The following is a 115,343-nucleotide window of genomic DNA, read 5'->3' as shown; positions in this document are numbered from 1 at the left end:
GGCCATGCGTAGTGAATCAGCAAGTCCATCGCCTGCGGCGTAAATCCCTGTATCGCTTTACGGTTACGCTCGGCGTAACGTTGCAGGAAATAACGCGCCAGCGGAGGGATATCTTCCCTGCGTTGACGCAGCGGCGGCATGTCGATAGTCACGACGTTCAGGCGGTAGTAGAGATCCTGACGAAAACGCCCGGCGCTAACCTCCCCGGCTAAATCCCGGTGGGTGGCGGCAATCAGCCGTACGTCAACCGAAAGGGTCTGGTTGCTGCCCACGCGCTGCACTTCGCGCTCCTGAATCGCCCGCAGCAGACAGAGACGCTAAGCCAAAAACTGGACCAACAGCGAGTCAAGTTTGATATCGCCTTAGCACAGGCAGGGATTCCTCACGGTGAAGGCATGGGACGCGGAAGTTGTGGCGGAGGCCGCGACCATATGGGAATGAATCACGGGTAAAACTTAGAAACTTTTCTCAGTTGGCTGCCAGGTACAAAAATCCTCATTGGCCACCAGCAGCAACTGAGATCCTTCGGGACCTTCCAGCCACGCTACGCTCACTTCCGCCGATGAATGATTCTGCCGACGCTCTATATGGCTGATAGCCAGGGAATCGAGGTCGGGTTTGATGGTTTGACCTTCGCATGTTGTAACGGAACCATTGGCATGCCAACGGCCCTGGCGCAGCACTACACGCCCCAGGCGCAATGCGTCACTGGTCTGCCGAAGCTGGTTCGCACGATAACGGTAGAGCGCGACCTGATCGCTGGAAAGCTGCTCTTTCTGACCATTGACTTCACGCTGCATGAAACTCAGCTCACCGTGGTCATCAAAGCGCACACGGATGTGTTCCGGTGTTTTACCGTAGATATTGAGTTCAATCAGCCGAAGCTCATCGCCCTGCCAGCGGTATTCACTTAAAGAGGTATTCCCGTTGTGCCACGGGCTAAAAGCGGCGAGAAGATGGGTCTCGCTGTCTGAATCTTTGCGCCAAAGGCGCTCTGCTCCCTGGTCCCCGGCATAGCCGCTGGCGGTGAAGGGGGGAAGTGAGGAGTTGTGGCTACAGGCAGTTAATAACAGCACGCCCGCCAGCACCTGTGATCGGCGCCAGAAAGACAAAAGGGGCCGCAAAGCCCCTTCGATAAAACTGTTCACTGCCACGCCTGTCTTACTTAACAGAGTCTTTCAGTGCTTTACCAGAAACAAACGCCGGTACGTTAGCTGCGGCGATTTTGATTTCTTTACCGGTCTGCGGATTGCGGCCAGTACGCTCAGCGCGGTGGTTCACTTTGAAGGTACCGAAACCAACCAGTTGTACAGCATCGCCTTCTTTCAGAGACTCAGTAATCGCAGCCAGGGTGGATTCCAGAGCAGCTTTCGCTTGCGCTTTAGACAGATCAGCCTTGTCTGCAATTACATCAATCAGTTGAGTCTTGTTCATAAGTTATCCTTTCAATGTGTTTATCGCTTGCTAAGCATCGAGTGCGACGGAAATGCCAGAAAAGCACTCTCCTGCATACACGCACCGATAGCCACTTTTTTTCGCCCCCCAAATGTAGACCAGACGGGGGTGCGAAGGGAAGCCTCCCAGGACGACAAAACAGGCGTTAAATCACGTTTTGTTGTCTCATTGCTGCAAATTTATACCGATATTACTGTCCCCGGCCTCACGCAGGTCTGCGCGCAGGCCTTTGATCAGTTCAATATCGCGTTCTTCACAAGCAGCCAAAAGGCGGAAAATCTCCCATTGAATGTCCCATTCCTGCTCCACCGCTGGGTTTTCTTTGAGCTCTTCGTCGGTCATTTCGCGACCTGCGTGAGTCATTTCCAGCATCGCAACGGTGGTAATAGATGTCTTGCTGACCTCAATCGCGTACTCTGTCGATTCACCGCTCAGGAGAGCATGAATAAGATCGCTTAGCGCCACACAAGCATCAATCGCCGGGTAGACACCGTACATATCGTAGTCGTCAGCCGAAGGAATTGCCTCTTCCAGCTTCTCAAGCTGGTTATCGAAATTCACCTTTGCATCTTTTACCGTCAGCGTTTCCCACACCAAATCGAGAATGCGGCGATAAAGCTGCGGGTCGCCAAACTCCGTTTCCTGGCAGAACATGGCGTAATTGGGATACATGCGCTCGCAAAGAGAGGCCATAAAGGTGACGTGCTGCCACGTTGCCAGCTTCTCCAGACGCAGGTGAATCGGGTTTTGTAACATGATAGGTTCTCTGATGCAGAAATTAGCGGCAGTGTACCTGAATCAACGCTGGATTTCCTGCCAACGCGCGAATGCAGGGCGGCCCGATGCGACAGCGTCGGCCCAACGGGTCGGTTCAGGCAGCCGATAGCCTTTCATGCAACGCTGCACCCAGGCCAGCGCGGTATCCGTGCTCACCCGATGCCCTGTCGCCACGAAGAGAGGGTTACAGCGCGCCTTACTGCGCCAGACCCATGCCAGTTGCTCGCCTTTGTCCATCAGCGGCGCCAGGGCGCCCGGTTCGTCAGAGAGTGGCTCAAACTTACCGCACAGCCGTTTTTTCGCCACGCCAATGGTTGGCACATCCACCAGCAGACCAAAGTGGCTGGCAACCCCCAGACGACGGGGATGCGATATTCCATGGCCATCGACAAATAGCAGATCCGGTTTTTGTGAAAGTTGCTCCCACGCCGCAAGCAGCGCGGGATATTCACGAAAAGAGAGAAAGCCGGGGATATAAGGCATCGTGGTCGCAATACGCGCCACTTTATACTCAACCAGTTCCAGTTCAGGCCAGGTCAACAGCACCATCGCGGCACGCGTCACTTCGCCGCCTTGCTCAAACCCTACATCCGCACCGCCGATCAGAGCGGGAGGATCTTTTTCCAGACGATCCTCACGGGAAACAGAAGAGGCCAGTTCAATTTGTTGAGCGCGTAGCGACGCGAGATCCATAACGACTCCTTACTTGTGATACCGGGCTGAGAGTCTGTGCACCGCCTCCACAAATACGCCAGCATGTTCTGGCGGCACATCCTGATGGATGCCGTGACCGAGGTTGAACACATGCCCTTCACCCTGACCGAAACCAGCAAGTATAGACGCCACTTCGTCTTCGATGCGGGCAGGTGCGGCATAAAGCATCGAGGGATCCATGTTGCCCTGCAGCGCCACTTTGTGGCCGACACGGCGTCGTGCATCGCTGATATCTGTCGTCCAGTCGAGACCCAGAGCGTCACAGCCCGTCTCCGCCATCGCTTCCAGCCACTGCCCACCGCCTTTGGTAAACAGCGTCACCGGTACGCGTTTGCCATCGTTTTCGCGCAGCAGGCCATCGACGATTTTATGCATGTAATAGAGCGAGAACTGCTTGTAATCGCGCCCGGTCAGCACACCGCCCCAGGTGTCGAAAATCATCACCGATTGCGCACCGGCTTTGATCTGCGCGTTGAGGTACAGGGTGACGCTGCTGGCCAGCTTATCAAGCAACAAATGCAGCGTTTGCGGTTCGGCGTACATCATCTTTTTAATGACGGTAAAGGCTTTACTGCTGCCGCCTTCCACCATATAGGTCGCCAGCGTCCACGGACTGCCAGAGAAGCCAATTAGCGGCACTTCACCTTTCAGTTCACGGCGAATGGTACGCACGGCGTTCATGACGTAGCCCAGTTCCTGCTCCGGGTCCGGCACGGGCAGTTTTTCAACATCCGCACGACAGGTAATGGGAGAGGTAAAACGTGGGCCTTCGCCCGCCTCGAAATAGAGCCCTAATCCCATTGCGTCCGGGATGGTCAGGATGTCGGAAAAAAGAATGGCCGCATCCAGCTTGTAGCGACGCAAAGGCTGAAGGGTGACTTCGCACGCCAGTTCGGCATTTTTGCACAGCGACATAAAATCACCCGCCTGTGCGCGCGTCGCTTTGTACTCCGGGAGATAGCGACCAGCCTGACGCATCATCCATACTGGCGTCACATCCACGGGCTGGCGCAGAAGTGCGCGAAGGTAGCGATCGTTTTTTAATTCGGTCATGTTTACAGTTCCTTATTGCGTCAGCCCGCCAGTGTAACACTACTCGTTCTTTACTCGTATTCTGCCCGGCACTGCGCCACCGTATCTTCAATCAAACGACGGGCAACAGTACCAGGCGGAGGCAGCAGAGGCAGGTCATCGAAGCGGTACCAGCCCGCATCCAGCAACTCTTTAGGATCGATAACAATCTCCCCGCTGTCATATTCCGCCATAAAAGCCGTCATTAGCGATTGCGGGAAAGGCCAGGGCTGCGAGGTGATGTAACGCAGGTTTTTCACTTTGATGCCGCTCTCTTCCATCACTTCACGCGCGACGGCCTGTTCAAGCGTTTCGCCCACTTCGACGAAACCGGCCAGAACGGTGTAAATACCATTGCGATGACGGGTATGCTGAGCCAACAGAATTTTATCATCGCGGCGAATGGCAACGATAATGCAGGGCGCAATCTGCGGGTAATAACGTTCGCGGCAGTGGTCACATAACATGGCCCACTCTGTCTTGCTGGGGTGCATAGTATGTCCGCAATACCCACAAAACCTATGTGAGCGGTAAAACTCAGCCAGTTGAACGCCGCGCCCGGCCAGTTGAAACAATCCAGCATCCTGTTCAATCACCTGGCGGACAGTTCCCATCTCCTGCCGACGATTCTGGCGGATCATCCACACAGGTTCGCCTTCCCATTCGCCTATCTGGAGTGCGCTTTGCCCCACAAGATCGAAATTTCCTGCATTACCGAGTGGTAATTCTCCCCCGGGCAACCATAATTTTTGTTCATGGCTTACGATCCACCAGCCATGATCTGATGACTCGATAATACGATGCATTTGTTTGCACTACCTTAGCTTTACTGGCATGTTGTTAACATTATTATTACATTCGAGCGTTTTTTAATCTTAATATTGCGGAGTCAATTATGCTAAACCAGTTAGCAACCCTGGCGGAACGAATTGGAGGAAGTAACGAACTGGTCGACAACTGGCTGTATAACCGAAAACAGCTACTGGTTCATTACTACAACCTGGTTGGCATAACCCCTGGAAAAGGCTCGTACATGCAGCTGAATGAAAAAGCGCTGGACGAATTCTGTCATAACCTGGTTGAATACCTTTCCGCCGGTCATTTTAATATTTATGAACGGATTATCGGTGAAATGGAAGGGACCAGCCCACTTTTAGCCTCCACGCAGATTTACCCTCTCCTCGAAGCCAATACCCTGGAAATTATGGAGTACTACGACTCCAGCCTGGAAAATGCTATCGATGATGACAATTACGCTGAGTTTCAGCAGGCGCTGTCTGATATCGGCGAAGCGCTTGCAGCCCGCTTTTCGCTTGAAGACAAGCTGATCATACTGGCATACGACAACAATCTTAAAGATGGCGCCAACGACGCAAGTGGAATGGCGCGTCCTGCTTGAGTTCTTTCTGATTAACGCGTAGTTTAAAAAACAGTCCCCGTCTTCGGACGGGGTTTTTCTTGTCGGAGTGCCTATATTTCCACAAAAGCATTCGCGATGCCCTAAGAGGCGGCGCGAAGGATGAAGTGGAAAAGGCTGAGACCGTTAATTCGGGATCCGCGGAACCTGATCAGGTTAGAACCTGCGAAGGGAACAAGAGTAATCCATTCACATCAATCACCCTTGCGGTGATCTGTTGTTATTACTCCATCCGTCGTCTGACAAGCCATGTCCTTAACATTTGGAATGAGCTATGTCTGCAAATCAACTTACACGCCGTGAACAACGCGCCCAGGCGCAGCATTTTATCGACACGCTGGAAGGCACCGCTTTCCCGAACTCAAAACGTATCTACATCACCGGCTCACAGCCTGATATTCGTGTTCCGATGCGCGAAATCCAGCTTAGCCCGACGCTTATCGGCGGCTCGAAAGATAACCCTCAATACGAAGAAAACGAGGCGATTCCGGTCTATGACACGTCCGGTCCCTATGGCGACCCGAATGTGACTATCGACGTACAGCAGGGGCTGGCGAAACTGCGTCAGCCGTGGATCGATGCCCGCGACGATACCGAAAGACTGAGCGATCGTAGTTCGGTATACACCAAAGAGCGGCTTGCGGATGACGGCCTGAACGACCTGCGTTTTAGCGGCTTACTGACACCGAAACGGGCCAAAGCGGGCCAGCGTGTCACCCAGTTGCATTATGCGCGTCAGGGGATGGTGACCCCGGAGATGGAGTTTATCGCCATCCGTGAAAATATGGGCCGCGAGCGTATCCGCGGTGAGGTGTTGCGCCAGCAGCATCCTGGCCACGGCTTTGGCGCTAACCTGCCAGAAAATATCACCCCGGAATTTGTGCGCGACGAAGTGGCAGCCGGGCGCGCCATCATCCCCGCCAACATCAACCACCCGGAGTCGGAACCGATGATCATCGGCCGCAATTTCCTGGTGAAGGTTAATGCCAACATCGGCAACTCCGCGGTCACCTCCTCCATCGAGGAAGAGGTGGAAAAACTGGTGTGGTCAACCCGCTGGGGTGCCGATACGGTAATGGACCTGTCGACGGGCCGCTATATTCATGAAACCCGCGAGTGGATCCTGCGTAACAGCCCGGTGCCAATTGGTACTGTACCGATCTACCAGGCGCTGGAGAAGGTGAACGGCATCGCCGAAAACCTGACATGGGAAGCGTTCCGCGACACCCTGCTGGAGCAGGCTGAGCAAGGCGTGGACTATTTCACCATCCACGCGGGCGTGTTGCTACGCTACGTGCCGATGACCGCCAAACGCCTGACCGGCATCGTGTCACGCGGCGGTTCGATTATGGCGAAATGGTGCTTATCCCATCACAAAGAGAATTTCCTCTACGAGCACTTCCGCGAAATCTGCGAAATCTGCGCCGCCTATGATGTCTCACTGTCGCTGGGCGACGGCCTGCGTCCGGGCTCAATTCAGGATGCCAACGACGAAGCGCAATTCGCCGAGCTGCACACGCTGGGCGAGCTGACCAAAATTGCCTGGGAATACGATGTACAGGTGATGATTGAAGGTCCCGGCCACGTACCGATGCAGATGATCCGCCGCAATATGACCGAGGAGCTGGAGCGCTGCCACGAAGCGCCGTTCTATACCCTCGGCCCTTTGACCACCGATATCGCGCCGGGCTATGACCACTTCACCTCCGGGATTGGCGCGGCGATGATCGGCTGGTTCGGCTGCGCCATGCTCTGCTATGTCACGCCAAAAGAGCACCTCGGTTTGCCAAACAAAGAGGATGTGAAGCAAGGGCTGATTACCTACAAGATCGCCGCGCATGCCGCGGATCTCGCCAAAGGCCATCCCGGCGCGCAGATCCGCGATAACGCCATGTCCAAAGCACGTTTCGAATTCCGCTGGGAAGACCAGTTCAACCTGGCGCTCGACCCGTTCACCGCCCGTGCGTATCACGATGAAACCCTGCCGCAGGAGTCGGGCAAAGTCGCTCACTTCTGCTCCATGTGCGGGCCGAAATTCTGCTCAATGAAAATCAGCCAGGAAGTACGCGATTACGCCGCAGCCCAGACCATCGAAGTGGGGATGGCGGATATGTCAGAAAACTTCCGCGCCAAAGGCGGTGAAATCTATCTCAAAAAGGAGGAGGTCTGATGTATCAACCCGATTTCCCGAGAGTGCCCCTTCGCTTAGGCCTTTACCCGGTGGTGGACAGCGTGGCGTGGATTGAACGCCTGCTCGAAGCCGGCGTGCGCACCATCCAGTTGCGTATCAAAGATAAACGCGATGAAGAGGTTGAAGCCGACGTTGTAGCGGCCATTGCACTGGGGCGTCGTTACGATGCCCGCCTGTTTATCAACGACTACTGGCGGCTGGCGATAAAACATAACGCTTACGGTGTACATCTGGGTCAGGAAGACCTGGAAACCACCGATTTGAAGGCGATCCAGGCTGCGGAATTACGCCTCGGCGTATCGACTCACGACGATATGGAAATTGACGTGGCGCTCGCCGCACGCCCGTCCTATATCGCCCTGGGGCATGTCTTCCCGACGCAAACGAAACAGATGCCCTCCGCGCCGCAGGGGCTGGAGCAACTGGCGCGGCATATCGAAAGACTTGCCGATTATCCGACCGTCGCCATCGGCGGGATAAGCCTTGCCCGTGCGCCCGAAGTACTGGGAACTGGCGTTGGCAGCATTGCGGTCGTCAGCGCGATTACGCAGGCGGCTGACTGGCGTGAGGCAACGGCGCAATTACTGGCTCTGGCGGGGGTTGGCGATGAATGATCGTGACTTTATGCGCTATAGCCGCCAGATGTTGCTGGAAGATATTGCCATCGACGGGCAACAAAAGTTGCTCGCCAGCCGGGTGCTGATTATCGGGTTGGGTGGGTTAGGTTCCCCCGCCGCGCTCTACCTGGCGGGCGCGGGTGTGGGTACGCTGGTGCTGGCCGACGATGACGATGTGCATCTGAGTAACCTGCAGCGGCAAATCGTGTTTACCACTGACGACATCGCCCGGTCTAAATCGCAGGTCACCAAACAGCGCCTGGGACGGCTGAACCCGGAAATTTCGCTGATCGCCCTTGAGCAGCGCCTTTCCGGCGAGGCGTTGCGCCACGCGGTGGACAATGCCGATCTGGTACTCGATTGCACCGATAATATGGCGACTCGTCAGGCGATTAATGCCGCCTGCGTCAGCACCGGTACACCGTTGATTACCGCCAGCGCCGTGGGTTTCGGGGGGCAGTTGATGGTGCTAACACCACCGTGGACCCATGGTTGCTATCGCTGTTTGTGGCCAGATGAACAGGAGCCCGAACGCAACTGCCGTACCGCCGGTGTGATCGGCCCGGTGGTCGGCGTGATGGGCACTCTTCAGGCACTCGAAGCGATCAAGCTTCTGAGCGGTATGAATACCAACACCAGCGAGTTACGTCTGTTTGATGCCCGCGCCAACAACTGGCGCAGTCTGGCGTTACGCCGGGCCAGCGGCTGCCCGGTTTGCGGAGGGCTGCATGCACATTCAGTTCAATGACACGCCCATGCAGCTCGACGACACGCTGACCGTCTCGGCCCTGTTGCAGCAACTCGATCAGCTAAAACCCGGCGCCGCGCTGGCGCTTAATCAGCAAATTCTTCCGCGCGAGCGGTGGGAAGCGCATATCGTGCAGGACGGCGACCAGATCCTGCTTTTTCAGGTTATCGCAGGGGGCTGAGATGTTACGCATTGCAGATAAACAATTTGATTCACACCTGTTTACCGGTACCGGGAAATTTGCCAACGCAGCGCTGATGGTCGACGCCATCCGCGCGTCCGGCAGCCAGCTAGTCACACTGGCGATGAAGCGTGTCGATTTGCGTCAACATAACGATGCCATCCTCGCGCCACTCCTGGCAGCAGGCGTCACGCTACTGCCTAACACATCAGGGGCGAAAACGGCGCAAGAAGCTATTTTTGCCGCCCAACTGGCGCGTGAAGCGCTGGGTACCCACTGGCTGAAACTGGAGATCCACCCCGATGCACGCTGGCTTTTGCCGGATCCTATCGAGACGCTAAAGGCGGCGGAAGCCCTGGTGAAACAGGGGTTTGTCGTGCTGCCTTACTGTGGCGCAGACCCGGTGTTATGCAAGCGCCTTGAAGAGGTCGGTTGTGCCGCCGTCATGCCGCTGGGTGCTCCCATTGGCTCCAACCAGGGACTGGAAACGCGGGCGATGCTGGAGATCATCATCGAGCAGGCAACCGTGCCGGTGGTGGTTGATGCCGGTATCGGCGTACCCAGCCATGCGACACAGGCACTGGAAATGGGTGCTGATGCCGTACTGGTGAATACGGCGATTGCCGTGGCCGACGATCCGGTAACAATGGCGCATGCGTTCCGTCTGGCTGTTGAGGCCGGCATGCTGGCACGCCAGGCGGTCCCCGGCGCGCGCCACTCCCATGCCGTGGCCACCAGCCCGCTGACCGGTTTTCTGGAGGCCAGCGCATGAAGACGTTTACCGATTACTGGCGCACGCTGAACTGGGATGATCTTCGGCTACGCATTAACAGTAAGACGGCAGCCGATGTGGAGCGAGCCCTGAATGCCACGCGCCTGACCCGCGATGACCTCATGGCCCTGCTCTCTCCTGCTGCCAGCGCATATCTGGAACCTCTGGCACAAAAAGCGCAACGCCTCACGCGCCAGCGCTTTGGCAACACGGTGAGCTTTTACGTCCCGTTGTACCTTTCTAATTTATGCGCCAACGACTGTACCTACTGCGGTTTTTCGATGAGTAACCATATCAAGCGCAAGACGCTCGATGAATCAGAGATCGCACGCGAATGTGCAGCCATCCGCGAAATGGGCTTTGAACATTTGCTGCTGGTCACCGGCGAGCATCAGGGAAAAGTGGGAATGGACTATTTCCGCCGTCACCTGCCAACCATTCGCCGCCAGTTCGCCTCTTTGCAAATGGAAGTACAACCACTCTCCATGGAGGAATACGCCGAACTGAAAACGCTGGGGCTGGATGGCGTCATGGTGTATCAGGAAACCTGGCATGAAGCACAGTATGCCCGGCATCATCTGCGCGGCAAGAAACAGGATTTTTTCTGGCGACTGGAGACGCCGGACAGGCTCGGCCAGGCGGGTATCGATAAAATCGGTCTTGGCGCGCTGATTGGCCTTTCCGATAGCTGGCGGGTGGATTGTTACATGATGGCAGAGCATTTGTTGTGGTTACAGCAGCACTACTGGCAAAGCCGTTTTTCTGTTTCCTTCCCCCGCTTACGCCCCTGCGCTGGCGGGATCGAGCCGGCCTCTATTATGGACGAACGTCAACTGGTGCAGACCATTTGCGCTTTCCGCCTCTTTTCGCCGGAAATCGAACTGTCACTCTCAACACGTGAATCACCCTGGTTTCGTGATCATGTGGTGCCGCTGGCCATTAATAACGTCAGTGCGTTTTCCAAAACGCAGCCCGGCGGTTATGCCGATAATCATCCGGAACTGGAACAGTTTTCACCGCATGATGACCGGCGGCCAGAAGAGGTGGCAACTGCGCTGGCAGCACGTGGTTTACAGCCCGTGTGGAAAGACTGGGACAGTTGGCTGGGAAGAACGCCGCAAGAAAATGGCAACGTTGCCGTTACGCGCTGATATCTTTCGGGACACTGCGCATCACACTCATCGGGGCGTTGTCGCTTACGCCCCGCCTCTCTTTGGTTAACCTCGTTTTCCCGTCGCTTGATATAAATCAGCCAACTCCGCGTTTTCCGGCGCAAATTTCCCTTCATTTATGCCTCATGGTGTAACATTAACCGATTGAATAGATTAATAGCACTGAACGTCTTTTTTATTTACCGCGCCACGCTTGCCTATACTTTCCAGGTCACTGTCTAACGCTCTCGAAGATAACGAACATGTATAGCCGAAAACTTTCGTTCACTACACCCATTCTGGTGAGTTTTACCGGCATCTTTCTTTGCCTGGCCGTCATTGCCACGCTGGTCATTTTAAGCCAAAGGAAAGACATTACTGATAACTATCACAAGGTTAATCAGACGTTTACGCATAACATTGCGGTTAACTATGCCGAAGCCGTTTTTCAGGAGAATGATTATATTCTCAACCAGGCCGCAGCCTACTTTTCCCGTTATAACCGCCTCGATAGCGCGGTAAATTTCACCTCGCCTGAGGGATTACAATCCCTGATGCAGTTACTGCGGCTAATGCCCTCTGTCTCCTCTATTTCACTGGCCGATCCACAGGGCCGTTACCTGCGTGCCCCGGTGGTGTTTGATAGCGAAGAGGGTCAGCGTTATGACGCCAAAACCCGCCCCTGGTTCGTTCGCCAGGCCGAGGCGACGTCATACAGCAAATACACGGATATTTACGAGGATTACTTTACCCATCATCCGACAGTGACGGTATATAAGCCCGTCGTCTCCCCGGAGGGCAATCTCAAAGGCACGCTGGCTTTTCACCTGGATCTGGCCTCTATCAGCCATGGATTACGAACCATGCAATCCCCCATGCAAGGGGAGTTTTTTGTGGTGGACCGTAGCGGTCATGTCATGCTGCACCCGGATACGGGCGTCCTTTTCGAGGCGTTTTCCCAGCAGTCGCGAATGAAAGAGATGAACAGCGGCGAGGGCATGTTTCATGACGAACGACGTAACACCTGGCTTTATTACAGCTCGCTGACCAATCCGGACTGGTTTGCCATCTATATCGTACCGGGCGATACGCTGGAAAATCTCCTGCGCGATGAAACGCTGGTGGTCGGTTGGGGGTTTGGCGTTGCGGCCATGACTATTATCCTGTTCGGTCTGTATCTGCACTACGCTTCCCGCACAGTCCTGCTCAATATTATTAATGCGATTAAAACCGGGGATGTACAGCAGACACCGAAGCTGGAGGCGATGCTGAGCAAAGCGATAGTCAGTAGCAAAGAACGGGAGCAGGTCTGGGTAAGGCAGGCCACGATGGATGCCCTGACAAACTGTAAGAATCGCCGGGCATTTGATAGCGATATCGCCGCCCTGATGAACGATCATCAACCCTTCGCGCTGGCGCTGGTCGATATTGATAACTTCAAATCGATAAACGATACGTGGGGACACCTGAGCGGCGACATTGTGCTGCGTAATGTTGCCCGGGAAGGGTTGCAAGTGCTGCAGTCACAACATATCTCGCTCTACCGTTACGGCGGCGAAGAGTTTGCGGTTATTTTCCCCGAAGATCACATCGCCAACGCGCGTCAGATACTGGAGCAGTGGCGTATTAACGTGGCAAGCCGTGAGTGGCGTGAAGAGGGAATGGCCGTAACGTTCAGCGCCGGATTGGGTGAGTGGCAAATGGAGTCGCTGGAGCAACTGGTGAATAGCGTTGATGAGGCGCTCTACCAGGCGAAACAGCAAGGCAAAAACCAAATCGTATTGCGTAATAAGTCGCTTCCCGCCGATTCGTCAACCTCCTTGTAACCGGTTTCAGACAGCGCAGTGAATGTTTGTGATGCTATACACACATTCATGGAAAGGCGGTTGTTGAAGGGGCCGGCACGGGATAATTATCAGTTATCCCATCCACATCGAGGCTGACTATGAAAAACATCGTTTTATGCTGTGCTGCGGGGATGTCCACCAGCATGCTGGTTCAACGCATGAAAGACGCAGCGCAGAAAAAAGGGGTAGAAGTTTCCATTAAAGCCGTTCCCGTCGCTGAGTTTAAAGACAATATCGCTACCGCAGATATTGTCCTGCTCGGGCCGCAGGTGAAGTATGAGCAGGCCAAGTTGCAGGCGCAGGCCGAACCGCTGGGCAAAAAAGTCGCGGTTATCGACATGATGGATTACGGCATGATGAAAGGCGATGTCGTTCTGGAAAAAGCCCTTAAGCTGATGGAGTAAGCGCGTGGAAGATTTAGAAACCATCATTATGGAGCTGCTGGTGAATGCAGGTGCAGCGCGCAGCCAGGCGCTGACGGCATTGCAACTGGCGCGTAAAGGCGATTTTGCCGGTGCGGAACAGGCGATGGAAGAGTCCCGCGAATTCGTCAAACACGCGCATAAAATCCAGACACAACTTATTGGCCTTGATGAAGGTGCCGGGAAATTGCCGGTTAACCTGATTACCGTGCATTCTCAGGATCACTTGATGAATGCAATGGTTATCCAGGATTTGGCGGGAGACATGATTGAACTATACCGCCGCCTGCCGCCCGTTAATCAATAATTAACTCTTGCTCAGTTATGCATGATGCCCGATGAGTCGGGCATTTTGCTGTTTAGCCCCTGTCAACGCGCTATCTGGTGGCGTGTTTTTTTCTGCCATTTATGGCAGAACATGAGCATTCTTCTGTTGAACGACATCAGGATCCAGGATGCCTTCGCTCCCTTTTCCCGTCTTTACTCTTTTTCTCCTGCTTATCTTACTGGCCAAAGTTTGCCTGCAGCCGGGTGAGAAATCGCGAGGGGTAATGTACTTCATCGTAGGTTGCACACTACTGGTTATTATGTCGGCCCTGCGTTGGGCGTTTGACGCCATGGTGTTTCGCCAGATTCAGTCATTGCTGGCGATACTTTTCCCGCCGTTGGTGTGGCGCTGCTTTACCGACCTCACCGGGCGAAAACGCGTCTGGCATATTTCAACATTCATCATACCGCCTGGCCTCGCCCTGCTGGCGAATCTTACCTGGCCTGAGGCAACGGATGCCGTACTAGTGCTGCTTTATCTGGGGTACGGCATTGCGCTGCTCAGAACTGCTCTGTTGGGCGCCGATGCCTTTGTCTTAACGCGGCTTAGCGATTCGCCAACAACCTCGGTGATGGCGTTTGCCGCCGGATGTTTCCTGTGTTTTTCGAGCCTGACGGATGCGGCGATAGCCTATGATTTTAACCAGTACCATGGGCAGCATGCGCCTCTGTTGGTTGCTATTTCACAAGGTATCTTGTTGCCATTTATTTGCCTGGCGATTTTGTTCACCGGACGAAAAGTCACGCCACCTCCCCTCTACGTGACAGCGGAGGTTACCGGGCCAGAGGTGGTGGATCCAGAAGACAATGATCTCTGCCTGCATCTGGAAAACGCGCTTACGACACGCGAGTTTTTCCTTGACCCGGATCTTTCATTACAGGGGCTGGCACGAAAAACCGGGACACCTGCACGACAAATATCCCGGGCCATCAACCGCACCCGGGGCTGCAATGTCTCCCAGTGGATTAATGGCTTTCGCATTCAGTATGCACAGCGCTTGTTAGTGCAGTCAGATGCTCCTGTCACGCAGATCATGCTGGAGGCAGGTTTCTCCACAAAATCCAATTTTAACCGTGAATTTATGCGCATCAGCGGGATGAGTCCTGGCGATTTTCGCCGTGCTGAGGCGAGTCGTTCAGGGACTGATTTAAAAACTGACTCATCTGCGTAAACAATTGCTGGTGGATAGCCTGCCGGCTTAGCTGTCCACCATCCCGGCAAACAATACCCTCACCGGGTTCTGCGGCTTCAATCATTGCCACGGCGCCTGGCTTACATTCTTGCATAAAACTAAAGTGCGTCGCTCCCGTCACGCTGACCAGATGGCGATACCCCTGCGCAAGTGCAGTAAAGAGGTAGCCTGATTCCAGACGTGCAGGAACATCATCGCTGTCGGCCTGCGCGCCCACAACCAGCACTGGCACGGAAACCTGTGCAAGGCTCTCGGGGGTAAAGCCCCTTGCCAGTCCCAAATCCAGAGAAATAACGGCTTTGATGCGTACGTCACGTTGGCTTGCCGCCAACGGTGCCAGTGATTCAGGCTTATCAATACCCAGAACGTGTTTGAGTTTACAGGCTCCCAGCGCCGGATGCGTTTCACAATCTTTCAAAAAGCGAGGCGCAGAAAACTGCGCGCCCGCCAGCTCCATGACTGTCCAGCCTCCCAGAGAGTGGCCTACTGCCGCAATGCGTTCGGGGTCAACAGCACCGGCAATGGCGGGTGTATCAGACAGGTAGTCCAGCATCGCAATCAAATCCCGTGGACGTTCCCACAACTGCTGTGCTGCCACTTCTTCTTTATTGCGAGTGGTGGTGCCGGGATGGTCAACTGCCGCCACAATATAACCCTGAGAGGCCATTCCCTGAGCCAGCCAGTTTAAATTGCGCCAGTTGCCACCGTAACCGTGCGAAAGCAACAAAAGGGGGTGCTGCCGTGCTGTTGGTTTCGCATTGCGAAGTGCAGGAATACCGTGAAACACGGCATTCTCTCCTATGCGTTCGATTTTCCCGGCGTCTGTTGTTGGGTACCACAGGGCGATATCGAGAGGACGGTTGCTGTTTTCATTTATCTGCAGTTGTCTGAAACCGACATTCGCATACGCGGAATAGCTGATAAGAAGAGTAAGCAGTAGCAAAGTAAGACGACGATACATAATGATTTTCCTGATGAGTTAACACCCGGCTTTTCTAGCATCCGCAGCCTGTGCTCGCGTCCTGAAACACGATCGAGGTCTTTTTTGATGGTTTTTGTACATAAAAAAACCCACCGAAGCGGGTCTTTGTTTTTATTCTGAGCAGAAGCGCTTAAGACAAAAAGTCTTCACGTTGCGGCGTGAATGTATCCAGCAGCGTTCCGGCTTCCAGGCAAACACAACCGTGCACAACATTTGGCTTTTTGTAGAGGGTATCGCCGGCACTAACCTCTTTCGTTACGCCATCAATCGTAAAGCTAAAGCGTCCTGACAAAACATAAGTGAGCTGTTCATGCGGATGGCTATGCATAGGCCCTACGGCTCCCTCGGCAAAATTAACCTCCACCGCCATCATCGTGCCGCCATGGGCCAGGATCCTACGATTGACGCCATTACCCAGATCTTCCAGCACCGTCTCTTTTTTATAAATAAACATTTTTACACCTCGCTAAAACAGAATTTGCAGGCCTGGTATTCAGGCCTGCAGCACGATTAATGCGCCAAACCAAACGTGTATTTAATGATGGCTGACAGGAATGTGAAATCAGGGTCAGCAAAGGTCACACTGTCAACACCCAGATGGCTGAACAACGGTAGTACCAACGCCGGAAGAACACACAGCAGCAGGCCGTTTACAAAGCTTGCGATCAATGCGCCTCGCAAGCCACCGGTTGCATTACCAAAAATAGCAGCACTGCCACCAGTAATAAAACTCGCCATGATGCCAGGGATAATCACCGGTAGGCCAATGAACGGGAACAGCGCAACGCAGCACAGCTCCGCCATAAAGCTCACCAGAAAACCGATGAGAACCGCGTTCGGAGATTTATCAAACAGCACCATCGGATCCACTGCCGGAATGGAGCCGGGCGCAACAATTTGAGAAAAGCCTTTAAAAGCAGGTACGATTTCCTCAGTGAACATGACCACGCCTTTTTTGGCAATGTACAAACCGCCCGCAAACGTCGCTGATTTTTCTAATAACCAAACCAGATAAGGTTTGCCCGCTAACATTTTATCGAGAAAAGCATGTTCAGCGAATATAGAAGAAATGCCCAGCAAACAGAACATGGTCAGAAAAGTGGCAACATCAGCATTCTTGAGGAAACTAAATTTATCGCTAACTTTAACTTCTTCAACGTTCGTTGCGGTATTGCCAAACCATTTACCTAAGTAAGAACCAATAATATAGGAACTGGATGCAGCATGGGCTATACAATACTCATTATGGCCGATAATCTTTCGGCTAAAACGTGACAATATAGTTGGAAAAACGGCCATGTAGGCACCAATAACCACAGAGCCAAAAATAATAGCAAATTGCTCACCGTAGCCAAGGCCAACGAGGGCGGCTGTCACGGAAAAGGACATAAAGACAATCAGGTGCAGTGACAGATATATCGCTTTAAAACGGGTATAGCGTGCCAGCAGGACGTTAATAATCATCGCGAAAAACAGAATAAATGCGGCAGGCCGACCAAGCTTGTCAATGGTCAACGCCATGATAGCTTCATTGCTTGGGACAACGCCCCGCAAGCCAAACGCATTGGTGAACAGATCGCTGAACATGGTCAGAACACCACCAAGTATGCTCCCACCTGTTTTAATTAATACAAAGCCGATAAAAGCAAGGAGTGTGCCTTTGATAATATTCGTAATGCTACTTTTTTGTAACGCCAGACCCAGAAAGGCAATAAAAGCAATTATTATTGCAGGGGTACCCAATATTTTAATTACGTAATCCATAATAAACCCTTTCACCGTACGCATTGATTATTAACTGATAATGATTTGTATCTTTTATTTAGTATTTCAGTAATATTGAAACGAGCCGGTTCCTGAGAAATAAATCCCAGAATTATTTTTATAATTTGGCAATCCATAGAAAGATTGCATTATTTAATGATATAGAGACGCGCTGATTAAAATTAACCAGTCGTTATAAATTTGAGCTTAAGACTTACTATCAGGATATGAAAATAGAGCCCCTTATTTCTGATCATGAAAATGGCCTGGATAAAACATCTGCTAACAGTGCGTATTTTAACAAACAGGGAAAAAGAAATTGTGACGCACACAACTAAAACACCATTTCATTTTAATTAATCCAGGATTTTACTTATGGGTGCTGGCAGAACGCCAGAGGTGTGATTCAGAGAGAGGCAATAAAAACGGGCACAAAAAAGCAAAAAAAACTGCACCTTAGTCAGTTGGGATCCAACCTTTGGGGTGCAGCTTAACTTATATTAACGTGTCAGCAACGATTACTCGTTATCAGAACCGCCCAGACCTGCATTCAGCAGTTCTGCCAGGCTGGCAGATGCATCTTCAGCAGTCACCTGCGGTGCAGCCGGAAGTTCACCCGCTGCGCGACGGCGCATACGATCCTGGTGGTACGCGTAACCTGTACCTGCCGGGATCAGACGACCCACGATAACGTTCTCTTTCAGGCCACGCAGTTCGTCACGTTTGCCCGCAACGGCTGCTTCGGTCAGGACACGTGTGGTCTCCTGGAACGATGCCGCAGAGATGAAGGACTCGGTTGCCAGAGACGCTTTGGTGATACCCAGCAGATCGCGCGAGAAGGTCGCACCGATTTTGCCGTTCGCTTCCAGATCGCGGTTCGCAATCTTGACGCGGGAGTATTCAACCTGCTCGCCTTCCAGGAAGTCGGAGCTACCTGCATTTTCGATGGTCGCTTTACGCAGCATCTGACGAACGATAACTTCGATGTGTTTATCGTTAATCTTAACGCCCTGCAGACGGTATACGTCCTGGACTTCGTTAACAATGTAACGGGTCACAGCATGTACGCCACGCAGACGCAGAATGTCGTGCGGCGCTTCCGGACCGTCGGAAACCACGTCGCCACGTTCTACACGTTCACCTTCGAACACGTTGAGCTGACGCCATTTCGGAATCATCTCTTCGTACGGTTCGCTACCGTCTACCGGGGTGATAACCAGGCGACGTTTCCCTTTGGTTTCTTTACCGAAGGAAATGATACCGCTGATTTCAGCCAGGATCGCCGGCTCTTTCGGACGACGTGCTTCGAACAGGTCCGCAACGCGCGGCAGACCACCGGTGATGTCCTTGGTACCGCCGGATTCCTGAGGAATACGCGCCAGGGTGTCACCAGAGCTGATCTGTACGCCATCTTCCAGCTGTACAATCGCTTTACCCGGCAGGAAGTACTGCGCAGGCATATCGGTACCAGGGATCAGAACGTCGTTACCCTGAGCATCAACGATTTTCAGTGCAGGACGCAGATCTTTACCGCCGGTAGTACGTTCAGCAGAATCCAGAACCACCAGAGAAGACAGACCGGTCAGCTCGTCGGTCTGACGAGTAATGGTCTGGCCGTCGATCATGTCAGTGAAGCGGATGAAACCACTTACTTCGGTGATAACCGGCATGGTGTGTGGATCCCAGTTTGCAACGGTTTCACCGCCGGCAACCTGCTCGCCATCACCTTTCGCCATAACCGCACCGTAAGGCACTTTATAGCTCTCTTTGGTACGACCGAACTCGTCGATCAGCTTCAGCTCGGTGTTACGGGAAGTGATGACCAGTTTACCGCTGGAGTTCACAACCGACTTCGCGTTGCTGAGCTTGATGCTACCTTTGTTTTTCACCTGGATGCTGGATTCAGCAGCCGCACGAGATGCCGCACCACCGATGTGGAACGTACGCATCGTCAGCTGTGTACCCGGCTCACCGATGGACTGTGCCGCGATAACGCCGATAGCCTCACCTTTGTTGATGATGTGGCCACGCGCCAGGTCACGACCATAGCAGTGCGCACATACACCAAAGTCGGTGTCACAGGATACAACGGAACGCACTTTGACGGAGTCAACGGAGTTCGCTTCCAGCAGGTCACACCAGTGCTCGTGCAGCAGCGTGTTGCGTGGAACCAGAATATCCGCGGTACCCGGCTTCAGTACGTCTTCCGCAGTCACACGACCCAGTACGCGATCGCGCAGCGGCTCTTTAACATCACCACCCTCGATAACCGGGGTCATGGTGATGCCTTCCAGCGTGCCGCAATCGTCTTCGGTAACAACCAGATCCTGCGCAACGTCAACCAGACGACGCGTCAGATAACCGGAGTTCGCGGTTTTCAGGGCGGTATCCGCAAGGCCTTTACGCGCACCGTGCGTGGAGATGAAGTACTGGAGTACGTTCAGACCTTCACGGAAGTTCGCGGTGATTGGCGTTTCGATGATGGAGCCATCCGGCTTCGCCATCAGGCCACGCATACCTGCCAGCTGACGAATCTGTGCTGCAGAACCACGCGCACCGGAGTCGGCCATCATGTAGATGCTGTTGAAGGAAACCTGCTGCTCTTCTTTACCTTCACGGTTGATAACCGTTTCGGTCTGCAGGTTGTCCATCATCGCCTTGGATACACGATCGTTCGCCGCAGCCCAGATATCGATAACTTTGTTATAGCGTTCGCCTGCGGTAACCAGACCAGACTGGAACTGCTCCTGGATCTCAGCCACTTCCGCTTCCGCCTCGGAGATGATCTCGTGTTTCTTCTCCGGGATAACCATGTCATCGATACCAACAGATGCACCTGAACGCGCTGCATAAGCAAAGCCGGTGTACATCGTCTGGTCTGCAAAGATAACGGTCGGTTTCAGACCCAAAATGCGGTAACAGGTGTTCAGCATTTTGGAGATCGCTTTTTTACCCAGAGGCTGGTTCACGATAGAGAACGGCAGACCTTTCGGCACGATCATCCACAGGATCGCACGACCAACGGTCGTATCGATCAGGCTGGTTTTAGACGTAAATTCGCCCTGTGCATTTTTTTCATATTCAGTGATACGCACTTTAACGCGCGCATGCAGAGAGGCCAGGCCAGCGCGATAAATACGCTCAGCTTCTTTCGGGCCAGTCAGCACCATGCCTTCGCCTTTGGCGTTAACACAGTCACGGGTCATGTAGTACAGACCCAGTACAACGTCCTGAGACGGAACGATGATAGGTTCGCCGTTCGCCGGAGACAGAATGTTGTTGGTAGACATCATCAGCGCACGCGCTTCAAGCTGGGCTTCCAGCGTCAGCGGTACGTGAACAGCCATCTGGTCACCATCGAAGTCGGCGTTATAGGCCGCACAAACCAGCGGGTGCAGCTGGATAGCTTTACCTTCGATCAGTACCGGTTCAAAGGCCTGGATACCCAGACGGTGCAGGGTTGGCGCACGGTTCAGCAGTACCGGGTGTTCGCGGATCACTTCGTCCAGGATATCCCAGACTACAGCTTCTTCTCGCTCAACCATTTTCTTCGCGGCTTTGATGGTGGTGGCGAGGCCACGCAGTTCCAGCTTGCCGTAGATGAACGGTTTGAACAGCTCCAGCGCCATTTTCTTCGGCAGACCGCACTGATGCAGACGCAGGTATGGACCTACGGTGATAACAGAACGACCGGAGTAGTCAACACGCTTACCGAGCAGGTTCTGACGGAAACGACCCTGTTTACCTTTGATCATGTCGGCCAAAGATTTCAGAGGACGTTTGTTAGAACCGGTGATCGCACGACCGCGACGACCGTTATCCAGCAGGGCATCTACCGCTTCCTGCAGCATACGTTTTTCGTTGCGTACGATGATGTCCGGCGCAGCCAGATCCAGCAGACGTTTCAGACGGTTGTTACGGTTAATGACGCGACGATACAGATCGTTCAGGTCAGAGGTCGCGAAACGGCCACCATCCAGCGGAACCAGCGGACGCAGATCTGGCGGCAGAACCGGCAGAACGGTCAGGATCATCCACTCCGGCTTGTTGCCAGACTGTACGAACGCTTCCAGCAGTTTGATACGCTTGGTCAGCTTCTTACGCTTGGTTTCGGAGTTAGTTTCGTTCAGCTCTTCACGAAGCTGCTCGCACTCTTGCTCCAGATCCATGCTCTTGAGCAGGGCCTGGATAGCTTCCGCACCCATCTTCGCGTCGAATTCGTCACCGAACTCTTCCAGCGCGTCCAGATACTGTTCTTCGGTCAGAATCTGGTTACGTTCCAGGTTCGTCATACCGCCTTCGATAACCACATAGGATTCGAAGTACAGAACACGTTCGATATCACGCAGCGGCATATCCAGCAGCAAACCGATACGGGACGGCAGAGATTTCAGGAACCAGATGTGAGCAGTCGGAGACGCCAGCTCGATGTGGCCCATACGCTCACGGCGCACTTTAGTCTGGGTCACTTCAACGCCGCACTTCTCACAGATCACACCGCGGTGTTTCAGGCGCTTGTACTTACCGCACAGGCACTCGTAGTCTTTTACTGGTCCGAAAATACGGGCGCAGAAAAGGCCGTCACGCTCAGGTTTGAACGTACGGTAGTTAATGGTTTCCGGCTTTTTAACTTCACCGAAAGACCATGAACGGATCATGTCTGGCGAAGCCAGAGCAATTTTGATCGCATCAAACTCTTCGGTTTTAGTTTGCGCTTTCAGAAACTTTAATAAGTCTTTCACGGATTTGCTCCCGTCGGAGTTAGCACACTCTGCTGTCGGGTTTTACCCCGACAGCAGTGACCTGTTTGAGCGAGAATTACTCGTCTTCCAGTTCGATGTTGATACCCAGCGAACGAATCTCTTTCAACAGTACGTTGAAGGATTCCGGCATGCCCGGTTCCATCTGATGGTTGCCGTCCACGATGTTTTTATACATCTTAGTACGACCGTTCACGTCATCAGACTTAACGGTGAGCATTTCCTGCAGGGTGTAGGCGGCGCCGTAAGCTTCCAGCGCCCACACTTCCATCTCCCCGAAGCGCTGACCACCGAACTGCGCCTTACCACCCAGCGGCTGCTGAGTCACCAGGCTGTAAGAACCGGTAGAACGAGCGTGCATTTTGTCGTCGACCAGGTGGTTCAGTTTCAGCATGTACATGTAACCTACGGTTACCGGACGCTCGAACTGTTCACCGGTGCGGCCGTCATACAGTGTGATCTGACCGGAGGTCGGCAGGTCACCCAGTTGCAGCAACTCTTTAATCTCAGCTTCTTTCGCACCGTCGAATACCGGCGTTGCGATTGGCATACCTTTTTTCAGGTTCTCAGCCAGACGCAGTACTTCTTCATCGCTGAAGGTGTTCAGGTCAACTTTCTGACGAACATCGGCACCGAGGTCATACGCTTTCTGGATGAATTCGCGCAGTTTCGCGACTTCTTGCTGCTGTTTCAGCATGGCATTGATCTTATCGCCGATACCTTTCGCAGCCATACCCAGGTGGGTTTCCAGAATCTGACCGATGTTCATACGAGACGGTACGCCCAGCGGGTTCAGTACGATATCTACCGGCGTACCGTTAGCATCGTGCGGCATATCTTCGATCGGGTTGATCTTCGAGATAACACCCTTGTTACCGTGACGACCTGCCATTTTGTCACCCGGTTGGATCTGACGTTTCACGGCCAGATAAACCTTAACGATTTTCAGCACGCCTGGTGCCAGATCATCGCCCTGGGTGATTTTGCGGCGTTTCGCTTCGAGTTTTTTCTCGAACTCGTGTTTCAGTTCGTCATACTGCTCAGCCAGTTGTTCCAGCTGATTTTGTTTCTCTTCGTCGGTCAGACCGAGTTCCAGCCAGCGGTCACGCGGCAGTTTATCGAGCTTCTCAGCTTCGATGCCACCGGAAACCAGCACCGCGTAGATACGACTGAACAGACCAGCTTCGAGGATCTGCAGTTCTTCAGACAGGTCTTTCTTGGCCTGTTTGAGCTGCATCTCTTCGATTTCCAGTGCACGTTTGTCTTTTTCTACGCCATCGCGGGTAAAGACCTGAACGTCGATAACGGTACCAGAGACACCATTTGGTACGCGCAGAGAAGAGTCTTTAACGTCAGACGCTTTCTCACCGAAGATCGCACGCAGCAGTTTCTCTTCTGGGGTCAGTTGGGTTTCACCTTTCGGCGTTACCTTACCAACCAGAATGTCACCGCCGGTCACTTCCGCACCGATGTAAACGATACCGGATTCATCCAGTTTGGAGAGCGCAGCTTCACCCACGTTCGGGATGTCAGCGGTGATCTCTTCCGGCCCCAGCTTGGTGTCACGGGACACACACGCCAGTTCCTGAATGTGGATGGTGGTGAAACGGTCTTCCTGGACAACACGCTCAGAAACGAGGATGGAGTCTTCGAAGTTGTAACCATTCCACGGCATGAACGCGACACGCATGTTCTGACCGAGAGCCAGTTCACCAAGGTCAGTGGACGGGCCATCTGCCAGCACGTCGCCGCGCTCGATTGGCTCACCCAGAGAGACACACGGCATCTGGTTGATACAGGTGTTCTGGTTAGAACGGGTGTACTTGGTCAGGTTGTAGATGTCGATACCGGCTTCGCCTGGGTACATCTCGTCTTCGTTAACTTTGATAACGATACGGGACGCATCAACGTACTGAACCATACCACCACGTTTAGCAACCGCAGTAACACCGGAGTCAACGGCAACAGCACGTTCCATACCGGTACCAACCAGCGGCTTATCAGCGCGCAGAGTCGGAACCGCCTGACGTTGCATGTTCGCACCCATCAATGCACGGTTGGCGTCATCGTGTTCCAGGAACGGGATCAGGGACGCACCGACGGAAACCACCTGCTGGGTGGATACGTCCATGTAGTCAACCTGGTCGCGGCTGAACAAGCTCGATTCGCCTTTACTACGGCAGGTAACCAGATCTTCTACAAAGTGGCCTTCGTCATCCAGGTTGGAGTTCGCCTGAGCGATAACGTAGTTACCTTCTTCGATAGCAGACAGGTAGTGAATTTCGTCGGTCACAACGCCGTCAGTCACTTTACGGTACGGCGTCTCAAGGAAGCCGTATTCGTTAGTCTGTGCGTACACAGACAGGGAGTTGATCAGACCGATGTTTGGACCTTCAGGCGTTTCGATTGGACATACGCGACCGTAGTGAGTCGGGTGTACGTCTCGAACTTCAAAGCCTGCACGTTCACGGGTCAGACCGCCCGGGCCGAGTGCGGAGATACGACGTTTGTGCGTGATCTCAGACAGCGGGTTGTTCTGGTCCATAAACTGAGACAGCTGACTGGAACCGAAGAACTCTTTCACTGCCGCAGAAATCGGCTTGGCGTTGATCATGTCCTGAGGCATCAGGGTATCCAGATCGCCCAGAGACAGACGCTCTTTCACCGCACGCTCAACGCGGACCAGGCCAACGCGGAACTGGTTTTCCGCCATTTCGCCAACGGAACGGATACGACGGTTGCCGAGGTGGTCGATATCATCGACTTCGCCTTTACCGTTACGGATATCGATGAGCTTCTTCATCACTTCGATGATGTCTTCTTTGCTCAGGATACCGGAACCTTCGATCTCGTCGCGCAGCAGAGAACGGTTGAACTTCATACGACCAACCGCGGACAGATCGTAGCGGTCTTCGGAGAAGAACAGGTTCTCGAACAGGCTTTCAGCAGCTTCACGAGTCGGCGGCTCACCAGGACGCATCATGCGGTAGATTTCTACCAGCGCGCTCAGGCGATCGTTGGTTGGGTCGACGCGTACAGTCTCAGAGATGTACGGACCGTGGTCCAGATCGTTGGTGAACAGCGTTTCGATACGCTTGTGACCAGACTGGCTCAGTTTAGCCAGCAGATCCAGGCTCAGCTCCATGTTCGCCGGGCAGATCAGCTCACCGGTAGACTCATCCACGTAATCTTTGGACGCGACTTTACCAGCGATGTACTCAACCGGTACTTCGATGTGCTGAATCTCGTCTTTTTCCAGCTGACGAATATGGCGCGCAGTAATGCGTCGGCCTTTTTCTACATAGACTTTACCGTTAGCTTCGATGTCGAAAGATGCAGTCTCGCCACGCAGGCGTTCCGGCACCAGTTCCATCTGCAGCTTGTTGTCGCGAATTTCGAAGACAACTTTTTCAAAGAACAGATCAAGAATCTGCTCAGTGGTGTAATCCAGTGCGCGCAGAATAATGGTCGCAGGCAATTTACGACGACGGTCAATACGAACAAACAGGTTGTCTTTCGGATCGAACTCGAAGTCCAGCCAGGAACCACGGTAAGGGATGATGCGCGCGTTATAAAGCACCTTACCAGAAGAGTGGGTTTTGCCTTTGTCGCTGTCGAAGAAAACGCCAGGACTACGGTGCAACTGAGAAACGATAACGCGCTCAGTACCGTTGATGACAAAAGTACCGTTGTCGGTCATGAGCGGAATTTCGCCCATGTACACTTCTTGTTCTTTAATGTCTTTAACGGTGCCTTCCGGCGCTTCGCGCTCGTAGATCACCAGACGCAGTTTTACGCGCAGCGGTGCGGAATAGGTTACGCCACGAATTTGACATTCTTTAACGTCAAATACAGGTTCGCCAAGACGGTAGCTGACGTACTGCAGTTCAGAATTGCCGCTATAGCTGGCAATTGGGAACACGGAGCGGAAAGCCGCTTCCAGGCCGTACTGCCCTTCAGGATCTTGCTCGATAAACTTCTGGAACGAGTCAAGCTGGATAGAAAGGAGATATGGAATGTCCAGAACTTGTGGACGTTTACCAAAATCCTTACGAATACGTTTTTTCTCGGTATAGGAGTAAACCATAGGGTTCCTCAGCTCGCTGACAAGTCGACCCACTCTGTCCATCGGAGGGACAGTTTATGCAACACCATTTTGTTGACCGGAAAATCGAATACTTTCCGCAATATCTGTTGCTATCACGCTTAAATCATTTCATTGCGATTTACACAGAGCCAGGCGCCTGTCGCAGTATATTAAGTCGTCGATAGAAACAAACATTGTCAGGACTACCAGCAGTCAAACAGTGTGAAATGCTGCTGGCGCCTTACAGCGCAAAATGGCTGGTGACTAAAAAGTCACCAGCCATCGGCCTGATTTCTCAGGCTTCAACCAGAAAAGTTGGCTTATTTAACTTCAACTTCAGCGCCAGCTTCTTCCAGAGATTTTTTCAGTGCTTCGGCGTCGTCTTTGCTGATGCCTTCTTTCAGGGCAGCAGGTGCAGATTCAACCAGGTCTTTAGCTTCTTTCAGACCCAGGCCAGTTGCGCCACGTACTGCTTTGATAACAGCAACTTTGTTAGCGCCAGCAGCTTTCAGAATTACGTCGAATTCAGTTTTTTCTTCAGCAGCTTCAACCGGGCCAGCAGCTACAGCTACAGCAGCAGCAGCGGAAACACCGAATTTTTCTTCCATTGCAGAGATCAGCTCAACAACGTCCATTACGGACATAGCGGATACTGCTTCAATGATTTGATCTTTAGTGATAGACATTTAAATTGTTCCTGAATATCAGAATAAGTTTATACGTAAGCGAATGCGTTACAAAGACAACTGCGATTAAGCAGCTTCTTTCGCATCGCGTACAGCAGCCAGAGTACGAACCAGTTTGCCAGCCGAAGCTTCTTTCATGGTTGCCATCAGGCGTGCAATTGCTTCTTCGTAGGTCGGCAGAGTTGCCAGGCGATCGATCTGGGATGCCGGGATTAACTCACCTTCAAAGGCAGCGGCTTTGACCTCAAATTTTGCATTCGCTTTCGCGAAATCTTTGAACAGACGAGCAGCAGCGCCCGGGTGTTCCATAGAGTATGCAATCAGGGTCGGACCAACGAACGCGTCTTTCAGGCACTCGAACTGAGTACCTTCAACAACACGGCGCAGCAGGGTGTTACGAACAACACGCATGTATACGCCGGCTTCGCGACCTGCTTTACGCAGTTCGGTCATTTTATCTACGGTAACGCCACGGGAATCCGCAACAACCGCAGACAGCGCGCCTTTGGCTACTTCGCTGACTTCAGCAACAATCGCTTGTTTGTCTTGAAGATTTAAAGCCATTAGCTTTGCTCCTGGATGTTTGCCAGGGCTCATGCCCTGGAACTCACTTCACTCTTCCCAATGGAAAGAGCGTCTTAATACGGTGAGCAGAAACAAGCCAGAATATCCAAAAATAATCTTAGCGTTCTGTCACCGTCTACGCAGGGGATTAAGTCTCTTGCGAGACACCTGCGGTCTTCGACGGAGGCCTGGATTAGGCCAGGCTCCAACGAACAAATCTTGTCTATGACTTCGTCCTTCGAACTGCTGCTGCGTTGCCTGCTCTCGCTCACACCAGTCACATAATTAACTATGCTCCTGGCGATTCACTCGCTTGCCGCCTTGCCGCAATTCAAATGACTCGCATAGCGTCTGTATCTTTCAACAGAATCGTGGGGGTAAAATTGTAGACAAATTCACCGCCCACGTAAAGGTATTAGTTTGCAGAAGCGCTCAGGCCAGCCTGATCAACTGCAACACCGGCACCCATGGTGGTGGAGATGCTGATTTTCTTGATGTACACGCCTTTCGCCTGAGTCGGTTTTGCTTTTTTCAGCGCAACCAGCAGAGCTTCCAGGTTTTCTTTCAGTTTGTCAGCGTCAAAATCCACTTTACCGATGGTGGTGTGAATGATGCCGTTTTTGTCGTTACGGTAACGAACCTGACCTGCTTTCGCGTTTTTAACCGCTTCAGCAACGTTCGGCGTTACAGTACCCACTTTCGGGTTTGGCATCAGGCCACGCGGACCCAGAACCTGGCCCAACTGGCCAACAACGCGCATTGCATCCGGGGAAGCAATAACAACGTCAAAGTTCATTTCGCCTTTTTTGATCTGGTCTGCCAGATCTTCCATACCTACCAGCTCAGCGCCTGCAGCTTTAGCAGCTTCAGCGTTTGCGCCCTGAGTAAATACGGCTACGCGAACAGAACGGCCAGTACCGTGCGGCAGTACAGTTGCACCACGTACGTTCTGATCAGATTTACGGGCGTCGATGCCGAGGTTAACAGCAACGTCAACGCTTTCTACGAATTTAGCAGTGGCCAGCTCTTTCAGCAGAGAGATAGCTTCGTTGATGTCGTACTGTTTGGTCGCATCAACTTTGTCACGGATCACGCGCATGCGCTTGGTCAGTTTAGCCATTTCTTAGTCCTCCACTACCAGGCCCATGGAACGTGCAGTACCTTCAATGGAGCGAGTCATCGCTTCAATATCGGCACCAGTCATGTCGGCAGCTTTGGTCTGCGCGATTTCCTGCAGCTGAGCGCGGGAAATTTTACCCACTTTGTCTTTGTTCGGCTTGCCGGAACCAGACTTGATACCAGCCGCTTTCTTCAGCAGAACTGCTGCCGGAGGCGTTTTGGTAACGAAAGTGAAAGAACGGTCAGCGTAAACGGTAATAACAACCGGAATCGGCAGACCTTTTTCCATGGAATCAGTTTTCGCGTTGAACGCTTTACAGAATTCCATGATGTTAACACCCTGCTGACCCAGAGCCGGACCAACCGGTGGGCTCGGGTTTGCCATGCCAGCTGCAACCTGCAGCTTGACGTAGGCCTGGACTTTCTTAGCCATTCTAAATTCCTCGTTTGGGTTATAGCGCCCGGAAGGGCTCCCCGTGTTTAAATTCGTTTTACGGGTACGGGACCCATAAAATCAAAAGGCGCGAAATTGTATGCCAACTTCGCGCCTTGTGCAACATTTGATCGCCTTTTTTTAGGCTTTCTCTACCTGGCTAAAGTCCAGCTCCACCGGGGTCGCACGACCGAAAATGGAAACAGAAACTTTCAGGCGGGACTTCTCGTAGTCAACTTCTTCGACCACACCATTGAAGTCAGCAAACGGACCATCGTTAACGCGGACCATTTCACCTGGTTCGAACAGCGTTTTCGGACGCGGCTTATCACCCACCTGCTGCAAGCGGTTCATAATCGCATCAACTTCTTTATCGCTGATCGGCGCCGGACGATCGGAAGTACCACCGATGAAGCCCATTACGCGCGGAACGCTGCGCACCAGGTGCCAGCTTGCGTCGTTCATGACCATCTGCACCAGTACGTAACCCGGGAAGAATTTACGCTCGCTTTTACGACGCTGGCCACCACGGATTTCGACCACTTCTTCGGTCGGCACCATAACTTCGCCAAACAACTCTTCCATATTGTGTAATTTGATGTGCTCACGCAGCGAAGTCGCTACGCGGCCTTCAAAACCGGAAAACGCCTGAACGACGTACCAGCGCTTTTTAGGAGCTTCAGACATCTCAGAACCTCAGGCCAGTGATAAAGGAAACGAGGCGAACCAGAATACCATCCAGTCCCCACAGAATAAGTGACATAACCGCAGTTACCGCAGCTACGATCAATGTGGTGTGCAATGTTTCCTGGCGAGTAGGCCAAATTACCTTACGGACTTCAGTTCTCGCTTCGCGGGCAAATGCAACGGTCGCTTTACCCTTCGTCGTCAACAGCGCGACACCACCTGCTGCAGCAATCAGAATCACAACGGCCAGCGCACGCAGCGGCAGCATCATGTCACGATAAAGGTAGTTGCCAACGATCGCTACGAGCAACAGAACAGCAACAACAACCCACTTCATCGCTTCCAGGCCGCGCCCGCTCCCTTGAGCTTCGGTATTCGCACTCATAAACCAACCTGTTACAAGAATCAGACAAACATTTTTGCCCCGCATAGGCGAGGCAACCAAACCGAAATGCTCTGGCGCGTTTCGGATTTAACGCCATCTACAGAGCCTGTCTCAGCAATGATTATGACAAAAAAAATCACTGATGAGCCAGGTTCTGATTCGAGAGCGTGCAAAAAGGGCATCAAATGATGCCCTTTTCTTACGCTTAGCGTCAAATGTTATCAGCGATTAGCCGAGAACTTTTGCTACAACGCCCGCGCCTACAGTACGGCCGCCTTCACGGATTGCGAAACGCAGACCGTCGTCCATCGCGATCGGGTGGATCAGGGTAACAACCATTTTGATGTTGTCGCCCGGCATTACCATCTCTACGCCTTCCGGCAGTTCGATGGTGCCAGTCACGTCAGTTGTACGGAAGTAGAACTGCGGACGGTAGCCTTTGAAGAACGGAGTATGACGGCCGCCTTCATCTTTGGACAGAATGTACACTTCGGATTCGAACTTGGTGTGCGGCTTGATGGTGCCCGGCTTAGCCAGTACCTGACCACGTTCGATTTCTTCACGTTTGATACCACGCAGCAGAACACCCACGTTCTCACCAGCACGGCCTTCGTCCAGCAGTTTGCGGAACATTTCAACGCCGGTACAGGTAGATTTCGCAGTATCTTTGATACCAACGATTTCAACTTCTTCACCCACTTTGATGATACCGCGCTCTACACGACCGGTAACAACGGTACCACGACCGGAGATGGAGAATACGTCTTCGATCGGCAGCAGGAACGGCTTGTCAATCGCACGCTCTGGTTCCGGGATATAGGTATCCAGGTGGCCAGCCAGTTCGATGATTTTCGCTTCCCACTCTGCGTCGCCTTCCAGCGCTTTCAGAGCAGAACCACGAACGATCGGAGTGTCGTCGCCCGGGAAATCGTACTGAGACAGAAGTTCACGAACTTCCATTTCAACCAGTTCCAGCAGCTCTTCGTCATCAACCATGTCGCATTTGTTCAGGAACACGATGATGTACGGAACGCCTACCTGACGACCCAGCAGGATGTGCTCACGAGTCTGCGGCATCGGGCCGTCAGTCGCAGCAACAACCAGGATCGCGCCGTCCATCTGCGCAGCACCGGTGATCATGTTTTTAACATAGTCGGCGTGGCCCGGGCAGTCTACGTGTGCGTAGTGACGGATCGCAGTATCGTACTCAACGTGAGAGGTGTTGATGGTGATACCACGTGCTTTTTCTTCCGGCGCGTTATCGATCTGGTCGAATGCGCGAGCCTGGCCACCGTAAGTTTTGGACAGAACGGTAGTGATTGCAGCGGTCAGCGTTGTTTTACCATGGTCAACGTGGCCGATAGTACCGACGTTAACGTGCGGTTTTGTACGTTCAAACTTTTCTTTAGACATCGATTGTCCCTCTAAGACACGGATAAATCGGTGATATCACCACATCAACCAGGCAACATGCCCGACTTGTTGAATGCAATAAACAGAGAGAAACAGGGGAGGAGAGATAAAGAAGTGGTGCTGATACCCAGAGTCGAACTGGGGACCTCACCCTTACCAAGGGTGCGCTCTACCAACTGAGCCATATCAGCACGTCTGGAGCGGGCAGCGGGAATCGAACCCGCATCATCAGCTTGGAAGGCTGAGGTAATAGCCATTATACGATGCCCGCATCCTAAAACTCGGCTACCCTATTCTTTCTGTGTTTCAGGAGAAGAAAACTCTCCCTTTGAGTTGATTCAGTTTTGACACCAACTCTGGTCACACGAGGCGACCGAAAATGGTGGTGGGGGAAGGATTCGAACCTTCGAAGTCTGTGACGGCAGATTTACAGTCTGCTCCCTTTGGCCGCTCGGGAACCCCACCGGACTTGATGGTGCCGACTACCGGAATCGAACTGGTGACCTACTGATTACAAGTCAGTTGCTCTACCTACTGAGCTAAGTCGGCATCAAGTAGCGCGCATTCTAGGGAGACAGAGCGCTTGATGCAACTAAAAAATTGCACAAATTGTTCTATCGCTCACATTTTGCACGACAAGGCCGTTAAATGCTGCTATTTCAAGCAAATCAGTGGAAAAAACCAGGATCGTGGCAGCTATTGGAGACCATACCTCCTCGCCGTTTATGGCGAACGCACCTCCCATCACTCTGTATAAAGTGCCTTTGCTTCGCCCTGATGCCGTTTTTTAACCAATCAAGAAGAAATCCCTTATTGAGGAGAGCGTGATGCATATCACCTGTACGTGGGAGTATCACTGCAAAAAGGGTCTTTCCGTTTACTGCGAGGAACTTGCCAATTTGTTGTGCAGGTCGTTCAGAGGGACGAAACGAATGGTCATCTTCGTAACATCATCCATTAAGATAAATAAGGTACACTCTCAGCTCCGCCGAAGCGGTTCTGGCTAATGCCTTATTAATAGGTTTGAGAAAGCGGGTTATGCATGGCAACGCAACCTTCTTTATCACTAAGCAGAGGCCGGTTTGCATATAGAAGGTTTCTACAGTAGCAGGGACGACACTGCCTGCCTAAATAGCGGTTTTCCTGAACTCAGCAGATGGAAACACACATTCAACCGCGATTTATTACAAACGCTTATTCGTGGTAATTCCGTTATCTCGCGCTATTGCCTGCCAGTCTCTAAAACGTGATGCTTTCCCCGGAAAGCATCATGCAGACGCGATTTTTCATATTATTCCCTGTCATCTGGTGTTAACCTCCTGCCCATTGTCCTAACTTATATCAATAACGTCGCGCCATCACATTACCTTAAAAGAAGGCTTCTCGCTCCGTGTCGGAAGCATACGTGGCGAGCCACCATGGCAGGCAGAAAAAGCTTATGAGTAAAAAAGAGCAAACGTTAATGACCCCGTACTTGCAGTTCAATCGTAGCCAGTGGGCTGCGCTTCGTGATTCAGTGCCGATGACGCTCACTGAGGGTGAAATCGCGCGGTTAAAAGGCATTAATGAAGATCTCTCTTTGGAAGAGGTTGCAGAGATTTATCTGCCGTTATCGCGTTTGCTCAATTTTTATATCAGTTCGAATTTACGTCGTCAGGCTGTGCTTGAACAATTCTTAGGCACGAATGGACAAAGAATACCTTATATCATCAGCATCGCAGGTAGCGTTGCTGTGGGCAAAAGCACCACTGCACGTGTATTGCAGGCTTTATTAAGTCGCTGGCCGGAGCATCGCCGCGTTGAATTAATCACCACCGATGGCTTTTTGCATCCTAATCAGGTTTTAAAAGATCGTGGCCTGATGAAGAAGAAAGGGTTTCCGCAATCTTATGATATGCACCGTCTGGTGAAATTCGTTTCCGATATTAAATCCGGCGTGCCAAACGTTACTGCACCAGTATATTCACATTTAATTTACGATGTGATCCCGGACGGAGATAAAACGGTAACTCAACCGGATATTCTGATCCTGGAAGGGCTCAACGTATTACAAAGCGGTATGGATTATCCTCATGACCCTCATCATGTATTTGTTTCTGACTTTGTCGACTTCTCTATTTATGTCGATGCGCCGGAAGAGTTACTACAGAAATGGTATATCAATCGCTTCCTGAAATTCCGTGAAGGGGCTTTCGCCGATCCGGATTCTTATTTCCATAACTATGCGAAATTGACCGAAGAAGAAGCCATCAATATAGCCACATCCCTTTGGAAGGAAATTAACTGGCTAAATTTGAAAGAAAATATCCTTCCAACCCGTGAGCGTGCAAGCCTCGTTATGACCAAGAGTGCCGACCACGCGGTCGAGCAAGTACGCCTGCGAAAATAAAACAAGGGGAGCGAAATGCTCCCCATTTTATTATTCGGCACTGCGTAAGGAAATTTCACCACCCATCCAGGGTTTAATTACTCCATCCTGTTCAAGTAACAATGCACCTTGTGCATCAATGCCACGCGAGATACCAAATATTTCTCTCTCGCCGATGATCAATTTCACCGGGCGATCGATAAAGTTATCCAGTTTCTTCCAGCGAGAGAGCCAGGGGCTTAACCCTTCTTGTTCAAAAGACTGTAGCGCAACACGTAATTCATTAATCAGACGGACAGCGAGCGTATTGCGATCAATGACTACACCCGCTTCTTGCAGGTTAACCCAGCCTTGATTGATCACGTCACTTTCCGCATGGCGCATGGCAAGGTTGATGCCAGCCCCTATCACGATCTGCGCAGCATCGCCGGTTTTACCGGTTAATTCAACGAGGATACCGGCAAGTTTACGGTCACCCAAATACAGATCATTGGGCCATTTCACCCGAACATTTTCTGCGCCAAGTTCTTGCAGAACTTCTGCCATGATAATGCCAATGACCAGACTTAATCCGATGGCCGCAGCCGGACCTTGTTCAAGACGCCAGTACATGGAGAGATAGAGATTCGCACCAAAGGGAGAGAACCACTTACGCCCACGCCGACCACGCCCCGCCTGCTGGTATTCTGCGACACAGGCATCACCGGATCGCAGCTCGCCGATACGATCCAGCAGGTATTGGTTAGTGGAATCAATAACCGGCAATACGGCCACTTTACCTGTTTGAACCTGCGTTACGATCAGTTCTTCATTCAACAATTGGATGGGTTCAGGAAGACTGTAACCTTTACCGGGCACGGTGAATACATCCACCCCCCAGTCACGCAGGGTTTGAATGTGTTTATTGATAGCTGCACGACTCATGCCCAGCCGCTCACCGAGCTGTTCACCAGAATGGAATTCACCATCAGCAAGGATAGAGACCAGGGTTAATGGAATGGTGTTGTCTTTCATGCAATCACCTCCACGGCATTGACTTCGCCACGATGGCCGATAAAACGCACCTCCGGTTCCAGCCAGACATTAAACTTCGCGCCAACCTGTTCACGTACATGGTGAGCCAGGCGGACAACATCTTTACTGGTCGCGTGATTTTGATTGATTAGCACCAGTGCCTGTAACGGATGAACGGCTGCCCCACCAATAGATACACCTTTTAATTGGCATTGATCGATAAGCCATCCGGCAGCGAATTTTACTGTGCCGTCAGGTTGAGGGTAATGGGGAGCTTTCGGAGACTTTTCCAGTAGCGCGGCGGCCTGTTCGGCACTCACAACCGGATTTTTAAAGAAGCTACCGGCATTACCGTTTACTTTCGGATCGGGCAACTTACTGGTACGCATGCGGCAAACTTCTTCAAAAACGTTCTGCGGTGTTACGGTTGCCGGGTCCAGACGCGTCAGATCGCCATAAGTCAGAACCGGCTGCCACTGCTTAGGTAAGCGCAACCCAACCGCGACGATTGCGTAGCGATCCTGATACTCATGTTTGAAGATACTGTCACGGTAGCCAAAGCGGCAAGCTTCTGCCGTTAATCGGCGGGTATTTCCCGTACTCAACTCTACACAGTCGACATAGGCGCAAACGCGCTGCAATTCAACACCGTATGCGCCGATGTTCTGGATAGGCGATGACCCAACACAACCGGGGATCAACGCAAGGTTTTCCAGACCGGGCATTCCATGCGAGAGTGTAAATTGCACGAGTTGATGCCAGATTTCTCCCGCACCAACATGTACATGCCAGGCCTCGGCGCTTTCCTCAGTTTCAATACCCAGGATGCGGTTAATAATGACCGTACCCGTGAAATCTTCCAGGAAAAGAACATTACTGCCCTCACCCAGCATCAATACGGGCTGTTCATTACGTACGGATTCCTGCCACGCTTCAAGTAGTTGCTGCACGCTTTCAGCACGTATTATTTTATTTGCATTGTGATCAATGCCGAAGGTATTCCAGGGCTTAAGGGAGTGGTTCATAGACGCTGTCCTGATGCAAAAACCCGGCTAGTTTACCGCATATACAAAGTGAGCGCTTGTGGTTATATGGGAGGTTTCTTGAGGGATAAAAACGCAAAAAGCCCATCCGTGAGGATGGGCTTCTTACTTGTCTGATGCCTGGCAGTTCCCTACTCTCACATGGGGAGACCCCACACTACCATCGGCGCTACGGCGTTTCACTTCTGAGTTCGGCATGGGGTCAGGTGGGACCACCGCGCTAAAGCCGCCAGGCAAATTCTTTGTGCTCGTCCTGTGTCTTTTGTGCTGATACTGCGTTGGCTGCTCTTGCGAACGTCAGTCACATACTTCAGTATGCTCCTTCCGTTGCTGTGTTTGCCGCCTTGTCTCAGCGCAAAATCCTTCGGACTCTGAATCTAAGCTGAAAATCTTCTCTTCTCAAATCCGCCAAAACATCTTCGGCGTTGTAAGGTTAAGCCTCACGGTTCATTAGTACCGGTTAGCTCAACGCATCGCTGCGCTTACACACCCGGCCTATCAACGTCGTCGTCTTCAACGTTCCTTTAGTGGACTTAAAGTCCAAGGGAAGACTCATCTCGGGGCAAGTTTCGTGCTTAGATGCTTTCAGCACTTATCTCTTCCGCATGTAGCTACCGGGCAGTGCCATTGGCATGACAACCCGAACACCAGTGATGCGTCCACTCCGGTCCTCTCGTACTAGGAGCAGCCCCCCTCAATCTTCCAGCGCCCACGGCAGATAGGGACCGAACTGTCTCACGACGTTCTAAACCCAGCTCGCGTACCACTTTAAATGGCGAACAGCCATACCCTTGGGACCTACTTCAGCCCCAGGATGTGATGAGCCGACATCGAGGTGCCAAACACCGCCGTCGATATGAACTCTTGGGCGGTATCAGCCTGTTATCCCCGGAGTACCTTTTATCCGTTGAGCGATGGCCCTTCCATTCAGAACCACCGGATCACTATGACCTGCTTTCGCACCTGCTCGCGCCGTCACGCTCGCAGTCAAGCTGGCTTATGCCATTGCACTAACCTCCTGATGTCCGACCAGGATTAGCCAACCTTCGTGCTCCTCCGTTACTCTTTGGGAGGAGACCGCCCCAGTCAAACTACCCACCAGACACTGTCCGCAACCCGGATCACGGGTCCACGTTAGAACATCAAACATTAAAGGGTGGTATTTCAAGGTTGGCTCCATGCAGACTGGCGTCCACACTTCAAAGCCTCCCACCTATCCTACACATCAAGGCTCAATGTTCAGTGTCAAGCTATAGTAAAGGTTCACGGGGTCTTTCCGTCTTGCCGCGGGTACACTGCATCTTCACAGCGAGTTCAATTTCACTGAGTCTCGGGTGGAGACAGCCTGGCCATCATTACGCCATTCGTGCAGGTCGGAACTTACCCGACAAGGAATTTCGCTACCTTAGGACCGTTATAGTTACGGCCGCCGTTTACCGGGGCTTCGATCAAGAGCTTCTCCTTACGGATAACCCCATCAATTAACCTTCCGGCACCGGGCAGGCGTCACACCGTATACGTCCACTTTCGTGTTTGCACAGTGCTGTGTTTTTAATAAACAGTTGCAGCCAGCTGGTATCTTCGACTGATTTCAGCTCCACCCGCAGGGGCTTCACCTACATATCAGCGTGCCTTCTCCCGAAGTTACGGCACCATTTTGCCTAGTTCCTTCACCCGAGTTCTCTCAAGCGCCTTGGTATTCTCTACCTGACCACCTGTGTCGGTTTGGGGTACGATTTCGTGTTACCTGATGCTTAGAGGCTTTTCCTGGAAGCAGGGCATTTGTTACTTCATCACCGTAGTGACTCGTCATCACACCTCAGCCTTGGTTATCCGGATTTGCCTGGATAACCAGCATACATGCTTAAACCGGGACAACCGTCGCCCGGCTAACATAGCCTTCTCCGTCCCCCCTTCGCAGTAACACCAAGTACAGGAATATTAACCTGTTTCCCATCGACTACGCCTTTCGGCCTCGCCTTAGGGGTCGACTCACCCTGCCCCGATTAACGTTGGACAGGAACCCTTGGTCTTCCGGCGAGCGGGCTTTTCACCCGCTTTATCGTTACTTATGTCAGCATTCGCACTTCTGATACCTCCAGCATGCCTCACAGCACACCTTCGCAGGCTTACAGAACGCTCCCCTACCCAACAACACATAGTGTCGCTGCCGCAGCTTCGGTGCATGGTTTAGCCCCGTTACATCTTCCGCGCAGGCCGACTCGACCAGTGAGCTATTACGCTTTCTTTAAATGATGGCTGCTTCTAAGCCAACATCCTGGCTGTCTGTGCCTTCCCACATCGTTTCCCACTTAACCATGACTTTGGGACCTTAGCTGGCGGTCTGGGTTGTTTCCCTCTTCACGACGGACGTTAGCACCCGCCGTGTGTCTCCCGTGATAACATTCTCCGGTATTCGTAGTTTGCATCGGGTTGGTAAGCCGGGATGGCCCCCTAGCCGAAACAGTGCTCTACCCCCGGAGATGAGTTCACGAGGCGCTACCTAAATAGCTTTCGGGGAGAACCAGCTATCTCCCGGTTTGATTGGCCTTTCACCCCCAGCCACAAGTCATCCGCTAATTTTTCAACATTAGTCGGTTCGGTCCTCCAGTTAGTGTTACCCAACCTTCAACCTGCCCATGGCTAGATCACCGGGTTTCGGGTCTATACCCTGCAACTTAACGCCCAGTTAAGACTCGGTTTCCCTTCGGCTCCCCTATTCGGTTAACCTTGCTACAGAATATAAGTCGCTGACCCATTATACAAAAGGTACGCAGTCACACCACGAAGGTGCTCCCACTGCTTGTACGTACACGGTTTCAGGTTCTTTTTCACTCCCCTCGCCGGGGTTCTTTTCGCCTTTCCCTCACGGTACTGGTTCACTATCGGTCAGTCAGGAGTATTTAGCCTTGGAGGATGGTCCCCCCATATTCAGACAGGATACCACGTGTCCCGCCCTACTCATCGAGCTCACAGCCTGTGTGCTTTCGTGTACGGGGCTGTCACCCTGTATCGCGCGACTTTCCAGACGCTTCCACTAACACACAAGCTGATTCAGGCTCTGGGCTGCTCCCCGTTCGCTCGCCGCTACTGGGGGAATCTCGGTTGATTTCTTTTCCTCGGGGTACTTAGATGTTTCAGTTCCCCCGGTTCGCCTCGTTTGACTATGTATTCATCAAACGATAGTGCAACGAATTGCACTGGGTTTCCCCATTCGGACATCGCCGGGTCAAAGGTTCATATCACCTCGCCGGCGCTTTTCGCAGATTAGCACGTCCTTCATCGCCTCTGACTGCCAGGGCATCCACCGTGTACGCTTAGTCGCTTAACCTCACAACCCGAAGATGTTTCGTAAAACATCATCGTGTCGCGAAAATTTGAGAGACTCGAACACACTTTCGTGTGTCGTTTCAATTTTCAGCTTGATCCAGATTTTTAAAGAGCAAAACTTCGCAGTGCACCTTTTCAGGTTCACTCTGAAGTTTTCTTGTGTTCGCAGTAAAAGATGGTGGAGCTATGCGGGATCGAACCGCAGACCTCCTGCGTGCAAAGCAGGCGCTCTCCCAGCTGAGCTATAGCCCCATCGTAGTTAAATCTCACCAACCTTAATTACTGTTGAGGCAAGGCGTGGTGACACGAAGCATACTTAAAATATGTGAGTGTCGCCGCAACGCAGCATCAGCAGGAATTTGGTAGGCCTGAGTGGACTTGAACCACCGACCTCACCCTTATCAGGGGTGCGCTCTAACCACCTGAGCTACAAGCCTGCAGAGATTTCTTACTGCTCTATTTCATCAGACAATCTGTGTGGACACTACAAAGGCAGGTTCTTTAAGGTAAGGAGGTGATCCAACCGCAGGTTCCCCTACGGTTACCTTGTTACGACTTCACCCCAGTCATGAATCACAAAGTGGTAAGCGCCCTCCCGAAGGTTAAGCTACCTACTTCTTTTGCAACCCACTCCCATGGTGTGACGGGCGGTGTGTACAAGGCCCGGGAACGTATTCACCGTGGCATTCTGATCCACGATTACTAGCGATTCCGACTTCATGGAGTCGAGTTGCAGACTCCAATCCGGACTACGACATACTTTATGAGGTCCGCTTGCTCTCGCGAGGTCGCTTCTCTTTGTATATGCCATTGTAGCACGTGTGTAGCCCTGGTCGTAAGGGCCATGATGACTTGACGTCATCCCCACCTTCCTCCAGTTTATCACTGGCAGTCTCCTTTGAGTTCCCGGCCGGACCGCTGGCAACAAAGGATAAGGGTTGCGCTCGTTGCGGGACTTAACCCAACATTTCACAACACGAGCTGACGACAGCCATGCAGCACCTGTCTCACGGCTCCCGAAGGCACTAAGGCATCTCTGCCGAATTCCGTGGATGTCAAGACCAGGTAAGGTTCTTCGCGTTGCATCGAATTAAACCACATGCTCCACCGCTTGTGCGGGCCCCCGTCAATTCATTTGAGTTTTAACCTTGCGGCCGTACTCCCCAGGCGGTCGACTTAACGCGTTAGCTCCGGAAGCCACGCCTCAAGGGCACAACCTCCAAGTCGACATCGTTTACGGCGTGGACTACCAGGGTATCTAATCCTGTTTGCTCCCCACGCTTTCGCACCTGAGCGTCAGTCTTTGTCCAGGGGGCCGCCTTCGCCACCGGTATTCCTCCAGATCTCTACGCATTTCACCGCTACACCTGGAATTCTACCCCCCTCTACAAGACTCAAGCCTGCCAGTTTCGAATGCAGTTCCCAGGTTGAGCCCGGGGATTTCACATCCGACTTGACAGACCGCCTGCGTGCGCTTTACGCCCAGTAATTCCGATTAACGCTTGCACCCTCCGTATTACCGCGGCTGCTGGCACGGAGTTAGCCGGTGCTTCTTCTGCGGGTAACGTCAATCAACACGGTTATTAACCGTATTGCCTTCCTCCCCGCTGAAAGTGCTTTACAACCCGAAGGCCTTCTTCACACACGCGGCATGGCTGCATCAGGCTTGCGCCCATTGTGCAATATTCCCCACTGCTGCCTCCCGTAGGAGTCTGGACCGTGTCTCAGTTCCAGTGTGGCTGGTCATCCTCTCAGACCAGCTAGGGATCGTCGCCTTGGTGAGCCATTACCTCACCAACTAGCTAATCCCATCTGGGCACATCCGATGGCAAGAGGCCCGAAGGTCCCCCTCTTTGGTCTTGCGACATTATGCGGTATTAGCTACCGTTTCCAGTAGTTATCCCCCTCCATCGGGCAGTTTCCCAGACATTACTCACCCGTCCGCCACTCGTCACCCGAGAGCAAGCTCTCTGTGCTACCGTTCGACTTGCATGTGTTAGGCCTGCCGCCAGCGTTCAATCTGAGCCATGATCAAACTCTTCAATTTAAAAGTTTGATGCTCGTAGAATTAAACTTCGTAATGAATTACGTGTTCACTCTGTGAGACTTGGTATTCATTTAGTGTCCGAAGACATTAAGAATCCATGTCACTTTGAGTGCCCACACAGATTGTCTGATAAATTGTTAAAGAGCAGTGCCGCTTCGTTTTTCGCTGCGGCGCGGGGTGTGCATATTACGCCTTCCCGCTGCAGAGTCAAGTGTTTATTTTCACTTTTCTCTGCGGAATTCTCACCGGCATTCGCCTGAGAACCCCGCTGACCCGGCGGCTTGCTTGCCGTTGTTCCGTGTCAGTGGAGGCGCATTATAGGGAGTTCTTGTGAAGTGACAAGCATAAAATTCAAAAAAATTATTGTTCGCTCATATTTCATTCATAGCGGCGGTTAAAGCGGCGCTTTGCTGTTTAACTGAGCGATTTTGCGCGCAAATTCGGTCACCTGCTGCCAGTCGGTGTAGACCACTTCTTTACGGGTATCCGTTTCGCCACCCGTCATCTTCATAATGAGTTGAATCATCAGACGATCAAACCAGCGATAACGCGGGTAACGCAGCGCGCCTGCAAACACGACGCACTCATCAGGACGCCATGGCGAACGCAGCAAAAACTTACGGGTGTAGTTGTTAGTCTGTGGGGTGCGCTTCTCGGGCTTGCGCGCGACAAGGTTTACAGAGAAGAACGCGCCGGGCAGCGCATTCAGGTTTTTCTGGTGCTGCTTTACGAAATTGTCCAGCGCCGGGTTGAAATGACCATAACGAATAGAAGCGCCGATGACGACGCGCTCATAGGCTGACCAGTCAATCGTCCCGACACGATTGAGATTGAGCACATCGGTACTCACCCCCAGCTCGCTTAATTGCGAGGCCAGATAAGCGGCAATCTCACGCGTTTGTCCATCACGAGTAGAAAACAAAATTAGCGTTTTCACGTATAGCTCCCTTATTCGCGCCAGAAGGTCGGCGTGAACAGTACCAATAAGGTAAAGACCTCAAGACGACCAAACAGCATATTGGCAATCAGGATCCATTTCGCAATCGGGTTCATGCTGGCGAAGTTATCCGCCACTACACCAAGCCCCGGGCCCAGATTATTGAGTGTCGCCACGACAGAAGCGAATGCGGAGAAGTCATCCACGCCGGTCGCAATGATAGCCAGCATGCTGACGATAAATACCAATGCATAGGCGGAGAAGAACCCCCATACCGCTTCAAGAATACGCTCCGGCAGGGCACGGTTCCCCAGTTTGATGCTATATACCGCATTCGGATGCACCAGACGTTTTAGTTCACGGTTACCCTGTTTAAACAGCAGCAGAATACGAATAACTTTCAGGCCGCCCCCCGTCGAGCCCGCGCAGCCGCCGATAAAGGCTGAGCAGAGCAATAGCACCGGCAGGAATAACGGCCAGCGAGAGATACTGTCGGTCGTGAACCCTGCGGTTGTCGCCATCGACACCACCTGGAAGAAAGCCTGGTTGAGCGTCGTCATCGCCGAACTGTAGACATTATGGAACCACAGCATCACGGTGCAGATCACCACCAGCGTCAACTGCACGCCGATGAACATGCGAAATTCGGGATCGCGCCAGTACACTTTCAGGCTGCGACCACTGAGTAAAGAGAAGTGCAGACCATAGTTACAGCCGGATATCAGAAGGAAGATGGCGATAATGGTGTTAATCGTAGGGCTGTCGAAGTAACCCACGCTGGCATCATGCGTCGAAAAGCCGCCAATCGCGATGGTTGAGAAGCTGTGCCCGATTGCATCGAAAGCGGGCATACCGGCAAACCACAATGCCAGCGCACAGGCGATAGTCAGCAATACATAAATGAGCCACAGCGTCTTCGCTGTTTCGGCAATACGCGGACGCATTTTATTGTCTTTCAGCGGCCCTGGCATTTCAGCGCGATAGAGCTGCATACCCCCGACGCCCAGAATAGGCAGAATCGCGACCGCCAGCACAATGATCCCCATACCACCAAACCACTGCAGCATCTGACGATAAAAGAGAATGGCATGAGGCAACGAGTCCAGCCCCACCAGCGTGGTGGCCCCCGTCGTCGTTAACCCAGAGAACGATTCGAAAAAAGCATCCGTCACCGTCAGGTTTGGACTCTCAGAGAAGATAAAGGGCAACGCCCCCACACTACCCAGCACGGTCCAGAACAGCACAACGATCAGAAAACCCTCGCGCGATTTCAACTCACTCTTTTCACGGCGGTTAGGCCACCACAGCAGAGAGCCAATCGCCAGCGCGACAAAGAATGTCTGTGTGAATGCCCTTCCCGCGCCATCACGATAGATAAGTGCAACCAGCCCTGGCAGAATCATCGTCCCGGAAAAGAGAATGATCAGAAGTCCAACAATTCGGGTTATGGCACGAAAATGCATCTCTGCCGCTTCCTTAGGTACGCAAAAATTAGGTGGGGATTATTCTTCAATCTTGTGTAATTGCAACGCACCACGACTGAAATCAGCAAGTTTTGTTGAAAAAGCAGCCAGTTCAGATTGCGGGAGTGCCACCCGAAGCCGAACAAACGCCTCGTATTCACTCGCAACAATCTTGCCGGAAAACTGCCCCAGCAGGGTTTCAACCCCGGTCAACTGCCCATATTCACATTGCAAAGTATATTCGGTTAATGGCGTCTTGCGCAGCGTCGTCAACTGCGCAAGCGCCTGGCTCACACCGCCGCCGTAAGCTTTAACAAGTCCACCGGTCCCCAACAACACGCCACCGTAGTAGCGCACCACTACGGCGGTCATTTCCCCGACCCCACTTCCCATTAGCTGGGCGAGCATCGGTTTTCCGGCCGTACCCGCAGGTTCGCCATCATCAGAAAAGCCCAGTTGCCGCGAATCATTCGGCGGCCCGGCGACCCAGGCCACACAATGGTGTCGCGCATCCGGGTGTTCAGCACGTACTGACTCGACAAACGCCTTAGCCGCTTCCACACCATCAGTATGGGCCAGATATGTGATAAAACGGCTTTTCTTGATCTCTTCGACAAAGGTGACCGGCGCTGCCGGTATCAGCCAGCTATCCATTACGCCAGTTTCAAATCACGCGTCATGTTTTCGATACTGTTTTCGTGAATCACCACGTTGTCTTCGATACGAATGCCGCCAAATGGTTTAAGCGCCTCAATTTTCTGCCAGTTGAAGTGCTTGCTGAACGGGCCGTCACGCCATGGCGCCAGCAGTGATTCAATAAAGTAGATACCCGGCTCAATCGTCAGCACCATACGTGGTTGCAATACACGGGTACAACGCAGGTAAGGGTATTTGGACGGCGCCGCCAGGTGCGTACCGGTATCATCCTGCATAAAGCCTGCAACATCGTGCACCTGCAGGCCAAGCGGGTGACCAATGCCGTGTGGCATGAATGGGCCGGTCAGGTCATTTTCGACCATTGCCTCTTCGCTCATATCAGAGATTATCTGATGTTTACGCAGCAGCTTCGCAATACGTTGATGGAACTGGAGGTGGTACTCGGTGTAGTTAACACCCGACTTCATCGTAGCGATCAACGCCAGTTGTTCATCATTAACATCTTTGACCAGATGGGCATAATCGTTATCGCTGTTGGCCGACCAGGTGCGGGTCAGGTCTGCGGCATAACCGTTATATTCCGCCCCTGCATCCAGCAAGAAACTACGCAGTTCTGCCGGTGCGCGATGATCCAGTTTGGTGTAATGAAGGACGGCGGCGTGCTCATTGAGCGCCACAATATTGCTGTAAGGCACATCGGTATCGCGATGCCCGGTTGCGGTCAAATAAGCCAGGTTGATATCAAACTCACTCATCCCGGAACGGAACGCCTCTTCCGCCGCACGATGCCCCATTACCGCCGTTTTCTGCGCTTCACGCATACACGCCAGTTCGTAATCAGTTTTATAGGCGCGGTAATAGTGCAAGTAATCGATCACCCCTTTCGGGTTGATGTTACTGGCAGCGATATCCAGCGAAAGCGCGCGCTCGGGAACCGGGCCGATATACCCAATATTTCCGCGAGCAGCAGGTAACAGGCTGCCAATGCCGTCGGCTTTCGGCAGGGCAATCACCTCAACTTCGTCGGTCCAGAAGGAGGTCGGTAACGGCTCAACGTTGTGCCAGTAATCGACCGGCAGATAGAACCACAGTTTCGGTTTGTTAACGCCATCGACCAGCAACCAGCAATTTGGAACCTGTGTGACCGGAACCCAGGCTTTAAACTGCGGATTGACTTTGAAAGGGTACGGATGGTCGTCGAGAAAGACATTGAACAGTTCACCGGAGTGAATCAACAGCGCGTCCAGTTTAAAGCGGGCCAGCACGTCCCGGGTACGTTCCTGGAGCGTAACGATATGATTTTTATACAGCGCAGCCAGTGAGTCCATCATTCTTCCTTCTGTTTTTTGAGCTCAAGTTTTTGCATCTTAGCATACCTGATCCCGGTAGGGTGATTTCGGCTGAGCGTGATCAAACTAGCAATTCTTTAAAGATAAATTTGCAATTTATTAACATAAAAACCACACTCCGCTTCATCTGGTATGACCAGATCCCTTGCTGGATTCAGGAGACTGACATGCTCTACAAAGGCGATACCCTATATATCAACTGGCTGGAAGATGGCATTGCCGAACTGGTGTTCGATGCCCCCGGGTCGGTGAATAAGTTAGACACGGCTACCGTAGCCAGCCTCGGCCAGGCGCTGGACGTGCTGGAAAAACAGGCGGATTTAAAAGGCCTGCTGCTGCGCTCAGAAAAAGCGGCGTTTATTGTCGGTGCCGATATTACCGAATTCCTCTCTCTGTTCCTGGTTCCGGCAGAACAACTGAGTACCTGGCTGCACTTTGCCAATAGCGTGTTCAATCGCCTGGAAGATTTGCCGGTACCGACCATTTCTGCCGTAAACGGCTATGCGCTGGGCGGCGGCTGCGAGTGCGTGCTCGCCACCGACTACCGTCTGGCGACGCCGGATCTGCGCATCGGTCTGCCGGAAACGAAACTGGGCATCATGCCTGGTTTTGGCGGTTCCGTCCGTATGCCACGTCTGCTGGGCGCCGACAGTGCGCTGGAAATCATTGCCGCCGGGAAAGATGTTGGCGCCGAAGAGGCGCTGAAAATTGGCCTGGTCGATGGCGTAGTTCAGCCGGAAAAATTAAAAGCAGGCGCGGTGGCGATTTTACGTCAGGCGATTAACGGCGATCTCGACTGGAGAGCCAAACGCCAGCCGAAGCTGGAGCCGCTGCACTTAAGTAAAATCGAAGCCACCATGAGCTTTACGATTGCCAAAGGTATGGTCGCGCAGACAGCAGGTAAACATTACCCCGCCCCCATAACAGCGGTTAAAACCATTGAAGCAGCCGCTCGCTTTGGCCGTGAAGAAGCCCTGAAACTTGAAAATCAAAGTTTCGTTCCCCTGGCGCACAGTAAAGAAGCCCGCGCACTGGTCGGTATTTTCCTCAACGATCAATACGTGAAAGGCAAAGCGAAAAAACTGACCAAAGATGTCGAGACACCAAAACAGGCCGCCGTGCTGGGTGCGGGTATTATGGGCGGCGGTATTGCTTACCAGTCTGCCTGGAAAGGCGTGCCGGTCATTATGAAAGACATCAATGACAAATCGCTGACGCTGGGTATGAGTGAAGCGGGTAAGCTGCTTAATAAACAGCTTGAACGCGGCAAAATCGATGGACTAAAACTGGCCGGGGTCATTTCCACTATTCACCCGACCCTCGACTATGCCGGCTTTGAGCGCGTGGATGTCGTAGTCGAAGCGGTTGTTGAAAACCCGAAAGTGAAAAAAGCCGTTCTCGCAGAAACCGAAGAAAAGGTAAGCCCGGATACCGTCCTGGCGTCAAACACCTCCACGATCCCGATTTCCGAACTGGCAAGCGTGCTTAAACGCCCGGAAAACTTCTGCGGGATGCACTTCTTTAACCCGGTACACCGTATGCCGCTGGTTGAAGTCATTCGCGGTGAAAAAACGTCTGATAAGACCATCGCTAAAGTCGTGGCATGGGCGAGCAAAATGGGCAAAACACCGATCGTGGTGAATGACTGCCCGGGATTCTTCGTCAATCGCGTGTTGTTCCCTTATTTTGCCGGCTTTAGCCAGTTGCTGCGTGACGGTGCGGATTTCCGCAAAGTCGATAAAGTCATGGAGAAAGTCTTTGGCTGGCCAATGGGCCCGGCATATTTGCTGGATGTGGTCGGTATCGACACGGCTCATCACGCGCAAGCCGTCATGGCGGCGGGCTTCCCTCAGCGGATGCAGAAAGATTATCGCGATGCTATCGACGCATTGTTCGACGCTAACCGTTTCGGGCAGAAAAATGGCCTTGGCTTCTGGCGCTATAAAGAAGACAGCAAAGGCAAACCGAAGAAAGAAGAAGATGCCGAGGTAAATGCCCTGCTGGCAGAAGTTAGCCAGCCGAAGCGCGACTTTAGCGACGATGAGATTATCGCCCGTATGATGATCCCGATGGTCAATGAAGTGGTGCGCTGCCTGGAAGAAGGCATTATCGCCAGTCCGGCAGAAGCCGATATGGCGCTGGTCTACGGTCTCGGTTTCCCTCCGTTCCACGGCGGGGCATTCCGCTGGCTCGACACGCTTGGCAGCGCAAAATATCTCGATATGGCGCATCAGTTCCAGCACCTTGGCCCGCTCTATGAAGTCCCGGCCGGGCTGCGCGAGAAAGCGCGCCACAACGAAGCGTATTATCCCCCGGTTGAACCTGCCCGTCCGGCAGGCGAACTGAAAACGGCTTAAGGAGTCACAATGGAACAGGTTGTCATTGTCGATGCAATTCGCACCCCGATGGGCCGTTCAAAAGGCGGCGCATTTCGCAACGTGCGCGCGGAAGATCTCTCCGCGCACCTGATGCGCAGCCTGCTGGCGCGTAACCCGGCGCTGGACGCTTCTGCGATTGACGATATCTACTGGGGCTGTGTTCAGCAGACGCTGGAGCAGGGTTTCAACATTGCCCGCAACGCGTCATTGCTGGCGGAGATCCCCCATTCCGTACCTGCAGTGACCGTTAACCGTCTGTGTGGTTCATCAATGCAGGCGCTGCACGATGCCGCCCGAATGATCATGACCGGCGATGCGCAGGCCTGTCTGGTTGGCGGCGTGGAGCATATGGGTCATGTTCCGATGAGCCACGGTGTGGATTTCCATCCGGGTATGAGCCGCAATGTGGCGAAAGCCGCAGGAATGATGGGGCTTACCGCAGAGATGCTTTCCCGAATGCACGGCATCAGCCGCGAAATGCAGGACGCGTTTGGCGCGCGTTCTCATGCCCGCGCCTGGGCCGCCACACAGTCCGGGGCATTTAAAAATGAAATCATCCCCACCGGCGGTCACGATGCCGATGGCGTGTTAAAGCAATTTAATTATGACGAAGTCATTCGCCCGGAAACCACCGTTGAAGCGCTCTCGGCCTTAAGACCGGCGTTCGATCCGGTGAGCGGCACGGTCACTGCGGGGACCTCTTCCGCCTTGTCCGACGGCGCATCGGCAATGCTGGTCATGAGTGAGAGCCGTGCCCGCGAGTTAGGCCTGAAACCACGGGCGCGCGTACGTTCGATGGCTGTCGTCGGGTGCGACCCATCCATTATGGGTTATGGCCCGGTTCCGGCATCAAAGCTGGCGCTGAAAAAAGCGGGCCTGACCACCAGCGACATTGACCTGTTTGAAATGAACGAGGCCTTTGCCGCACAGATCCTACCGTGCATAAAAGATCTGGGGTTGATGGAGCAGATTGACGAGAAGATTAACCTCAACGGCGGTGCGATCGCGCTCGGCCATCCGCTGGGTTGTTCAGGTACGCGTATCAGCACTACCCTGCTCAACCTGATGGAGCGCAAAGATGCCCAGTTTGGTCTGGCGACCATGTGTATCGGGCTGGGTCAGGGCATCGCAACGGTGTTCGAGCGGGTATAACACGATGCCGGGGCGCTTCGCGTGCCCGGCTTACAAAAATTGATCTCAAAGACATTGGCGCCAGAACAAGACGGCAAGCGAATACATCCCGATGCGCTTACAGAAGTAAGTGATTCGGGCAAATGAGTGCAGCCAACGCCGTTATGGTGTCAATGGCAAAGAAAGATTTAGTTGCCGTTTTCCCGCCTGTCAGGGGCGGGCTTTTTATTTCTTATTCTTCTCTCCATCCCTTACACTCCTTATTGGAGCGACACCACATCGACAAGGGAATGAAATGAAGAACGCTACTCTGGCTTTATCCTGTCTGTTTATTCTGTTACCCACATTCGCACTGGCAGCGCAGACAGCACTGGCAAATGAAGAGACCCGCCAGGAACAAGTCATGGCACAACGCTGCCTGACATTTGGGCTCAATAAGCTCAGAGCCGACAATCCGGGATTACACGCGAAACTGCAAACCGCCAGGCCGAACGCCAGCACAGCGGTTATTGAGCGCTTCGATGAAAATATCGGTAGCCAGCATATTGCGACCCAGGTGACGGCAAACCTCGAAACGAAGCAAGGCGCGTCAGGCGAGATGATGTGTCTGTTAGAAAACGATAAGCCGCTGTTTGTTTACTTCTACAACATGGATGAGTGATTGCTGAAAACCACCACCTCCACGAAGGGGTGGTTTTCGGGAAGGCTTAAATAAACGCGAATGCGTCGCCAAACAGGCGGTCTTCGCGTGCACCACGCTCATTGCAGAACAGGTCACGGGCGATTTTCGCCATCTCAAAACGTCCGGCGATATAGATATCATGCTCCGCCAGCGTACCGAAATCCTGCAATACGGCGGTCAAAACGGTTCCGCTGCGGCCACGCCAGTTCTCTTCCGGCTGCTCAACCACCGGCACCACGCGCAGGTTCGGATGATCAACGGACAATGCTTCCAGCTCGGACAGATCATACAGGTGCTTCTCTTCGCGCCCACCCCAGTAAATGGTGATATCACGGTTCGGGTTTTGCTCAAGCGCCGTCAGCAAAATGGAACGCGCGTAGGAGAAACCGGTTCCCCCGGCAATCAGCACCAACGGACGCTCTTCATCGTCACGTAGCCAGGCGTCACCGTGCGGAAGATCCACCACAATTTCCCGGTCTTTCAGGATACGGTCCATCACCGCCATGGCGTAGAGATTTAATTCTGATGCGCCAATGTGCAGCTCGATAAAGTCGTGCTGGCTCGGCGTGGAAGCCAGAGAGAAGGGGCGTTTGTCTCGTTCATCCATCACCACCATTAAGTACTGGCCAGCGCGAAAAGAAAAAGCCGCTTCCGGCACTAAACGGACGCGATATACGGTATCGGTGATGGCGTCTACCGAGGTCACTTTACAGCTTAAGGTTGTCATGCGCTCCCTCTGTCGGGTTCATACTCGTTGTCGTAATGTCTGGCGAAAAACGGCGGCGCGTCAGGCACCTTTACCGTCACTAAAAATGGCCAGTTCATCCCAGATGGCGTCGATACGCGCCGTCACGTCAGGGTCTTTCCTGATGGGGCGACCCCACTCTCGTTCGGTTTCGCCAGGCCATTTATTGGTGGCATCCAGGCCCATTTTTGAGCCAAGACCGGAAACCGGCGAGGCAAAGTCCAGGTAATCAATTGGCGTATTCTCCACCAGTACCGTGTCCCGCGCAGGGTCCATACGGGTGGTGATCGCCCAAATCACATCGTTCCAGTCACGCGCATTGACATCGTCGTCACACACAATCACGAACTTGGTGTACATAAACTGGCGCAAGAACGACCAGACGCCCATCATGACGCGTTTTGCATGACCTGCGTACTGTTTCTTCATGGTGACGACGGCAAGGCGATAAGAACAGCCCTCCGGCGGCAGATAAAAATCGACGATTTCCGGGAACTGCTTTTGCAAAATCGGGACGAACACTTCATTGAGCGCCACACCGAGCACGGCAGGTTCATCCGGCGGACGGCCGGTGTAGGTCGAATGGTAAATCGCGTCTTCACGCTGCGTAATGTGCGTGACGGTAAAGACCGGGAAGTTATCGACCTCGTTATAGTAGCCGGTATGGTCGCCATACGGCCCTTCGGGTGCCATATCTCCAGCCTCAATATAGCCTTCCAGCACCATTTCCGCACTGGCCGGGACTTCTAAATCATTGGAGAGGCATTTGACGACTTCGGTTTTGGTGCCGCGCAGTAACCCGGCAAAGGCATATTCCGACAGGGTGTCCGGAACGGGCGTGACCGCCCCCAGAATCGTCGCCGGGTCCGCACCGAGAGCTACAGAGACCGGGAAACGTTCGCCCGGATGCGCCGCACACCACTCCTGAAAATCGAGCGCGCCGCCGCGATGGGACAACCAACGCATGATCAGCTTATTTTTACCAATCAGTTGCTGGCGATAAATGCCTAAATTCTGGCGCTCTTTTTGTGGTCCGCGCGTTACCGTCAACCCCCAGGTAATCAGCGGCGCGACATCATCGGGCCAGCACTGCATGATAGGGATTTTGGTGAGATCGACATCGTCGCCCTGCACCACTTTTTGCTGGCAAGGCGCACCGCGCAGCCGTTTGGTCGGCATGTTCAGCACTTGTTTAAACTGGGGGAGCTTATCGAAGAGGTCGCGAAAGCCTTTTGGCGGCTCCGGCTCTTTCAGAAAGGCCAGCAATTTCCCCACTTCTCGCAGGGCGCTCACCTCTTCCTGCCCCATACCTAATGCAACCCGACGTGGCGTACCGAACAAATTGCACAGCACCGGCATCGTGTACCCTTTCGGGTTTTCGAACAGTAACGCCGGTCCTCCCGCGCGCAGGGTGCGGTCAGCAATTTCCGTCATCTCCAGATGGGGATCAACCGGTAATGTAATGCGTTTTAATTCACCCTGCTGTTCAAGCAGCGTCAGAAAATCACGTAGGTCATGGTATTTCATGGGGTTTATAATGGCCTCTTGCTAAGCGCTCTATTATACGGTGTTCATCTTCACGTTGCTGTAATTTTGTTAAATCAAGGTGAAAGAGGACGGTAAGTATTGTCGCCAGTTATAATCAACTTCGCCATCGCCTTAGGCTTTTGGTATGCTTGCTCACCGAACTTTCGGAAAAGAACATTATGCAATCCTGGTATTTACTTTACTGCAAACGAGGCCAGCTCCAGCGCGCCCAGGAACATCTTCAACGCCAGGCGGTCAACTGCCTGACGCCAATGATCTCACTGGAAAAAATGGTCCGTGGTAAACGTACCACAGTGAGCGAACCGCTCTTCCCAAATTATCTGTTTGTTGAGTTCGATCCCGAGGTGATTCACACCACCACGATTAATGCGACTCGCGGCGTTAGCCACTTTGTCCGTTTTGGCGCGAGCCCGGCACAAGTTCCTTCAACGGTTATCCATCAGCTTTCCCTGTATAAACCCGAGGGCGTTACCGACCCTGAAACGCCGTACCCCGGCGATAGTGTGATCATTACCGAAGGGGCGCTGGAAGGGTTACAGGCTATCTTTAAAGAGCCGGACGGCGAAGCCCGCTCCATGCTGCTGCTTAACCTGCTGAATAAACAGGTGCTACAGAGCATCAAAAATACCGACTTCCGTAAAGTGTGATCCTGCGTTAAAGCCTGATGCCAAATAGCGTCTGCACGTTTTGATTCGTCACGTCGCTAAGCCATTGGGCATCTTCACCGCGCAACTGAGCGACGCAGGCCAGAATATGCCCCAGATGCGCGGGTTCGTTACGTCTTGATGCTGGTTTCGGCGACAAATCACGCGGCAGCAAATACGGCGCATCAGTTTCTACAAACAGACGGTCTGCGGGGATATGCGGCAACACGTCGCGCAGTTCCAGTCCACGCCGTTCATCACACACCCAACCGGTAATACCCAGATAGATACCCCGCGCCAGGCACGCCTGCGCTTCGTCTAATGTGCCGGTGAAACAGTGCAGCACCGCACCGGGCAAGCGGGGAAGCCAGGGATCCAGGAGCGCCAAAAAACGGTCATGGGCATCGCGACAGTGTAAAAAAACGGGCATACCCCGTTCTGCCGCCAGCGCCAATTGCGCGGAAAAAGCCCGCTCCTGCTCTTCGGGGGTCGAGAAATTACGGTTGAAATCGAGCCCACACTCGCCAATTGCCACCACTTCTGGCTGGGCGGCAAGCTGGCGGAGGGCATCTGCCGTGTCCTGCGTCCAGCTACTGCTGTCGTGCGGGTGTACGCCGGCGGTGGACCAGCAGCGTGGGTAGCGCTTTGCCAGTTGTTGCGCCTGCTGACTTTCATGCAGATTAGTGCCGGTCAGCAGCATGCCGCTGACACCCGCCGCCTGCGCGCGCGCCACCACATCATCACGATCTTTGGCAAACTGGGAACTGGTGAGATTCACACCGATATCAAACATACAGCGCTCCAGACAACAACCGCCCTGACGGGCGGCTGGATTTACTCTTCTGTCGTGGTTTCTTCTTCGTCTTCGTCAACCTGACGGCGTTTGCCGGTGTAGAAGCGCGCGAAAAAGACGCCCACCTCAAACAGACAGTACATGGGGATGGCCAGCAACGTCTGGGAGAAAACATCCGGCGGCGTCAGCAACATGCCCACCACAAATGCCCCTACCAGCACATAGGGGCGCTTCTGGCGCAACGATTGCGGCGTTGTTATACCCATCCAGCACAGCAGCACGATGGCTACAGGCACTTCAAACGCGACGCCAAAGGCCATAAACAGCCCCATGACGAAATTCAAATAGCTGGCAATATCGGTCGAGACAAGCACGCCTTCCGGTGCCGTATGAGTCAGGAAGCCAAACGCCAGCGGGAACACCACAAAGTAGGCGAATGCCATACCGATATAGAACAGCAGCGAACTGGAAACCAGCAGCGGGATAATCAGACGGCGCTCATGTTTGTAGAGCGCCGGGGCCACAAACGCCCACACCTGATAAAGAATGACCGGTGCCGAGAGAATCAGCGACACCATGAAGGTCAACTTGATCGGCGTGAAAAAAGGTGACGCCACATCGGTTGCGATCATCGTCGCACCCAGCGGCATCTGTTTAATCAAGGGCGCTGAAACTATCTGATAGATGTCATTGGCAAAATAAACCAGCGCCAGAAAGATCACGATAACGGCAATAATGCAGTTTAACAGGCGCTTACGTAGCTCAATCAAATGCGTGATGAGCGGTTGAGTATCATCGACAGCCATGTTCAGGATTTATCACTTGAAGAAGGGGTCGCCTCAGAAGCCGTTTTCGCTTCTGCGGCCTGAGTTACGGTTTTTTTCGCCTCCGGCGCATCCTGAATGTCAGGAGCCTGCTCCGGTGCGCTGGCCTGCGCTTCTGCCGTTGCCGGAGTGACGCCTTCGTGCTGCGCTTCGTTACCTTTCACCACCGGGTTATGGATAGTGTGCGCTTCATCGCTGGCCTTTTCCGGATCGTTGACGGTATAGGAACGTTTCATCGACTCGGCTGCCTGGCGCAACTCATCCATTGATGCCTTTAGTTCCGGCGTCAGATTGTCCAGACTGGCTTTCTCAACTTTCTTGAGGCTGTCCTGAAACTCCTGCAGCTTAAGCTCCTGAGTCAGTTCATTTTGCACCGTCGTCGCCAGCGAGCGAAGCGCGCGGATCCAGCCCACAATCGTACGCACCGCAACGGGTAAACGCTGCGGCCCCAGTACCACAAGGCCGATGACGAAGACTAATAGCAGTTCGCTAAAACCAATATCAAACACGAATTACACCTGTTCTTTGTCGTGACGCTTTTCGTCTTTCTTCACGTCCTCTTGCTTATCAGCAAGAGATTTAGCAGTGAAATCCGCATCCTCTGCAGATTTGTCTTTGTCTTGCTTGTCATCATCGCTCATGGCCTTTTTAAAGCCTTTGATCGATGCACCCAAATCGGAACCGATAGAACCGAGTTTTTTCGTTCCAAACAGCAGCACGACGATAACCGCAACAATCAACAACTGCCAAATACTGATACCACCCATACATAGTCCTCTGTAGGAGATGATGAAAACAAGCCACAGTATACGTTACCGTGCCTCCCAGGGGCGATGTTAAAATCAGCGAGTTTTGCGCCAACCGACAATCCAGGTTAATAAACCGATAGCCATTAACCATCCGGGGGCGAAACCCCATTCCGGGCGATTAATCAGCAACAGGGTTCCACTCAACATCAGCGTCGCGCCGATGCCAAACAGATAACGGGATTGCCCCTGACGCACATGGTTGGTCTGCAACTCGCTGGCGATCCTATCAACGCTATGCTGCAATTGCTTACCCTGCCGCAAGCTGTTGTACACCAGTTCAGGAAGCTCTGGCATTTTCTCGATCCAGAAGGGCCCTTTCTCTTTCACCGCTTTCAACAGCGCCGGTATACCCACCTGATCTTTAATCCACGACTCCAGGAATGGCTTCGCCGTTTTCCATAGATCCAGTTGTGGATAAAGCTGACGACCCACACCCTCAATATAAAGCAGGGTTTTCTGCAGCAGCACCAGTTGCGGCTGGACTTCCATATTGAAACGGCGTGCAGTGTTAAACAGGTTCAGCAGCACATGGCCAAACGATATTTCCGCCAGCGGCTTTTCAAAAATCGGTTCGCACACGGTACGAATGGCAAATTCGAAATCTTCAACGTTCGTATCCGGCGGCACCCAGCCGGAATCGACATGCAGCTCAGCCACCTTGCGGTAATCGCGGTTGAAGAAAGCAATAAAGTTTTCCGCAAGATAACGCTTATCTTCTTTATTCAACGACCCGACGATACCGCAGTCGATACCGATATACTGGGGGTTTTCCGGGTGTTCAAAGCTGACGAAAATATTGCCAGGATGCATATCGGCATGGAAAAAACTGTCGCGGAAAACCTGGGTGAAAAACACCTGAACACCGCGCTCAGCCAACAATTTCATGTTGGTTCCGTTTTTCTCCAGTGTCGCCACATCTGAGACCGGAATGCCGTAGATGCGCTCCATCACCATCATGTTCTGGCTACAGTAGTCCGGATACACTTCGGGAATATAGAGCATCGGGCTGTTTTCGAAGTTACGTCGCAACTGGATAGCGTTTGCCGACTCACGGAGTAAATCGAGTTCGTCGATCAACGTTTTTTCGTACTCGCGCACCACTTCTTGCGGACGCAGACGACGCCCGTCCGGCAGCAAGCGCGGCACCCAGCCTGCCAGACGGTAAATGAGTTTTAAATCCGCTTTGATGATCGGCAGAATGTCCGGGCGGATAACTTTAATGACCACCTCTTTGCCGTTCTCTTTCAACCGCGCGGTATGTACCTGGGCAATGGAAGCGGAGGCCAGCGGCTCAATCTCGAAATCATCAAACCACGCCTCAACGGGCAGACCGCCCATCGCTTTTTCAATCTGCTGTTTGGCCAGTACGCCATCGAAAGGGGCCACTCTGTCCTGCAACATAGCCAGTTGATCGGCGATATGCGGCGGGAAGAGATCGCGTCGGGTAGAGAGCATTTGCCCGAATTTAATCCATACCGGACCTAACTCCTGTAACGCCAGGCGTAAGCGTACCCCAAGCGCTTTCTCTTTATGCCGATTGGGCATCCAGAATAGCGTGCGTCGCCAGAGTCGCAGCGGCAACGTAATACGCATGACGGGGATAAGCTCATCAAGGCCGTAACTCAAAAAGGTCTGGATGATGAAATAGAGGCGCCGAATTTCTCCTGGCGTCATTTGCCCTCCAGTTTATCCAGGCGTTTGCTGAATGCGTCCACTGCGCGTTCTACTGCGGCGGTTTCTTCCGCAAACCAGGCCACTTCCAGTGCCCCTGGCGCCAGACGCCACTCTTCGGTAAGCACTTCTGCCACATAGTTCTGCTGGCGCTCAAAGCCGTGGCGCACCAGAAACGCACCGTTACGCAGTGCTTTGCCAATCCCCTCAGCAGCCACATCGCCGGTATAAGGGGCCAGCAGCTCCGCGACATCGAATTCGGCCAGATCCATCAGCGCAACAAGATTTTGCACCACCTGAATATCGCCCTGGACTTCCAGTTCGCCCGAGCGAATCAGCGCCGTCAACTGCTGTCTGTCACGCAGCTTAGGCAAAACGCGAAGCTGGGTAATCACCGTACAATCAGCCTCGCCTTCCCACTCGCCCAGCACATCGACCTGGCGTTCACTAAAGGCCAGCACCAGTGGCGAAGCAAACTCTTTTAGCGCAATGCGCAACACTTTTCCCTGCAACCGCTGCCGGGCAGGTTTAAGCGCCCGCTCGCGATAGAAAAAGGTATTCAGCACACGCTCAACACCCGCAGTCACCAGTGGCTTAAAAGGCATGTGAACTCCTGTCAGAACTTGTAGCCACGATGCAGCGCAACAATGCCTGCGGTCATGTTGTAGTAATCGACGTTTTCAAATCCTGCGCTCTGCATCATCGCTTTCAGGGTTTCCTGATCCGGATGCATACGGATGGATTCCGCCAGGTAGCGGTAGCTTTCCGCATCGCTGGCTACCAGTTGCCCAATGCGCGGCAGTACATGGAAAGAGTAGGCGTCATACACCTTGCTCAGCGGTTCAATAATCGGTTTGGAAAATTCCAGCACCAGCAGGCGTCCACCGGGTTTAAGCACGCGGTACATAGAACGCAGGGCGCTCTCTTTTTCGGTGACATTACGCAGCCCAAAAGAGATGGTGATGCAGTCAAACGTGTTATCCGGAAACGGCAGTGCTTCGGCATTCGCCTGAACATATTCAACGTTGCCGATAATGCCGATATTGCGCAGTTTTTCGCGGCCCATTTTGAGCATGGACTCGTTAATGTCTGCCAGCACTACCTGACCTGTTTCGCCGACCAGACGAGAGAATTTAGCCGTCAGGTCGCCGGTTCCCCCGGCCAGATCGAGAACTTTTTGCCCGCGGCGCACGCCGCTACAGTCGATCGTAAAACGTTTCCACAAACGGTGGATGCCCATCGACATTAAGTCGTTCATGACATCGTATTTTGCGGCAACCGAGTGGAACACGTGTGCCACCATCTCGGCTTTCTGATCTTTGGCGACGGTCTGAAAACCAAAGTGCGTCGTCTCTTTTGAATCTTCCGCCATCTTAGTGCCTGCTATTGAAGAAAATGTTCGTGAAGTGTAACAGATTGGGCGAGATTGCCCTACGTTTCAACCCTCCGCTGAACAGTTCATTAAGGGTGTGTTCTATAAGCAGCGGATACGAATCGGTTGTTTTTATTGTGAACCGCAAGCGTGGCAGGTGGACAAAATACGGATTAATCCCGCCCAGGGAAACAGCAGATAAGCAAAAGGCCGGGCATGCCGGCCTTCATACGGAAAGAAATAATTACAGCAGACGGCGCGCGGCTTCCACCACGATTTTCACCGCATGGCTTTCCGTTTGCTTCATGGTCTCAGCGTTTGGAATTTCCTGCTGGGTACGGTTGACGATAACACCCGCCACCATCCCGGCACGCAGCCCCTGGCTTGAGCACATGGTCAGCAAGGTTGCGGATTCCATTTCGTAGTTCATTACGCCCATGGACTGCCACTCTTCCATAGAACCTTTGAAACGGCTCACCACGTGGCCGGAGAAGGTGTCATAACGCTCCTGGCCTGGGTAGAAGGTGTCGGAAGAGGCGGTCACACCGATATGGGTGGTTGCCCCCACTTCTTTCGCCGCAGCCACCAGCGCGGTGGTGCACTCGAAGTCAGCCACAGCCGGATATTCCATCGGCGCAAAATGCAGGCTGGCACCGTCCAGACGGACTGACGCGGTGGTGACCAGTACATCACCAACATTAATATTGGGCTGAATAGCGCCTGTCGTACCGACGCGCAGGAAAGTGCGGATACCCAGTTGGGCCAGCTCTTCTACAGCGATAGAGGTTGACGGGCCGCCGATACCGGTGGAGCAGACGATGACAGCTTTGCCATCCAGTTCAGCGCGCCAGGAGGTGAACTCGCGGTGAGATGCCAGCTTAACCGGCTTATCCATCAGCGCGGCGATCTTTTCCACACGCTCTGGATCGCCAGGGACGATGGCAAGCGTAGCCCCTTGTAAATCGTTCTTGGTGAGGCCGAGATGAAAAACATCAGACTTGGACATAAAAACTCCTCTGTGATCAGGGTTAGTCAGAAGAAGCAAAACGGTACTTTACAGAAGGTATGCACGTAATTTCGTGACTTAGATCTCCATGATGTAATTTGTTTGCATAACATTTCCATAAAATAGTGATATCAATCACATTAACACATTCAGCCGTCTCGCCCTGCTCCAAAGATAGCCTTTTTCGCGCAGGATGATTTGCGCTCTGTCGGACTATAGTTAGTGGAGCGCTAAATAAAGGGTATGGAGAACGCCATGACAACCAAAACATTACCGGGCTTCGCACCGGCGGCATCACCTCACGCTTCAACCACACTGCACACCCCGGAAGACGCCATCATCGCAGGCGAAACCACCATCCCAAGCCAGGGCGATAGCATGCCTGCGTACCATGCGCGGCCTAAAAATGCCTCCGATCCCCTGCCCGTGGTGCTGGTGATTCAGGAAATCTTCGGCGTACATGAGCATATTCGCGATCTGTGCCGCCGCCTTGCGCTCGAAGGGTATCTGGCTGTCGCCCCTGAACTCTATTTTCGTCAGGGTGACCCGAATGATTTCGCGGATATTCAGACTCTTTTTGATGGGCTGGTCATGAAGGTGCCCGATGCGCAGGTGCTGGCCGACCTCGATCATGTCGCCAACTGGGCGGCACGTAATGGCGGTGATGCTCATCGACTGTTGGCGACCGGTTTTTGCTGGGGAGGAAGGATTACCTGGCTGTACGCGGCCCATAACCCGCAATTGAAAGCCGCGGTCGCATGGTATGGGAAACTGGTGGGACAAAAATCACTGAATTCACCGAAGCATCCGGTGGATATCGCCACCGACCTCAATGCGCCGGTCCTCGGTCTGTATGGCGCACAGGATACGGGGATCCCGCTGGAGACGGTCGAGACCATGCGTCAGGCGTTACGCGCCGCCAACGCGCACGCCGAGATCGTGGTTTATCCTGACGCCGGGCACGCATTTAACGCCGATTATCGTCCCAGCTATCATGAAGAATCAGCAAAAGATGGCTGGCGCCGGATGCTGGACTGGTTCGCCCGGTACGGTGGCGTATCACGCTAATACTGCCTATGCAGAGCGACGCAGGACGGTATGATCTGTGTCGCTCGCGACACGTGCCTGGCTCTCGTGCCGCTTAATCCCGCTCCGCCAGTGGAACTATCTGCCACTCTTGTGGCGTTTCGCCAGGCGAGATCCACATCGGCACCGCGTTCCCCACGCGATCGCCATAAGGCGTGCCGAAGGCGTGGTAGCGGATCACACGGTAAACGCCAGAATGCGCCACAATTAACGGCGTATCGTATTGTTCCAGCAGGCTGTTAAGCGCATCCGTGACGCGGGTGCAAAACGTCTCCCAACTTTCACCGCCAGGCGGCGTACTTTCATACGGCGTTAACTCTGCCAGCGGACGGTTTTCCAGATCGCCCCAGTCGCGCTCACATAAATCCGGCATAACCACATGGGCCGCACCAGGCAGCGCCAGTTCGAGGGTGCGTTGGGCCCGCTTGAGCGAACTTACCGCCACACCATTCCAGTCATAACGGCCCAGAATGGGTGCAGCGGAACGTGCCTGCTGCTCCCCTTCGTCGGTCAGCGGCACATCCGTACTCCCGCCAATCACTTTATCGCGGTTAAGCGGCGTCTCGCCGTGACGAACAAAAACAAAGGGTTTGCATATCAGTGGCATAGATCCACCCCCAACATATTCTGTGTAACGATGTGGCATTCAGGTGCGAGTTGCCAGTCCTGGATGTCCTCTACATGAGTAAACATCGGCACCAGCTTGCTGCACTTTAGCATCGACACCAACAACATTAAGGTATTGAGAGTTGGATGCACATTCCAGCGGCAAAAATCCACTTCCCCGGCCAGCCACTGTTGATGGTTAAGGCGATTCATATGACCCGTAAACAGGGTACGATGGTGGAAATCTTTGCGTCGACGCAGTTCGCCCGCCACCCCACTTTGCCCATCAGGATCTGCGGCCAGAATCAGCGATGACTGGGCGGAAAACGCCGGAAGGGTGCGCAAAAGCTGCTGTAAATCTGCCGCCACATCCTCGCGCAAACTGCCGTCATTATGCGCGGCCATTTGCCTGAGCACTTCCTGACAGGGCGCATCAAGCGCGATATCGGTACGCCCCTCACGCGCCAGTAGCAGCGCCAGTTCCACCGCCCTGCCCGACGGCGGCACCGGACACAGCACCGGATGCGTCAGACGAGCACGCAATTTATCCCACTGCTGGCGTTGTGAAACGTTATAGAGCCCGTACGACGCATCCACCAGCGCAATCTGCGCAGGCGGCGGTGCATCAAAGCGAAACAGCGCCGATTCCATGCTGATATCGCCGCTGTAAAACAGGCCGCCGGCCACATTAAGATGAAACCACACCCCGCCCCAGGCGTGTCCGCAACTGCCCGTCGTCACCGTAATGTCGTCCAACTGGAATTGTCCGCGTACCGCAATGGGGTGAACGTTGTGCCCTGAGGGTAATGATTGTGCGGTGATCTGCGTACAATAGACCGGGATGTGCGACGCAAGACGATGCAAACCGCCAATATGATCGACATGATCATGGCTAAGCAGGATCGCATCGATCTTTTCCGGTACTGGCCAGAGTTCCGTATGCGGATCCAGCGCACCGCCTGCATCCAGCAAAATACGTTGCCGGGGCGTGGAAACCAGAATCGCTGCGGGGGCTTTATGTCCCGCCCCACTGATAATCTCAATTTGTACCGTCACGCCGCCTCCAGGCACCATCCTTGTAACAGGCGCACACCTGCGTTCTGCTGTTCACGCAACGGCAAATGGTGGAAGGCGCTTAACCGCTGCCCATCCGGCAGACGCAGTTCCAGCAGGTAGCGTTCTCCCTGGAAAATGCAGCTTTCCACCGTTGCCGGCAACCCGCTATCACTCACCATGACATGCTCCGGGCGAACCAATACCTGCTGGCGCGGTTGTGTATTGTCGGGGGCAAGACCGTCATGCAGTTGCACGCTATCCAGTTGTGCTTGCGGATACTGGGTTGCCAGCGACAGAATGCTGCCTTTACCGATAAACCCCGCCACCCAGGCATTTTGTGGATGCTGATAGAGCGTCTGCGGCGCCCCCCACTGCATTAATTCTCCCTGATGCATCACCGCAATGTGGCTGGCCAGCGCCATCGCCTCGGCCTGATCGTGGGTAACATAGACAAAAGTCGCCCCGGTACGGCGGTGAAACTCGCGAAACGTCTGCTCCATAGTAGCGCGCAGATGACGGTCGAGGTTCGCCAGCGGTTCATCGAGCAACACCACTTCCGGCTCCGACACCAGGCAACGGGCCAGCGCTACGCGTTGGCGTTGACCGCCGCTAAGCTCCTGCGGCGAGCGCCCGGCATAAGCGCCCAGTTCCACCACATCCAGCGCTCCCATCACCCGCTTCTGGCGCGCAGCGCCATTCACTTTGCGCAATTTCAGCGGATAACCCACGTTTTCCGCCACTGTCATATGCGGCCAGAGGGCATAAGACTGAAATACCATCCCCATATCGCGGGTTTCCGGCGGCATATGCACCCGCGAGTCCGCCAGCAGGCGATCCCCCAGCAGCAAGCGCCCGGAAGAGAGGTGCTCAAGCCCGGCAAGAATACGCAGCGTGGTGGTTTTGCCACAGCCGCTCGGCCCCAGCAGTGCGGTGAAGGCCCCTTCGGGAATGGTGAGACTCAGATCCCGTACCACGGCCTGCTCTCCAAACACCTTGTTCAGCCGTTCCAGTATTAGTTCTGCCACGGGATAACTCCTTTGGGTAAATACTTGCCGAGACTGCTCAGCAATAACATGACGCAGGCCACCAGCCCTACGACTAACACGGAGATCGCCGAGGCCAGCACCTTGTTGCCGCTTTCGTCGAGATTAAAAATCACCACCCCAAGCGTCTCTTTACCGGCACTCCACAACAGCGCGGAGACGGTCAGCTCGTTGACGGCGGTCAGAAAGACCAGCAGCGCCCCGGCAAATGCGGCAGGGGCCAGCAGCGGCAACACAATATGGCGCAGACGCTGCGAAAAATTCGCCCCGGCCAGACTGGCCGCCTCTTCCATCGCCGGGTCAAGCTGCAACATGCTGTTATGCACCGGCTTTAGGCAGACCGTCAGAAAACGGGCAAGATAGGCGAGGAAAATGATGGTCAGCGTCCCACTCAGGCTGATACCCACCAGCGGAAGCGGACGGGCAAACAGCAAAATAAAGGCAATCGCCAGCACCACGCCCGGCAGGGTGTAGGGAATATCGATGACGCTATATAACCACCGCAGCGGACGGCTGGGATAGCGTACCAGTAGCCACGCCAGTGGCAGACACAGCAACATCAGAACCAGCGAGGCGCTCACGGAGAGCGAGATACTGTTAGTGAGTGCTCGCCAGGTAGCGCTCTGGTTATCAAACATCGCTCGCCAGGCGGCAAAGGTCAGGGTATCGGCATTCAGCGGCACGCCCAGCGTGGGTACCAGCGACGTTGCAATCAGCGCCAGCAGCGGTGCCAGCAGGATGGCGCACAACACCATGCCCAGCAGCACTTCGGTCGCCAGTCGCCATTTACCTAACTGAAAACTGAGCGCCCGCCCGGCCATCCCAATAAGCGGCAGCGCGTGACGACGCTGCATATATCCCTGCAAGGTCACGATACCAATGGCGAGCACGCCCATCAGCACAGACAGCGCCGCGACGTCGTTTAACATCGACGGACCAAAGCTGGAGAGCGTCTGGTAAATCTGAATCGGCAGCACAAAATAGGAAATGGGTATCCCGAGCATGGCGGGAATGCCGAAGTTACCCAGCGCGGAAACAAATGCAATTGCCGCACCAGCCCACAGCGCGGTGCGGCACAGCGGCAATACGATATCGATGAACACCCGCCACAACGAGGCGCCATTCAGCCGCGCGGCTTCAATTTGCTCTTTTGGCAGACACTGTAGCTGCGTGCGCAGAGCCAGGAAGACCAGCGGCGCATGCTGGATCCCCAGCAATAGCGCGATGCCTTCCGGCGAGTAAAGGGGATTGGTACTGCCAAACCCCGGCGCGAGCCCAATACTGTTGAGCAAAATGCTGCTGGGGCCAAACAATTGTAACCAACTCAGGGCGGTGACCTGCGGGGGGATCATCATTGGCAGCATAAACAGGAAGACCCAAATCTGCTTGCCACGAATATTGGTCAGGGCCAGGCAAAAGGCGAAAAAACTGCCCAACAGCAGCGACAGCACCGTGCCTAACCCGCTGGTATACAGGCTATTGTAGAGCGCAACCCAGGTGGTTTCATTGCTCAACACGCGCCACAGGCTACTGTTGCTACCTTGCTGCCAGTCAAAGAGGGCGGAAATAAGCAGTCGCAGGCTGGGCAGTAGACTCAGCAAGGCGATCAGCGCGAGTAAAAGCCACAGCAGCCCTTTCGGCGGGCTGCTGGCGGTAGATTGATGCAGTGTCATGTCCGTCATGACTTAGCGGTTTCCGAACAGATCGGCAAAACGCTTTTTGTTTGCTTCGGTATCAGCCAGCGCTTTTGCCGGGTCGTATGGCATCAGTTTAATGGTGTCACGCGCCGGGAAGCCCTGAGGTACTGGTAAGCTGGCGTCCGCCGTCAGGTAGCCCTGTTTGAGAACCAGCTTCTGCCCGTCTGCGGAGAGGACAAAATCGATGAAGGCTTTCGCGTCCTCAGGTTTTTTCGCCCCTTTCATCATGGCGACCGGTTCGGTCACGATGCTGACGCCCTCTTTCGGGAAAACGAACTCAATCGGCGCGCCTTTGGTTTTTTCACGGATCGCCATGTAATCCACCAGTACGCCGTAGGCTTTACTGCCAGAGGTGATGGCGCTCATCACGCCGCCATTACCACTCTGCGGCATCGCGCCGTTCTCTTTCAGTTTCTCGTAATACTGCCAGCCGAGCTGCGGGTCATTCATTAACGTCGCCATATGAATCTGCGCGGCGCCGGAATAGAGCGGGCTTGGCAAGGTGGTCATATTTTTCAGTTCAGGCTTGAGCAGATCCTGCCAGGACTCCGGCTTCACCGGGGCTTTGCTGTGATACGCAATCCCGGTAGTGATAAGTTTCGTGCCGTAGTAGTAGCCGTCTTTATCATAGAGCTGGGCATCGTAGCGGCTGGCCTGCGGTGATTTGTAGGCCGCCAGCAGATTTTGCTGTTTCAGGGACTCCATCGACACGCTGTCGGCGATGAGTAAGACATCCGGGCTGGCGCCACCGGCTGAAATTTCAGCCTGCAGGCGGGCAATCAGCTTTGCGGTTCCATCGCGAATCCATTTTACTTCGACATCCGGGTACGCCTGCTCAAACGCGCTCACCGTCATTTGCGCATCTTCGGTTGGCTGGCTGGTGTAGAGCGTCAGAGTGGATTTCGCGAAAGCGGTGCCACTCATGAAAGCCAGCAATGCCGCTGCCAGCGCAATTTTCTTACTCATGGTTTCGTCCCCCTGGTTTTCGTTGTGACGATTAAAACAAGGGAATCTGACAGAAATATGACCCGTTTTTTTCGTAGTAATAATTTCATATTCGCGGGCTAGCATGAGCGCAAATCCCCTCTGCCGGACGCAAATATGACTCCAGAAGCACGTCGCAGCGCGATTGTCGCCATCGTGACAGAGCACGGTGAGAGTAGCATTGAACAACTGGCGCACTATTTCGGCGTCTCGCTGCAAACAGTGCGCAGCGATTTGCGCGAACTCACCGCGCAAGGGCTGTTATTGCGCCGTCATGGCATGGTCGCCCCTTTCGCGCGCGAAAATATTGGTTATCAACAGCGCGAGATCGTCAACGTTAACGGTAAGCGCTGGATTGGCGAACGGGTCGCACAGTTGCTCAGCGAGGCGCAAAGCTGCTTTCTCGGCACCGGCACCACGGTGGAAATGGTAGCGCGCGCCCTGCCGGACGATATCCGTCTGGCAGTGTGTACCAATAATCTGCACGCCGCCACGCCGCTCAGCCTGCTCCCGGGATGTGAACTGACCGTCGCGGGTGGTCGCGTGCGTAAGCGCGATCTGGATGTGATTGGCAGCGACGCCCTGACCTTCTTTCGCCGCTACCGGGTGGATATCGGCGTGGTGTCGGTCGGCGGAATTGGCGAAGAGGGCGAACTGTACGATTTCAACGACGAAGAAGTGGTGGCGCGCCAGGCGCTGGTCACCAGTGCGGAGATAAACGTATTGGTTGTCGACAGCACCAAGTTTGGCCGCCGGGCGATGTGCCGCAATGGCGATATCGGCGATTTTGACTATGTGGTGAGCGACAGATCCCCCACCGGCCCCCAGCGCGACCTGCTGGCACAGCGCCGCACGCAGTGGCTGTGTCGGGAAGAGGGATAGCGCACCGCCCTAACGGACGGGGCGCTGATCATTACGCCTGACGCAAGTTCTGCGCGGCTTTCACCATATTTGCCAGGGCGCTTCGGGTTTCCGGCCAGCCGCGGGTTTTCAGGCCACAGTCCGGGTTCACCCACAGACGCTCTGCCGGGATACGCCGGGCGGCTTTCGCCAGCAGCGCTTCAATCCACTCCACGCTCGGTACGTTCGGCGAGTGGATGTCATACACGCCCGGTCCGATTTCGTTCGGGTATTCAAACTCTTCGAACGACTCCAGCAATTCCATATCCGAGCGCGAGGTCTCAATGGTGATCACGTCTGCGTCCAGGGCAGCAATGGAGTCCATGATGTCGTTAAACTCGCAATAACACATGTGGGTGTGAATCTGGGTTTCATCCCTCGCCACGGCCGCACTGATGCGAAAAGCTTCCACGCCCCACTCCAGATAAGCATCCCAGTCGCGGCGACGCAGCGGCAGACCTTCACGCAGGGCCGGCTCGTCAATCTGGATGATGCCGATACCGGCGGCTTCCAGATCTGCGACTTCGTCACGCAGCGCCAGCGCAATTTGTTTGGCGATAGTTTCACGGCTCACATCTTCACGCGGGAAGGACCAGCACAGGATAGTCACCGGCCCCGTCAGCATCCCTTTTACCGGCTTACTGGTCAGGGACTGGGCATACTTCGCCCACTCCACGGTAATCGCTTCCGGGCGGCTGACATCGCCAATGACCACCGGCGGCTTCACGCAGCGGGAGCCATAACTCTGCACCCAGCCGTTCTGGGTAAAGACAAAGCCGTCGAGATGCTCGCCAAAGTATTCCACCATGTCATTACGCTCGGCTTCACCGTGTACCAGCACGTCCAGCCCTAAACGCTCCTGCTCCACAATCGCCTGTCTGATGTGCTCGGCGATACCGGTGCGGTAATTATTGGCGTCCAGATTGCCCTTTTTGAAGTCCAGTCGTAGACCACGGATCTCGGTGGTCTGCGGGAATGAACCGATGGTCGTCGTCGGCCATGCGGGCAGGTTAAAACGGGCGCGCTGTGCTTTGGCACGGACTTCATAAGTGCTGGTGCGCTGGCTGTCTTCTGCGGTGATGGCCGCCAGACGCTGCGAAACGGCGGTATTGTGCACACGGGTGGAGTGGCGGCGCGCCTGAATCGGGGCGCTCCAGGCCTCAATTGCAGCGGTATTACCGCTGTTCAGCGCATCGCGCAGCAGCGCCAGTTCTTCACATTTTTGCAGGGCGAAGGCAAACCAGCTCTTCACTTCCGCATCCAGACGCGTCTCCACGTTCAAATCGATCGGGCTGTGCAGCAGGGAACACGAAGAGGCCACCCACAGCGGGCGCTTCCCTGCTACCCCTTTAATCTGCGCATATTTTGCGCTCAGATCGGCACGCCAGACGTTACGGCCATTCACCAGCCCTGCCGAGAGCAGCCAGCCAGCGGGCAGGCGCTTGTGCAATTCGGCAACGTCATCTTTACCGTGGACCAGGTCAACGTGCAGCCCCTGTACCGGCAGCGCGGTGATGGTGTCGAGGTTCGGTGTCACACCCTCAAAATAGGTGGTCAGCAGCAGTTTCACCTGGCCTGCGAGTGCGTCGTAAGCCGGTTTGAAGGCATCCAGCCAAACCTGGGGCAGCTCCAGTACCAGCGCAGGTTCGTCGATTTGCACCCACTCGATGCCGCGTTTCGCCAGTTCAGCCAGTATCTGTTTGTAGACCGGCAGAATGTCATTAAGCAGGCTCAGGCGGTCAAACTGCTCGCCCTTCACCTTTCCCAGCCACAGGTACGTCACCGGCCCAAGCAGGACAGGTTTCGCCTTGTGGCCCAGCGCCAGTGCTTCGTCCACTTCATCCAGCAGTTGCGTCCAGGTCAGTTTGAACGGCTGACCTTTGGTGAACTCCGGCACCATATAGTGATAGTTGGTGTTAAACCATTTGGTCATTTCTGCCGCTGCCGCGGGCTCGCCGGTCGGTGCGCGGCCACGGCCAATACGGAACAGGGTGTCGATATCAACGGAGCCGTCGCTGTTCTGATGACGAGCCGGGACGTTGCCGAGCATCAGGCTGGTGGTCAGAACATGGTCGTACCAGGCGAAATCCCCCACCGGCAGCAGGTCGATGCCCGCCGCTTTTTGCTGCTCCCAGTGACGCGCACGCAGCTCGCGCCCTGTCGCCAGCAATGCGTCACGGGATGCGTTACCCGCCCAGTAACTTTCTTGCGCTTTTTTCAGCTCGCGACGCAGGCCAACGCGTGGAAAACCGAGGGTGTGGTTAATAATTGTCATTTTTTGAGCCTCATAATTTCAATCCGAAAGATTTCGGATTTCGGGAAGGCGGCAAGCTTGCTCATTCCCAGGAGCTTACTGAGGTAAGTGACTGGGGTGAGGAAGTGCGGCCAACGCACCATAAATTCGAAAGATAAAGTATTTAGCCATCCAGATGTTTACACATCCATATTTGGCGGTTACTGTATATTCCTCAAGCGCAAATTTGTCATGCCGAAGTGAAGGACTTTCATGATCGAAATTAAACATCTGAAAACGCTACAAGCGTTACGGAACTGCGGGTCGCTGGCTGCGGCAGCGGCGGCATTGCATCAGACGCAATCCGCACTTTCCCACCAGTTCAGCGATCTGGAACAGCGCCTTGGCTTTCGACTCTTTGTGCGCAAAAGCCAGCCTTTACGCTTTACGCCGCAGGGGGAAATCCTGCTGCAACTGGCCAATCAGGTGCTGCCGCAAATCAGTAGCGCACTGCAGGCCTGCAATGAACCACAGCAGACCCACCTGCGTATCGCGATTGAATGCCATAGCTGTATTCAGTGGCTGACGCCGGCGCTGGAAAGTTTTCGCACTCAATGGCCGCATGTCGAGATGGATTTCAAATCAGGCGTTACCTTCGACCCGCAGCCCGCACTCCAGCAGGGCGAGCTGGATCTGGTGATGACCTCGGACATTCTGCCGCGCAGTGGCTTGCACTATTCGCCGATGTTTGATTTTGAAGTACGGCTGGTGCTTTCACCGGAGAGCCCGCTGGCCTCACGCACACGGATCACCCCGGAAGATATCGCCACCGAGACACTGCTTATTTATCCTGTGCAGCGTAGCCGCCTGGATATCTGGCGCCATTTCCTGCAACCGGCAGGCATCAGCCCGCAGCTTAAAAGCGTGGACAATACGTTGCTGTTGATTCAGATGGTCGCGGCGCGGATGGGCATTGCCGCCCTGCCGCACTGGGTGGTGGAAAGTTTTGAACGCCAGGGTCTGGTGGTGACCAAAACCCTGGGCGAGGGATTATGGAGCCGGTTGTACGCTGCCGTGCGCGATGGCGAGCAGCGCCAGCCGGTCACCGAGGCATTTATTCGCTCAGCGCGGAACCACGCCTGCGACCATCTGCCGTTTGTGCGGAGCGCGGAGCGACCCAGCGCCGATGCACCCATAGTGAGGCCAGTATCACCGTCCCACCAATGATAAAACTCGGCCAGTGCGGCTGCTCCTGCCAGATGGCAAGGTTCACCAGCAGCCCGGCCGGGACATGCACATTGTTCATGATGCCAAGCGTACCGGCATCCACCTGCGTCGCCCCGTAGTTCCACATAAAGTAACCCAGCCCGGACGCCACGACGCCCAGCCATACCAGGATGCCCCATTGCAGGTTGGTGGTCGGCAGTTTTTGCGGGTTACCCAACAGGAACCAGGCGATAACAGCAACGATAGCGGCGCCAAGGTAGAACCAGGCAAACGCGTTGTGCTGTGGCATCGGGCGCGTTTCCATCAGGCGTTTATAACCCACCATACCAATCGCAAAACTGATATTGGCGAGTTGCACAAACATCAGGCCCGTCCAGAAGTGATCGCTGACTTTGTCGTAACGGATAATCGCTGCGCCAACCACCGCCAGTAGCGCACTCAGGGCGTAGCCCCACCGTAAACGACGCTTGCTGAGAAGATCATAAATCAGCGTGATGTAAAGCGGCGTCAAAACAGTGAATAACAGGAACTCCGATACACTCAAATAGACATACGCACGGAAGCTGAACAGATACATGATACCAAGCTGCATCGCACCCACCAGCATGTAGAGCAGGATCGTTTTAAGCGTTTGTCCACGGGTGCGCAGGAACGGTAAGAAGACCAGTGCCGCCAGCCCTACGCGCATCAGCACTGAAAAATAGCTGTCGACGTGCCCGGCAAGGTACTCGCCAATCAGACTAAAGGAAAAGGCCCACAGGATCGTGGTGATGATGAGTAACGCCACAATGAATGTCTCTCAAAATAAGGAACACTCATTGTAGCGGAGTATCAGGTTGACAACTGGTCAATAATTAACCATAACGTCAGCTCAGATACAATTTACGCAGGTAATTCGGCACGGCGTTGTCGGCGTTAGTGCCAATGACTTCCAGCTCCGGATGCAAATCTTTCAGACGCTGGTGCGCGTTGCCCATAATGCACCCTTTACCGGCCATGGAGAGCATTTCCGCATCGTTCATGCCATCGCCAAACGCGATGCACTCTTTGAGACTGTATCCGAGCGCCTTCGAAACGGCTTCCAGCGCGTGTCCCTTTGACACACCGCCGGCCATGACCTCCAGACAGGTCAGCGTCGAGAAACTGACGTTCACGCGATCGCCCCAACGGGCATTAATCGCCTGCTCAAGCGGCAGCAACTGCTCATGCTTTTCGCAGGTGAAGAAAACTTTGCTGATGCCTTCAGGCTCCAGCAAGCCTGGCTCATACAGGGAATACTGGAAAATCGCCTCTTTGAAGAAACGCATTTCATCCGGGCGGTGGCGGTTCATAAACCATTCATCATCGCGATACACATTGGTGATGATGTCCGGGTTGTTATGCACCACGCCAAACAGATCGCTGGCAATATCCCGATCCAGGTTATGAGTGAACACCAGATTGCCATCGGTATCGTGAACCCGCGCACCGTTCGAGGTGATCATATACGCCTTGATCCCCAGGTTATCGCGGATTTGCCCGACATCCACGTGGTGGCGGCCCGTCGCAAAAACGAAGTTCACTCCGCGTTCGGTGAGCAGCTTCAATGTTTCTTTCGCGTAAGGGGAGAGTGTATGGTCGGGGGAGAGCAATGTGCCGTCTAAATCAGACGCAACAACCTGATACATAGGAAACGTTAACCTCAATAATTCATTAGTTATACCGATCGAAAAAATCGACGATGGCGTTGAGCGCGACTGAGCGCATAGCGTCCTCTTCAAAGAGGATCTCATGGTACGCGCCCTTGATGACAAGCGGCTTTCCCCCTTCACAGGGGTGGCCCGCCGCGGCGCGCATTTCACAAAAGCGATCGTGCATGCGGTTATCTACAACACGCTCTTCTTCTGCCTGAATAATTAACATGGGCGATGTGTCTGATGCGGCCCCGGCCAGCACCTGCTCACCGGCCAGGATGCCTTCCCGCACCCAGTGCCAGGTTGGGCCTCCCACGCGCAGTTCAGGATCGTCGGCGTAGAAACGCAGATTGCGCCGGTAACGTTCGCGGCTGTGGGTCAGCGTGTTAATGGCAAAGGGCAGCGCATGCCAGCGACCGGTGCCAATGGCGTAATTCTCGCGAATACGCGGGTAGCCTTCCGCCCAGTCCAGCAGCGGGCGCACCATCCAGTCCGGCAGGTGGATAATAATGCCGAACATCGGCGCGCACAGCGCAATAGCGTCACAGTTAGCTTGTGGGTAACGTTGCACGAAGAGCGTGGCAATCGCGCCCCCCATCGAATGCGCCAGAATATAACGCCTGCGCCACGGACCTGGAGCGACTTCTTGCTCCCAGAACGCCGTAAGATCATCGACATAATCACTGAAATTGACCACATGGCCGCGATGAGAATCTTCCAGCAAACGACCGGAACGCCCCTGACCGCGGTGGTCGATGATGAGCACATCAAAGCCGAGATGGAAGAGGTCATATGCCAGTTCAGCATACTTCACATAGCTTTCGATTCGACCAGGGCAAACCACGATAACCCTGTCATGCCTGGCGGCATGGAAACGGACAAAACGCACCGGGACATTGTCCACACCGGTAAATTCCGCCTCTTCTCGTTGACGCCAGAAGTCGGTTAACGGGCCTGTGGCAAAGGCGGCAAACGCGCTTTCTCTGGTTTCCCACTCCTTGTTTTGCCGGTACATTGGCTACGCCCTCACTTGCGCGACAAAAACGTTTTTGTGACCTGTAGCTAATTCCGCTAACAATAGCGTATTGTGGCATAAAAACAGACAATCAGGGAGTTTCTCATGACCTTCGAGTGGTGGTTCGCTTATCTGCTGACATCGATCATTCTCAGCCTGTCGCCCGGCTCCGGCGCGATTAATACCATGACCACCTCGATAAGCCACGGTTATCGCGGCGCTGCGGCGTCCATTGCCGGGCTACAAACCGGCTTAGGCATTCATATTGTGCTGGTTGGCGTGGGTCTGGGCACCCTTTTCTCGCGCTCGGTACTGGCGTTTGAAGTGCTGAAATGGGCCGGGGCCGCCTATCTGATTTGGCTTGGTATTCAGCAGTGGCGCGCCGCGGGCGCGATCGACCTTAATACTCTGGCGCATACGCAATCGCGTACACGGCTGTTTAAACGCGCGGTTTTCGTCAACCTGACGAACCCCAAAAGCATCGTCTTTCTCGCCGCGCTGTTCCCGCAATTTATTGCGCCCAATGAGCCGCAGGTGATGCAGTACGTGGTGCTCGGCGTGACCACTATCGTCGTGGATATTATTGTGATGATTGGCTATGCGACGCTGGCGCAACGTATTGCCGCCTGGATTAAGGGCCCGCGTCAGTTGAAGGCGCTAAACAGGGTGTTTGGTTCGTTGTTTATGTTGGTGGGAGCGCTGCTGGCATCGGCAAGGCATGCCTGAGTTCGGTGTCGTCCCGGATGCGGCGTGAACGCCTTATCCGGGCTAACACGTAGCCCGGACAGCGGCAGCGCCTCCGGGACAAACATTAACGCGAAATGATCAAATGGATACCGAAACCGGCGAACAGCGCACCGGCAAAACCGTCAATCCACTTCGCCAGACGCTGATAACCACGGCGCATCGCCGGTAAGGCGAACAGGCTTGCCACAACGGTGAACCAGGCGAAAGTTTCCAGCGTGATCAGCATAAAGATCCCCCAGCGCGCCCCTGCCCCCACGCTGTCGCCGACAAACAGTGAGAACACCGAACCGAAGTAGATAATCGCTTTCGGATTGGCGAGGTTCGTCAACAGCCCCTTCATAAAGCTTCGACCGCTGCTGGTGGCCAGTTCGATCTGCGGCGCATCGGCTTTGTTCTCTTCTTTTTTCAGCGCACCACGCAGCATCTGGTAACCCATCCAGCACAGGTACAGGCCGCCGCCGACCATAATGATACTGTGCAGCCAGGCCATTTTTTCAAGGATCAGGTTAAGACCGAGCAGTGCAACGCCTGCCCACACCATCACGCCTGTGGTAATGCCGAGCACCCCCATCATCGCCTCTTTGCGGGAGCGGCTGACGGCGGTTTGCGACACAAAGAAGAAGTCCGGGCCGGGGCTCATTAACGCCACAATGTGCACAAGGGCAACGGTGAGAAACAGCATTAACATGGTTAACTCGCGGAAAAATAATAAAGTGGATGACTATCCTGACACTTTTTCTCTGTGCTGGCTACTCGTCATCATCGCCATCCACATGGGCACGAATCAGCGCCATAAACTCCTGACCAAAGCGCTCAAGTTTACGTACGCCTACGCCGTTAACTCCAAGCATTTCACCTGGCGTAATGGGCATCTGTTCGGCCATTTCAATCAGCGTTGCGTCGTTGAAGACCACATACGGCGGCACGTTGTTTTCATCGGCAATCGCTTTACGTAATTTGCGCAGCTTAGCGAAGAGTTTGCGATCATAGTTGCCGACCGCCGCCTTCTGCATTACCCGGGATTTCAGCGCGACCACACGCGGCACAGCGAGTTGCAACGGAACCTCGCCACGCAGCACCGGACGCGCAGCATCCGTCATCTGTAACGATGAATGCTGGGCGATGTTCTGCGTGACCAGCCCCAAATGAATAAGCTGGCGAATCACGCTTACCCAATGCTCATGGCTTTTTTCCCGGCCCATGCCGTAGACCTTAAGCTTATCGTGGCCGAGTTCACGGATACGTTGGTTATTCGCCCCACGGATCACCTCAACCACATAGCCCATCCCGAAACGCTGATTGACGCGACCAATGGTCGAGAGCGCAATTTGCGCATCCTTCAGGCCATCATACTGTTTCGGCGGATCAAGGCAGATATCGCAGTTACCGCAGGCTTCCTGACGCCCTTCGCCAAAGTAATTGAGCAAGACCAGACGGCGGCAGGTTTGCGCTTCCGCAAACGCCCCCATCGCATTGAGCTTATGACGTTCAATATCCTGCAATTGCCCGGCCGGTTTTTCTTCAAGGCAACGGCGTAGCCAGGCCATGTCTTCCGGCGCGTAGAACAGCATCGCCTCGGCGGGCAGGCCATCACGCCCGGCACGGCCGGTTTCCTGATAGTAAGACTCGATATTACGCGGAATGTCGAAGTGAACCACAAATCGCACGTTGGGTTTGTTAATCCCCATGCCGAATGCGACAGTCGCGACCACGATTTGCAGATCATCGCGCTGGAATTTCTCCTGCACACTGGCGCGCACCGCGTTTTCCAGCCCGGCATGATACGCCGCGGCGCTAAAACCCCGGCTTTGCAGGCGAGCGGCGGTGTCTTCCACCTTCGCCCGGCTGTTGCAGTAAATAATTCCGGACTTACCGCGCTGGTCGTGTACATAGCGTAAAAGCTGATCGAGCGGTTTGAATTTCTCCATCAGCATGTAGCGGATATTGGGTCGGTCAAAACTACTGATCTGAATCAGCGGGTCGTTCAGCCCCAGAAGACGTTCAATATCGCGACGGGTGGTGTCATCGGCCGTGGCGGTCAATGCCATAAAAGGCACAGACGGCAGATACTGACGAAGCTGGCCCAGTGCGGCATATTCCGGGCGGAAATCATGACCCCACTGGGAGATACAGTGCGCTTCATCCACCGCCAGAAGTACCGGGTTCCAGTGCGTCAGTTGCTCAAGAAAGTTATCAAGCATCAGCCGCTCAGGAGCGATATACAGCAGACGGATTTGTCCGGTGCGGCAGCCAGCCATCACCTCAAGCTGTTGTTCACGACTTTGTGTTGAGTTCAGACAGGCGGCAGCAACGCCGTTCGCCAGTAACTGATCAACCTGATCTTTCATTAGAGAGATCAGCGGCGATACCACCACCGTCAGGCCAGGCAGAATCAGCGCCGGAATTTGATAACAGAGAGATTTGCCGCCACCGGTCGGCATGACAACCAGACAGTCGCGGCCGCCGAGCACGGTATCGATGATATGTTGCTGACCCGGACGGAACTGCTGGTAGCCGAAGGTTTCCCGTAAAACTTCCAGGGCTGTCGATTCCAGATTCAATACTTCCGCCTGCGCCACATTTACTCCACTCGACAAAAGAAAACAGGCGCTATTTTCAGCGCCTGCTCATGAAACTGCAATGCTTAAAACAGATCGTTGAGCATTACGCCGACACCAACACGCGTCTGATTGAAATTGTAGTCAATTAACGACTCGCCATAACCGCTGTACACCTGGGTGTAGAAACGGACATGTTTGGTGATCGGATAGCTGACGCCGACTTCTGCGCCACCGTAGCCCGTGTTCCAGTTGTACTGCCCTTTGACGCTGAAAATGGCCTCGCCATATTGATAGCCGACCCGCAGTTGATAGTGGCCAAGATATTTGGTGATATCCGGGTTATCGTCGGTGTTGCCCACCACATACCAGGGTTTTACTTCCACCAGCCAGTTGCCATTTTGCGCCATCAAGCGCGTATAAAGGCGGTTCCAGCTACGCGATGTGGGATCAGAACGGCCATTGGAGTCATGGTTGAAGCCAAACTCCATATCGCGTAACGTCCAGCCTGCAAAGCTGTAATCAGTAGCGAAACCGAGGAACAACTGCGGTTCATAGTTGGTTTCACGGAACGGCGAAGAAGCAGGCTCCTTCGTGTTAGAAAGCTGCCACCACGATTTTTGCGTATAGGAAGCGCCCAGCACGGAATTCGGACCGACTATTCCGCGCCACAGCGGGAACGCCAGGCTGAGCTGGAATTTTACTTCATCCTTACGCGCTTCATCAGACCAACTATATGAACGAATGGCTTCTTTGTTCATGTCGCTGGTGTAGGTATAAAGCAGGTAGTTCGACTCATACGGATAGAGCGTGAACGGATTATCATGCTCCTGCAGCATATTCGCGATAATACTACCGCGCACAGCAGGCGCATCATGAACTTCTTTTACTGTCGCTTCCTGCGCAAAAGCCGCAAAAGGCAGCGCACACAATGCCACAAACCAACCCAGAAACGTCCGCATCGGTTTTCTTCCCCTGAACAATGTTGATGAACTGAATATTTTTACAACATCTATTCTACATATTTATTGAGACGCTGCGCAGGTATCCTTTCTTAAACTGGAATTCAACAATTTAGAGGCATAAAATCAACATTTCATTAACCTAACGGAAGAGCCACTATGTCTGCCGTCCTCACAGCAGAAGCCGCATTAAAACTCGTGGGTGAGATTTTCGTCTACCACATGCCCTTCAATCGTGCGCTGGGTCTGGAGCTTACTCGCTACGAGAAGGATTTTGCCCAACTCAGCTTCAACAATCAGCCCATGATGGTGGGAAACTGGGCGCAGAGCATTTTACACGGCGGGGTTATAGCCTCCGCGCTGGATGTCGCCGCAGGTCTGGTATGCGTTGGCAGCACGCTGACGCGCCATGACACCCTCACCGAAGATGAATTACGTGCTCGTCTGTCGCGAATGGGCACCATTGATTTGCGCGTCGATTATTTACGTCCGGGCCGGGGTAATCGCTTCACCGCCACCAGTACGCTACTGCGTGCCGGGAACAAGGTTGCGGTCGCGCGTGTCGAGTTACATAACGAAGAGCAGCTCTATATCGCCAGCGCCACAGCAACCTATATGGTGGGTTAAGCCGCGAAAATCGGGTAAAATGTCGTTACTTTTCAGCAAAGAGTTTTCCTGATGGATGCAAAACAGACGCGGTTGGGAGTGATATTTGCTCTGGCCGCTTATTTTATTTGGGGCGTCGCACCGGCCTATTTCAAAGTTATCTGGTTCGTTCCTGCCGATGAAATCCTGACTCACCGAATTATCTGGTCCTTCTTCTTCATGATCGCCCTGATAAGCGTCAGCCGTCAGTGGTCGCAGGTGAAACAGCTTTTACGTACGCCAAAGAAAATCTTGCTGTTAGCGGTATCTGCCGTTCTCGTTGGAGGTAACTGGCTGCTCTTTATCTGGTCAGTAAATAACCACCATCTGCTGGAAGCAAGCCTGGGGTATTTTATTAACCCACTGGTTAATATCCTGCTGGGGATGGTTTTCCTTGGTGAACGTTTCCGCCGCATGCAGTGGCTGGCGGTAATATTGGCCGCCAGTGGCGTACTGGTACAGTTGTGGGCCTTCGGCTCCTTGCCGATTATCTCGCTGGGCCTGGCCTTTAGTTTCGCCTTCTACGGCCTGCTGCGTAAAAAAATCGCCGTCGACGCGCAAACCGGCATGCTGGTGGAAACACTGTGGCTGCTGCCCGTGGCGGCTATCTGGCTGTTTGGGATTGCCGATAGCGCGACCAGCCATATGACACAGAATAGCTGGTCGCTTAATCTGCTGTTGATGGCCGCCGGAGTGGTCACTACCGTTCCCCTGCTGTGCTTTACCGGCGCGGCGACGCGTCTGCGCCTGTCGACACTGGGTTTCTTCCAGTATATTGGGCCAACGTTGATGTTCCTGCTGGCGGTGACGTTTTATGACGAGCATCCGGGCGCGGACAAAATGGTGACCTTCGGGTTTATCTGGGTAGCGCTCGCCATATTTGTGATGGATGCGCTGTACACACAACGCAGGGGTCGGTAATTGCCGGCGTCAGGATTCCGTACCGCTGATATCGCCGCGTCTTTAATCAGCCGGAGCAGGTGAAGGAAGCCACGCGCGATAAGATCCGTAAAGGAAGGTTCAGCAGAATTGCTGAACCTTTTATTTTAGATTTACAGCCAGTTACGACGTTTGAAGTAGAGATACGGCGCCAGCCCGGCGAGGATCATAAAGACAATCGCGCCAGGGTAGCCAAAGCTCCAGTGCAGCTCAGGCATAAACTCGAAGTTCATCCCGTAACTGGATGCCACCAGCGTCGGCGGCAGGAAGACAACGGAAACGACCGAGAAGATCTTGATGATCCGGTTCTGCTCAATATTGATAAAGCCCATTGCCGCCTGCATCAGGAAGTTCACTTTCTGGAACAGGGATTCGTTGTGCGGTAGCAGAGATTCGATATCTCGCAGGATTTCGCGGGCCTGCTCCAACTGACCGCCCGGCAAACGCGCTTTACGCACCAGGAAGTTCAGCGCGCGCTGGGTATCCATCAGACACAGACGTACCTTCCAGCCGATATCTTCCAGTTCCGCCAGCGTGGAGAGCGCTTCGTCATATTCATCACCCTGATGACCTTCCATGATCACACGGCTGAGTTTTTCCAGATCGCTATAGATGTTTTCGATTTCGTCTGCGAGCTGTTCGATTTTGGTCTCGAAGAGATCGAGCAGTAACTCATAGGCGTTGCCATCGACCATAGCCTGGCTACGGGCGCGCATACGGTAGAGACGAAAAGCGGGTAATTCGCGCTCACGCAGGGTGAAGAGGCGGCCTTCGCGGATAGTAAATGCCACGGTGGAGTTGCCAGCATGGTCTTCCGCATCTTCAAAGAAGAAGAAGGAGTGGATGTGCAAGCCGTCTTCATCTTCAAAAAAACGCGCAGATGCTTCGATGTCTTCCAGTTCCGGGCGTGTCGCCAGGTTCTGACCCAATTCAGACTGCACGCGGGTTCGCTCGTCATCGTCCGGCTCGACCAGGTCAACCCAGACGGAACTGGCGAGGTGCTTTATTTCGTCAGCTTCGAGACGGGTTAAACGATTATTTTCCAGTTGAAATGCGCTCAGCATAGCCGGGACTCCCAATGCAAAAATGACTGGACAGTTCGGTTGGGCACACAAGAAACATTTGGCGTTTCAGACCATTAAACAGCCTGACTCAGCGCGACGGGAATACAGCAGGTCGCTGACAACCACTAAGGCCATCAGCATAAGGAGATAGCCTTAGGAGTTGTTCCTGGATGACAGGGAATTGAGCCAGTATCTACTGGGTGTGTCCAAGGCGAATGTCCTCTTAGCGTGATCGTGCGCGCATGTTACGCCAGCAAAAATGAGGCGTCAACACGCAACGAAACGCTAAAGGGTAATATTTCCCCCTTAGCGTATAAGGCTAGCAGAATATTACAAAATAATGATATTTTTCTGAAAGTTACACTGTTTCAAGACGTGCATAAGCAGCCACCAGCCATTTAATGCCCTGCCCCTGGAATGCCACCTGCAAACGGCTGTGCTCGCCGCTGCCTTCCAGATTCACAATTGTTCCTTCACCGAACTTCGGATGACGCACACGCTGGCCCAGTTTATAGCCCGTGTCGTTCTCTGAAATCGGCGCGCCAAGGCGTTGATGGCTGACCGGACGGCTGACGGTAGCGCGCAAGCGCACCTCTTCGACACAGTTTTCTGGCAGCTCGCCGATGAAGCGCGACGGACGGTGATAGGCCTCTTTGCCATACAGACGGCGGGTTTCGGCATAAGTCAGCGTCAGCTTCTGCATCGCACGGGTCACGCCGACATAGGCCAGACGACGTTCCTCTTCCAGACGGCCACCTTCATCCAGCGACATCTGGCTCGGGAACATCCCCTCTTCCATCCCGACAATAAACACCTGCGGGAACTCAAGCCCCTTGGCGGAGTGCAATGTCATCAGTTGTACTGCGTCCTGCCAGGTATCCGCCTGCCCTTCGCCCGCTTCCAGCGCGGCATGGGAGAGAAATGCCTGTAACGGCATCAGATCTTCGTCTTCTTCGTTGTAGCTGAACTGCCGCGTTGCCGTGACCAGTTCCTCTAAGTTCTCGATACGCGTCTGGCCTTTCTCGCCTTTCTCCTGCTCGTACATCATCCACAGGCCGGAATCTTTCACCACCCGGTCCGTTTGTACGTGCAATGGCATGTCAGCCGTCTCCTGAGCCAGCGCATCAATCAGCTCCATAAAGCGCTGTAATGCACTTGCCGCGCGACCGGCCAGCACTTTTTCCTGCAACAGTTCGCGTGTCGCCTGCCACAGCGTCAGTTGACGATCGCGCGAAGTCTGGCGGACCACGTCCAGCGTTCTGTCACCGATCCCACGCGTCGGCGTATTCACCACACGTTCAAAGGCGGCATCGTCATTTCGGTTTGCAATCAGACGCAAATAAGAGAGCGCGTCTTTGATTTCCTGACGTTCAAAGAAGCGCATCCCACCGTAAATACGATACGGCATGCTTGCCTGTAATAACGCCTCTTCCAGCACACGGGACTGGGCGTTACTGCGATAGAGAATGGCGCAATGCTCCAGCGCACCGCCGCTCTCCTGCCAGGTTTTAATACGGTTAACAACAAAACGAGCCTCATCCAGCTCGTTGAAAGCGCAATAGAGTGAAATCGGCTCGCCATCGGCACCGTCGGTCCACAGGTTTTTCCCCAGACGCCCGTTGTTGTTTTCGATAAGGGCGTTCGCCGCGCTGAGAATATTGCTGGTTGAGCGGTAGTTCTGCTCCAGGCGAATCGTCTGCGCGCCGGGGAAGTCATTGAGGAAGCGCTGGATGTTTTCCACCTGCGCCCCACGCCAGCCGTAAATCGACTGATCATCGTCGCCGACAATCATGACTTTGCCGGTGTCGCCTGCCAGCAGGCGGATCCAGGCATACTGAATGTTGTTGGTATCCTGGAACTCATCCACCAGGATATTGGTAAAACGTTCGCGGTAGTGCTGCAGGATATGCGGCTTATTGAGCCACAGTTCATGGGCACGCAGCAGCAGCTCGGCGAAATCCACCAGCCCGGCGCGATCGCAGGCTTCCTGATAGGCCTGATAAACCTTCTGCCAGGTCTGCTCGACCGGGTTACCGTAGCTTTGAATATGGTGCGGGCGAATGCCTTCATCTTTTTGGCCGTTGATGTACCACATGGCCTGGCGCGGCGGCCACTGCTTCTCATCAAGGTTCATCGCCTTGATCAGGCGTTTAAGCAAACGCAACTGATCTTCGCTGTCGAGGATCTGGAAATCCTGCGGCAGGTTGGCGTCCATATGGTGCGCCCGCAGCAGGCGATGCGCCAGTCCGTGAAAAGTACCCACCCACATGCCGCCCTGGCTGGTCCCCATAAGCTGGCCGATACGGTGGCGCATTTCCGCCGCCGCTTTGTTGGTAAAGGTCACCGCCATAATGGAGTACGGCGAGCAGTTTTCCACGGTCATCAGCCAGGCGATGCGATGCACCAGCACGCGCGTCTTGCCACTGCCTGCCCCGGCCAGCACCAGCATATTGCTACGCGACGCGGCGACCGCATCACGCTGTTTGTCATTAAGGCTGTCGAGCAGGTAAGAAACGTCCATTGGCACCGCCGGGTTAGTATGAAGCCGTTGCGCTAAATCATTTGGTTTACAGGAAGGCGACAAGCTCATGAATCCCCAGGAGCATAGATTAACTATGTGACTGGGGATGAGTGAGTGCCGCCAAGGCACCTGTAGACCGAAGGATAAAGCGCAACAACCCCTGGGAATTTATACAGAACTTGTGGTGATTATATCAGCGTGGTGAGGGATGCCAACCGCGAAATCTCCAGATGTGGCAGCAATCGGCTATCAGAAGCCGTCAGCAGGTCTGCCCCTTCAGGTTTGATCCAGCAGGCCTGCATACCACAGCGAATGGCACCGGCGACATCTGTCGTCAGGTCATCGCCGACGTGCAGAATTTCACCCAACGGAATGTTCAGGCGTTCAGCCGCAAGGTGGTACATATCATTAAACGGCTTCGCACGCCCGTCAGGGCCAGCGCGCAGCACAAATTCAAAGTAATCGGCCAGGCCGAATAACGCTGGCTGCGCATTGCCGTTGGTGATCGCCACCAGCGGCCATTTTTCAGCGAGCTTTGCCAGGGTTTCGTGGGTCTCTTGCGGCACATCAACACGGCTGCGCCATTTCGCGAAATGCTGCATTGCCGCTTGCGCCCCTTCTGCCGCTTCATCAACGGTTAACCCGGCATCCAGCATGGCGCGTTCGACCGCACGACGACGCCATTCGGTCACATCGTGGTAGATCTCCGGTTCCGCGAGCAACAACGACTGGCGAATGCGTTTCAAATCCGTATTTTCCAGCGCATTCAGCGAGGGGTGATATTGTTGCACAAACAGCAGGGATTCCTGTTCAGTGCGCAGAATAACCGGGCGGTTATCGTAAAGGGTATCGTCGAGATCAAAAGTGATGGCCGAGATGAGGCCCACAGGCCGGTAAAATCGCATTATTTCCCCCGTTTGGCGCGTGGATGCGCTGCGTCATACACCGAGGCAAGGTGTTGAAAATCAAGATGGGTATAGATTTGTGTGGTGGAAAGGTTAGCATGCCCCAACAGTTCCTGCACGCCGCGCAGATCGCCGCTGGACTCCAGCATATGGGTGGCAAAGGAGTGACGCAGTTTATGCGGGTGCACGTGACTGTTCAGCCCCTGTTTGATTCCCCACTCAGCAAAGCGTTTTTGCACATTGCGCGCGGAAATACGTTTCCCCAATTTCGAGAGAAACAGCGCCTCTTCTTCGCTGCCAAATAACCCGCGTAAATCCAGCCAGTGTTCAATCCAGATGACCGCGTTCCGCCCGACAGGTAAACGGCGCTCTTTGCTGCCTTTCCCCATCACCCAGACTTCACCACTTTCCAAATCAAGGTGTTTGATATCCAGCCCCACCAGTTCGGATAAACGCAGCCCGGCACCGTACATTACCTCCAGCATCGCCCTGTCGCGTACCGCCAGTGGATCGTTAAGATCGATATCCAGCAGACGGTTTACGTCGTCCACGTCAATATTTTTTGGCAAGTGACGCGGCGTTTTCGGAGCGGAAACACCCTTCGCGGGATTGGCCGGAAGCTCGCCCTGACTCACCAGCCAGTCAAAGAAGCTGCGTAAAGCCGAAAGGCGTAGCGCCAGACTTGCGGCTCCCAGTCCTTTGCGGCGACTGCGTACGGCAAAAGCCCGTACCGCGGCGGCGTCACATTGTTGCCAGCGCTGCAGGCCGATTTCCCCGGCAAGCGCAATGATGGCATCAAGCTGACGTTGATAATTGAGAAGCGTGATGGGGCTTAACTGACGCTCCACGCCCAGATAGCGCAGAAAACGCGTGACGGCCAGATGCAGAGGTGAATCGGTCATACGCGCTCGATCCAGCGCTCCAGCAGGTCCGGTAACATTATGGCGATCTCTTCCAGCAGTTGCGTGCCCTGGCCATGCTGATAGTGATGCGGGTCGCGACTACTGAACAGCACCACGCCCAGATCGGCGTCTGGCCCCATCATTGTTACCGCCACAGAACCGATCGCTTTCGCTTCCGGCAAAAGTAAGAGTAACTCCGGTCCGTTCAATGAACCGAGATAGTGCTGCTGTTGACCCAGACGCTGAATACGCAGTGGCTCAAAAGCCTGGCGAGAGAGCGCAAGGTGGGTAAAACCGGACGGCGCGCCAAGACGCCAGCGATCCGGGAACAGGCGGACGGTAGCGCCTGCCAGCCCCAAATCTCTGGCCCACCGCTGGAAGCGATTCAACATTTCCTCAAGGCTTTTGGCCGATGCCAGTTTGCCCTGCAGACGCAGCAGGCGGTAGAACAGACCTTCATTGGCGCTGGCCTGCTCCATCAGCAACGTCATGTTCTCTTCCAGCACGTTGATATGGTTACGTGCCCGCACCATGTGCCACTCGACTAACGAAATCGAACCGCGTACGGGATGAGGAACACGAATAGCTTCAACAGCGTGTGCATTACGGATAAAAAACTCAGGATTACGCAACAGATAATCGACGACAGCGTGGTCATCCAGTTCCATAAACGTTTCCTGCAGTTCTTCCCCTGGTTGCTTCATAGATGAATAAATCCGTCGTAGACATGTGCCGCCGGGCCAGTCATAAACAACGGTTGGCCCGGTCCTTTCCATGCGATATCCAGCCGACCGCCTGGGAGTTCCACACGTACTTCTTCTGCCAGCAAACCTTGCTGGATGCCGACCGCGACTGCCGCGCAAGCGCCGCTTCCGCAGGCCTGCGTTTCGCCCGCGCCGCGTTCATACACGCGCAGTCGGATGTGATCGCGTTTGACCACTTGCATGAAACCAATGTTGGCGCGCTCAGGAAAGCGTTCGTGGCTCTCCATTACCGGCCCCAGCGTTTCAACCGGAGCGGTATCGACATCATCGACCTGGATAACACAGTGCGGATTGCCCATTGAGACAACGCCGCACAATATTGTTTGTTCCGCCGCACGCATAATATAGGTCTTTTCCGCTTTGTTCGCCCGGAACGGAACCTGCGATGGCTCGAAGTTGGGTTCGCCCATGTTCACGCGGACCAGCTCGTCATCCGTTACGGTTAATACCATGCGGCCGTTCGCGGTGCTGACGCGAATGTCACGTTTATTGGTCAACCCTTTTAAGCGCACAAAACGGGCAAAACAACGTGCGCCGTTTCCGCACTGGGAGACTTCGCTGCCGTCAGCATTAAAGATGCGATAGTGGAAATCGAGTTCGGGATCGTAGGGGGGTTCGACCACCAGAAGTTGATCGAACCCCACCCCGAGATGCCTGTCAGCCATACGACGGATCAGATCAGGGGAAAAAAAGACATTCTGCGTTACCGCGTCGACGACCATAAAATCGTTGCCAAGGCCATGCATTTTAGAGAACTGCATCATCTACTCCATATACGCGGATACAGCACGGGAACGTTAGTAATTCACCTGCGTTGGGCCACCATTATCACCACGATCGTTACGATCCGGGGTCGTTGTCTGAATGGCGCTTTCGGTTTTTTTGGTTGGCGGCGGCGCATTTTTGTCAGCCGGCGGGAAATAGAGCGGCCCTTTCAGACCACAGCCCGTCAGGCTAAATAAGGTTAATAATACAGCCAGGGTTCGACACACGTCTTTCATTGTAGGTTGCCTGTTGGTTCATTCTTTCTGCTTTCTATCATCGCAGGAGAAGACACAAAAGCAAGCGTTTAGCACGTCTTTATAAAATCGGAAAAGCCGCCCGTTTACCTGTTCACGACACATCCTCAACGCCAAATATGCTTTGCTAAGCCTTCTCTTCTCAAGGCCAGGATGGCGTGATGAAAATTAACAAGCTCTTTTATCTTCTTTCACTTTCACTGTTGTTACAGCCCGCCCAGGCATGCCGGTTAGATCCGCCTGAGCATAATGCTTATCAGCCGTGGGGCAAAGGCGCGGTTTATATGCAAGCGGGCAAAGAAAATGTCATTGCGTTACCAGAAATTAACTTCAAACGCCTGCGTCGCCTGCCGAACCTGGCGATTGATTATGCGCATCCTGAAGGGTGGAAAGAAGAACCACCGTTAACGGATCTGACTACCGATTATGTCTATCAAGGCGCGCAGTCGACTTATTCCCAGTATGCGTATCACAGTGATGGCCGCTACATCGTGTACGCGGGCAAAGTCATGTATAACCCGCCCGGCACGCCGCCTGTGGACATTCCCTCTTTTCAAGCCTTCGACAGCTTTGCCGCTGATAAAAACAGCCTTTATTACGAAGGCAAACGTACCGGCGATAACAGCACTGAAAGGCCAGTGAATGTGGCTACCCTACGCAACATTGACTTCGACAGCAGATGGCGTCCTGACTGGTTGGGGCTAATTTTGCGCGACGATCGGTATCTCTACGTCAATGGGCATCGCCTTGATGAGCCGGATAGTTTTACCGTGTTGGCGCAAAAATCCTGGGATCAGCGCGGCAAATTTTCTGCGGCATTTAACCCCTGCGTCGCGATGCCTTTCGGTCCCTGGGATACTCTGGCGCGAACACGTACGCGGCTTATCATTAACGGCGAACCGCTTAAAGCCGATCCCGATACCTTTTCGATTGTGCGCTGGATGCCAGGATCGCTGCTGACCTTTCGCGATAAAAACGGCCTGCATCGCTACGTCCTCAACCAGGGCAACCTGGAATGGGACGAAGATACGCACAAACATTGTAATGCCTTCAACCTCCTGGAAAAGCGCGTCCTGTGGCGTAAAGGCCCCGATTGCCAGCAAGCCGAGATCCCAGGCCTTGACCCGGAGCAGTTCCATCCGCTCAGCGATGCCGTAGCGCAGTATCAGGACAAACTGTATGTCATTACCAAAACGGACTCTGATGAAAAGAAGCTGGAAATCGTCACTCTCGACAACCCGAATCTGACCATTGATAAACGTTTTAACGCCGGAAGGAATCATGGCTATCTGCTTACCCGACACGGCTATCAACCAGGCGGATTGCAGGTATTCGAATCAACAGGAACGTTGATTCTGATGGATTACCGCGTTCCTGATGAAAAGGAAGCACACCTGAACGATAACCCCTCTCTCCGAAATTGGTTCGCCCGTGATGACCGCTACGTTTATGTTTTCGATGGCACGCAACTCTGGCGGTACCCGACAAGCGGTACGGGTGACATGGTTCGAGCAGCATTCCGGCTATGGCTATGACGTCCACTACCGCACGGGATATCTGGATGGCAAGCTGATGGATGACGGTGTGTTTGTTCCGACGGGGGTGAAATATTCCACCAGCGCGCAGCCTGCAGGCGCGTCTGCTGATTGGCGTGACGACCCCTCTTTTAAAATAGACGATACCGGGGTGCACTGGCGCAAAGTGCTCTCTTCTCAAGGGCACTGGGGCAAATGGGAAAGACTACCAGGTATCGATCCACGGCAATTTCACCTCATCACCAGGCGTATCGCGCATTATCAAAACCGCGTGTATATCGCTACGTTATCCCCTTTAGGCGAGGACAGCTTAGCAATATTTGAAGTGAGTTCATCCGCGCCCTTTGTCAGTAAGTGGACGCATAACGGAACAGAGGACGAGAAATGAAAGCACAGGCGCGGCTTTGATGCGATTCGCTCCTGCGGCTATACTGCCGCCATCACGTAAAACGGGAAACGACAATGAACGACAGTGAATTTCATCGCCTTGCTGACACCCTGTGGATGACCATTGAAGAGCGTCTGGACGACTGGGACGGCGACAGCGATATCGACTGCGAAATTAACGGCGGCATATTGACCATCACCTTTGAAAACGGCAGCAAAATCATCATCAACCGCCAGGAACCCCTGCATCAGGTGTGGCTGGCGGCCAAACAAGGCGGTTACCATTTCGATCTGAAAGGTGACGAGTGGGTTTGCGACCGTTCAGGCGAAACCTTCTGGGATCTGCTGGAACAGGCGGCGACGCAACAGGCAGGCGAAGAGGTAAGTTTTCGCGGCTAACATCTAGCCCCGGATAAGGCATTGCGCCGCATCCGGGAGTCCCGGGTACGCTGCGCTTACCCGGGCTACGACCGGTTTTTTCCCTCTCCCCCCGGGAGAGGGTCAGGGTGAGGGGAATATACGGCTCAGGTGGTGGGTTCCGTTCACCTTATGTTCATGGCGAAATGGCTCTCCCGAACACGTGAACGGGTAAAAGAGGAACACCGCGTTCCCCTTTACAATCCCCGCGGCCCCGCAAAGAAATCGGTGCTTCGCACTGCGTTCGCCTCCCGCCCCGCTGCCTGCGGTCGGTTTGACTCGAGTTACTCGCCCCAGCCATGGCTAAAAAGGTTGAAGACGTTCACAGTATCTACCCACTAAAACATCAGGAGAAGTACTGCTGTAAAAGCGGTGCGTCGTTATCCTGATTAGCAGACGCAACGGGCGTGATAGCCTGATTGCGGAACGGAATCACCTGCGCCCGACCATCCACATTCACGATTTGGTAGAACTGCGGCAGGTTGAAGTTGATAAAGCTTGAGCCGTAGGTAAAGCGGTCATGCGACGACGAATAGAAGCGGCTAACGTCGCGCACCAGCTCCTCTTTGCTGCCTTCGCAGTGGTGATACACTTCCGCGCGGTTGCTTTCATCCAAAATATAAATATTGAAACCGTCATCGCCGGTCTCTTCGAAGAAGAACTGAATAATCCCTTCGCTGGCAAACCCATCCACCACCTGCGGCAATTTGACGTGGTTCGTTTCGACCTGAACCGACAGCCCGTGCAGTTTGTTATGAGAAATCGCGCCATAAAACTCAATCGCGTTTTCCAGTTTCTGCACCGATACATTCAGGCGCTCGAAGAAAAGCCCCCAGGTCTGTCCGGCGACGCGTAACGCCTTGAAGCGCCCCGTTTCCTGACGGGTACTGGACAGGCGCAGCTCAATGCATTCAGAAACCAGTTGCTGCACGCGGGTACGGATCAAGCCGCGCAGATGCTGGCTATAACAGAACACTTCAACGCTATCCGGCGGCGCGGCATCCTGATGCATTTTGCCCAGAATGGTTTTCAGCGCTTCAATCATCGCCTGCTCGCCGTTGAAATGCAGTGTACGCACTTCATTCCAGGAGTTGCGATAAAGCAGGTCTACGCTGCCAACCAAGCAGTTTTGCTGCTCACCGAAGCTGAACACATCAAGCTTACGGAAATCGAAATGCACGACCTGGTTACGGAATGCCGCAGTCGGGTCATATTCCAGGTTCACGATAATCGCCAGATGGCGAATTTCGCAGGGGCTGTACAACGCTTTTGGCGTTGGCGCAGGCAGACGCAGCGGGAAGTGATGGGACACATTTGCCACCATCTCCTGCAGTTTTGCCAAATCGACAATGCCATTACCTTTAATAAACAGGCGAGTACGCGACGTCAGCAAACCATTGAACCACGCCCACGCCACCAGTTTGTTCAGGTAACGGTTATATTCCAGCGGCTGGTGGCTAACGATAGAGTCCATGTTTGGGGCACGATTGTACAGATACCAACCCGTACGATTCGCACGACCCGGCGGCACATGGATAAAGGTTAAATTAGGCTCGGAGAGATCCGGAGAAATCTGCGGATTCACCAGGGTGACTTTACCCGGCAACGCTTCGAAAGCGGCATATAACTTACGGGTCAACACGCCGATGTCCTGCGGACTGGCGGAGACGCTCAGATTGTTGCGGCGCGCAAAGCGAATCAGGTTACGGTAGCTCTGCATCATAGCATCGAGCAGCTCGTTATGCGCTTCACGCACCTGGTCGATTTTCCAGTTTGCCCGGTTATCGAGCATGGTGAGACGCGCTTCGTCCCACCCCCACTCTTTCACTAGCTGACTGACTACTTCACGCCGCCAGCCCACACAGGCACGCTCACGGCTCAGTTTCTCGCACACTTTTAAATAGAAACATCGACGCACAAGATCAAGACGCGTGAAATCTTCAATCGCGGTCAGATAATGGGTGACGCGCTCCAGCATCATGCAGTAATGATCCAGACCGAACGAAACGATTTCGCCATCATGCAGACGCTGTTTAATGTCTTTCGCCAACAGACGGGTGTTCGGATACTCCCAGGAATAGGCTTCCAGCAGCAGGGTTTTCAGTACTGCTTTATAGGGGGAGTCGATACTTTTATAGAGCTGCCACAGGCTGGCGCCGAAGTACTCTTCGGCGGAAAGGGAGCTCAGGCCGCCGAGGTCCAGCCATTCATTTGGCGTCAGTACGCCCTGTGCATAGAGCGTCATGACGTAATCGTCATAGTGCTCTTCTTCATCGCCCGGCACCATATTCCACAGAATACGCTTACCGGCCAGACGCACAGCGGTACGATAGAATTCATCGAGCAACAAAATATGCTGCGTCGAGCCACAGTCTTCACCACCCAGACTGCCGCTTTCATTATGGCGGAAGCGGTTTTCATCAATTAAGAAGAAGCTGACTTCCACACCCAGCGATGCGGCCCAACTCTCAAGCAGGCTGCATTTACGCTGCAACAATTGGCGCTCTTCGTTATCGAGCCACGACTGGTGGCAAACCCAGATATCCAGGTCAGAAGAGCAGCTTTGTCCTACCGATGAAGTACTGCCCATGGAGTAGACGCCGGTTATCGGCAACTCGCCTTTTGGCGATTCCTGCGGGGGCATTCCACGGTAGAGCTCAAGCTCGTTGAGGTAGTGGCGTTGGGTTTCATCAGGCGTGTAGAGGCAAATGCCTTTTGGAACGCTACCTTCGAGGTAGCCCGGCATCAACGGATGATGGTAGTGCAAAAGCGTGGGCAGCAGACTGTAGACCTGCTGGAAAGCAGGGCCCATGGCCGCTAGCGCGCGATCCACACGCAGTTGATTGATGGCATCCAGCCTCTGCTTCAGAGTCTCAATATAGAGGTACAAGACGTATCGCCTGATGTTTACAGAAAGTCCAAAATCGCCGTCACCTTTTTTCGCCCTTGTCTTTGTGGTGGTACAGACGAAAAAATGGTCTAAAACGTGATCAATTTAACACCTTGCTGATTGACCGTAAAGAAAGATGCGCTACATACCAGTTTAGCACCATTTACAATGTGTAAATTCCCAATTACGGCTGAGGGTGTGTCTCGTTTTGACGAGACCGTGCTCGCCTCACCTATGCAATCACCACGAACACTGACACCCTAAGACAAGAATGTTAGGATGGTCGATGGATGATAATGACGGTAACAAGCATGTTAGACAATGTTCTGAGAATTGCCACACGGCAAAGTCCCCTTGCACTTTGGCAGGCACAATATGTTAAGCAGCGTCTTGAGGCACTCCACCCGGGCCTGACGGTCGAACTGGTGCCTATGGTTACGCGTGGCGATGTCATTCTGGACACCCCTCTGGCGAAAGTCGGTGGTAAAGGTCTGTTTGTGAAGGAACTTGAGCTGGCATTGCTTGAAAACCGCGCCGATATCGCCGTGCACTCTATGAAAGATGTCCCCGTCGAGTTCCCGGAAGGGTTGGGTCTGGTGACGATTTGTGAGCGTGAAGATCCGCGCGACGCCTTTGTCTCTAATCACTACAGCGACATCGACGCGCTGCCTGCGGGGAGTGTAGTTGGCACATCAAGTTTACGCCGACAGTGTCAGTTGGCGGCACGCCGCCCCGATCTGGTGATCCGCTCTTTGCGTGGCAATGTCGGTACCCGTCTGTCGAAACTCGATAGCGGTGATTATGACGCCATCATCCTGGCGGTGGCAGGCCTGAAACGTCTGGGGCTCGAATCGCGAATTCGCGTCGCGCTGCCAGCAGAGCTTTCGCTCCCGGCAGTGGGTCAGGGTGCGGTGGGCATTGAGTGCCGTCTTGCAGACGAACGCACCCGTTTGCTTCTCGCCCCGCTTAACCATCACGAAACCGCCGTGCGGGTTTCCGCAGAGCGTGCCATGAATACCCGTCTCGAAGGCGGCTGCCAGGTACCAATTGGCAGCTATGCTGAATTACATGATGGTGAACTGTGGCTGCGTGCGCTGGTTGGCGCGCCGGACGGTTCGAAAATGGTCCAGGGTGAGCGCCGGGGTCATCCGGACGAAGCCGTCCAGTTAGGTATCTCACTTGCCGAGGAACTGCTGGATAACGGCGCACGTGAAATTCTGGCTGACGTCTACAACGGAGATGCGCCCGCATGAATATCCTTGTCACCCGCCCCTCCCCGGCAGGGGAAATGTTAGTGAGCCGACTGCGCGCACTGGGACAGGTGGCATGGAGCTTTCCGTTGATTGAGTTCACCCCAGGCAGGGAACTCAACACGCTGCCCGAGCGTCTGTCGGCGCTGGGCGAAGACGATATGGTTTTTGCCTTATCACAACATGCCGTGACATTTGCCCACGCGCATTTACAGCAAACCCACGCTCACTGGCCTTTACAGCCACGCTACTTTGCCATTGGTCGCACGACCGCGCTGGCGTTACATACTGCCAGCGGTATTGAGGTTCGCTATCCACTGGACCAGGAAATCAGCGAAGTCCTACTACAATTGCCTGAATTACAAAACATTCAGGGCAAACGTGCGCTAATCTTACGGGGAAACGGCGGACGTGAGTTATTAGGTGAAACGCTGGTGGCTCGCGGCGCTCAGGTTGAGTTTTGCGAATGTTATCAACGCTGTGGGAAGTTGTATGACGGGGCACAAGAGGCCATGCGCTGGCATACGCGCGGCGTCGATACGATAGTGGTCACCAGCGGTGAGATGCTGCAACAGCTTTTTACGCTTATTCCGCTCTGGTATCGCGAAAATTGGTTACTACGCTGTCGGCTGTTGGTCGTCAGCGAGCGTCTGGCGAACCTCGCCCGGGAACTGGGCTGGCAAGATATTCAGGTCGCTGAAAACGCAGACAACGATGCGCTGCTTCGCGCATTACAATAACACTCATAATGGGAAGCCATAATGACGGAACAACAACACTCCTCTGCCGTGGTTGAAGAAACCAAGCAGGCTGATGGCTACACGCCGCCGCCGAAAAACGCCGAGAAGAACAACCGCGCGGGCAAGACAAGTCTTGCACTTAGCGTGATTGCTATTGCAATTGCGCTGGCAGCAGGCGTCGGTCTTTATGGCTGGGTAAAGCAGCAAACTACCGTACTGCGTGCAACGAATGATGAGCTGGCCAACCAGGTCATTGCGATGCAGCAAGCGCAGGACAAACAAAAAGCCGGGCTGGAAGGCGTTATTAAACAGCAGGCCACGCAGCTTGAAGAGGCCAAACGTCAGCAAGACGCGCTTGCCAGGCAGTTAAATGAGGTTCAGCAAAAAGTCGCCACTATTTCCGGCACCGATGCGAAAACCTGGCTGCTGGCGCAGGCTGATTTCCTGGTCAAACTGGCCGGGCGTAAGCTGTGGAGCGATCAGGATGTCACCACCGCCGCGGCGCTGCTGAAAAGCGCAGATGCCAGCCTGGCGGACATGAACGATCCCAGCCTTATCACTGCGCGCCGTGCCATTACTGATGATGTCGCCAGCCTCTCTGCGATTTCTCAGGTGGATTATGATGGCATCATCCTGAAAGTGAACCAACTCTCGAACCAGATTGATAATCTGCGTCTGGCGGATAACAACGACGACGATTCCCCGATGGATTCAGACAGCAGTGAGCTGTCGAGTTCCCTTAGCGAATGGCGCGTGAATCTGCAAAAAAGCTGGCAGAACTTTATGGACAGCTTCATCACGATTCGCCGTCGCGATGAAACCGCAGTGCCATTGCTGGCCCCGAACCAGGACATCTATTTGCGCGAAAATATCCGCTCAAGGCTGTTAGTTGCGGCGCAGGCCGTGCCTCGCCATCAGGAAGAGACCTACAAGCAGGCGCTGGATAATGTCTCTACCTGGATTCGCGCCTACTACGATACGGATGATTCCGCCACCAAAGCGTTTCTTGAGGAAATTGACAAGCTCGAGCAGCAGTCCATCGCCATGGCGGTCCCTGAGTCGCTGAAAAGCCAGCCGATTCTGGAGAAACTGATGCAGACCCGTGTGCGTAATCTTCTGGCGCAGCCTGGCGTTGCCCCGGATCCTAATGCGCCTGCTCAAGCGCCGCAGGGAGAATAATCATGCTGAAAGTATTATTACTCTTTGCGCTGCTGATCGCCGGGATCGTGTTAGGTCCGATGATCGCCGGTCATCAGGGCTATGTGCTAATCCAGACTGACACTTACAACATTGAAACCAGCGTCACTGGCCTGGTCATCATTCTGGTACTGGCGCTGGTAGTGCTTTTTGCCCTCGAATGGCTGTTACGCCGTATTTTCCGTACCGGCGCGCATACGCGTGGCTGGTTCGTTGGCCGTAAACGTCGCCGCGCCCGTAAACAGACGGAACTGGCGCTCATCAAACTGGCAGAAGGCGATTATCAGCAGGTTGAGAAGTTGATGGCGAAAAACGCCGATCATGCGCAACAACCCGTGGTGAACTACTTACTGGCGGCCGAAGCGGCACAGCAACGTGGCGATGAAGTGCGTGCGAATCAGCACCTTGAGCGTGCCGCAGAGCTGTCGGAAAACGATCCGATCCCGGTCGAAATTACCCGTGTTCGTCTGCAACTGGCACGCAATGAAAATCATGCCGCGCGCCATGGCGTTGACCGACTGCTGGAAATTACCCCGCGTCATTCGGAAGTGCTGCGCCTGGCAGAACAGGCTTACATCCGCACCGGCGCATGGAGTTCACTGCTGGACATCATTCCGTCGATGGCAAAAGCGAACGTCGGAGATGAGGCGCATCGCGAAGCACTCCAGCAACAAGCCTGGATTGGACTAATGGATCAGGCGCGTGCCGATTTGGGAAGCGAGGGGCTGCGAAGCTGGTGGAAAAACCAGAGTCGCAAAACCCGTCATCAGATCCCCTTGCAGGTGGCAATGGCTGAACACCTTATCGAATGTGACGATCATGATACTGCCCAGGCGATCCTCCTGGATGGGTTGAAACGACAGTATGACGACCGCCTGGTTCTGGTGATCCCGCGCCTGAAAACCAATAATCCTGAGCAGGTAGAAAAAGTCCTGCGCCAGCAAATCAAAACGCAGGGCGACCGCCCGATGCTCTGGAGTACGCTGGGGCAATCACTGATGAAACACGGCGAGTGGAAAGAGGCCTGCCTGGCGTTTCGTGCCGCACTCAAACAACGCCCGGATGCATTCGATTACGCCTGGCTTGCTGACTGCCTCGATCGGCTGCACCAGCCGGAAGAAGCCGCAGAGATGCGTCGTGATGGTCTGCTGCTCACGTTGCAGAACAACCCCCCTTCCTGATCCTTTGTCGGGGCCGCAAGGCCCCGATTTTTTGCCTGGCTGACATTCCTGAATATCCTGTGCTACAGTTTTCCCGTCTCAATTAACGGAACGTCTCTGCCAATGTAACGATCTTCCCGAGTTAACCCCTTTCAATCGATGCAGCGCTTGCTGCAGGAAATAACTCGTTTTGGGAAATCGTTATCATGAACACCCTATTGTTCGCGCTCGTGCGCGCGCTGCGCACGCACCGCTGGCTGCGGCTGCTGCTCTGCGCATTTGTCTTATCTTCACTGGGTAATGGCCTGACTCAGGTACTGGTCTTCGGTCAGCTCTTACGCTGGCATGCCTCACCTTCAACGCTCACCCTCGCCTACCTGTTGGCAACACTACCGGGCTTTGTGGGTAGCCTGGCGGGAGAAAAGCTCTGTCGACGCTTGTCGCCCCTGTCTCTTTTAATTATCACAGAGCTGTTGGGTATGGTCGCTCTCGCCCTTCCTCTGTTCGGGCTCATGTATCACAGTATTCCCGCTTTGCTGATGGTTCAGTCGGCAGAGGCGTTGCTGGGCGGGATGTCCTGGCCTGCGCTGGCGTTGGTATTCAAGCGCGGCCTTACGCATGATGAATTGCCTGCGGCCACAGGGATGGAGAGCGTTATTTTTGCCTCTCAGGTATTGCTGGGAACGGGGGTGGGCGTGCTGTTGTTCGACCATGTTGCCCCGCTAATATTGCTGAGCATTGATGCACTGAGTTTTCTGGCGTCGGTGGCTCTGCTCATGCTGACACGGGCACATTATCGTGCCCATGACATGAGCAATCGCAATAACGGCAAACCGTTATCGGCTATTGCATGGCCTTCCCTGACAGCCGCACAAAAGCGCAGCCTGCTGATCCTGCCTGCCCTTGCCGCGGTTGGTTCACCAGCCATGGCGCTCTTGCCCGCACTGGCGCAACAGATACACCCGGACGATGCTAGCGGGCTGGCATTACCACTACTGTTCGCCCGTAGCCTGGGGCAGCTTTGTGGTCCGCTGCTGCTGAATGGTGAAAAATTGCCGCACTATGCCCGCCGCAATCGCCTGTTAGTGCTGTGTCTGGCCATTTTCCTTGGGGCATACGGCCTGCTGCCGCTGCTCTCAGACGAGAAGAGCGCGGCACTGGGGCTTATTTTTATCGCCCACCTGGCCTCGAATGTGGTGTTTGCTGTCGGTACGTTTAGTCTGCTTGCCGGGTTTAGCGGAGATGAGATCCCGGCAGCCAGCGCAAAAACGTGGCGCTGGCAAACATTAACCGCCACGCTGATGACCACCATTGCGGCCTGGCTTGCCAGCGAATGGGGCGCCGCGCAGGCGCTCTACAGCGTATCACTGAGCGCATTACTTTTGATGAGTGTGGTGATGGCACGCTACCAGGAATAAGGCATAAAAAAACGCCTGCTCGAAAGCAGGCGTTAAAACAGGTCTGTTTGACAACATAAATGGGTGCTTCACTCAACGTAGTGTCCATGGTGTTTGATGAGGCCGAAGCGACATCTGTCAGTGGACGATAAGCACCGTAAACGGCTCTGCATCATTCCGGAGTTTATGAGGCCAGAAGGCGAACATAAGAGGTGGAATGAGCATCTACACGTATATTATTGCACATAGTGTGCCAGGTTCGCATTAGCAAAACAGCACGCTTAAGTTCTTTTCAGATAACAGGAAAATCGCGCTCTGCGGCGGCAATCGCCTCAATTTAGCTACGGTGCCAGAGGCTTTATTGTCGCCCACAGGAGACAGCCACAATACCAGATAGCCTACTCCTTATAAATCAATAAATTAGATGTCACCAATTGACGACAAAGGTAGGTTGGGTTGTCGCTGATACGCAACACCGTAAAATGAGAGGTTTTTAGAATGCAAAAAACAAAAAACCCCGCTTTATTCAAGCGGGGTTCAAAAGTGGTCGGCGAGAGAGGATTCGAACCTCCGACCCACTGGTCCCAAACCAGTTGCGCTACCAAGCTGCGCTACTCGCCGATGTACTGCTTTTTGAATTTTTGTTCAATCTAAGTTGTGGTGCGAGGGGGGGGACTCGAACCCCCACATCCTAAGGACACTAACACCTGAAGCTAGCGCGTCTACCAATTCCGCCACCTTCGCATTCCACGAAACTTTTACTACTAAATAATGGGGTGGCTAATGGGACTCGAACCCACGACAACTGGAATCACAATCCAGGGCTCTACCAACTGAGCTATAGCCACCACTACAAATCTTTTCACGCGGCCCTGTGATTTCACAGTCCACCGCAGCTCATCAAGCACCGGGTTAAATGGTGCGCCCGACAGGATTCGAACCTGAGACCTCTGCCTCCGGAGGGCAGCGCTCTATCCAGCTGAGCTACGGGCGCTTAGCGCCGTTGCGGGGGTGGATAATACGGACTTCCCCCCCCTCTGTCTAGTGCCTTTTTAAATAAAATGCGCGTTTGGTTATGCTTTGCGCATTTTGCTGATTATTCCCCCACTCGCTGCGTCACAGCGTGGCGGTTTAAACCCAGCACCTTATAAATAACGCTCACTGCTGCCATGAAGATGATACCCACAAACAGTGACATACGGGTGTCGTCATTGAAGGCCATACCAATCAGCACGCACACCAGGAAAGCCATGGTCGCGTAGTTCGCCCACGGGAACAGCACGGAGCGGAACGGATGGCTGGCAATCGCCTGACGATGCGCATGGCGGAAGCGCAGTTGGCTAATCAAAATCACAAACCACGGCACCATACCCGGTAATACGCTGGCGCTGTAAACATAGACAAACACGCGCTGCGGGTTAGGAATGATGTAGTTCAGGCAGGAGCCAATCAGCAGAATGATGATAGAAATGGTCACGCCGGCAACGGGAACGCCGTTTTTCGACACTTTCGCCACACCCGCCGGTAGCTGACGGTTTTTCGCCAGTGCATAGAGCATGCGCCCACAGCTGTACATACCGCTGTTACAGCCAGACAGTGCAGCCGTCAGCACAACAAAGTTAATGATACCTGCCGCTGCGGTAATGCCGATTTTGGCGAAAGTCAGAACAAACGGGCTACCGTTAGTGCCGATCTCATTCCACGGGAAGATAGTCACGATAACGAAAATCGCGCCCACATAAAAAATCAGGATACGCCACAGCACTTTGCTTACCGCGCTGCGCAGCGTCACTTGCGGGTTTTTCGCTTCACCGGCGGTGATACCGATAAGCTCTACGCCCTGGTAAGACGCCACAACGATACACAGCGCCGTCAGGAACCCCTTCCAGCCGCCCGCAAAGAAGCCGCCGTGCTCAGTCAGATTGCTAAAACCAATCGCGTGACCGCCATTACCAAAACCAAAGAAGATAACGCCCAGTCCCACGATAATCATCACGATGATGGTGGTGACTTTGATCATTGCGAACCAGAATTCGATTTCACCGTACAGACGCACCGCCGCCAGGTTCGCGACTGCAACCAGCCCAACGGCAATCAGCGCGGGTATCCACTGTGCCAGGTCCGGGAACCAAAACTGCACATAGACGCCGATGGCCGTAATTTCCGAGATACCAACCGCCATCCACATAAACCAGTAGGACCAGGCGGTAAGATATCCAAAGAAGGGACTCATATAGCGGTGCGCATAAACGGCGAATGAACCGGTAACGGGTTCCAGGAAGAGCATTTCGCCCATTGAGCGCATGATGAAGAAGACAAAAAGCCCGGCGATAATGTACGCCAGTAGCACGGAAGGACCAGCCCATTTCAGGGTGCTTGCGGCCCCCATAAAGAGCCCCACCCCTATCGTGCCGCCCAGGGCAATCAATTCAATGTGACGAGACTCCAGGCCGCGCTGGAGCTCGGGTTTGTTTTCAGCCATATAACCTCTGTCGTGTTTGCAACTTTCCCGCTGTGCGGGTTGTTTTTATGAGAATAACGTGCGTCAAAGCCATCCCGGAGGCGATAACCGCGCAAAATATACTGGGATGATGCATTGAGTGAGCGAATGGTTTCTTAAAATGATGAAAATGGCAAATGATGTGTAAAAAAAATCTGGGTATCGCACAATAAAAAAGCGAATGCCCCATATCAACGGGGCATGGCAGGAGAAAATTACAGATTGCCGCGGTAATGCCAGGACAAGTAACGCAGCAGACGTAGCTGTCGGGTGACGCGGCTCGGCTGCGAAAGCAGGCGATACAGCCACTCAAGCCCCAGTCGTTGCCAGATGCCCGGCGCTCGTTTTACATAACCGGTAAAGACGTCGTAGGTGCCGCCGACGCCCATATAGAGGGCGTGAGCGTAAACTTCGCGGCAGTCACGCATCAGTATCTCCTGGCGCGGTGAGCCCATCGCGACGGTCACGATTTTCGCCCCGCTCGCACGAATCCGCTCAAACAGCGCCTGCCTGTCTTCGGCACGGAAATAACCGTCCTGGCTGCCAACGATATTGACCTGCCACTGTTTACGCAGCTTATCTTCCGTTTGCTCCAGCACTTCTGGCTTTCCGCCCAACAAAAATACCGGCGTCCCTTCGCGCCCCGCTCTTTCCATCAGCGCTTCCCAGAGATCGGCCCCCGCAACACGCTCAACGCGTGCCTGCGGAAATTTCTTCCGGATCGATCGCACCACGCTAATACCATCGGCATATTTGAATTCAGCCGCCTCAATCAGCGACCTCACCTGCGGGTTGTCCTCAATAGTGAGCATTTTCTCAGCGTTGATGGCGACCAGGGTTCCTTCCTTAAGTGCGCCACCGGCATATAAATAGTCCAGTGCATGTTGCATATCACGCCAGCCAATCAATTTCAGGCCACGTAGCTCATACACCGGAGCCACTGTGTTGTCAGTCATTCGTATCCTTAGTCAGACCCGCGACAAAGAGGTGCCGCGCTTGTTAATCAACCCGGCACTATCAAACAGCCAGTACAACAGTTTCGCCGTCAGCAGGCAGGCGCCAAAGATGACGAGGAAAAAGACCACTCGAGAAGCAAATGCGTCCAGCCCTTCACGCGCCAGCACGATCATGTTGAAGATGGCACCAAAACAGAAACTGTGCAAAATGGCGGCCTTGTAGCGGTTGGTCTCCCGATTGCCAAGGGTATACAACCAGTCAAACCACTTGATAATCAGCCCAACCACTACCGCACCCAGCGGAATAAACCAGACACCGCCCATTACCACCAGTGAGCCAATCAGGGTGGGGGAAATCGCCAGGCCCGAGTGGTTATTCAACACTTCCCACGTAAAATAGTTCGCCGAATTCAACACAATGCCAGGACGTGAAGGCCACAGCCAGGTGGGAATAAAGACATAGAAATCACGAACGATCGGAGCTAATCCCTGGAAATTGATCTTGTCGTAATTTTGCAGCAACAACGACAGATTTTCCCAGGGCGAGAAGGTATCGCGGGTGAGATACAAGAAGGTATAAAACGCCTCATCACCGCTGACATTGAGCCCGTAGCGTTTAAGCGCCAGCCAGAACATGCCGACAATGCCCATCCCCCCTGCCGCTGCCAGCATCCACAGCGAAATCCAGCCACGGATAATCCCGATAAACAAGAAGATAGCGAAAGCGATGATGATGTTAGCGCGCGTCCCGCCGACAATCATGTAGGTCAGCAGGCCAAACGCCACGGTACTGACCAGGAAGAACAGCCACGCCCGCCCATCCTGACGCAGAAAATAGACCACCAGCATAGCGGGGATAAAGAAATAGAAGAACCGCTTGAGCGCGACACCAGAGACTTCACTGGAAAAAATCTGGCTATAGGAATGCAGACGGAACAGCAAAAAGCCGTTATGCATGAAAAAGATTCCCACACTCACCAGCGCAAGAATCATCAGCATCGCGCAGGTTAAATGCGTCTCCACCCGATTGACGGTAAACAGAGGACGGCGTTCATCCACACGGGATGACGCACGTAACCGTGTTTTATACGTCACATAGTACACACCATAAAAACAGGCCGCAGCCAGCAAGGACTGTAGCATAACGCCAGGCGGTGCCACGCCAACATCGAAGCGAAACACCAGGATGCTGGTCAATGGAAAACCGAAGAAAAACGTTAGCAAAAACAGCAATGAAAAAAAGACATTGAAATTAAAGCGCACGCGGCGGAACTCAAACCACGTCAATGTAGCGATAAACAGCGTCGCCAGCAGCCAGATGATCAGTAACCCACTGAATTCAAGCGGACTCATCACGCCTCCCCTGCGGCAATGCACAGTGCCTGATGCCAGGGTGCAATAAAGTTCGGACTAAAGAAGGTGATGGTATCTTTGTCGACCGCCAGCAACTGACGTTGCGCTTCACGAATGATCGCTTCATTAAGCAGATCATCGGTAAACAGCACTGGAACGCCCTCTTCCACCATATCCCGCCAGAACGGGTTCTTGCGGTTGAGCACACAAGGCACACCCGCCTGAATCAACAGACATAGCGTGCCGATACCTTGCTGGCGCGCGAAGATGAAATAACCCAGGTCGCACTGGCTTAATAGTGTCAGGTAATCATCAAACGCCATCTTCTCGTTCAGGATACGCAAATTGTCCGGGCTAAACAGTGCCAGCCCGGCCTGACGAACCTGCTCAATGTAGACTTCGTTATTTGCCGGGTAGCCCATGGGCACAATGATATTTACCGTATCACCAAACTGCCGATGAATCGCTTTTAAGGCGGCGATATGTTCATTGCTCGGATCGCCGGAATTCCCCACCAATAGCGTCAGCTTGCCCTCGCGCTGCATTTCATAGCCCAGCGTGTTGAGTGCCGGGTCCATACGCGTTGGGAAGTACAACAACTCACCGCGTACATCCGGGTGCCGGTCTGCAAACCAGGCCAGATCGCCACGGGTCGCGAAGATAGTGCCGACCCTTGCTTGCGCCAGACGCCGCAACGGGTAAAACAGGCGGAATTTCAGGCTACGGGAGACCTCATACAGATCGGCCCCCCAGGCATGCCAGTGAAATTGCGAGCGCTTAATCGCCCCGCGTAGCAGTGCCAGCCAGATACCAGTATTGAATTGACCGTGAAAAAAGAAACGTTGCTGCCTGTCGGCCTGCGCTTTGGCAATAACGGCCTTCGCCAGCGCCTGCTTACTGCCATAAAAATGCAAATGCAGGTTCGGGTAAGCGTCACTCATGCCGTCGTCCTTTCCGGCGAGCATAAATTCACGGGCATGGATGCCCGTTGCCGCGAGATGTTCATTAAAGAAACGCAGCACGGTGTGATTATGATGAGGGATATCCGATCCCAGTACGTGTATGAGTGCCGTCATGCCCGTCTACGCCAGAGTAAAAACACGCCACAACAGAGGGCGAAATAAATTATGTAGGTTGCCATATAGGCCTGCGCCGCTCCTGCTGCACCGTGGGTCGGGATCAGGAGACGGGAAAAAAGCGTCAGCAATGCAAACTGGCTCACTTCCGCCAGAATATAAAAGCGCAGCGAGGCTTTCGCGATAACCAGATAACCAAAAACGTAAGCGCCCACTTTCAATACGTCCCCAACCAGTTGCCAGGCAAACAGGTCACGCATCGCCGTAAATTTGTCAGAAAACAGTAGCCAGATAGCCACGTCGCGCAGCAACCAGACACAGAAACTCACGGCCGCCACTGCAGGCAACACAAAGCGCAGCGATTTCACGATCTCGCGGGTGATGTCCTGTTTTGTGGCGAGCCTCGAGAGAGTAGGAAGTAGATACACGCTAAACGAGGCGGTAATAAATTGTAGATAAGCATCGGAGATACTGCTTACCCCTTGCCAGATTCCCACGTCGTCCCAGCTATAATGGGCAGCCAGCAAATTTCGCATCATCACATAGGCCAGCGGGATCGTGACAGCCGTGATAAGTGCCATCAGAGTGAATTTGCTGAGTTGCCCGGCCAGCCCGTTATCCCAGCGTGGGCGAAAATAGCTTAATGGAACGTGACTGCGGCGCACCAGCAACAGCATCGCCGGGAAGACCACCAGCGCAGGCACCAACGCCATACCAAGTAATGCTCCCTGATACTCACCCAGCTTATAGCAAAGATACCAGGCGGCCACCCCCACCACGCTTCCGATAATCAGTGACAGCGCGTTACCCGCCGCATCGCGAAAGCCTTTCATCACCGCCAGCTGCAGGTTCGCCCAGGCAATTCCCATTTGCACCAGCGCCACCAGCCGCACCAGCCCCTGGTAATCAGCATGACCAAACAAGCCGCGACTGATCGGCGCCGCCGCCAGTAAAAAGATCAGCGCCAGCAGCATTGAGAAGCCCAGCACCATGGCAGAAGACGTGCCGACGACCTCACGTAGTCGCGTGGGGTCATCATGGTGTTGGGAGACAAATTTCGTCACGCCATTAAAGATACCTGCGCCTGCAAGCACGCCGAGCACAATGATCAACTGGCGAAAATTACCCGCCTGCCCAACCCCGGAGGGGCCATAGGCCAGCGCCAGCAGTTTAACCACCAGTAGCCCGGCGCCAATCTTGACGAGAGTACTTGCCGCCGTCCAGACAGAAGCTTTTGCCAGCGACATGTTAGCGGAAATAGCTCAGTAACGTGTTAATCACGGTACGCTGGTTAACAGGGGCGAGATTGTAGAACAGAGGCAGACGAAGCAAACGCTCACTTTCCTGCGTCGTATAACGATCCTCACCGTGGAACTCACCAAATTTCGCCCCGGCAGGTGATGCGTGCAGCGGAATATAATGGAACACAGAGAGAATCTCGGCCTCTTTGAGGAAGGCGATGAGCTTGCTGCGATCTTCTTCGTCACGCAATTTGATATAAAACATATGGGCGTTATGCCCGCACTCTTCGGGAATCGACGGCAGCGTAATACGCCCGGCGCGTGCCAGCGGCGACAAGGCATCGAAATAGGTTTGCCACAGGGACAAACGCTGCTGATTGATACGATCTGCTGCTTCAAGCTGCGCCCATAGATAGGCCGCCTGCAAATCCGCCATCAGATAGCTCGAGCCAATATCGCGCCAGGTGTATTTATCCACCTGCCCACGGAAGAACTGACTGCGGTTGGTCCCTTTTTCGCGGATGACTTCCGCGCGTTCAACCAGCGCGCGATCGTTAATCAGCGTCGCGCCGCCTTCACCGCCCGCGGTGTAGTTTTTGGTTTCATGGAAACTAAAGCAGCCAATGTGCCCGATAGTACCCAACGCCCGACCTTTATAGGTGGACATCACACCCTGCGCGGCATCTTCCACTACAAACAGATCATGCCGTTTGGCAATCGCCATAATGGTGTCCATTTCACAGGCCACACCGGCATAGTGAACCGGCACAATGGCGCGGGTATTTTCCGTGATGGCCTCTTCAATGCGGGTTTCGTCGATATTCAGCGTATCCGGGCGGATATCCACAAAGACGATTTTCGCGCCACGCAGTACAAAAGCGTTAGCGGTAGAAACAAAGGTGTAGCTTGGCATGATCACTTCATCGCCAGGCTGAATATCCAGCAGCAACGCCGCCATCTCCAGCGATGCCGTACAGGAGGGGGTCAGTAGCACTTTCGGGCTCTGGAAACGCTGTTCCATCCACTGCTGGCAGCGCCGGGTAAAACCACCGTCACCGCAAAGTTTGCCGCTGCCCATCGCCGACTGCATGTAGTCGAGTTCCGTTCCCACCACAGGAGGTGCATTAAAAGGGATCATAGAGTCACCTGTATAACCAGTAGGCGGTGCTTTCCATTATCGCACCGCTGCGAGTGTAGCGTCTGATAGCCGCAAGATTGCCCATCTGCGTCGCCACACGGATTGTCTTAAGTTGCCGCTGTTGCGCCCAATAACAGGCCGCCTGCATCAATTTTTCCCCCGCGCCACGCCCGCCCAGTAAACCGATCCTGGCTTCCTGTTCATTGAGTTGACGCAGGGAGACAAAAGCCTCGATATCGCCATTTGCTCCGCGAAACAGCAGACATTCATGGTCAAATACGCCTTTCACCGCGTTTTCAATCCACTGCGCGTAAAAACGCCCACTGGCCTCCTCAGGGTACCAGGGCGCGCGAAAGCGGCTCTGACTGAACATATTTTCCGCCATCTGGCGTAACGGTGCGATATCACCGGCTCCCGCCGTCTGCGCCTGCGGATTAACAGCCTGTAGCGGAACCGATAATGCGAAATCCGCTTCGCCTTCGACCAGACGAAAGCCAAAATGTTGCAGGGCATCAAGCTGTTGTGTATTAGATGCGGAAATTTTCGCCTGTAGGCGCGGCCAGCCGTCGAACGCAGAAACATCAAGCGCTGGCGCATCCTCCTGCAAACGCACGATGGCGCTGCGCAGACCAAAGAATTCACTCTCCCATGCCAGTTCGTCAATGTTGCCGTGTAATGTCATGGGAGGTGACCTCAGCGCCATACGCCTTTGGTATCCACAATGTATTGCTGGCGCACAGTGTCACCCGCGATGGCTTTGAACTCTTTGTGATCGACCAGCATGACCAGCACATCAGCCTGCGCCATTGCGTCCTCAAGACTGACCAGCGTACTTTGGCCTGCCAGACGCAGAGGCAACTGATGAATGTTCGGCTCTACCACCAGCGTTTCACCGCTATGCCACCCGGCAATACTGTGGGCAATTTCCATCGCCGGGCTTTCACGCAGGTCGTCAATATTGGGTTTAAATGCCAGACCGAAACAGGCAATTTTAATGTCGCTGGCACGCTTATCACTTGCGGCCAGGCAATCGGCGACGGTTGCTTTAACCTGGTTCAATACCCAGTGTGGTTTGCTATCGTTCACTTCACGCGCGGTACGAATCAAGCGGGCCTGCTGTGGGTTCTGCGCCACAATAAACCACGGATCGACGGCAATACAGTGGCCGCCTACGCCGGGGCCAGGCTGCAGAATATTCACGCGTGGGTGGCGATTAGCCAGGCGAATCAGCTCCCAGACATTGATGCCCTGGTCGGCGCAAATGAGCGACAATTCATTGGCAAACGCGATATTCACGTCGCGGAAGCTGTTTTCCGTCAATTTGCACATTTCAGCGGTGCGGGAGTTTGTCACCACACACTCGCCTTCGAGGAAAATGTTATACAGCTCGCTGGCGCGTGCCGAGCATACGGGTGTCATACCGCCAATGACCCGGTCATTCTTGATAAGCTCAACCATGACCTGGCCGGGCAGAACGCGCTCCGGGCAATAAGCAATGTTGATATCAGCCTGCTCTCCCACCTGCTGTGGGAAAGTTAAGTCCGGACGAGCAGCGGCCAGCCACTCTGCCATTTGCTCCGTCGCACCCACCGGCGATGTCGATTCAAGAATAACCAGCGAGCCTTTTTTCAGCACAGGCGCAATGGATTTTGCCGCCGCTTCGACAAAAGCCATATCCGGCTCGTGTTGGCCTTTAAAAGGTGTGGGAACGGCAATTAAATAGGCATCCGCTGCCACCGGCGTCGTGCTGGCGCGCAGCCAGCCGCCTTCAACGGCGGTTTTGACGACCATGTCCAGTTCAGGCTCAACAATATGAATCTTCCCGCGATTAATGGTCTCCACGGCATGGGGATTAACATCAATCCCTACTACCTCTTTTTGCCGTGAGGCGAAAGCCGCCGCAGTTGGCAGTCCAATATAGCCAAGGCCAATGACGGAAATCGTTTTGAAACTCATAGTGTTACCCGATTGTTTTTTAGTGCATGCAAAATTCGACCACAGGCCTGCCCGTCTCCGTACGGATTGTGCGCATGGCTCATGGCCTGCCAGGCATCATTGTCATAAAGCAGGCGTGATACTTCCTCAACGATACGCTGGCTGTCGGTGCCAATTAACCTGACGGTCCCGGCCTCAATGGCTTCCGGGCGTTCGGTGGTGTCACGCATCACCAGAACGGGTTTACCCAGCGAAGGGGCTTCTTCCTGAATACCACCGGAATCGGTGAGAATCAGCCAGGCGCGATTCATTAACCACAGGAAGGGTAAATAGTCTTGCGGCTCTATCAGCGTGACATTTTCCACATGACCGAGGATACGGTTAACGGGTTCGCTGACATTGGGATTAAGGTGTACCGGATAAACAATCTGCACATCATCATGCTGTGAAGCAATTTCCGCCAGCGCATGACAAATATGCTCAAAGCCGAGACCAAAACTCTCACGACGGTGTCCGGTAACCAGAATCAGTTTTTTATTGCTGTCGAGGAAGGGATAACGTGATGCCAGTTCTTCCTCAAGCGAAGGGTTGTTCAGGACACTATCCCGCACCCAAAACAGCGCATCAATAACGGTATTGCCGGTAACAAAAATATGTTTATCCGCAACGTTTTCCCGCAGCAAGTTATGTCGGGAGTTTTCCGTCGGCGCGAAATGATACAGCGCCAGATGGCCAGTTAACGTGCGATTGGCCTCTTCCGGCCACGGCGATGACAGATCCCCCGTACGCAACCCTGCTTCCACATGCCCGACGGGAATGCGCTGATAAAACGCAGCCAGACTTGCAGCGATAGTGGTTGTCGTGTCGCCGTGAACCAATACGACATCAGGACGGAAAGATTCCAGGATAGGTTTAAGCCCTTCCAGAATACGACAAGTAATTTCTGTCAGTCCCTGCCCGGGCTGCATAATATTCAGGTCGTAATCCGGAACGATAGAAAAAAGTTTCAATACCTGATCGAGCATTTCCCGATGCTGCGCAGTGACGCATACCTTCGCGTCGAAATCAGGGTCCCTTGCCAGCGCGTGTACCAGAGGCGCCATCTTAATGGCTTCCGGTCGTGTGCCAAATACGGTCAGTACTTTCACAACGATTCTCTTCGATTAGGTAATGAAGGCACGAAGCCTTCATCTTAGATTGCGTGTCAAAATGATCGACGACGCGTTAATGCAACACCAGCTCCGATGAGTGCCCCTACCACACCCCACATGATCATCAGGAAGGCACGACGCGGGCTGTCGCGTTTTACCGGTTCTTCAGGTGTGCGCAAATATCGATAAGTCTGAAAGCGGGGATCAAGCGTAGGGCCCACATTCAGCGTATTAAGCATGGCTCGGTTTTGGAAGTAGTCCAAATCGTACTCAGGCCCTACCGCACGCAAATTTTCCAGGCGCGCCTGCAACATTGGGCGGCCTAACAAAAACATCTCAGAATCCGGCAGTTCATCCACCGGGACTTCTGTTTCGCTGCGGGAGATATTGTGTTCTTCTGCCACCTTCAGCGCCTGCTCGACGCTACTCACGCGGCGATTAAAAAGGGTATTGGCAACCTCTTCCTGACGCTTCACCTGCGCTTTCATCTGGATAGTACGAGCCGCCCATGCTCCTTTAAGCTCATCGTTCAGATGGCGTGCAGCGCGCTGGCTGGCAAAAGCCACATACTGACGCAACAAATTGTTAGCATCAGGCGCAGTTTCAGCCGTCAGCTTGACATTGTCATTAAGGTTACGCGTCACATCGCCCGGCGTGTACTGGATGTAGTTGATTAAATCATCCAGCATTGCGGCGTCCGCTTTGCTGTTACCGACTTTCCGCTGCCTGAAATAGTCCGTCTGCATCCAGAAGTCACGCCGTGTATCCCATGACGCCAGTTGCATCACAAACTCTTTATACGCTTCATCCATGACAGAAATCTGGTCTACAGGTGCGAGACTCGCTTTAACGTCCAGGTTACGCAGGAACTGTTGCTGTGAATAATAGCCACCCAGCATGTTTACCGTCGGACGATCGGTGATGGCTGTTGCCCCCCACTCCTGACGAGCAAAGAATGTCCACGTTAAGGCGATTAACGCAAACAGTAGCGCAATCCCGCAAATCCATAATTTTCCGGCCCATAAAGTACGAAAAAGACCACGAATATCCAGCTCGTTTTCCGTACCCGCTGAAGGTGTTCCCGACAATGGTTGAGTCATCGCTTTCCCAGATTTACTTGGTTAAGGTTGGTTTGTGACCGCTATTACGGCGCATTCTGCGCTTCACACGCTTTATCAACCGCGCCACTTTCCATGCGCGTTTGATGCAGTAGCCATATAAGAAAAAGGATAGCAAAAATAATGCCAACATCACCCATTCAGGAATGAAGTGAAGGTATTCGGTTAAGACACCAACCGACGCCAGCAGCGCCGCGGCAAGTGTAATCAACACAAAGGCCTGCCGTGAGGTAAACCCGGCGCGCATAATAAGATGGTGAATGTGCTGGCGGTCCGCTGAGAACGGGCTCATCCCTTTACGCAAGCGACGATACATGATCGCCACCATATCCATTAATGGGATGGCAATAATCCACAACGCGGTAACCGGGCTTATAGGGTGGGTCTTACCCTGCGTAGTCTCAAGTAAAATCCAGATAAGTGTAAAACCAATAAAGGTACTGCCGGCATCGCCCATAAAGACTTTATAGCGCCGCCCCAGTACGCCGAGGTTCAACATGATGTACGGCAGGATCGCGGCAATCATGGCAAAGCACCACATCGCGAGGCTGATTTGACCATCAAACCACAAGATGATGCCGATGGCGGCAAAGGAGACGCAGGACAATCCCCCCAGCAAACCGTCAATACCATCAACCATGTTGAAAGCGTTAATGGCAGCCCAAACGGCAAAGAGCGTCAGCAGATAACCAAAGGGCCCCAGCACCATTTCCCAGGTACCAAAGATGTAGCCCAGACTACTGAGGTAAAGTTTACCGACCGACATCATTACGATCGCAATAATTGCCTGAATCATTGCGCGAATTTTGACACTGATGTCGTAGCGGTCATCGAGCGCGCCCACGAACACCAGAATCCCGGCGCAGCACAGATACAACACCGCATGGGGAATGTAGTAATCAGCAATGCCGAAGGTAAAGCAGATACCGGCGAACACTGAGATGCCCCCAACCAGCGGAATCAAACCCTGATGCCGTTTACGAAAGTTGGGCTTATCCACCAGACCAACGCGCTTCGCCATTTTTCGGGCGAAAAATAAAAACGCGGTCGTGAATAAGAAAATACTGAATAATTCAGTAAACGCAGTGAGTAAATTCACAATGCATGCTCTCAGCGAATGTTAATCCTGGCAGTATAACGACGATGCCTCGCTCCAAAAAGAAGAAAGCAGGTCATTCACAGGCGTTTTAGTATGTTTCTTAAGCAAGCAGAATAGTGTGATTGCTTAGGTATTTGTGTTGAGCTGGCCTGTAGCGGACGGTGCCTGTCCCAATGCATATAGCGTATAGTCCACAAATGAAAAACGCCACGTAAAAACGTGGCGTTTCCTGGCTTTATTTCTATTAAGAGCGTTTCATCATGTCGAAGAATTCATCGTTCGTCTTCGTCATCGCCAGTTTATTAATGAGGAACTCCATCGCGTCGATTTCACCCATCGGATGAATGATCTTGCGCAGGATCCACATTTTCTGCAGCTCTTCTTGCGTGGTGAGCAGCTCTTCTTTACGGGTACCGGAACGGTTGTAGTCGATAGCCGGGAAGACGCGTTTTTCAGCGATCTTACGGGAGAGATGCAGCTCCATGTTACCGGTGCCTTTAAACTCTTCGTAGATAACTTCATCCATTTTGGAGCCGGTGTCGATAAGCGCAGTAGCGATAATAGTCAGGCTACCGCCCTCTTCCACGTTACGTGCAGCACCGAAGAAACGCTTCGGACGGTGCAGGGCGTTGGCATCCACACCACCGGTCAAGACTTTACCGGAAGCGGGAACCACGGTGTTATACGCACGCGCCAGACGGGTGATGGAGTCGAGCAGAATGATAACGTCTTTCTTGTGCTCAACCAGGCGTTTCGCCTTCTCAATTACCATTTCCGCAACCTGAACGTGACGAGATGCCGGTTCGTCGAAGGTGGAAGCGACAACTTCACCTTTAACCAGACGCTGCATCTCGGTCACTTCTTCCGGACGTTCGTCGATGAGCAGAACCATCAGTACGCAATCCGGGTGGTTGTAGGCAATGCTCTGCGCAATATTCTGCAGCAGCATCGTTTTACCGGCTTTCGGCGGTGCAACAATCAAACCACGCTGACCGCGGCCAATTGGCGAAGCCAGGTCCAGGACACGTGCCGTCAAATCTTCGGTAGAACCGTTACCCCGTTCCATGCGCAGGCGAGAGTTCGCGTGCAGCGGCGTTAAGTTCTCGAACAGAATCTTGTTACGCGCGTTCTCCGGCTTGTCGTAGTTAACCTCGTTAACTTTCAACAACGCAAAGTAACGTTCACCCTCTTTTGGAGGACGAATCTTACCAGAAATGGTGTCACCAGTGCGGAGGTTGAAACGGCGGATTTGGCTGGGGGATACGTAGATGTCATCAGGACCGGCGAGGTAGGAGCTGTCTGCGGAGCGGAGGAAACCAAATCCATCCTGCAGAATCTCCAGCACACCGTCGCCAAAGATATCTTCGCCACTCTTTGCGTGCTGCTTCAGGATGGCAAAAATTATGTCCTGCTTGCGCATACGGGCCAGGTTTTCCAGCCCCATATTTTCGCCGAGAGTGATCAGCTCAGAAACCGGCGTATTCTTTAATTCGGTAAGATTCATAGTGGTGTGGGTTCTTAAACTCGGGGTAAAACTCGAACTTAATGTTGTGAATGGTATGGCAGGGTCATCCATGCCTGTTAACGGCCATCACTTATGTCCAATCGCTGCCTGGTCAAAGGTAAATACGCAGAACTGAAACGACAAGACGGAAAAATGATAAGCCCGGAATCTATCCACTTCTCTCGCGAGGCAAAGCACAGCGGGAAGCGTCGGGTAACACAAGATTCAAACTACAAGGTATGTTTACAACGAAGTCAAAACTAAATTAGCACGACTGAAGCCGGGCGTCCAGCGATCCACATAATTTAGAAGGCTGGCGCACCGGCTGAGATTCGAGGAGTTACGCCAGATTAGCGTCCAGGAACTCTTTCAGTTGACCTTTGGACAGCGCACCCACTTTGGTCGCAGCCACTTCGCCGTTTTTAAACAGCAGCAGGGTCGGGATACCACGGATACCGTACTTCGGCGCAGTACCTGGATTCTGGTCGATATTCAGCTTCGCGACGGTCAGTTTACCTTCGTATTCGCTAGCGACTTCATCCAGGATCGGGGCGATCATTTTGCACGGACCGCACCACTCTGCCCAGAAATCGACGAGAACCAGCCCGTCCGCTTTGAGTACATCCGTGTCAAAACTATCGTCAGTCAGGTGAATAATTTTATCGCTCATATATAACTCCACAGGAATAAGCCTGGTGTGTTGGTGTTGGTGTAGCATAAAACAGCATCGTGTTGATGCCACATTAACCAACTAAAGGTTGACTTTATTTCACCGGATACGCTTTCGTAAAGCAATAGTAAGCTGATATTCTACCACACTATGAGCAAAACACATTTAACTGAACAGAAGTTTTCCGACTTCGCCCTGCACCCTAAGGTGATCGAAGCCCTTGAAAGTAAAGGGTTTCATAATTGTACGCCCATACAGGCACTGGCTCTCCCGCTGACGCTGGAAGGTCGTGATGTTGCAGGGCAGGCGCAAACCGGTACTGGCAAAACGATGGCGTTTTTAACGTCAACGTTTCATTATCTTCTTTCTCATCCGGCGATCGATGATCGCAAGGTGAATCAGCCGCGCGCCCTTATTATGGCGCCAACCCGTGAATTGGCTGTGCAAATCCACGCTGATGCTGAACCGCTGGCGCAGTCTACCGGCATGAAGCTGGGCCTGGCTTATGGCGGCGACGGTTATGACAAGCAGTTAAAAGTGCTTGAGAGCGGCGTCGATATTCTTATCGGCACCACCGGTCGTCTTATCGATTACGCAAAACAGAACCATATTAACCTGGGCGCGATTCAGGTCGTGGTTCTCGACGAAGCCGATCGTATGTACGATCTGGGCTTTATCAAAGATATCCGCTGGTTGTTCCGCCGCATGCCTCCGGCAACTGCGCGTCTGAACATGCTTTTCTCCGCCACACTCTCTTACCGTGTTCGCGAACTGGCTTTCGAGCAGATGAACAACGCTGAGTACGTGGAAGTCGAACCGGAGCAGAAAACAGGCCACCGTATTAAAGAAGAGCTCTTCTACCCTTCTAATGAAGAGAAGATGCGTCTGCTACAAACCTTAATCGAAGAAGAATGGCCGGATCGCGCTATCGTCTTTGCCAACACCAAACACCGTTGTGAAGATATCTGGGGCAGCCTTGCCGCAGACGGTCATCGTGTTGGTTTGCTGACTGGCGATGTCGCACAGAAAAAACGCCTGCGTATTCTCGATGAATTCACCCGCGGCGATCTGGATATTCTGGTCGCAACTGACGTTGCCGCACGCGGTCTGCATATTCCTGCTGTGACACACGTATTCAACTACGATCTGCCGGATGACTGTGAAGACTACGTCCACCGTATTGGTCGTACCGGTCGTGCTGGCGCCAGTGGTCATTCTATCAGCCTGGCGTGTGAAGAATACGCACTGAACCTACCGGCGATTGAAACATACATTGGGCACTCTATTCCGGTCAGCAAGTACAATCCGGATGCCCTGTTAACTGATCTGCCACCCGCGAAACGCCTGACGCGTACGCGTTCTGGCAATGGTCCGCGCCGCAGCGGTGCACCACGTAATCGTCGTCGTTCAGGTTAAAAAATATGCTCGCTTCCGCCTCGCTCTATGCGGCTATTGATTTAGGCTCAAACAGTTTTCATATGCTGGTTGTGCGCGAGGTGGCTGGAAGCATCCAGACGCTTACCCGCATCAAACGTAAAGTTCGCCTGGCAGCAGGTTTAAGCCAGGAAAACGTGCTTTCACAGGAAGCGATGGAGCGCGGCTGGCAGTGTCTGCGCCTTTTTTCGGAAAGGCTTCAGGATATCCCTCCGGCACAAATTCGTGTCGTCGCCACGGCGACGCTTCGTCTGGCAGTCAATGCCGGTGAGTTCATCAGCAGAGCGCAGGAGATCCTCGGCTGTCCGGTGCAAGTCATCAGCGGCGAGGAAGAAGCCCGCCTTATTTATCAGGGCGTTGCGCATACAACGGGCGGTTCCGATCAGCGACTCGTTGTCGATATTGGTGGCGCCAGTACAGAGCTTGTTACCGGAACTGGTGCCCAGGCGACATCACTGTTCAGCTTGTCCATGGGCTGCGTAACCTGGCTTGAGCGTTTTTTCACCGACCGTAATCTTGGGCAGGAAAATTTCGATGCGGCGGAAAAAGCCGCGCGCGATGTTTTACGCCCGGTTGCTGATGAGCTTCGCCATCACGGCTGGCAGGTCTGTGTTGGTGCTTCCGGTACCGTACAGGCATTGCAGGAAATCATGATGGCACAGGGGATGGATGAACGTATCACCCTGCCCAAACTCCAGCAGTTAAAACAGCGCGCCATTCAGTGCGGCCGTCTGGAAGAGCTGGAAATTGAGGGCCTCACGCTGGAGCGTGCGCTGGTTTTTCCGAGCGGGCTGGCTATTCTCATCGCCATTTTCACCGAAATGAATATCCAGAGTATGACGCTGGCTGGCGGCGCGCTGCGTGAAGGGCTGGTCTATGGCATGCTGCATCTGACCGTTGATCAAGATATCCGCCGTCGCACGCTGCGTAATATCCAACGCCGTTTTATCATCGACACCGACCAGGCGAAACGCGTTTCCACCCTGGCGACACAATTTGCCAGCGCGGTCGCTCATGAGTGGGATTTAGATGCGTATAGCATCGAAATTCTGCAAGTTGCCAGCGAATTGCATGA

Annotated in this window: 98 protein-coding genes, 10 tRNA genes, 3 rRNA genes, 3 pseudogenes and 1 riboswitch (2 of these 115 running past the window's edge); of the genes and pseudogenes, 32 read left to right on the top strand and 82 right to left on the bottom strand. The window is 53.7% G+C overall.

Annotated elements, in window-relative coordinates:
* A pseudogene (locus tag IP582_RS01385) lies at nucleotides 1-308 on the bottom strand (sigma 54-interacting transcriptional regulator); its annotated part reaches 268 nt to the left of the window's first position; the annotation flags it as partial.
* Here IP582_RS01385 and zraP point away from each other — a divergent pair.
* A pseudogene (zraP, locus tag IP582_RS25235) lies at nucleotides 303-452 on the top strand (zinc resistance sensor/chaperone ZraP); the annotation flags it as partial. The pseudogenes IP582_RS01385 and zraP overlap by 6 nt on opposite strands.
* Nucleotides 453-455: 3 nt before the next feature.
* Here zraP and IP582_RS01380 read toward each other — a convergent pair.
* From IP582_RS01380 to nudC, 6 genes are all read right to left on the bottom strand, one after another.
* Nucleotides 456-1,148, bottom strand: coding sequence for a DUF1481 domain-containing protein (locus IP582_RS01380; protein WP_107224574.1), 693 nt, complete (start codon nucleotides 1,146-1,148; stop codon nucleotides 456-458).
* A 13-nt stretch (nucleotides 1,149-1,161) separates the two neighbouring features.
* A complete protein-coding gene (gene hupA / locus IP582_RS01375; RefSeq protein ID WP_035890328.1) occupies nucleotides 1,162-1,434 on the bottom strand; it encodes a nucleoid-associated protein HU-alpha in 273 nt (90 codons plus the stop codon).
* A gap of 186 nt (nucleotides 1,435-1,620) precedes the next feature.
* Nucleotides 1,621-2,211 carry a YjaG family protein gene (locus IP582_RS01370; RefSeq protein ID WP_071193735.1) on the bottom strand — a complete coding sequence of 197 codons (591 nt, stop codon included), beginning with the start codon at nucleotides 2,209-2,211 and terminating at the stop codon, nucleotides 1,621-1,623.
* 42 nt (nucleotides 2,212-2,253) lie between these two features.
* Nucleotides 2,254-2,925 carry a deoxyribonuclease V gene (nfi, locus tag IP582_RS01365; protein WP_039076843.1) on the bottom strand — a complete coding sequence of 224 codons (672 nt, stop codon included), beginning with the start codon at nucleotides 2,923-2,925 and terminating at the stop codon, nucleotides 2,254-2,256.
* Between the two features lie 9 nt (nucleotides 2,926-2,934).
* Nucleotides 2,935-3,999, bottom strand: a complete 1,065-nt coding sequence (gene hemE, locus IP582_RS01360; protein ID WP_193794868.1) for a uroporphyrinogen decarboxylase — start codon at nucleotides 3,997-3,999, stop codon at nucleotides 2,935-2,937.
* Between the two features lie 50 nt (nucleotides 4,000-4,049).
* Complete coding sequence (nudC, locus tag IP582_RS01355; protein ID WP_193794867.1) at nucleotides 4,050-4,823, bottom strand: NAD(+) diphosphatase; 774 nt, start codon at nucleotides 4,821-4,823, stop codon at nucleotides 4,050-4,052.
* A gap of 89 nt (nucleotides 4,824-4,912) precedes the next feature.
* Here nudC and rsd point away from each other — a divergent pair, with 89 nt between their 5' ends.
* The 11 genes from rsd (at nucleotide 4,913) to IP582_RS01300 (ending at nucleotide 14,862) form a co-directional block, all read left to right on the top strand.
* Complete coding sequence (rsd, locus tag IP582_RS01350) at nucleotides 4,913-5,416, top strand: sigma D regulator (protein WP_193794866.1); 504 nt, start codon at nucleotides 4,913-4,915, stop codon at nucleotides 5,414-5,416.
* 53 nt (nucleotides 5,417-5,469) lie between these two features.
* Nucleotides 5,470-5,625, top strand: a riboswitch (TPP riboswitch).
* A gap of 83 nt (nucleotides 5,626-5,708) precedes the next feature.
* Nucleotides 5,709-7,604 carry a phosphomethylpyrimidine synthase ThiC gene (thiC, locus tag IP582_RS01345; RefSeq protein WP_193794865.1) on the top strand — a complete coding sequence of 632 codons (1,896 nt, stop codon included), beginning with the start codon at nucleotides 5,709-5,711 and terminating at the stop codon, nucleotides 7,602-7,604.
* On the top strand, nucleotides 7,604-8,239 hold the full coding sequence (gene thiE / locus IP582_RS01340) for a thiamine phosphate synthase (RefSeq protein ID WP_193794864.1): 636 nt from the start codon (nucleotides 7,604-7,606) through the stop codon (nucleotides 8,237-8,239). The genes thiC and thiE overlap by 1 nt, the downstream gene beginning before the upstream one ends.
* Entirely contained in the window at nucleotides 8,232-8,990 is a 759-nt protein-coding gene (thiF, locus tag IP582_RS01335) for a thiazole biosynthesis adenylyltransferase ThiF (RefSeq protein ID WP_193794863.1), read from the top strand. The genes thiE and thiF overlap by 8 nt, the downstream gene beginning before the upstream one ends.
* Nucleotides 8,971-9,171, top strand: coding sequence for a sulfur carrier protein ThiS (gene thiS / locus IP582_RS01330; RefSeq protein WP_193794862.1), 201 nt, complete (start codon nucleotides 8,971-8,973; stop codon nucleotides 9,169-9,171). The genes thiF and thiS overlap by 20 nt, the downstream gene beginning before the upstream one ends.
* A 1-nt stretch (nucleotide 9,172) precedes the next feature.
* Nucleotides 9,173-9,943 carry a thiazole synthase gene (gene thiG / locus IP582_RS01325; RefSeq protein ID WP_039076851.1) on the top strand — a complete coding sequence of 257 codons (771 nt, stop codon included), beginning with the start codon at nucleotides 9,173-9,175 and terminating at the stop codon, nucleotides 9,941-9,943.
* Complete coding sequence (gene thiH, locus IP582_RS01320) at nucleotides 9,940-11,094, top strand: 2-iminoacetate synthase ThiH (RefSeq protein ID WP_193794861.1); 1,155 nt, start codon at nucleotides 9,940-9,942, stop codon at nucleotides 11,092-11,094. Before thiG ends, thiH begins: the two co-directional genes overlap by 4 nt.
* A 263-nt stretch (nucleotides 11,095-11,357) precedes the next feature.
* Nucleotides 11,358-12,920, top strand: coding sequence for a sensor domain-containing diguanylate cyclase (locus IP582_RS01315; RefSeq protein WP_193794860.1), 1,563 nt, complete (start codon nucleotides 11,358-11,360; stop codon nucleotides 12,918-12,920).
* Nucleotides 12,921-13,039: 119 nt separating this feature from the next.
* Nucleotides 13,040-13,345, top strand: a complete 306-nt coding sequence (locus IP582_RS01310) for a PTS sugar transporter subunit IIB (protein WP_039076854.1) — start codon at nucleotides 13,040-13,042, stop codon at nucleotides 13,343-13,345.
* Between the two features lie 4 nt (nucleotides 13,346-13,349).
* On the top strand, nucleotides 13,350-13,670 hold the full coding sequence (locus IP582_RS01305) for a PTS lactose/cellobiose transporter subunit IIA (RefSeq protein ID WP_039076855.1): 321 nt from the start codon (nucleotides 13,350-13,352) through the stop codon (nucleotides 13,668-13,670).
* Nucleotides 13,671-13,818: 148 nt separating this feature from the next.
* Nucleotides 13,819-14,862: an AraC family transcriptional regulator gene (locus IP582_RS01300; protein ID WP_193794859.1), complete on the top strand. Its 1,044-nt coding sequence runs from the start codon at nucleotides 13,819-13,821 to the stop codon at nucleotides 14,860-14,862.
* Here the strand turns inward: IP582_RS01300 and IP582_RS01295 are convergent.
* From IP582_RS01295 to IP582_RS01220, 16 genes are all read right to left on the bottom strand, one after another.
* Complete coding sequence (locus IP582_RS01295) at nucleotides 14,780-15,844, bottom strand: alpha/beta fold hydrolase (protein WP_193794858.1); 1,065 nt, start codon at nucleotides 15,842-15,844, stop codon at nucleotides 14,780-14,782. The two genes, IP582_RS01300 and IP582_RS01295, sit on opposite strands and share 83 nt — an antisense overlap.
* A 151-nt stretch (nucleotides 15,845-15,995) precedes the next feature.
* Nucleotides 15,996-16,319, bottom strand: coding sequence for a cupin domain-containing protein (locus IP582_RS01290; protein WP_193794857.1), 324 nt, complete (start codon nucleotides 16,317-16,319; stop codon nucleotides 15,996-15,998).
* 56 nt (nucleotides 16,320-16,375) lie between these two features.
* Entirely contained in the window at nucleotides 16,376-17,629 is a 1,254-nt protein-coding gene (locus tag IP582_RS01285; RefSeq protein WP_193794856.1) for a PTS ascorbate transporter subunit IIC, read from the bottom strand.
* Nucleotides 17,630-18,147: 518 nt separating this feature from the next.
* On the bottom strand, nucleotides 18,148-22,371 hold the full coding sequence (gene rpoC / locus IP582_RS01280; RefSeq protein ID WP_193794855.1) for a DNA-directed RNA polymerase subunit beta': 4,224 nt from the start codon (nucleotides 22,369-22,371) through the stop codon (nucleotides 18,148-18,150).
* A gap of 76 nt (nucleotides 22,372-22,447) precedes the next feature.
* On the bottom strand, nucleotides 22,448-26,476 hold the full coding sequence (rpoB, locus tag IP582_RS01275; RefSeq protein WP_039076860.1) for a DNA-directed RNA polymerase subunit beta: 4,029 nt from the start codon (nucleotides 26,474-26,476) through the stop codon (nucleotides 22,448-22,450).
* A gap of 320 nt (nucleotides 26,477-26,796) precedes the next feature.
* A complete protein-coding gene (rplL, locus tag IP582_RS01270) occupies nucleotides 26,797-27,162 on the bottom strand; it encodes a 50S ribosomal protein L7/L12 (RefSeq protein WP_002884142.1) in 366 nt (121 codons plus the stop codon).
* A gap of 66 nt (nucleotides 27,163-27,228) precedes the next feature.
* Nucleotides 27,229-27,726, bottom strand: a complete 498-nt coding sequence (gene rplJ, locus IP582_RS01265) for a 50S ribosomal protein L10 (RefSeq protein WP_007704673.1) — start codon at nucleotides 27,724-27,726, stop codon at nucleotides 27,229-27,231.
* Between the two features lie 415 nt (nucleotides 27,727-28,141).
* Complete coding sequence (gene rplA / locus IP582_RS01260; protein ID WP_039076861.1) at nucleotides 28,142-28,846, bottom strand: 50S ribosomal protein L1; 705 nt, start codon at nucleotides 28,844-28,846, stop codon at nucleotides 28,142-28,144.
* Between the two features lie 3 nt (nucleotides 28,847-28,849).
* On the bottom strand, nucleotides 28,850-29,278 hold the full coding sequence (gene rplK / locus IP582_RS01255; protein ID WP_006688357.1) for a 50S ribosomal protein L11: 429 nt from the start codon (nucleotides 29,276-29,278) through the stop codon (nucleotides 28,850-28,852).
* 141 nt (nucleotides 29,279-29,419) lie between these two features.
* The gene (gene nusG, locus IP582_RS01250) at nucleotides 29,420-29,965 is read right to left on the bottom strand and encodes a transcription termination/antitermination protein NusG (protein ID WP_001287521.1); all 546 of its coding nucleotides are present in this window, start codon (nucleotides 29,963-29,965) and stop codon (nucleotides 29,420-29,422) included.
* Between the two features lies 1 nt (nucleotide 29,966).
* Nucleotides 29,967-30,350 (bottom strand): preprotein translocase subunit SecE, encoded by a 384-nt coding sequence (gene secE, locus IP582_RS01245; RefSeq protein ID WP_003033128.1) that lies wholly within the window; start codon nucleotides 30,348-30,350, stop codon nucleotides 29,967-29,969.
* A gap of 228 nt (nucleotides 30,351-30,578) precedes the next feature.
* Nucleotides 30,579-31,763, bottom strand: coding sequence for an elongation factor Tu (gene tuf, locus IP582_RS01240; protein WP_047372260.1), 1,185 nt, complete (start codon nucleotides 31,761-31,763; stop codon nucleotides 30,579-30,581).
* Between the two features lie 115 nt (nucleotides 31,764-31,878).
* A tRNA-Thr gene (locus tag IP582_RS01235) sits at nucleotides 31,879-31,954 on the bottom strand.
* 5 nt (nucleotides 31,955-31,959) lie between these two features.
* Nucleotides 31,960-32,034: transfer RNA gene (locus IP582_RS01230), tRNA-Gly, on the bottom strand.
* A 109-nt stretch (nucleotides 32,035-32,143) separates the two neighbouring features.
* Nucleotides 32,144-32,228: transfer RNA gene (locus IP582_RS01225), tRNA-Tyr, on the bottom strand.
* An 8-nt stretch (nucleotides 32,229-32,236) separates the two neighbouring features.
* Nucleotides 32,237-32,312, bottom strand: a tRNA-Thr gene (locus tag IP582_RS01220).
* 889 nt (nucleotides 32,313-33,201) lie between these two features.
* On the opposite strand from IP582_RS01220, the gene coaA reads away from it, so the two are divergent.
* Entirely contained in the window at nucleotides 33,202-34,152 is a 951-nt protein-coding gene (gene coaA, locus IP582_RS01215; protein ID WP_039076759.1) for a type I pantothenate kinase, read from the top strand.
* A gap of 30 nt (nucleotides 34,153-34,182) precedes the next feature.
* Here coaA and birA read toward each other — a convergent pair whose 3' ends face one another.
* The 11 genes from birA to pepQ form a co-directional block, all read right to left on the bottom strand.
* The gene (birA, locus tag IP582_RS01210) at nucleotides 34,183-35,145 is read right to left on the bottom strand and encodes a bifunctional biotin--[acetyl-CoA-carboxylase] ligase/biotin operon repressor BirA (RefSeq protein WP_193794854.1); all 963 of its coding nucleotides are present in this window, start codon (nucleotides 35,143-35,145) and stop codon (nucleotides 34,183-34,185) included.
* Nucleotides 35,142-36,170, bottom strand: coding sequence for a UDP-N-acetylmuramate dehydrogenase (gene murB / locus IP582_RS01205; RefSeq protein WP_193794853.1), 1,029 nt, complete (start codon nucleotides 36,168-36,170; stop codon nucleotides 35,142-35,144). Before murB ends, birA begins: the two co-directional genes overlap by 4 nt.
* A 136-nt stretch (nucleotides 36,171-36,306) precedes the next feature.
* Nucleotides 36,307-36,422, bottom strand: a 5S ribosomal RNA gene (gene rrf / locus IP582_RS01200).
* A gap of 195 nt (nucleotides 36,423-36,617) precedes the next feature.
* A 23S ribosomal RNA gene (locus IP582_RS01195) occupies nucleotides 36,618-39,519 on the bottom strand.
* Nucleotides 39,520-39,694: 175 nt separating this feature from the next.
* Nucleotides 39,695-39,770, bottom strand: a tRNA-Ala gene (locus IP582_RS01190).
* Nucleotides 39,771-39,878: 108 nt separating this feature from the next.
* A tRNA-Ile gene (locus tag IP582_RS01185) sits at nucleotides 39,879-39,955 on the bottom strand.
* A gap of 70 nt (nucleotides 39,956-40,025) precedes the next feature.
* Nucleotides 40,026-41,565, bottom strand: a 16S ribosomal RNA gene (locus IP582_RS01180).
* Together the 16S, 23S and 5S rRNA genes with 2 tRNA genes alongside form the textbook arrangement of a ribosomal RNA operon.
* Nucleotides 41,566-41,959: 394 nt before the next feature.
* Nucleotides 41,960-42,502 (bottom strand): menaquinone-dependent protoporphyrinogen IX dehydrogenase, encoded by a 543-nt coding sequence (gene hemG, locus IP582_RS01175; RefSeq protein WP_039077072.1) that lies wholly within the window; start codon nucleotides 42,500-42,502, stop codon nucleotides 41,960-41,962.
* An 11-nt stretch (nucleotides 42,503-42,513) separates the two neighbouring features.
* The gene (gene trkH, locus IP582_RS01170) at nucleotides 42,514-43,965 is read right to left on the bottom strand and encodes a Trk system potassium transporter TrkH (protein ID WP_039077071.1); all 1,452 of its coding nucleotides are present in this window, start codon (nucleotides 43,963-43,965) and stop codon (nucleotides 42,514-42,516) included.
* Nucleotides 43,966-44,004: 39 nt separating this feature from the next.
* Nucleotides 44,005-44,619 (bottom strand): IMPACT family protein, encoded by a 615-nt coding sequence (locus IP582_RS01165; protein WP_193794852.1) that lies wholly within the window; start codon nucleotides 44,617-44,619, stop codon nucleotides 44,005-44,007.
* Nucleotides 44,619-45,950: a Xaa-Pro dipeptidase gene (gene pepQ, locus IP582_RS01160; RefSeq protein ID WP_079498544.1), complete on the bottom strand. Its 1,332-nt coding sequence runs from the start codon at nucleotides 45,948-45,950 to the stop codon at nucleotides 44,619-44,621. Before pepQ ends, IP582_RS01165 begins: the two co-directional genes overlap by 1 nt.
* 188 nt (nucleotides 45,951-46,138) lie before the next feature.
* Here pepQ and fadB point away from each other — a divergent pair, with 188 nt between their 5' ends.
* From fadB to IP582_RS01145, 3 genes are all read left to right on the top strand, one after another.
* Complete coding sequence (fadB, locus tag IP582_RS01155; RefSeq protein WP_193794851.1) at nucleotides 46,139-48,328, top strand: fatty acid oxidation complex subunit alpha FadB; 2,190 nt, start codon at nucleotides 46,139-46,141, stop codon at nucleotides 48,326-48,328.
* A gap of 9 nt (nucleotides 48,329-48,337) precedes the next feature.
* Nucleotides 48,338-49,501 (top strand): acetyl-CoA C-acyltransferase FadA, encoded by a 1,164-nt coding sequence (fadA, locus tag IP582_RS01150; RefSeq protein ID WP_193794850.1) that lies wholly within the window; start codon nucleotides 48,338-48,340, stop codon nucleotides 49,499-49,501.
* 274 nt (nucleotides 49,502-49,775) lie between these two features.
* Complete coding sequence (locus IP582_RS01145) at nucleotides 49,776-50,141, top strand: hypothetical protein (protein WP_228007933.1); 366 nt, start codon at nucleotides 49,776-49,778, stop codon at nucleotides 50,139-50,141.
* 46 nt (nucleotides 50,142-50,187) lie between these two features.
* Here IP582_RS01145 and fre read toward each other — a convergent pair whose 3' ends face one another.
* Both fre and ubiD read right to left on the bottom strand, forming a co-directional pair.
* On the bottom strand, nucleotides 50,188-50,889 hold the full coding sequence (fre, locus tag IP582_RS01140) for an NAD(P)H-flavin reductase (protein WP_039077066.1): 702 nt from the start codon (nucleotides 50,887-50,889) through the stop codon (nucleotides 50,188-50,190).
* Between the two features lie 60 nt (nucleotides 50,890-50,949).
* A complete protein-coding gene (gene ubiD, locus IP582_RS01135; protein WP_193794849.1) occupies nucleotides 50,950-52,434 on the bottom strand; it encodes a 4-hydroxy-3-polyprenylbenzoate decarboxylase in 1,485 nt (494 codons plus the stop codon).
* 179 nt (nucleotides 52,435-52,613) lie between these two features.
* Between ubiD and rfaH the strand changes: the two genes are divergently transcribed.
* On the top strand, nucleotides 52,614-53,102 hold the full coding sequence (gene rfaH / locus IP582_RS01130) for a transcription/translation regulatory transformer protein RfaH (RefSeq protein ID WP_039077064.1): 489 nt from the start codon (nucleotides 52,614-52,616) through the stop codon (nucleotides 53,100-53,102).
* A 7-nt stretch (nucleotides 53,103-53,109) separates the two neighbouring features.
* On the opposite strand, the gene tatD is transcribed toward rfaH, so the two are convergent.
* From tatD to udp, 8 genes are all read right to left on the bottom strand, one after another.
* Nucleotides 53,110-53,892: a 3'-5' ssDNA/RNA exonuclease TatD gene (gene tatD, locus IP582_RS01125; RefSeq protein WP_193794848.1), complete on the bottom strand. Its 783-nt coding sequence runs from the start codon at nucleotides 53,890-53,892 to the stop codon at nucleotides 53,110-53,112.
* A gap of 41 nt (nucleotides 53,893-53,933) precedes the next feature.
* Complete coding sequence (gene tatC, locus IP582_RS01120; RefSeq protein ID WP_039077062.1) at nucleotides 53,934-54,698, bottom strand: Sec-independent protein translocase subunit TatC; 765 nt, start codon at nucleotides 54,696-54,698, stop codon at nucleotides 53,934-53,936.
* 2 nt (nucleotides 54,699-54,700) lie between these two features.
* Nucleotides 54,701-55,225, bottom strand: a complete 525-nt coding sequence (gene tatB, locus IP582_RS01115) for a Sec-independent protein translocase protein TatB (protein ID WP_039077061.1) — start codon at nucleotides 55,223-55,225, stop codon at nucleotides 54,701-54,703.
* A gap of 3 nt (nucleotides 55,226-55,228) precedes the next feature.
* Nucleotides 55,229-55,483: a Sec-independent protein translocase subunit TatA gene (gene tatA, locus IP582_RS01110; protein ID WP_039077060.1), complete on the bottom strand. Its 255-nt coding sequence runs from the start codon at nucleotides 55,481-55,483 to the stop codon at nucleotides 55,229-55,231.
* 75 nt (nucleotides 55,484-55,558) lie between these two features.
* Nucleotides 55,559-57,199: a ubiquinone biosynthesis regulatory protein kinase UbiB gene (gene ubiB / locus IP582_RS01105; RefSeq protein ID WP_071195571.1), complete on the bottom strand. Its 1,641-nt coding sequence runs from the start codon at nucleotides 57,197-57,199 to the stop codon at nucleotides 55,559-55,561.
* A complete protein-coding gene (locus IP582_RS01100; protein WP_039077058.1) occupies nucleotides 57,196-57,801 on the bottom strand; it encodes an SCP2 domain-containing protein in 606 nt (201 codons plus the stop codon). The genes ubiB and IP582_RS01100 overlap by 4 nt, the downstream gene beginning before the upstream one ends.
* Nucleotides 57,802-57,812: 11 nt before the next feature.
* Entirely contained in the window at nucleotides 57,813-58,568 is a 756-nt protein-coding gene (gene ubiE, locus IP582_RS01095; protein WP_039077057.1) for a bifunctional demethylmenaquinone methyltransferase/2-methoxy-6-polyprenyl-1,4-benzoquinol methylase UbiE, read from the bottom strand.
* A 244-nt stretch (nucleotides 58,569-58,812) separates the two neighbouring features.
* Entirely contained in the window at nucleotides 58,813-59,574 is a 762-nt protein-coding gene (gene udp / locus IP582_RS01090) for a uridine phosphorylase (RefSeq protein WP_193794847.1), read from the bottom strand.
* Nucleotides 59,575-59,829: 255 nt separating this feature from the next.
* On the opposite strand from udp, the gene IP582_RS01085 reads away from it, so the two are divergent.
* Nucleotides 59,830-60,642, top strand: coding sequence for a dienelactone hydrolase family protein (locus tag IP582_RS01085; protein ID WP_193794846.1), 813 nt, complete (start codon nucleotides 59,830-59,832; stop codon nucleotides 60,640-60,642).
* A 73-nt stretch (nucleotides 60,643-60,715) separates the two neighbouring features.
* Here IP582_RS01085 and IP582_RS01080 read toward each other — a convergent pair whose 3' ends face one another.
* Genes IP582_RS01080 through IP582_RS01060 form a run of 5 tightly spaced genes read right to left on the bottom strand, consistent with a single transcriptional unit; the run spans nucleotide 60,716 to nucleotide 66,028 of the window.
* Nucleotides 60,716-61,267 (bottom strand): histidine phosphatase family protein, encoded by a 552-nt coding sequence (locus IP582_RS01080; RefSeq protein ID WP_071195569.1) that lies wholly within the window; start codon nucleotides 61,265-61,267, stop codon nucleotides 60,716-60,718.
* Nucleotides 61,258-62,322 carry an MBL fold metallo-hydrolase gene (locus IP582_RS01075; protein ID WP_193794845.1) on the bottom strand — a complete coding sequence of 355 codons (1,065 nt, stop codon included), beginning with the start codon at nucleotides 62,320-62,322 and terminating at the stop codon, nucleotides 61,258-61,260. Before IP582_RS01075 ends, IP582_RS01080 begins: the two co-directional genes overlap by 10 nt.
* Complete coding sequence (locus IP582_RS01070; protein ID WP_193794844.1) at nucleotides 62,319-63,347, bottom strand: ABC transporter ATP-binding protein; 1,029 nt, start codon at nucleotides 63,345-63,347, stop codon at nucleotides 62,319-62,321. The genes IP582_RS01075 and IP582_RS01070 overlap by 4 nt, the downstream gene beginning before the upstream one ends.
* On the bottom strand, nucleotides 63,335-65,038 hold the full coding sequence (locus IP582_RS01065) for an iron ABC transporter permease (protein ID WP_193794843.1): 1,704 nt from the start codon (nucleotides 65,036-65,038) through the stop codon (nucleotides 63,335-63,337). Before IP582_RS01065 ends, IP582_RS01070 begins: the two co-directional genes overlap by 13 nt.
* 12 nt (nucleotides 65,039-65,050) lie before the next feature.
* Complete coding sequence (locus IP582_RS01060) at nucleotides 65,051-66,028, bottom strand: ABC transporter substrate-binding protein (RefSeq protein ID WP_193794842.1); 978 nt, start codon at nucleotides 66,026-66,028, stop codon at nucleotides 65,051-65,053.
* A gap of 135 nt (nucleotides 66,029-66,163) precedes the next feature.
* On the opposite strand from IP582_RS01060, the gene IP582_RS01055 reads away from it, so the two are divergent.
* Entirely contained in the window at nucleotides 66,164-66,928 is a 765-nt protein-coding gene (locus tag IP582_RS01055) for a DeoR/GlpR family DNA-binding transcription regulator (protein ID WP_193794841.1), read from the top strand.
* A gap of 31 nt (nucleotides 66,929-66,959) precedes the next feature.
* Here the strand turns inward: IP582_RS01055 and metE are convergent, their stop codons facing one another.
* Nucleotides 66,960-69,221 carry a 5-methyltetrahydropteroyltriglutamate--homocysteine S-methyltransferase gene (gene metE / locus IP582_RS01050; protein ID WP_193794840.1) on the bottom strand — a complete coding sequence of 754 codons (2,262 nt, stop codon included), beginning with the start codon at nucleotides 69,219-69,221 and terminating at the stop codon, nucleotides 66,960-66,962.
* Between the two features lie 231 nt (nucleotides 69,222-69,452).
* On the opposite strand from metE, the gene metR reads away from it, so the two are divergent.
* Nucleotides 69,453-70,406, top strand: coding sequence for an HTH-type transcriptional regulator MetR (gene metR / locus IP582_RS01045; protein WP_039077046.1), 954 nt, complete (start codon nucleotides 69,453-69,455; stop codon nucleotides 70,404-70,406).
* On the opposite strand, the gene IP582_RS01040 is transcribed toward metR, so the two are convergent.
* The 3 genes from IP582_RS01040 to pldB form a co-directional block, all read right to left on the bottom strand.
* Nucleotides 70,294-71,193, bottom strand: a complete 900-nt coding sequence (locus IP582_RS01040; RefSeq protein WP_039077045.1) for a carboxylate/amino acid/amine transporter — start codon at nucleotides 71,191-71,193, stop codon at nucleotides 70,294-70,296. The genes metR and IP582_RS01040 overlap by 113 nt on opposite strands.
* 79 nt (nucleotides 71,194-71,272) lie before the next feature.
* Nucleotides 71,273-72,073: a sugar/pyridoxal phosphate phosphatase YigL gene (gene yigL / locus IP582_RS01035; RefSeq protein WP_193794839.1), complete on the bottom strand. Its 801-nt coding sequence runs from the start codon at nucleotides 72,071-72,073 to the stop codon at nucleotides 71,273-71,275.
* 25 nt (nucleotides 72,074-72,098) lie between these two features.
* Nucleotides 72,099-73,094, bottom strand: a complete 996-nt coding sequence (gene pldB, locus IP582_RS01030) for a lysophospholipase L2 (protein WP_193794838.1) — start codon at nucleotides 73,092-73,094, stop codon at nucleotides 72,099-72,101.
* 105 nt (nucleotides 73,095-73,199) lie between these two features.
* Here pldB and rhtB point away from each other — a divergent pair, with 105 nt between their 5' ends.
* A complete protein-coding gene (rhtB, locus tag IP582_RS01025) occupies nucleotides 73,200-73,820 on the top strand; it encodes a homoserine/homoserine lactone efflux protein (protein WP_039077042.1) in 621 nt (206 codons plus the stop codon).
* Between the two features lie 85 nt (nucleotides 73,821-73,905).
* On the opposite strand, the gene rhtC is transcribed toward rhtB, so the two are convergent.
* From rhtC to pldA, 3 genes are all read right to left on the bottom strand, one after another.
* Nucleotides 73,906-74,529: a threonine export protein RhtC gene (rhtC, locus tag IP582_RS01020; RefSeq protein WP_071195559.1), complete on the bottom strand. Its 624-nt coding sequence runs from the start codon at nucleotides 74,527-74,529 to the stop codon at nucleotides 73,906-73,908.
* Between the two features lie 61 nt (nucleotides 74,530-74,590).
* Entirely contained in the window at nucleotides 74,591-76,420 is a 1,830-nt protein-coding gene (gene recQ, locus IP582_RS01015) for an ATP-dependent DNA helicase RecQ (RefSeq protein WP_039077040.1), read from the bottom strand.
* Nucleotides 76,421-76,485: 65 nt separating this feature from the next.
* Nucleotides 76,486-77,361, bottom strand: a complete 876-nt coding sequence (pldA, locus tag IP582_RS01010; protein WP_039077039.1) for a phospholipase A — start codon at nucleotides 77,359-77,361, stop codon at nucleotides 76,486-76,488.
* Between the two features lie 159 nt (nucleotides 77,362-77,520).
* Between pldA and yigI the strand changes: the two genes are divergently transcribed.
* Together yigI and rarD are read left to right on the top strand one after the other, a co-directional pair.
* Complete coding sequence (gene yigI, locus IP582_RS01005; RefSeq protein ID WP_039077038.1) at nucleotides 77,521-77,988, top strand: acyl-CoA thioesterase YigI; 468 nt, start codon at nucleotides 77,521-77,523, stop codon at nucleotides 77,986-77,988.
* A gap of 51 nt (nucleotides 77,989-78,039) precedes the next feature.
* The gene (gene rarD, locus IP582_RS01000) at nucleotides 78,040-78,927 is read left to right on the top strand and encodes an EamA family transporter RarD (protein ID WP_039077037.1); all 888 of its coding nucleotides are present in this window, start codon (nucleotides 78,040-78,042) and stop codon (nucleotides 78,925-78,927) included.
* 131 nt (nucleotides 78,928-79,058) lie between these two features.
* On the opposite strand, the gene corA is transcribed toward rarD, so the two are convergent.
* From corA to IP582_RS00965, 8 genes are all read right to left on the bottom strand, one after another.
* Entirely contained in the window at nucleotides 79,059-80,009 is a 951-nt protein-coding gene (gene corA, locus IP582_RS00995; RefSeq protein ID WP_039077036.1) for a magnesium/cobalt transporter CorA, read from the bottom strand.
* A gap of 153 nt (nucleotides 80,010-80,162) precedes the next feature.
* The gene (gene ysgD, locus IP582_RS25230; protein WP_212743980.1) at nucleotides 80,163-80,219 is read right to left on the bottom strand and encodes a YsgD/CorL family protein; all 57 of its coding nucleotides are present in this window, start codon (nucleotides 80,217-80,219) and stop codon (nucleotides 80,163-80,165) included.
* Nucleotides 80,220-80,367: 148 nt separating this feature from the next.
* A complete protein-coding gene (gene uvrD / locus IP582_RS00990; protein ID WP_039077035.1) occupies nucleotides 80,368-82,530 on the bottom strand; it encodes a DNA helicase II in 2,163 nt (720 codons plus the stop codon).
* A 188-nt stretch (nucleotides 82,531-82,718) separates the two neighbouring features.
* Entirely contained in the window at nucleotides 82,719-83,435 is a 717-nt protein-coding gene (gene yigB, locus IP582_RS00985; RefSeq protein WP_039077034.1) for a 5-amino-6-(5-phospho-D-ribitylamino)uracil phosphatase YigB, read from the bottom strand.
* A complete protein-coding gene (xerC, locus tag IP582_RS00980) occupies nucleotides 83,435-84,337 on the bottom strand; it encodes a tyrosine recombinase XerC (RefSeq protein ID WP_039077033.1) in 903 nt (300 codons plus the stop codon). The genes yigB and xerC overlap by 1 nt, the downstream gene beginning before the upstream one ends.
* Nucleotides 84,334-85,041, bottom strand: coding sequence for a DUF484 domain-containing protein (locus IP582_RS00975; protein ID WP_039077032.1), 708 nt, complete (start codon nucleotides 85,039-85,041; stop codon nucleotides 84,334-84,336). Before IP582_RS00975 ends, xerC begins: the two co-directional genes overlap by 4 nt.
* Nucleotides 85,038-85,862: a diaminopimelate epimerase gene (gene dapF, locus IP582_RS00970; RefSeq protein ID WP_039077031.1), complete on the bottom strand. Its 825-nt coding sequence runs from the start codon at nucleotides 85,860-85,862 to the stop codon at nucleotides 85,038-85,040. Before dapF ends, IP582_RS00975 begins: the two co-directional genes overlap by 4 nt.
* A 36-nt stretch (nucleotides 85,863-85,898) precedes the next feature.
* The gene (locus IP582_RS00965) at nucleotides 85,899-86,102 is read right to left on the bottom strand and encodes a lipoprotein (RefSeq protein WP_039077030.1); all 204 of its coding nucleotides are present in this window, start codon (nucleotides 86,100-86,102) and stop codon (nucleotides 85,899-85,901) included.
* A gap of 179 nt (nucleotides 86,103-86,281) precedes the next feature.
* On the opposite strand from IP582_RS00965, the pseudogene IP582_RS00960 reads away from it, so the two are divergent.
* Both IP582_RS00960 and cyaY read left to right on the top strand, forming a co-directional pair.
* Nucleotides 86,282-88,031 (top strand): annotated as a pseudogene (locus IP582_RS00960) (hypothetical protein); the annotation flags it as partial.
* An 86-nt stretch (nucleotides 88,032-88,117) separates the two neighbouring features.
* Nucleotides 88,118-88,441 carry an iron donor protein CyaY gene (gene cyaY / locus IP582_RS00955; protein ID WP_039077029.1) on the top strand — a complete coding sequence of 108 codons (324 nt, stop codon included), beginning with the start codon at nucleotides 88,118-88,120 and terminating at the stop codon, nucleotides 88,439-88,441.
* 364 nt (nucleotides 88,442-88,805) lie between these two features.
* Here cyaY and cyaA read toward each other — a convergent pair whose 3' ends face one another.
* Entirely contained in the window at nucleotides 88,806-91,349 is a 2,544-nt protein-coding gene (cyaA, locus tag IP582_RS00950; protein WP_039077028.1) for a class I adenylate cyclase, read from the bottom strand.
* A 311-nt stretch (nucleotides 91,350-91,660) separates the two neighbouring features.
* Here cyaA and hemC point away from each other — a divergent pair, with 311 nt between their 5' ends.
* The 5 genes from hemC to IP582_RS00925 all read left to right on the top strand — a co-directional run bounded on the left by hemC (nucleotide 91,661) and on the right by IP582_RS00925 (nucleotide 97,114).
* The gene (gene hemC, locus IP582_RS00945) at nucleotides 91,661-92,602 is read left to right on the top strand and encodes a hydroxymethylbilane synthase (protein ID WP_108702383.1); all 942 of its coding nucleotides are present in this window, start codon (nucleotides 91,661-91,663) and stop codon (nucleotides 92,600-92,602) included.
* Complete coding sequence (gene hemD / locus IP582_RS00940) at nucleotides 92,599-93,339, top strand: uroporphyrinogen-III synthase (protein ID WP_110296400.1); 741 nt, start codon at nucleotides 92,599-92,601, stop codon at nucleotides 93,337-93,339. The genes hemC and hemD overlap by 4 nt, the downstream gene beginning before the upstream one ends.
* A 21-nt stretch (nucleotides 93,340-93,360) precedes the next feature.
* Nucleotides 93,361-94,518 carry a uroporphyrinogen-III C-methyltransferase gene (gene hemX, locus IP582_RS00935; RefSeq protein ID WP_193794837.1) on the top strand — a complete coding sequence of 386 codons (1,158 nt, stop codon included), beginning with the start codon at nucleotides 93,361-93,363 and terminating at the stop codon, nucleotides 94,516-94,518.
* Nucleotides 94,519-94,520: 2 nt separating this feature from the next.
* The gene (gene hemY / locus IP582_RS00930) at nucleotides 94,521-95,717 is read left to right on the top strand and encodes a protoheme IX biogenesis protein HemY (RefSeq protein WP_193794836.1); all 1,197 of its coding nucleotides are present in this window, start codon (nucleotides 94,521-94,523) and stop codon (nucleotides 95,715-95,717) included.
* A 185-nt stretch (nucleotides 95,718-95,902) separates the two neighbouring features.
* Nucleotides 95,903-97,114, top strand: coding sequence for an MFS transporter (locus IP582_RS00925; protein WP_193794835.1), 1,212 nt, complete (start codon nucleotides 95,903-95,905; stop codon nucleotides 97,112-97,114).
* A 523-nt stretch (nucleotides 97,115-97,637) separates the two neighbouring features.
* Here the strand turns inward: IP582_RS00925 and IP582_RS00920 are convergent.
* The 17 genes from IP582_RS00920 to trxA form a co-directional block, all read right to left on the bottom strand.
* A tRNA-Pro gene (locus IP582_RS00920) sits at nucleotides 97,638-97,714 on the bottom strand.
* Nucleotides 97,715-97,751: 37 nt separating this feature from the next.
* A tRNA-Leu gene (locus IP582_RS00915) sits at nucleotides 97,752-97,837 on the bottom strand.
* A 28-nt stretch (nucleotides 97,838-97,865) separates the two neighbouring features.
* Nucleotides 97,866-97,941: transfer RNA gene (locus IP582_RS00910), tRNA-His, on the bottom strand.
* Between the two features lie 69 nt (nucleotides 97,942-98,010).
* Nucleotides 98,011-98,087: transfer RNA gene (locus IP582_RS00905), tRNA-Arg, on the bottom strand.
* 102 nt (nucleotides 98,088-98,189) lie between these two features.
* On the bottom strand, nucleotides 98,190-99,575 hold the full coding sequence (locus tag IP582_RS00900; RefSeq protein ID WP_039077022.1) for an amino acid permease: 1,386 nt from the start codon (nucleotides 99,573-99,575) through the stop codon (nucleotides 98,190-98,192).
* Between the two features lie 233 nt (nucleotides 99,576-99,808).
* Complete coding sequence (gene wecG, locus IP582_RS00895; protein WP_039077021.1) at nucleotides 99,809-100,549, bottom strand: lipopolysaccharide N-acetylmannosaminouronosyltransferase; 741 nt, start codon at nucleotides 100,547-100,549, stop codon at nucleotides 99,809-99,811.
* 12 nt (nucleotides 100,550-100,561) lie between these two features.
* Nucleotides 100,562-101,902, bottom strand: a complete 1,341-nt coding sequence (gene wzyE / locus IP582_RS00890; protein WP_193794834.1) for an ECA oligosaccharide polymerase — start codon at nucleotides 101,900-101,902, stop codon at nucleotides 100,562-100,564.
* Nucleotides 101,902-102,978 carry a TDP-N-acetylfucosamine:lipid II N-acetylfucosaminyltransferase gene (locus IP582_RS00885; protein ID WP_039077019.1) on the bottom strand — a complete coding sequence of 359 codons (1,077 nt, stop codon included), beginning with the start codon at nucleotides 102,976-102,978 and terminating at the stop codon, nucleotides 101,902-101,904. The genes wzyE and IP582_RS00885 overlap by 1 nt, the downstream gene beginning before the upstream one ends.
* Nucleotides 102,975-104,225, bottom strand: a complete 1,251-nt coding sequence (gene wzxE, locus IP582_RS00880) for a lipid III flippase WzxE (RefSeq protein ID WP_193794833.1) — start codon at nucleotides 104,223-104,225, stop codon at nucleotides 102,975-102,977. The genes IP582_RS00885 and wzxE overlap by 4 nt, the downstream gene beginning before the upstream one ends.
* A 1-nt stretch (nucleotide 104,226) precedes the next feature.
* The gene (gene rffA, locus IP582_RS00875) at nucleotides 104,227-105,357 is read right to left on the bottom strand and encodes a dTDP-4-amino-4,6-dideoxygalactose transaminase (protein WP_193794832.1); all 1,131 of its coding nucleotides are present in this window, start codon (nucleotides 105,355-105,357) and stop codon (nucleotides 104,227-104,229) included.
* 4 nt (nucleotides 105,358-105,361) lie between these two features.
* Nucleotides 105,362-106,039: a dTDP-4-amino-4,6-dideoxy-D-galactose acyltransferase gene (gene rffC / locus IP582_RS00870; RefSeq protein WP_193794831.1), complete on the bottom strand. Its 678-nt coding sequence runs from the start codon at nucleotides 106,037-106,039 to the stop codon at nucleotides 105,362-105,364.
* An 11-nt stretch (nucleotides 106,040-106,050) separates the two neighbouring features.
* On the bottom strand, nucleotides 106,051-107,313 hold the full coding sequence (wecC, locus tag IP582_RS00865; RefSeq protein WP_193794830.1) for a UDP-N-acetyl-D-mannosamine dehydrogenase: 1,263 nt from the start codon (nucleotides 107,311-107,313) through the stop codon (nucleotides 106,051-106,053).
* On the bottom strand, nucleotides 107,310-108,440 hold the full coding sequence (wecB, locus tag IP582_RS00860; RefSeq protein ID WP_039077014.1) for a non-hydrolyzing UDP-N-acetylglucosamine 2-epimerase: 1,131 nt from the start codon (nucleotides 108,438-108,440) through the stop codon (nucleotides 107,310-107,312). The genes wecC and wecB overlap by 4 nt, the downstream gene beginning before the upstream one ends.
* Before the next feature lie 56 nt (nucleotides 108,441-108,496).
* On the bottom strand, nucleotides 108,497-109,543 hold the full coding sequence (gene wzzE / locus IP582_RS00855) for an ECA polysaccharide chain length modulation protein (RefSeq protein ID WP_193794829.1): 1,047 nt from the start codon (nucleotides 109,541-109,543) through the stop codon (nucleotides 108,497-108,499).
* Nucleotides 109,544-109,556: 13 nt separating this feature from the next.
* Nucleotides 109,557-110,660 carry a UDP-N-acetylglucosamine--undecaprenyl-phosphate N-acetylglucosaminephosphotransferase gene (gene wecA / locus IP582_RS00850; protein WP_039077012.1) on the bottom strand — a complete coding sequence of 368 codons (1,104 nt, stop codon included), beginning with the start codon at nucleotides 110,658-110,660 and terminating at the stop codon, nucleotides 109,557-109,559.
* A 244-nt stretch (nucleotides 110,661-110,904) separates the two neighbouring features.
* The gene (gene rho, locus IP582_RS00845; RefSeq protein WP_023479599.1) at nucleotides 110,905-112,164 is read right to left on the bottom strand and encodes a transcription termination factor Rho; all 1,260 of its coding nucleotides are present in this window, start codon (nucleotides 112,162-112,164) and stop codon (nucleotides 110,905-110,907) included.
* Nucleotides 112,165-112,504: 340 nt separating this feature from the next.
* Nucleotides 112,505-112,834 carry a thioredoxin TrxA gene (trxA, locus tag IP582_RS00840; protein WP_039077011.1) on the bottom strand — a complete coding sequence of 110 codons (330 nt, stop codon included), beginning with the start codon at nucleotides 112,832-112,834 and terminating at the stop codon, nucleotides 112,505-112,507.
* A 150-nt stretch (nucleotides 112,835-112,984) separates the two neighbouring features.
* On the opposite strand from trxA, the gene rhlB reads away from it, so the two are divergent.
* Together rhlB and gppA are read left to right on the top strand one after the other, a co-directional pair.
* Nucleotides 112,985-114,250, top strand: coding sequence for an ATP-dependent RNA helicase RhlB (rhlB, locus tag IP582_RS00835; RefSeq protein ID WP_193794828.1), 1,266 nt, complete (start codon nucleotides 112,985-112,987; stop codon nucleotides 114,248-114,250).
* Nucleotides 114,251-114,255: 5 nt separating this feature from the next.
* On the top strand, nucleotides 114,256-115,343 hold the 5' portion of the coding sequence (gene gppA / locus IP582_RS00830) for a guanosine-5'-triphosphate,3'-diphosphate diphosphatase (protein ID WP_039077009.1). Its footprint extends 397 nt past the window's final position; 1,088 of the gene's 1,485 nt are visible here — the first part of the coding sequence; it begins with the start codon at nucleotides 114,256-114,258; its stop codon lies beyond the right edge, outside the window.

This window comes from Citrobacter sp. BDA59-3 (assembly GCF_015167655.1).
Lineage (GTDB): Bacteria > Pseudomonadota > Gammaproteobacteria > Enterobacterales > Enterobacteriaceae > Phytobacter > Phytobacter diazotrophicus.
Note: the sequence above shows the minus strand (reverse complement) of the source record. Positions and strands in the feature narration are given on the sequence as shown.

Coding starts and splice junctions, on each gene's coding strand:
- cyaY (WP_039077029.1), top strand. CDS start 88,118: ATGAACGACAGTGAATTTCATCGCCTTGCTGACACCCTGTGGATGACC.
- rhtB (WP_039077042.1), top strand. CDS start 73,200: ATGACCTTCGAGTGGTGGTTCGCTTATCTGCTGACATCGATCATTCTC.
- IP582_RS01165 (WP_193794852.1), bottom strand. CDS start 44,619: ATGGATAGCTGGCTGATACCGGCAGCGCCGGTCACCTTTGTCGAAGAG.
- IP582_RS01145 (WP_228007933.1), top strand. CDS start 49,776: ATGAAGAACGCTACTCTGGCTTTATCCTGTCTGTTTATTCTGTTACCC.
- IP582_RS00975 (WP_039077032.1), bottom strand. CDS start 85,041: ATGAAGCAACCAGGGGAAGAACTGCAGGAAACGTTTATGGAACTGGAT.
- secE (WP_003033128.1), bottom strand. CDS start 30,350: ATGAGTGCGAATACCGAAGCTCAAGGGAGCGGGCGCGGCCTGGAAGCG.
- thiS (WP_193794862.1), top strand. CDS start 8,971: ATGCACATTCAGTTCAATGACACGCCCATGCAGCTCGACGACACGCTG.
- wzyE (WP_193794834.1), bottom strand. CDS start 101,902: ATGAGTCCGCTTGAATTCAGTGGGTTACTGATCATCTGGCTGCTGGCG.
- IP582_RS01100 (WP_039077058.1), bottom strand. CDS start 57,801: ATGCCTTTTAAGCCACTGGTGACTGCGGGTGTTGAGCGTGTGCTGAAT.
- hemE (WP_193794868.1), bottom strand. CDS start 3,999: ATGACCGAATTAAAAAACGATCGCTACCTTCGCGCACTTCTGCGCCAG.
- hemY (WP_193794836.1), top strand. CDS start 94,521: ATGCTGAAAGTATTATTACTCTTTGCGCTGCTGATCGCCGGGATCGTG.
- ubiD (WP_193794849.1), bottom strand. CDS start 52,434: ATGAAATACCATGACCTACGTGATTTTCTGACGCTGCTTGAACAGCAG.
- rplL (WP_002884142.1), bottom strand. CDS start 27,162: ATGTCTATCACTAAAGATCAAATCATTGAAGCAGTATCCGCTATGTCC.
- IP582_RS01315 (WP_193794860.1), top strand. CDS start 11,358: ATGTATAGCCGAAAACTTTCGTTCACTACACCCATTCTGGTGAGTTTT.
- hemX (WP_193794837.1), top strand. CDS start 93,361: ATGACGGAACAACAACACTCCTCTGCCGTGGTTGAAGAAACCAAGCAG.
- yigB (WP_039077034.1), bottom strand. CDS start 83,435: ATGCGATTTTACCGGCCTGTGGGCCTCATCTCGGCCATCACTTTTGAT.
- wzxE (WP_193794833.1), bottom strand. CDS start 104,225: ATGTCGCTGGCAAAAGCTTCTGTCTGGACGGCGGCAAGTACTCTCGTC.
- IP582_RS00885 (WP_039077019.1), bottom strand. CDS start 102,978: ATGACGGCACTCATACACGTACTGGGATCGGATATCCCTCATCATAAT.
- metR (WP_039077046.1), top strand. CDS start 69,453: ATGATCGAAATTAAACATCTGAAAACGCTACAAGCGTTACGGAACTGC.
- tatD (WP_193794848.1), bottom strand. CDS start 53,892: ATGTTTGATATCGGTGTGAATCTCACCAGTTCCCAGTTTGCCAAAGAT.
- wzzE (WP_193794829.1), bottom strand. CDS start 109,543: ATGACTCAACCATTGTCGGGAACACCTTCAGCGGGTACGGAAAACGAG.
- thiH (WP_193794861.1), top strand. CDS start 9,940: ATGAAGACGTTTACCGATTACTGGCGCACGCTGAACTGGGATGATCTT.
- rhtC (WP_071195559.1), bottom strand. CDS start 74,529: ATGTTAATGCTGTTTCTCACCGTTGCCCTTGTGCACATTGTGGCGTTA.
- ubiB (WP_071195571.1), bottom strand. CDS start 57,199: ATGACGCCAGGAGAAATTCGGCGCCTCTATTTCATCATCCAGACCTTT.
- metE (WP_193794840.1), bottom strand. CDS start 69,221: ATGACAATTATTAACCACACCCTCGGTTTTCCACGCGTTGGCCTGCGT.
- pldA (WP_039077039.1), bottom strand. CDS start 77,361: ATGCGGACGTTTCTGGGTTGGTTTGTGGCATTGTGTGCGCTGCCTTTT.
- udp (WP_193794847.1), bottom strand. CDS start 59,574: ATGTCCAAGTCTGATGTTTTTCATCTCGGCCTCACCAAGAACGATTTA.
- rffC (WP_193794831.1), bottom strand. CDS start 106,039: ATGACATTACACGGCAACATTGACGAACTGGCATGGGAGAGTGAATTC.
- hemD (WP_110296400.1), top strand. CDS start 92,599: ATGAATATCCTTGTCACCCGCCCCTCCCCGGCAGGGGAAATGTTAGTG.
- dapF (WP_039077031.1), bottom strand. CDS start 85,862: ATGCAGTTCTCTAAAATGCATGGCCTTGGCAACGATTTTATGGTCGTC.
- rpoB (WP_039076860.1), bottom strand. CDS start 26,476: ATGGTTTACTCCTATACCGAGAAAAAACGTATTCGTAAGGATTTTGGT.
- nfi (WP_039076843.1), bottom strand. CDS start 2,925: ATGGATCTCGCGTCGCTACGCGCTCAACAAATTGAACTGGCCTCTTCT.
- IP582_RS00965 (WP_039077030.1), bottom strand. CDS start 86,102: ATGAAAGACGTGTGTCGAACCCTGGCTGTATTATTAACCTTATTTAGC.
- birA (WP_193794854.1), bottom strand. CDS start 35,145: ATGAAAGACAACACCATTCCATTAACCCTGGTCTCTATCCTTGCTGAT.
- yigL (WP_193794839.1), bottom strand. CDS start 72,073: ATGTATCAGGTTGTTGCGTCTGATTTAGACGGCACATTGCTCTCCCCC.
- IP582_RS01310 (WP_039076854.1), top strand. CDS start 13,040: ATGAAAAACATCGTTTTATGCTGTGCTGCGGGGATGTCCACCAGCATG.
- IP582_RS01300 (WP_193794859.1), top strand. CDS start 13,819: ATGCCTTCGCTCCCTTTTCCCGTCTTTACTCTTTTTCTCCTGCTTATC.
- uvrD (WP_039077035.1), bottom strand. CDS start 82,530: ATGGACGTTTCTTACCTGCTCGACAGCCTTAATGACAAACAGCGTGAT.
- thiE (WP_193794864.1), top strand. CDS start 7,604: ATGTATCAACCCGATTTCCCGAGAGTGCCCCTTCGCTTAGGCCTTTAC.
- fre (WP_039077066.1), bottom strand. CDS start 50,889: ATGACAACCTTAAGCTGTAAAGTGACCTCGGTAGACGCCATCACCGAT.
- rplJ (WP_007704673.1), bottom strand. CDS start 27,726: ATGGCTTTAAATCTTCAAGACAAACAAGCGATTGTTGCTGAAGTCAGC.
- rplA (WP_039076861.1), bottom strand. CDS start 28,846: ATGGCTAAACTGACCAAGCGCATGCGCGTGATCCGTGACAAAGTTGAT.
- IP582_RS01055 (WP_193794841.1), top strand. CDS start 66,164: ATGACTCCAGAAGCACGTCGCAGCGCGATTGTCGCCATCGTGACAGAG.
- trxA (WP_039077011.1), bottom strand. CDS start 112,834: ATGAGCGATAAAATTATTCACCTGACTGACGATAGTTTTGACACGGAT.
- IP582_RS01295 (WP_193794858.1), bottom strand. CDS start 15,844: ATGTATCGTCGTCTTACTTTGCTACTGCTTACTCTTCTTATCAGCTAT.
- tatC (WP_039077062.1), bottom strand. CDS start 54,698: ATGGCTGTCGATGATACTCAACCGCTCATCACGCATTTGATTGAGCTA.
- IP582_RS01060 (WP_193794842.1), bottom strand. CDS start 66,028: ATGAGTAAGAAAATTGCGCTGGCAGCGGCATTGCTGGCTTTCATGAGT.
- rplK (WP_006688357.1), bottom strand. CDS start 29,278: ATGGCTAAGAAAGTCCAGGCCTACGTCAAGCTGCAGGTTGCAGCTGGC.
- tatA (WP_039077060.1), bottom strand. CDS start 55,483: ATGGGTGGTATCAGTATTTGGCAGTTGTTGATTGTTGCGGTTATCGTC.
- IP582_RS01065 (WP_193794843.1), bottom strand. CDS start 65,038: ATGACACTGCATCAATCTACCGCCAGCAGCCCGCCGAAAGGGCTGCTG.
- rhlB (WP_193794828.1), top strand. CDS start 112,985: ATGAGCAAAACACATTTAACTGAACAGAAGTTTTCCGACTTCGCCCTG.
- wecC (WP_193794830.1), bottom strand. CDS start 107,313: ATGAGTTTCAAAACGATTTCCGTCATTGGCCTTGGCTATATTGGACTG.
- rfaH (WP_039077064.1), top strand. CDS start 52,614: ATGCAATCCTGGTATTTACTTTACTGCAAACGAGGCCAGCTCCAGCGC.
- coaA (WP_039076759.1), top strand. CDS start 33,202: ATGAGTAAAAAAGAGCAAACGTTAATGACCCCGTACTTGCAGTTCAAT.
- yigI (WP_039077038.1), top strand. CDS start 77,521: ATGTCTGCCGTCCTCACAGCAGAAGCCGCATTAAAACTCGTGGGTGAG.
- IP582_RS01080 (WP_071195569.1), bottom strand. CDS start 61,267: ATGCCACTGATATGCAAACCCTTTGTTTTTGTTCGTCACGGCGAGACG.
- nudC (WP_193794867.1), bottom strand. CDS start 4,823: ATGCATCGTATTATCGAGTCATCAGATCATGGCTGGTGGATCGTAAGC.
- rsd (WP_193794866.1), top strand. CDS start 4,913: ATGCTAAACCAGTTAGCAACCCTGGCGGAACGAATTGGAGGAAGTAAC.
- murB (WP_193794853.1), bottom strand. CDS start 36,170: ATGAACCACTCCCTTAAGCCCTGGAATACCTTCGGCATTGATCACAAT.
- rho (WP_023479599.1), bottom strand. CDS start 112,164: ATGAATCTTACCGAATTAAAGAATACGCCGGTTTCTGAGCTGATCACT.
- pepQ (WP_079498544.1), bottom strand. CDS start 45,950: ATGGACTCACTGGCTGCGCTGTATAAAAATCATATCGTTACGCTCCAG.
- fadB (WP_193794851.1), top strand. CDS start 46,139: ATGCTCTACAAAGGCGATACCCTATATATCAACTGGCTGGAAGATGGC.
- IP582_RS01285 (WP_193794856.1), bottom strand. CDS start 17,629: ATGGATTACGTAATTAAAATATTGGGTACCCCTGCAATAATAATTGCT.
- IP582_RS01085 (WP_193794846.1), top strand. CDS start 59,830: ATGACAACCAAAACATTACCGGGCTTCGCACCGGCGGCATCACCTCAC.
- fadA (WP_193794850.1), top strand. CDS start 48,338: ATGGAACAGGTTGTCATTGTCGATGCAATTCGCACCCCGATGGGCCGT.
- pldB (WP_193794838.1), bottom strand. CDS start 73,094: ATGTACCGGCAAAACAAGGAGTGGGAAACCAGAGAAAGCGCGTTTGCC.
- thiC (WP_193794865.1), top strand. CDS start 5,709: ATGTCTGCAAATCAACTTACACGCCGTGAACAACGCGCCCAGGCGCAG.
- rarD (WP_039077037.1), top strand. CDS start 78,040: ATGGATGCAAAACAGACGCGGTTGGGAGTGATATTTGCTCTGGCCGCT.
- IP582_RS01370 (WP_071193735.1), bottom strand. CDS start 2,211: ATGTTACAAAACCCGATTCACCTGCGTCTGGAGAAGCTGGCAACGTGG.
- hemC (WP_108702383.1), top strand. CDS start 91,661: ATGTTAGACAATGTTCTGAGAATTGCCACACGGCAAAGTCCCCTTGCA.
- thiG (WP_039076851.1), top strand. CDS start 9,173: ATGTTACGCATTGCAGATAAACAATTTGATTCACACCTGTTTACCGGT.
- trkH (WP_039077071.1), bottom strand. CDS start 43,965: ATGCATTTTCGTGCCATAACCCGAATTGTTGGACTTCTGATCATTCTC.
- IP582_RS00900 (WP_039077022.1), bottom strand. CDS start 99,575: ATGGCTGAAAACAAACCCGAGCTCCAGCGCGGCCTGGAGTCTCGTCAC.
- IP582_RS01290 (WP_193794857.1), bottom strand. CDS start 16,319: ATGTTTATTTATAAAAAAGAGACGGTGCTGGAAGATCTGGGTAATGGC.
- tuf (WP_047372260.1), bottom strand. CDS start 31,763: ATGTCTAAAGAAAAGTTTGAACGTACAAAACCGCACGTTAACGTCGGT.
- corA (WP_039077036.1), bottom strand. CDS start 80,009: ATGCTGAGCGCATTTCAACTGGAAAATAATCGTTTAACCCGTCTCGAA.
- hupA (WP_035890328.1), bottom strand. CDS start 1,434: ATGAACAAGACTCAACTGATTGATGTAATTGCAGACAAGGCTGATCTG.
- IP582_RS00925 (WP_193794835.1), top strand. CDS start 95,903: ATGAACACCCTATTGTTCGCGCTCGTGCGCGCGCTGCGCACGCACCGC.
- ubiE (WP_039077057.1), bottom strand. CDS start 58,568: ATGGCGGAAGATTCAAAAGAGACGACGCACTTTGGTTTTCAGACCGTC.
- xerC (WP_039077033.1), bottom strand. CDS start 84,337: ATGACCGATTCACCTCTGCATCTGGCCGTCACGCGTTTTCTGCGCTAT.
- thiF (WP_193794863.1), top strand. CDS start 8,232: ATGAATGATCGTGACTTTATGCGCTATAGCCGCCAGATGTTGCTGGAA.
- wecG (WP_039077021.1), bottom strand. CDS start 100,549: ATGACTGACAACACAGTGGCTCCGGTGTATGAGCTACGTGGCCTGAAA.
- rffA (WP_193794832.1), bottom strand. CDS start 105,357: ATGATCCCTTTTAATGCACCTCCTGTGGTGGGAACGGAACTCGACTAC.
- nusG (WP_001287521.1), bottom strand. CDS start 29,965: ATGTCTGAAGCTCCTAAAAAGCGCTGGTACGTCGTTCAGGCGTTTTCC.